The sequence below is a fragment of the Pedococcus sp. P1_H8 genome, from assembly GCF_056405175.1.
Window position 1 is genome coordinate 1 of record NZ_JBFUCP010000005.1, and the last position, 111,286, is coordinate 111,286.

110 protein-coding genes (1 of these 110 cut by a window edge) are annotated in these 111,286 nt (G+C 69.3%); 52 read left to right on the top strand and 58 right to left on the bottom strand.

Annotated features, from left to right (window positions below; translation table 11 throughout):
- Positions 1–235 precede the first annotated feature (235 nt).
- Positions 236–1,096, bottom strand: coding sequence for a hypothetical protein (locus AC1DYG_RS08810; protein WP_477639490.1), 861 nt, complete (start codon positions 1,094–1,096; stop codon positions 236–238).
- Between the two features lie 363 nt (positions 1,097–1,459).
- On the opposite strand from AC1DYG_RS08810, the gene AC1DYG_RS08815 reads away from it, so the two are divergent.
- The 3 genes from AC1DYG_RS08815 (at position 1,460) to AC1DYG_RS08825 (ending at position 6,746) form a co-directional block, all read left to right on the top strand.
- On the top strand, positions 1,460–3,214 hold the full coding sequence (locus AC1DYG_RS08815) for a diadenylate cyclase (protein ID WP_477639491.1): 1,755 nt from the start codon (positions 1,460–1,462) through the stop codon (positions 3,212–3,214).
- Positions 3,215–4,566: 1,352 nt separating this feature from the next.
- Positions 4,567–5,406 carry a hypothetical protein gene (locus AC1DYG_RS08820; protein WP_477639492.1) on the top strand — a complete coding sequence of 280 codons (840 nt, stop codon included), beginning with the start codon at positions 4,567–4,569 and terminating at the stop codon, positions 5,404–5,406.
- Positions 5,407–5,717: 311 nt separating this feature from the next.
- On the top strand, positions 5,718–6,746 hold the full coding sequence (locus tag AC1DYG_RS08825) for a DUF2510 domain-containing protein (protein ID WP_477639493.1): 1,029 nt from the start codon (positions 5,718–5,720) through the stop codon (positions 6,744–6,746).
- A 336-nt stretch (positions 6,747–7,082) separates the two neighbouring features.
- Here the strand turns inward: AC1DYG_RS08825 and AC1DYG_RS08830 are convergent, their stop codons facing one another.
- Positions 7,083–7,790: a hypothetical protein gene (locus AC1DYG_RS08830; protein WP_477639494.1), complete on the bottom strand. Its 708-nt coding sequence runs from the start codon at positions 7,788–7,790 to the stop codon at positions 7,083–7,085.
- A 104-nt stretch (positions 7,791–7,894) separates the two neighbouring features.
- Here AC1DYG_RS08830 and AC1DYG_RS08835 point away from each other — a divergent pair, with 104 nt between their 5' ends.
- Together AC1DYG_RS08835 and AC1DYG_RS08840 are read left to right on the top strand one after the other, a co-directional pair.
- Positions 7,895–8,569: a TetR/AcrR family transcriptional regulator gene (locus tag AC1DYG_RS08835; protein WP_477639495.1), complete on the top strand. Its 675-nt coding sequence runs from the start codon at positions 7,895–7,897 to the stop codon at positions 8,567–8,569.
- 46 nt (positions 8,570–8,615) lie between these two features.
- Positions 8,616–8,738, top strand: coding sequence for a hypothetical protein (locus AC1DYG_RS08840; protein ID WP_477639496.1), 123 nt, complete (start codon positions 8,616–8,618; stop codon positions 8,736–8,738).
- A 179-nt stretch (positions 8,739–8,917) separates the two neighbouring features.
- Here AC1DYG_RS08840 and AC1DYG_RS08845 read toward each other — a convergent pair whose 3' ends face one another.
- The 4 genes from AC1DYG_RS08845 to AC1DYG_RS08860 form a co-directional block, all read right to left on the bottom strand.
- Positions 8,918–9,511, bottom strand: a complete 594-nt coding sequence (locus AC1DYG_RS08845) for a DUF2231 domain-containing protein (protein ID WP_477639497.1) — start codon at positions 9,509–9,511, stop codon at positions 8,918–8,920.
- Positions 9,512–9,661: 150 nt separating this feature from the next.
- The gene (locus AC1DYG_RS08850; protein WP_477639498.1) at positions 9,662–11,677 is read right to left on the bottom strand and encodes an Ig-like domain-containing protein; all 2,016 of its coding nucleotides are present in this window, start codon (positions 11,675–11,677) and stop codon (positions 9,662–9,664) included.
- Positions 11,678–12,185: 508 nt separating this feature from the next.
- The gene (locus AC1DYG_RS08855; RefSeq protein WP_477639499.1) at positions 12,186–13,682 is read right to left on the bottom strand and encodes a cobyric acid synthase; all 1,497 of its coding nucleotides are present in this window, start codon (positions 13,680–13,682) and stop codon (positions 12,186–12,188) included.
- Between the two features lie 75 nt (positions 13,683–13,757).
- Entirely contained in the window at positions 13,758–16,259 is a 2,502-nt protein-coding gene (locus tag AC1DYG_RS08860; protein ID WP_477639500.1) for a P-loop NTPase fold protein, read from the bottom strand.
- Between the two features lie 459 nt (positions 16,260–16,718).
- On the opposite strand from AC1DYG_RS08860, the gene AC1DYG_RS08865 reads away from it, so the two are divergent.
- The 3 genes from AC1DYG_RS08865 (at position 16,719) to AC1DYG_RS08875 (ending at position 19,065) form a co-directional block, all read left to right on the top strand.
- On the top strand, positions 16,719–16,964 hold the full coding sequence (locus tag AC1DYG_RS08865) for a hypothetical protein (RefSeq protein ID WP_477639501.1): 246 nt from the start codon (positions 16,719–16,721) through the stop codon (positions 16,962–16,964).
- Between the two features lie 347 nt (positions 16,965–17,311).
- Entirely contained in the window at positions 17,312–18,280 is a 969-nt protein-coding gene (locus tag AC1DYG_RS08870; protein WP_477639502.1) for a hypothetical protein, read from the top strand.
- 128 nt (positions 18,281–18,408) lie between these two features.
- Positions 18,409–19,065, top strand: coding sequence for a hypothetical protein (locus AC1DYG_RS08875; protein WP_477639503.1), 657 nt, complete (start codon positions 18,409–18,411; stop codon positions 19,063–19,065).
- Positions 19,066–19,111: 46 nt separating this feature from the next.
- Here the strand turns inward: AC1DYG_RS08875 and AC1DYG_RS08880 are convergent, their stop codons facing one another.
- The 3 genes from AC1DYG_RS08880 to AC1DYG_RS08890 are packed head-to-tail and all read right to left on the bottom strand — an operon-like array spanning position 19,112 to position 21,169.
- Positions 19,112–19,363 (bottom strand): DUF1801 domain-containing protein, encoded by a 252-nt coding sequence (locus AC1DYG_RS08880; protein WP_477639504.1) that lies wholly within the window; start codon positions 19,361–19,363, stop codon positions 19,112–19,114.
- On the bottom strand, positions 19,332–20,600 hold the full coding sequence (locus tag AC1DYG_RS08885) for a multidrug effflux MFS transporter (RefSeq protein WP_477639505.1): 1,269 nt from the start codon (positions 20,598–20,600) through the stop codon (positions 19,332–19,334). Before AC1DYG_RS08885 ends, AC1DYG_RS08880 begins: the two co-directional genes overlap by 32 nt.
- Positions 20,601–20,602: 2 nt before the next feature.
- A complete protein-coding gene (locus AC1DYG_RS08890) occupies positions 20,603–21,169 on the bottom strand; it encodes a cyclophilin-like fold protein (RefSeq protein WP_477639506.1) in 567 nt (188 codons plus the stop codon).
- A 101-nt stretch (positions 21,170–21,270) separates the two neighbouring features.
- On the opposite strand from AC1DYG_RS08890, the gene AC1DYG_RS08895 reads away from it, so the two are divergent.
- Positions 21,271–22,149 (top strand): helix-turn-helix transcriptional regulator, encoded by an 879-nt coding sequence (locus AC1DYG_RS08895; RefSeq protein WP_477639507.1) that lies wholly within the window; start codon positions 21,271–21,273, stop codon positions 22,147–22,149.
- Positions 22,150–22,337: 188 nt separating this feature from the next.
- Positions 22,338–23,114 carry a carboxymuconolactone decarboxylase family protein gene (locus tag AC1DYG_RS08900; RefSeq protein ID WP_477639508.1) on the top strand — a complete coding sequence of 259 codons (777 nt, stop codon included), beginning with the start codon at positions 22,338–22,340 and terminating at the stop codon, positions 23,112–23,114.
- Between the two features lie 37 nt (positions 23,115–23,151).
- Here the strand turns inward: AC1DYG_RS08900 and AC1DYG_RS08905 are convergent, their stop codons facing one another.
- The gene (locus AC1DYG_RS08905) at positions 23,152–23,703 is read right to left on the bottom strand and encodes an HNH endonuclease (RefSeq protein WP_477639509.1); all 552 of its coding nucleotides are present in this window, start codon (positions 23,701–23,703) and stop codon (positions 23,152–23,154) included.
- Here AC1DYG_RS08905 and AC1DYG_RS08910 point away from each other — a divergent pair.
- The gene (locus AC1DYG_RS08910; protein ID WP_477639510.1) at positions 23,702–24,253 is read left to right on the top strand and encodes a hypothetical protein; all 552 of its coding nucleotides are present in this window, start codon (positions 23,702–23,704) and stop codon (positions 24,251–24,253) included. The two genes, AC1DYG_RS08905 and AC1DYG_RS08910, sit on opposite strands and share 2 nt — an antisense overlap.
- 95 nt (positions 24,254–24,348) lie before the next feature.
- On the opposite strand, the gene AC1DYG_RS08915 is transcribed toward AC1DYG_RS08910, so the two are convergent.
- The gene (locus AC1DYG_RS08915) at positions 24,349–24,672 is read right to left on the bottom strand and encodes a DUF309 domain-containing protein (RefSeq protein WP_477639511.1); all 324 of its coding nucleotides are present in this window, start codon (positions 24,670–24,672) and stop codon (positions 24,349–24,351) included.
- 138 nt (positions 24,673–24,810) lie between these two features.
- Positions 24,811–25,197, bottom strand: a complete 387-nt coding sequence (locus AC1DYG_RS08920; RefSeq protein ID WP_477639512.1) for a VOC family protein — start codon at positions 25,195–25,197, stop codon at positions 24,811–24,813.
- 224 nt (positions 25,198–25,421) lie between these two features.
- Here AC1DYG_RS08920 and AC1DYG_RS08925 point away from each other — a divergent pair, with 224 nt between their 5' ends.
- Positions 25,422–25,898 carry a hypothetical protein gene (locus AC1DYG_RS08925; RefSeq protein ID WP_477639513.1) on the top strand — a complete coding sequence of 159 codons (477 nt, stop codon included), beginning with the start codon at positions 25,422–25,424 and terminating at the stop codon, positions 25,896–25,898.
- 16 nt (positions 25,899–25,914) lie between these two features.
- On the opposite strand, the gene AC1DYG_RS08930 is transcribed toward AC1DYG_RS08925, so the two are convergent.
- Positions 25,915–26,796, bottom strand: coding sequence for a patatin-like phospholipase family protein (locus AC1DYG_RS08930; RefSeq protein WP_477639514.1), 882 nt, complete (start codon positions 26,794–26,796; stop codon positions 25,915–25,917).
- Between the two features lie 176 nt (positions 26,797–26,972).
- Here AC1DYG_RS08930 and AC1DYG_RS08935 point away from each other — a divergent pair, with 176 nt between their 5' ends.
- Positions 26,973–28,211, top strand: coding sequence for an MFS transporter (locus AC1DYG_RS08935; RefSeq protein ID WP_477639640.1), 1,239 nt, complete (start codon positions 26,973–26,975; stop codon positions 28,209–28,211).
- 41 nt (positions 28,212–28,252) lie between these two features.
- Here the strand turns inward: AC1DYG_RS08935 and AC1DYG_RS08940 are convergent, their stop codons facing one another.
- From AC1DYG_RS08940 to AC1DYG_RS08950, 3 genes are all read right to left on the bottom strand, one after another.
- A complete protein-coding gene (locus AC1DYG_RS08940) occupies positions 28,253–28,648 on the bottom strand; it encodes a nuclear transport factor 2 family protein (protein WP_477639515.1) in 396 nt (131 codons plus the stop codon).
- A gap of 93 nt (positions 28,649–28,741) precedes the next feature.
- Positions 28,742–29,056, bottom strand: coding sequence for a DUF4760 domain-containing protein (locus AC1DYG_RS08945; RefSeq protein WP_477639516.1), 315 nt, complete (start codon positions 29,054–29,056; stop codon positions 28,742–28,744).
- A 267-nt stretch (positions 29,057–29,323) separates the two neighbouring features.
- The gene (locus tag AC1DYG_RS08950; protein ID WP_477639517.1) at positions 29,324–29,686 is read right to left on the bottom strand and encodes a YciI family protein; all 363 of its coding nucleotides are present in this window, start codon (positions 29,684–29,686) and stop codon (positions 29,324–29,326) included.
- A 318-nt stretch (positions 29,687–30,004) separates the two neighbouring features.
- Between AC1DYG_RS08950 and AC1DYG_RS08955 the strand changes: the two genes are divergently transcribed.
- The 3 genes from AC1DYG_RS08955 (at position 30,005) to arr (ending at position 31,744) form a co-directional block, all read left to right on the top strand.
- A complete protein-coding gene (locus AC1DYG_RS08955) occupies positions 30,005–30,343 on the top strand; it encodes a phage baseplate assembly protein V (protein WP_477639518.1) in 339 nt (112 codons plus the stop codon).
- A gap of 38 nt (positions 30,344–30,381) precedes the next feature.
- Positions 30,382–30,705: a nuclear transport factor 2 family protein gene (locus tag AC1DYG_RS08960; protein ID WP_477639519.1), complete on the top strand. Its 324-nt coding sequence runs from the start codon at positions 30,382–30,384 to the stop codon at positions 30,703–30,705.
- Positions 30,706–30,790: 85 nt separating this feature from the next.
- The gene (gene arr, locus AC1DYG_RS08965; RefSeq protein ID WP_477639520.1) at positions 30,791–31,744 is read left to right on the top strand and encodes an NAD(+)--rifampin ADP-ribosyltransferase; all 954 of its coding nucleotides are present in this window, start codon (positions 30,791–30,793) and stop codon (positions 31,742–31,744) included.
- Positions 31,745–31,770: 26 nt separating this feature from the next.
- Here arr and AC1DYG_RS08970 read toward each other — a convergent pair whose 3' ends face one another.
- The 4 genes from AC1DYG_RS08970 to AC1DYG_RS08985 form a co-directional block, all read right to left on the bottom strand.
- Positions 31,771–32,337: a glycoside hydrolase family 19 protein gene (locus AC1DYG_RS08970; RefSeq protein WP_477639521.1), complete on the bottom strand. Its 567-nt coding sequence runs from the start codon at positions 32,335–32,337 to the stop codon at positions 31,771–31,773.
- Positions 32,338–32,464: 127 nt separating this feature from the next.
- Positions 32,465–33,151 (bottom strand): response regulator, encoded by a 687-nt coding sequence (locus AC1DYG_RS08975; protein ID WP_477639522.1) that lies wholly within the window; start codon positions 33,149–33,151, stop codon positions 32,465–32,467.
- Entirely contained in the window at positions 33,148–34,335 is a 1,188-nt protein-coding gene (gene macS / locus AC1DYG_RS08980) for a MacS family sensor histidine kinase (protein WP_477639523.1), read from the bottom strand. The genes AC1DYG_RS08975 and macS overlap by 4 nt, the downstream gene beginning before the upstream one ends.
- A 13-nt stretch (positions 34,336–34,348) precedes the next feature.
- Complete coding sequence (locus AC1DYG_RS08985) at positions 34,349–35,149, bottom strand: lysophospholipid acyltransferase family protein (protein WP_477639524.1); 801 nt, start codon at positions 35,147–35,149, stop codon at positions 34,349–34,351.
- Between the two features lie 117 nt (positions 35,150–35,266).
- Between AC1DYG_RS08985 and AC1DYG_RS08990 the strand changes: the two genes are divergently transcribed.
- The 3 genes from AC1DYG_RS08990 (at position 35,267) to AC1DYG_RS09000 (ending at position 37,414) form a co-directional block, all read left to right on the top strand.
- Complete coding sequence (locus AC1DYG_RS08990) at positions 35,267–36,010, top strand: alpha/beta hydrolase (protein ID WP_477639525.1); 744 nt, start codon at positions 35,267–35,269, stop codon at positions 36,008–36,010.
- Positions 36,011–36,057: 47 nt separating this feature from the next.
- Positions 36,058–36,621, top strand: coding sequence for a hypothetical protein (locus AC1DYG_RS08995; RefSeq protein WP_477639526.1), 564 nt, complete (start codon positions 36,058–36,060; stop codon positions 36,619–36,621).
- A gap of 64 nt (positions 36,622–36,685) precedes the next feature.
- Positions 36,686–37,414 (top strand): hypothetical protein, encoded by a 729-nt coding sequence (locus AC1DYG_RS09000; protein WP_477639527.1) that lies wholly within the window; start codon positions 36,686–36,688, stop codon positions 37,412–37,414.
- On the opposite strand, the gene AC1DYG_RS09005 is transcribed toward AC1DYG_RS09000, so the two are convergent.
- The 7 genes from AC1DYG_RS09005 to AC1DYG_RS09035 all read right to left on the bottom strand — a co-directional run bounded on the left by AC1DYG_RS09005 (position 37,411) and on the right by AC1DYG_RS09035 (position 42,787).
- Entirely contained in the window at positions 37,411–38,184 is a 774-nt protein-coding gene (locus AC1DYG_RS09005; protein WP_477639528.1) for an endonuclease/exonuclease/phosphatase family protein, read from the bottom strand. The genes AC1DYG_RS09000 and AC1DYG_RS09005 overlap by 4 nt on opposite strands.
- A complete protein-coding gene (locus tag AC1DYG_RS09010) occupies positions 38,181–39,173 on the bottom strand; it encodes an ROK family glucokinase (RefSeq protein ID WP_477639529.1) in 993 nt (330 codons plus the stop codon). The genes AC1DYG_RS09005 and AC1DYG_RS09010 overlap by 4 nt, the downstream gene beginning before the upstream one ends.
- On the bottom strand, positions 39,170–40,126 hold the full coding sequence (locus tag AC1DYG_RS09015; RefSeq protein WP_477639530.1) for an ROK family glucokinase: 957 nt from the start codon (positions 40,124–40,126) through the stop codon (positions 39,170–39,172). The genes AC1DYG_RS09010 and AC1DYG_RS09015 overlap by 4 nt, the downstream gene beginning before the upstream one ends.
- A complete protein-coding gene (locus AC1DYG_RS09020) occupies positions 40,123–40,695 on the bottom strand; it encodes a hypothetical protein (protein WP_477639531.1) in 573 nt (190 codons plus the stop codon). Before AC1DYG_RS09020 ends, AC1DYG_RS09015 begins: the two co-directional genes overlap by 4 nt.
- Positions 40,688–41,920 (bottom strand): ArsA family ATPase, encoded by a 1,233-nt coding sequence (locus tag AC1DYG_RS09025; protein ID WP_477639532.1) that lies wholly within the window; start codon positions 41,918–41,920, stop codon positions 40,688–40,690. The genes AC1DYG_RS09020 and AC1DYG_RS09025 overlap by 8 nt, the downstream gene beginning before the upstream one ends.
- 31 nt (positions 41,921–41,951) lie before the next feature.
- Positions 41,952–42,398: an SRPBCC family protein gene (locus AC1DYG_RS09030; protein ID WP_477617710.1), complete on the bottom strand. Its 447-nt coding sequence runs from the start codon at positions 42,396–42,398 to the stop codon at positions 41,952–41,954.
- Positions 42,399–42,460: 62 nt separating this feature from the next.
- Positions 42,461–42,787: a hypothetical protein gene (locus tag AC1DYG_RS09035; RefSeq protein ID WP_477639533.1), complete on the bottom strand. Its 327-nt coding sequence runs from the start codon at positions 42,785–42,787 to the stop codon at positions 42,461–42,463.
- A gap of 170 nt (positions 42,788–42,957) precedes the next feature.
- On the opposite strand from AC1DYG_RS09035, the gene AC1DYG_RS09040 reads away from it, so the two are divergent.
- Both AC1DYG_RS09040 and AC1DYG_RS09045 read left to right on the top strand, forming a co-directional pair.
- Positions 42,958–44,760, top strand: coding sequence for an AMP-dependent synthetase/ligase (locus AC1DYG_RS09040; protein WP_477639534.1), 1,803 nt, complete (start codon positions 42,958–42,960; stop codon positions 44,758–44,760).
- 24 nt (positions 44,761–44,784) lie between these two features.
- Positions 44,785–46,137 carry a hypothetical protein gene (locus AC1DYG_RS09045; protein ID WP_477639535.1) on the top strand — a complete coding sequence of 451 codons (1,353 nt, stop codon included), beginning with the start codon at positions 44,785–44,787 and terminating at the stop codon, positions 46,135–46,137.
- Here the strand turns inward: AC1DYG_RS09045 and AC1DYG_RS09050 are convergent.
- On the bottom strand, positions 46,110–47,450 hold the full coding sequence (locus tag AC1DYG_RS09050) for a hypothetical protein (RefSeq protein WP_477639536.1): 1,341 nt from the start codon (positions 47,448–47,450) through the stop codon (positions 46,110–46,112). The genes AC1DYG_RS09045 and AC1DYG_RS09050 overlap by 28 nt on opposite strands.
- Before the next feature lie 20 nt (positions 47,451–47,470).
- Positions 47,471–47,692, bottom strand: a complete 222-nt coding sequence (locus AC1DYG_RS09055; protein WP_477639537.1) for a hypothetical protein — start codon at positions 47,690–47,692, stop codon at positions 47,471–47,473.
- Between the two features lie 173 nt (positions 47,693–47,865).
- Here AC1DYG_RS09055 and AC1DYG_RS09060 point away from each other — a divergent pair, with 173 nt between their 5' ends.
- From AC1DYG_RS09060 to AC1DYG_RS09075, 4 genes are all read left to right on the top strand, one after another.
- Positions 47,866–49,599 (top strand): DEDD exonuclease domain-containing protein, encoded by a 1,734-nt coding sequence (locus AC1DYG_RS09060; protein ID WP_477639538.1) that lies wholly within the window; start codon positions 47,866–47,868, stop codon positions 49,597–49,599.
- Positions 49,600–49,652: 53 nt separating this feature from the next.
- Positions 49,653–49,937 (top strand): Lrp/AsnC family transcriptional regulator, encoded by a 285-nt coding sequence (locus AC1DYG_RS09065; protein WP_477613225.1) that lies wholly within the window; start codon positions 49,653–49,655, stop codon positions 49,935–49,937.
- Positions 49,938–50,096: 159 nt separating this feature from the next.
- Positions 50,097–52,991: an SCO7613 C-terminal domain-containing membrane protein gene (locus AC1DYG_RS09070; protein WP_477639539.1), complete on the top strand. Its 2,895-nt coding sequence runs from the start codon at positions 50,097–50,099 to the stop codon at positions 52,989–52,991.
- Between the two features lie 88 nt (positions 52,992–53,079).
- Positions 53,080–54,486, top strand: a complete 1,407-nt coding sequence (locus AC1DYG_RS09075; RefSeq protein WP_477639540.1) for a pyridoxal phosphate-dependent decarboxylase family protein — start codon at positions 53,080–53,082, stop codon at positions 54,484–54,486.
- A gap of 14 nt (positions 54,487–54,500) precedes the next feature.
- On the opposite strand, the gene trpD is transcribed toward AC1DYG_RS09075, so the two are convergent.
- Together trpD and AC1DYG_RS09085 are read right to left on the bottom strand one after the other, a co-directional pair.
- Positions 54,501–55,619: an anthranilate phosphoribosyltransferase gene (gene trpD / locus AC1DYG_RS09080; protein WP_477639541.1), complete on the bottom strand. Its 1,119-nt coding sequence runs from the start codon at positions 55,617–55,619 to the stop codon at positions 54,501–54,503.
- A 5-nt stretch (positions 55,620–55,624) separates the two neighbouring features.
- On the bottom strand, positions 55,625–56,077 hold the full coding sequence (locus AC1DYG_RS09085) for a hypothetical protein (RefSeq protein WP_477639542.1): 453 nt from the start codon (positions 56,075–56,077) through the stop codon (positions 55,625–55,627).
- Between the two features lie 78 nt (positions 56,078–56,155).
- Here AC1DYG_RS09085 and ctaE point away from each other — a divergent pair, with 78 nt between their 5' ends.
- The 5 genes from ctaE (at position 56,156) to AC1DYG_RS09110 (ending at position 61,237) form a co-directional block, all read left to right on the top strand.
- Entirely contained in the window at positions 56,156–56,839 is a 684-nt protein-coding gene (gene ctaE / locus AC1DYG_RS09090; protein ID WP_477617699.1) for an aa3-type cytochrome oxidase subunit III, read from the top strand.
- Between the two features lie 55 nt (positions 56,840–56,894).
- Positions 56,895–57,680 carry a cytochrome bc1 complex diheme cytochrome c subunit gene (gene qcrC / locus AC1DYG_RS09095; RefSeq protein WP_477639543.1) on the top strand — a complete coding sequence of 262 codons (786 nt, stop codon included), beginning with the start codon at positions 56,895–56,897 and terminating at the stop codon, positions 57,678–57,680.
- Positions 57,681–57,774: 94 nt separating this feature from the next.
- The gene (gene qcrA, locus AC1DYG_RS09100; protein ID WP_477639544.1) at positions 57,775–58,902 is read left to right on the top strand and encodes a cytochrome bc1 complex Rieske iron-sulfur subunit; all 1,128 of its coding nucleotides are present in this window, start codon (positions 57,775–57,777) and stop codon (positions 58,900–58,902) included.
- Positions 58,899–60,665, top strand: a complete 1,767-nt coding sequence (qcrB, locus tag AC1DYG_RS09105) for a cytochrome bc1 complex cytochrome b subunit (RefSeq protein ID WP_477639545.1) — start codon at positions 58,899–58,901, stop codon at positions 60,663–60,665. Before qcrA ends, qcrB begins: the two co-directional genes overlap by 4 nt.
- A gap of 230 nt (positions 60,666–60,895) precedes the next feature.
- Entirely contained in the window at positions 60,896–61,237 is a 342-nt protein-coding gene (locus AC1DYG_RS09110; RefSeq protein ID WP_477639641.1) for a metallopeptidase family protein, read from the top strand.
- A gap of 77 nt (positions 61,238–61,314) precedes the next feature.
- On the opposite strand, the gene AC1DYG_RS09115 is transcribed toward AC1DYG_RS09110, so the two are convergent.
- The 6 genes from AC1DYG_RS09115 to ctaC form a co-directional block, all read right to left on the bottom strand.
- A complete protein-coding gene (locus AC1DYG_RS09115; RefSeq protein ID WP_477639546.1) occupies positions 61,315–62,121 on the bottom strand; it encodes a DUF6299 family protein in 807 nt (268 codons plus the stop codon).
- A 219-nt stretch (positions 62,122–62,340) separates the two neighbouring features.
- On the bottom strand, positions 62,341–63,372 hold the full coding sequence (locus tag AC1DYG_RS09120; protein ID WP_477639547.1) for an alkaline phosphatase family protein: 1,032 nt from the start codon (positions 63,370–63,372) through the stop codon (positions 62,341–62,343).
- Positions 63,373–63,401: 29 nt separating this feature from the next.
- The gene (locus AC1DYG_RS09125) at positions 63,402–64,637 is read right to left on the bottom strand and encodes a L,D-transpeptidase (protein WP_477639548.1); all 1,236 of its coding nucleotides are present in this window, start codon (positions 64,635–64,637) and stop codon (positions 63,402–63,404) included.
- Positions 64,638–64,963: 326 nt separating this feature from the next.
- On the bottom strand, positions 64,964–65,365 hold the full coding sequence (locus tag AC1DYG_RS09130) for a cytochrome c oxidase subunit 4 (protein WP_477639549.1): 402 nt from the start codon (positions 65,363–65,365) through the stop codon (positions 64,964–64,966).
- A gap of 3 nt (positions 65,366–65,368) precedes the next feature.
- Positions 65,369–67,165, bottom strand: coding sequence for an aa3-type cytochrome oxidase subunit I (gene ctaD, locus AC1DYG_RS09135; protein WP_477639550.1), 1,797 nt, complete (start codon positions 67,163–67,165; stop codon positions 65,369–65,371).
- Positions 67,165–68,094, bottom strand: coding sequence for an aa3-type cytochrome oxidase subunit II (gene ctaC, locus AC1DYG_RS09140; protein WP_477639551.1), 930 nt, complete (start codon positions 68,092–68,094; stop codon positions 67,165–67,167). The genes ctaD and ctaC overlap by 1 nt, the downstream gene beginning before the upstream one ends.
- Before the next feature lie 62 nt (positions 68,095–68,156).
- Here ctaC and AC1DYG_RS09145 point away from each other — a divergent pair, with 62 nt between their 5' ends.
- Positions 68,157–69,350: an aminotransferase class V-fold PLP-dependent enzyme gene (locus tag AC1DYG_RS09145; RefSeq protein ID WP_477639552.1), complete on the top strand. Its 1,194-nt coding sequence runs from the start codon at positions 68,157–68,159 to the stop codon at positions 69,348–69,350.
- Positions 69,347–69,607, top strand: coding sequence for a sulfurtransferase TusA family protein (locus tag AC1DYG_RS09150; protein ID WP_477639553.1), 261 nt, complete (start codon positions 69,347–69,349; stop codon positions 69,605–69,607). The genes AC1DYG_RS09145 and AC1DYG_RS09150 overlap by 4 nt, the downstream gene beginning before the upstream one ends.
- Before the next feature lie 9 nt (positions 69,608–69,616).
- On the opposite strand, the gene aat is transcribed toward AC1DYG_RS09150, so the two are convergent.
- Both aat and AC1DYG_RS09160 read right to left on the bottom strand, forming a co-directional pair.
- Positions 69,617–70,306, bottom strand: coding sequence for a leucyl/phenylalanyl-tRNA--protein transferase (aat, locus tag AC1DYG_RS09155; RefSeq protein WP_477639554.1), 690 nt, complete (start codon positions 70,304–70,306; stop codon positions 69,617–69,619).
- A gap of 14 nt (positions 70,307–70,320) precedes the next feature.
- The gene (locus AC1DYG_RS09160) at positions 70,321–71,307 is read right to left on the bottom strand and encodes a carbohydrate kinase family protein (protein ID WP_477639555.1); all 987 of its coding nucleotides are present in this window, start codon (positions 71,305–71,307) and stop codon (positions 70,321–70,323) included.
- Positions 71,308–71,379: 72 nt separating this feature from the next.
- Between AC1DYG_RS09160 and AC1DYG_RS09165 the strand changes: the two genes are divergently transcribed.
- Positions 71,380–72,105 carry a flavodoxin family protein gene (locus AC1DYG_RS09165; RefSeq protein WP_477639556.1) on the top strand — a complete coding sequence of 242 codons (726 nt, stop codon included), beginning with the start codon at positions 71,380–71,382 and terminating at the stop codon, positions 72,103–72,105.
- A gap of 86 nt (positions 72,106–72,191) precedes the next feature.
- On the opposite strand, the gene AC1DYG_RS09170 is transcribed toward AC1DYG_RS09165, so the two are convergent.
- Entirely contained in the window at positions 72,192–72,584 is a 393-nt protein-coding gene (locus AC1DYG_RS09170; protein WP_477617684.1) for a HesB/IscA family protein, read from the bottom strand.
- 96 nt (positions 72,585–72,680) lie between these two features.
- Positions 72,681–73,847, bottom strand: a complete 1,167-nt coding sequence (locus tag AC1DYG_RS09175; protein ID WP_477639557.1) for a glycerate kinase family protein — start codon at positions 73,845–73,847, stop codon at positions 72,681–72,683.
- 139 nt (positions 73,848–73,986) lie between these two features.
- Here AC1DYG_RS09175 and AC1DYG_RS09180 point away from each other — a divergent pair, with 139 nt between their 5' ends.
- Positions 73,987–74,208, top strand: a complete 222-nt coding sequence (locus AC1DYG_RS09180) for a hypothetical protein (protein WP_477613245.1) — start codon at positions 73,987–73,989, stop codon at positions 74,206–74,208.
- 27 nt (positions 74,209–74,235) lie between these two features.
- Here AC1DYG_RS09180 and AC1DYG_RS09185 read toward each other — a convergent pair whose 3' ends face one another.
- Positions 74,236–75,015, bottom strand: coding sequence for a maleylpyruvate isomerase N-terminal domain-containing protein (locus tag AC1DYG_RS09185; RefSeq protein WP_477639558.1), 780 nt, complete (start codon positions 75,013–75,015; stop codon positions 74,236–74,238).
- A 65-nt stretch (positions 75,016–75,080) separates the two neighbouring features.
- Between AC1DYG_RS09185 and nadA the strand changes: the two genes are divergently transcribed.
- The gene (gene nadA, locus AC1DYG_RS09190; protein WP_477639559.1) at positions 75,081–76,286 is read left to right on the top strand and encodes a quinolinate synthase NadA; all 1,206 of its coding nucleotides are present in this window, start codon (positions 75,081–75,083) and stop codon (positions 76,284–76,286) included.
- 115 nt (positions 76,287–76,401) lie between these two features.
- Here the strand turns inward: nadA and AC1DYG_RS09195 are convergent, their stop codons facing one another.
- Both AC1DYG_RS09195 and AC1DYG_RS09200 read right to left on the bottom strand, forming a co-directional pair.
- The gene (locus AC1DYG_RS09195; protein ID WP_477639560.1) at positions 76,402–77,655 is read right to left on the bottom strand and encodes a saccharopine dehydrogenase family protein; all 1,254 of its coding nucleotides are present in this window, start codon (positions 77,653–77,655) and stop codon (positions 76,402–76,404) included.
- 51 nt (positions 77,656–77,706) lie between these two features.
- A complete protein-coding gene (locus tag AC1DYG_RS09200; RefSeq protein ID WP_477639561.1) occupies positions 77,707–79,071 on the bottom strand; it encodes a M20/M25/M40 family metallo-hydrolase in 1,365 nt (454 codons plus the stop codon).
- 209 nt (positions 79,072–79,280) lie between these two features.
- On the opposite strand from AC1DYG_RS09200, the gene AC1DYG_RS09205 reads away from it, so the two are divergent.
- Positions 79,281–79,862, top strand: a complete 582-nt coding sequence (locus tag AC1DYG_RS09205) for a DUF3043 domain-containing protein (RefSeq protein WP_477639562.1) — start codon at positions 79,281–79,283, stop codon at positions 79,860–79,862.
- A 27-nt stretch (positions 79,863–79,889) separates the two neighbouring features.
- Here the strand turns inward: AC1DYG_RS09205 and AC1DYG_RS09210 are convergent, their stop codons facing one another.
- The gene (locus tag AC1DYG_RS09210) at positions 79,890–80,105 is read right to left on the bottom strand and encodes a hypothetical protein (RefSeq protein ID WP_477639563.1); all 216 of its coding nucleotides are present in this window, start codon (positions 80,103–80,105) and stop codon (positions 79,890–79,892) included.
- 23 nt (positions 80,106–80,128) lie between these two features.
- Here AC1DYG_RS09210 and AC1DYG_RS09215 point away from each other — a divergent pair, with 23 nt between their 5' ends.
- The gene (locus tag AC1DYG_RS09215) at positions 80,129–81,724 is read left to right on the top strand and encodes an ABC transporter ATP-binding protein (RefSeq protein ID WP_477639564.1); all 1,596 of its coding nucleotides are present in this window, start codon (positions 80,129–80,131) and stop codon (positions 81,722–81,724) included.
- 8 nt (positions 81,725–81,732) lie between these two features.
- Here AC1DYG_RS09215 and AC1DYG_RS09220 read toward each other — a convergent pair whose 3' ends face one another.
- The 3 genes from AC1DYG_RS09220 to gcvT are packed head-to-tail and all read right to left on the bottom strand — an operon-like array spanning position 81,733 to position 84,314.
- Positions 81,733–82,638: an LLM class flavin-dependent oxidoreductase gene (locus tag AC1DYG_RS09220; protein WP_477639565.1), complete on the bottom strand. Its 906-nt coding sequence runs from the start codon at positions 82,636–82,638 to the stop codon at positions 81,733–81,735.
- Between the two features lie 60 nt (positions 82,639–82,698).
- On the bottom strand, positions 82,699–83,172 hold the full coding sequence (locus AC1DYG_RS09225) for an OsmC family protein (protein ID WP_477639566.1): 474 nt from the start codon (positions 83,170–83,172) through the stop codon (positions 82,699–82,701).
- A 35-nt stretch (positions 83,173–83,207) separates the two neighbouring features.
- Positions 83,208–84,314 (bottom strand): glycine cleavage system aminomethyltransferase GcvT, encoded by a 1,107-nt coding sequence (gene gcvT, locus AC1DYG_RS09230; protein ID WP_477639567.1) that lies wholly within the window; start codon positions 84,312–84,314, stop codon positions 83,208–83,210.
- Between the two features lie 95 nt (positions 84,315–84,409).
- On the opposite strand from gcvT, the gene AC1DYG_RS09235 reads away from it, so the two are divergent.
- Positions 84,410–85,912, top strand: coding sequence for a leucyl aminopeptidase (locus AC1DYG_RS09235; RefSeq protein ID WP_477639568.1), 1,503 nt, complete (start codon positions 84,410–84,412; stop codon positions 85,910–85,912).
- Positions 85,913–86,131: 219 nt separating this feature from the next.
- On the opposite strand, the gene AC1DYG_RS09240 is transcribed toward AC1DYG_RS09235, so the two are convergent.
- Both AC1DYG_RS09240 and AC1DYG_RS09245 read right to left on the bottom strand, forming a co-directional pair.
- Positions 86,132–86,353 carry a DUF5302 domain-containing protein gene (locus tag AC1DYG_RS09240; RefSeq protein WP_477639569.1) on the bottom strand — a complete coding sequence of 74 codons (222 nt, stop codon included), beginning with the start codon at positions 86,351–86,353 and terminating at the stop codon, positions 86,132–86,134.
- A gap of 83 nt (positions 86,354–86,436) precedes the next feature.
- Positions 86,437–86,772, bottom strand: coding sequence for a hypothetical protein (locus tag AC1DYG_RS09245; RefSeq protein ID WP_477617668.1), 336 nt, complete (start codon positions 86,770–86,772; stop codon positions 86,437–86,439).
- 215 nt (positions 86,773–86,987) lie between these two features.
- Here AC1DYG_RS09245 and lpdA point away from each other — a divergent pair, with 215 nt between their 5' ends.
- The 3 genes from lpdA to AC1DYG_RS09260 all read left to right on the top strand — a co-directional run bounded on the left by lpdA (position 86,988) and on the right by AC1DYG_RS09260 (position 91,385).
- Positions 86,988–88,379: a dihydrolipoyl dehydrogenase gene (gene lpdA, locus AC1DYG_RS09250; protein ID WP_477639570.1), complete on the top strand. Its 1,392-nt coding sequence runs from the start codon at positions 86,988–86,990 to the stop codon at positions 88,377–88,379.
- A 121-nt stretch (positions 88,380–88,500) separates the two neighbouring features.
- Positions 88,501–90,447 (top strand): 2-oxoglutarate dehydrogenase, E2 component, dihydrolipoamide succinyltransferase, encoded by a 1,947-nt coding sequence (sucB, locus tag AC1DYG_RS09255; RefSeq protein ID WP_477639571.1) that lies wholly within the window; start codon positions 88,501–88,503, stop codon positions 90,445–90,447.
- Positions 90,448–90,473: 26 nt separating this feature from the next.
- Positions 90,474–91,385: a TIGR01777 family oxidoreductase gene (locus AC1DYG_RS09260; protein ID WP_477639572.1), complete on the top strand. Its 912-nt coding sequence runs from the start codon at positions 90,474–90,476 to the stop codon at positions 91,383–91,385.
- Here the strand turns inward: AC1DYG_RS09260 and AC1DYG_RS09265 are convergent.
- Positions 91,382–92,911, bottom strand: a complete 1,530-nt coding sequence (locus tag AC1DYG_RS09265) for a serine/threonine protein kinase (protein WP_477639573.1) — start codon at positions 92,909–92,911, stop codon at positions 91,382–91,384. The genes AC1DYG_RS09260 and AC1DYG_RS09265 overlap by 4 nt on opposite strands.
- 70 nt (positions 92,912–92,981) lie before the next feature.
- Between AC1DYG_RS09265 and AC1DYG_RS09270 the strand changes: the two genes are divergently transcribed.
- From AC1DYG_RS09270 to AC1DYG_RS09290, 5 genes are all read left to right on the top strand, one after another.
- Positions 92,982–93,713: a Type 1 glutamine amidotransferase-like domain-containing protein gene (locus AC1DYG_RS09270; RefSeq protein ID WP_477639574.1), complete on the top strand. Its 732-nt coding sequence runs from the start codon at positions 92,982–92,984 to the stop codon at positions 93,711–93,713.
- Between the two features lie 9 nt (positions 93,714–93,722).
- The gene (lipB, locus tag AC1DYG_RS09275; protein ID WP_477639575.1) at positions 93,723–94,370 is read left to right on the top strand and encodes a lipoyl(octanoyl) transferase LipB; all 648 of its coding nucleotides are present in this window, start codon (positions 93,723–93,725) and stop codon (positions 94,368–94,370) included.
- Positions 94,367–95,020, top strand: coding sequence for a YczE/YyaS/YitT family protein (locus tag AC1DYG_RS09280; RefSeq protein ID WP_477639576.1), 654 nt, complete (start codon positions 94,367–94,369; stop codon positions 95,018–95,020). The genes lipB and AC1DYG_RS09280 overlap by 4 nt, the downstream gene beginning before the upstream one ends.
- A gap of 160 nt (positions 95,021–95,180) precedes the next feature.
- Positions 95,181–96,218 (top strand): lipoyl synthase, encoded by a 1,038-nt coding sequence (gene lipA / locus AC1DYG_RS09285; RefSeq protein WP_477639577.1) that lies wholly within the window; start codon positions 95,181–95,183, stop codon positions 96,216–96,218.
- A 19-nt stretch (positions 96,219–96,237) separates the two neighbouring features.
- Entirely contained in the window at positions 96,238–96,972 is a 735-nt protein-coding gene (locus tag AC1DYG_RS09290) for a DUF4191 domain-containing protein (protein WP_477639578.1), read from the top strand.
- Between the two features lie 96 nt (positions 96,973–97,068).
- Here the strand turns inward: AC1DYG_RS09290 and AC1DYG_RS09295 are convergent, their stop codons facing one another.
- The gene (locus AC1DYG_RS09295; RefSeq protein WP_477639579.1) at positions 97,069–97,923 is read right to left on the bottom strand and encodes an ATP-grasp domain-containing protein; all 855 of its coding nucleotides are present in this window, start codon (positions 97,921–97,923) and stop codon (positions 97,069–97,071) included.
- Between the two features lie 151 nt (positions 97,924–98,074).
- On the opposite strand from AC1DYG_RS09295, the gene AC1DYG_RS09300 reads away from it, so the two are divergent.
- Positions 98,075–98,914 carry a DUF4097 family beta strand repeat-containing protein gene (locus tag AC1DYG_RS09300; protein WP_477639580.1) on the top strand — a complete coding sequence of 280 codons (840 nt, stop codon included), beginning with the start codon at positions 98,075–98,077 and terminating at the stop codon, positions 98,912–98,914.
- Positions 98,911–99,516, top strand: coding sequence for a PadR family transcriptional regulator (locus tag AC1DYG_RS09305; protein ID WP_477639581.1), 606 nt, complete (start codon positions 98,911–98,913; stop codon positions 99,514–99,516). The genes AC1DYG_RS09300 and AC1DYG_RS09305 overlap by 4 nt, the downstream gene beginning before the upstream one ends.
- A 30-nt stretch (positions 99,517–99,546) precedes the next feature.
- Here the strand turns inward: AC1DYG_RS09305 and AC1DYG_RS09310 are convergent, their stop codons facing one another.
- The gene (locus tag AC1DYG_RS09310; protein ID WP_477639582.1) at positions 99,547–100,023 is read right to left on the bottom strand and encodes an RDD family protein; all 477 of its coding nucleotides are present in this window, start codon (positions 100,021–100,023) and stop codon (positions 99,547–99,549) included.
- Between the two features lie 142 nt (positions 100,024–100,165).
- On the opposite strand from AC1DYG_RS09310, the gene glnA reads away from it, so the two are divergent.
- Positions 100,166–101,590 carry a type I glutamate--ammonia ligase gene (gene glnA, locus AC1DYG_RS09315; protein WP_477639583.1) on the top strand — a complete coding sequence of 475 codons (1,425 nt, stop codon included), beginning with the start codon at positions 100,166–100,168 and terminating at the stop codon, positions 101,588–101,590.
- A 103-nt stretch (positions 101,591–101,693) separates the two neighbouring features.
- On the opposite strand, the gene AC1DYG_RS09320 is transcribed toward glnA, so the two are convergent.
- Both AC1DYG_RS09320 and AC1DYG_RS09325 read right to left on the bottom strand, forming a co-directional pair.
- Entirely contained in the window at positions 101,694–102,260 is a 567-nt protein-coding gene (locus AC1DYG_RS09320) for a GNAT family N-acetyltransferase (protein WP_477639584.1), read from the bottom strand.
- A 105-nt stretch (positions 102,261–102,365) separates the two neighbouring features.
- Positions 102,366–102,707 (bottom strand): YciI family protein, encoded by a 342-nt coding sequence (locus AC1DYG_RS09325; protein ID WP_477639585.1) that lies wholly within the window; start codon positions 102,705–102,707, stop codon positions 102,366–102,368.
- Positions 102,708–102,770: 63 nt separating this feature from the next.
- On the opposite strand from AC1DYG_RS09325, the gene AC1DYG_RS09330 reads away from it, so the two are divergent.
- The 3 genes from AC1DYG_RS09330 to AC1DYG_RS09340 all read left to right on the top strand — a co-directional run bounded on the left by AC1DYG_RS09330 (position 102,771) and on the right by AC1DYG_RS09340 (position 106,071).
- A complete protein-coding gene (locus AC1DYG_RS09330) occupies positions 102,771–104,027 on the top strand; it encodes a YibE/F family protein (protein WP_477639586.1) in 1,257 nt (418 codons plus the stop codon).
- A gap of 35 nt (positions 104,028–104,062) precedes the next feature.
- Positions 104,063–104,962, top strand: a complete 900-nt coding sequence (locus AC1DYG_RS09335; protein ID WP_477639587.1) for a L,D-transpeptidase family protein — start codon at positions 104,063–104,065, stop codon at positions 104,960–104,962.
- Between the two features lie 86 nt (positions 104,963–105,048).
- Positions 105,049–106,071, top strand: a complete 1,023-nt coding sequence (locus AC1DYG_RS09340) for a LacI family DNA-binding transcriptional regulator (RefSeq protein WP_477639588.1) — start codon at positions 105,049–105,051, stop codon at positions 106,069–106,071.
- 33 nt (positions 106,072–106,104) lie between these two features.
- On the opposite strand, the gene AC1DYG_RS09345 is transcribed toward AC1DYG_RS09340, so the two are convergent.
- The 3 genes from AC1DYG_RS09345 to AC1DYG_RS09355 form a co-directional block, all read right to left on the bottom strand.
- Complete coding sequence (locus AC1DYG_RS09345) at positions 106,105–108,426, bottom strand: exo-beta-d-1,3/1,6-glucosidase (protein ID WP_477639589.1); 2,322 nt, start codon at positions 108,424–108,426, stop codon at positions 106,105–106,107.
- An 11-nt stretch (positions 108,427–108,437) separates the two neighbouring features.
- Positions 108,438–110,702 carry an alpha-L-rhamnosidase gene (locus AC1DYG_RS09350; protein WP_477639590.1) on the bottom strand — a complete coding sequence of 755 codons (2,265 nt, stop codon included), beginning with the start codon at positions 110,700–110,702 and terminating at the stop codon, positions 108,438–108,440.
- A 112-nt stretch (positions 110,703–110,814) separates the two neighbouring features.
- Positions 110,815–111,286: the 3' portion of a carbohydrate ABC transporter permease gene (locus AC1DYG_RS09355; RefSeq protein ID WP_477639591.1), read on the bottom strand. The gene runs 356 nt beyond the window's last position; 472 of the gene's 828 nt are visible here — the last part of the coding sequence; the start codon falls outside the window, past its right edge — the gene reads right to left on this strand; its stop codon occupies positions 110,815–110,817.

Below are 111,286 nucleotides of genomic sequence, written 5' to 3' on the forward strand. Positions count from 1 at the left end.
ATCAGGCCAGCTCCTCCGACCGGGCCGGGGCCGGCGACCGCGAGCGGACACGTCGCACCAAGGCACGAAAGCCAGTCACACCGGGGGTCACACCCGCAGCCGCCAACCCACAGCCCATCACCATCAGGCTGCAAAGGCGATCCTCACAGACGCACCGCCCAGAATGACTCGGTTGTGCCGTCACGACTCGCGAGAGGATCGCCCAGCTCAGCCACGTACGTTTAGCTGACGAGCCTTATCCGCCAGTCCGCTTCAAGAGGCCCTGCGAGAGCCAGCCGACGATCGTCGTCGCCAGGAGTACGGCAGCCTGAGCCTCACCGACACCTACATCTTCGTAGTCTTCCCGGCCGTGTCGGTCCGTCTGGCTGTGCCAAAGGAGTCGAAGAGCCCCCAGCATTCGCTCAACAGACCTGTCGCCCGACAAGGCAAAGACCCAATCCTCAGGCTTGTTGCTGAGGACGTTGATGTCCTTGCCAAGCGTGGCAGTCCGGTCTCTTGGTGATATCAGCGGACATGAGAAGACCTCGACCGCTCGAACGGCATCGAAGTAGGCGTGGCTCGGACGCTTGTCGACGCCGAATGCATTGGTCCACGCGGAGTTCAGCAGTTGGCTCGCCTTACCGGATTGAGAGACGACAGCCTTGGAAGTGTTAATCACTGCCTCTGGAAGGGCCTCGATCAGTCCCCACCGACCATTGCGGTCGCCGACGGTCCAGCTTGAGTTCGATGAGTAGAGAATGGTCTTGATCGCCGCGACCGCGTCCCGAGGTTGAGCGTCGAATGCCGGCCGCGGGAAGGAACTCGACAGGCGGAAATCCACAAGGGCTGTCAGCGTGCCTTCGTCCAGCTCGGCGAGCCACTTGCGCAGGGCGCCGATGGTTGTGCTCTTCCCGGGAAGTAGGCCCAAGGGGCGACGCAGGGCTGTTTGGAACTTTAGATACTCGTCGAGATTGACTGATTGGTGGTCGTACAGGTCCCGAATTAACCAGCGGAGGACCTCGGCACGAGCGTTTTCCGGGATCCCTCGCCGAGTTGCCAAGAAGGCGAGAGCCTCGTCCTCCGAAAGACCTGGTGGTGTCCAAACGAACTCATCCATTTGTTGGGGCCCTAGTCACGAGCCGGTCTCTGGTTGGCCCTGATGTTGCTGGCTTCGTCGCGCGCGCCAGAAGCTGTGTCGTCCGTAGTCTGTCGCTCGTCGATGATCACGACCGCATCTTGCCAGCAGACCTTGGAGTGCGTGCGCGCTTACGTCAACCGAACCACGTCATCCGGGCGTCCGGGACCATGCAGGCAAACGGCCCGAACAGGCGGCAGAGCGGCTCGTGTCGGAACGCCGGTACCGAGCGCAGCGTCGCCGATCCCTTACGTTTGGCGATTTCGCATAGGGTTCGGGACCGTGCAGTACCGCGTGCCTGACGGTCTTGCAACGCGGGTCGGAAGGCGCAGAAGGGTCGCGAAAATGTCGAGGAGCATCGAACGGTTCATGTGGGGTTGGCAACCGTACTTCCGGATGTCATTGGAATCCGCAGCGGAATCCGCGTTCACCAAAATCGGTGCTGAGTCCCTTCAGCCGGTCGCTCTGCTGATCGGCTTTGCGCGCCCCGGCGGTTCTGCAGCGTTCGATCTCTGCGTTGAACCCGAGGATGGTCCCGTCCGGCCAGACGCTCTGGAAGGCGTGGTTCAGGCCGGCGAGGACGCGTACCTGGCCAGCGACGATGCCAACATATTCCACACCGGTGAGGGCATGAACGAAGCCCGCCATCGCCAGTACCGAGACCGTCACCGGAGTGAGGCCCTCTGCCGGGCCCTCGAGGGCATCTCAACGGATCCTGAGCTGATCTTCTTCAGCGGTCCCTCTCAGCCGGTCGGAGAGTACGAGGTGCATCCCGTCCTTGGAGTGGACAGGCATGCGTTCGAGAGCCTTCCGGCGATACACACGCGGGTGCATTCTCGGATGGCGATGACTCGCTCGCTGCAGCATGGAGTCGCAACCGCCCTGCTGGAGAAGGCCAGCGCTTCCCTGGCAATGCGTGAACCGCCATCCAGCCTATTGGCCCAGTCGGAGGACCCGGCCACTGACGCGGTTGCCGTGGCCGCCCGTCGGCTGGTCTATTCCGCGGCAACAATGAGCGGGAACTTCCTCGCTCACGGGCTGTATGACGCCCTCAGAACTCTGGTCACGACACCATACGAGGGCCGCGCTGGCGCGGGGTCGGTGCTGTTGGCGAGGGTGGATCACCCGGCCGTTTCGTCAACGATCCGATTCAGCCAGGCGACTCGCCTCGGCGCAGAGCGGCAGATCCGCAAGTTGTTGCAAATGGCGACCGCCGATGAGTCGCTGCTGTGTGACGGCGACGGCCTGTACGGCCTCGGCCGACTCAATGACGCCTACGACGAGTCGTCGGAGGAGGTGTTCAAGATAGTCGTACTCGGACGGGGGGCCTGGGAACTGAGCCACGCATCGTCCGCCCTCATGCGGGTCGAGAACGGGCGTCCGCTGCTGCCAAAGCCGAAGATGTCGGCCGAACGATTCACGGATACCGCGAAGCGTCTTTTCAGCGGCATCGATGACGACAGCGTCGCCCGACTGTGGTCTATCGCGGTCGCCGCCGGCGAAGCAGCCCACGGAACGATGCTGGTGATCACCGACGCGGCGGCAGCGGAGGTTGTGCGGCTGTTGCCGCAGGCCATTCAGATCGAGCCGACCTACCTGACCGAATCCACCGTCGCGCTTTTCACTGACATCGACGGTGCCGTCATGCTGTCGCCCGACGGCATCTGTCATGCCGGCGGAGCCATTCTGGACGGAACAGCTGGGGGCAAGGGTGACGCGGGCAGAGGGGCGCGCTACAACTCCGCCGTCCGCTACCTACAGAGCACGAGCGCCAATTGCATGATCGTCATCGTGTCCGAGGACGGCATGATCGATGTACATCCAGAACTGCAGCGCCGGGTGTCCCGCGCCCAGGTGGACGACGCCGTCGGGGTGTTCCTCGCTGCCGCCCGATCGAGCACGGTCAACTTCGAGCAGGTCTTCAAGTCCCGGGAAGAGGTCGCGTCGCTCAGGTTCTACCTAACCGAGCATCAAGCCCGAGCGGTCAACGAAGCGACGGAACGTGTCGAAGACATTCGCTGGAACTCTTCGCATATGCGTGTCGACCACCGGCCCCTCGCGGCCGATCCGCTGATGGACGACTCATACTTCATCGATTGATAAGGCGCGGCGTGCCCCATAGATGGTGGGCAGTCAGATATCCCGCGACGCGGACGGTCGCTGCGCGTCCCGCTATCCCGGCCCACGGCGCGGGGTGAGAGCGGGGCCGCCAACTCGAATCCGGGGTCGAAGGACGGTTTGGGGTGTCCGCGCAGGGCGCGGTCACGAAGGCGCCGAGATTGGACCGGCAACGCTCGTCGCGGCGAGACCGATCACACTGCAGCAACTCCAGCGTGACCCTTACAGGACGCTCGGGCCCTGGTCCGCTCCTGAGCCGCCTTCCGGCTCGGACTCTTCGCTGTTCACGGCAGCTGCGATTGCTCCTCGGCAGCGGGCGCCAGGTCGCTGTCGTTGGTCGGGCAATCCCGGTTCTCACAAACGAGAGGCCCAGTCAGCACCAGCTCGTGTGTCTCGTGACTGTAGGTTTCGCCAGTCACGTCGCCTGGCGTCAATAGCTCGCCGCACTCTGGGCACCGCTCGTCACCCTCTGTCGTCATGGCTGGATCGTGCCACCTCGACGGGGCCTTCGCCCACTCATCGGCACTCGGCGCGTAAGCGGACGCCGCGGCATGGACACCGACCAGACCCGTCATTCGCAGGCGGCATCGGCCCGGGCGGACGAGTGGCTCGAGCGGATCGTGTCGAAGATGCCTCGAGCCGCCGACGCGGGTCGACTCCATCCTCGCCATCCTGCAGATGGCCATGCCCTGGTCGCGCGGCCGCGGGGTCGTGGCGCAGTAGAAGGACCTGGGCGGCACGGAGCGGACGGGACAGTTCCAGCGCAACCTCGCCCTTAACGGGTACTTCGCCCGCGGTGGCATCACCATCGGCAAGGTGTATGCGGACGAGTCCACCGTTCTGGGCCCGGGTCTGGTGGCGCCCTACAGGTTGGAGACCGAAGTTGCCATCGAGCCCCGTGACAGGGGCCTCACCGCTCTCAACAGGCGCGCGCTCATCGACATGAGTGCGGATCCGAGTGCGTCTTTTCGCGCTTGCCAGCGGCGTGACTCGAGGGGCCGGCTGGGCTCCAGCTTTGCCCTACCGCAGCGCCTGCCTGTCGGCGAGCCGCGTCAGAGGCGGCTCGCGAGCCACACAATTGAACTCAGCGTGCCCAGCGTCTTTTGCCAGGGTCGCGGGAGAATTCCTAGCGACGCCAAAGCTGCCGCGAGCGCCAGGTATGCCTGGATGTCGCCCTCGGATGGTGGTCGTGGTTTCCCGATCATCGTTCTTCTCCTGCGTTTGGCCTTGGAGGTTGTCCCTTCTGCCGAATGACAGCTGGTGCTTTGAGACTGCCTGACGACGCGCTTCCTCGGTAGGCGTCTCCGCTCCGGATCACGTGTAATTTCCATTGGGTGGAGATCAATAAGCCCGGCACCATCACTGATCTCGTCCAAGACGCCTCCGACGCCGGCTACAACGCCTCGATCAGGCTCGTGCGCGACTGGACGGCTAAGGGTCTGCTCGATGCCCCTCTGCGCCGGCCCAGCGGCCGAGGGAAGGGATCCCGACCGGCTCTGTATAGCCCCTCCCAACGAATGTTGCTTCTGACCTTGCTTCACCATCGACACGAGGGCCTATCGATATCGGGTTTGGCACGCATTCCGGTCGCCCTCTGGCTGTACTTCCCGACCGCCCACGTGTCGAACCAGCAGGCGCACCGGGCGTTCGTCACCTGGCTAGCGGATCCGAGATCGAGCCTGGCCGAGGCCCGGCGCCATGCCCTCGAGATGACAGCACAACTCGCGTCGACTACCGCTTCCCAACAGTCCCGGAGCATTCTTGAGTCATTGCTCATGGATATTGCCTACCGCGGCGAGCTCGACGACGAGGCCTCCCTCCGCATTGCCATTAGCAACGTGTTCGAGCCCGACTTCGACGGCATTAGCAAGGCGCTTGGCCACCACTCGGCTCCGCTATCCACGGAGGCCGTCACCGACATCATCCGAGCCAAGCTCGAAGGCATGCGCCTAATCACTCAGCGTCGCCTTGGCCTTGCGGACTTCGTTGTCGCGGGGCGCCAGCAGCGTGAGTCGATGCAGGAGTACGTCACACTCCAACCATCGATGGCTGCCGCCGCGTCGGATTCGACCAAGGCCCTCTACGACGAGCCCAGCACGCAATGGCTGGTCGAGCAGAGCTGCGCAAGTGTCCTCACAATCGTGGGCTTGAGGTCGCTGGCGCGCACAGGCTGATCGAACCACCCTGCTCTGGCGGAGGTCTTGGGCAAGACCTAGGTCTGCCGTACATCCGGCATGCAGCCGGCGCGTCCTTTCGCCGCGTCATCCTGCCCCACGCAGATGCGCCCCTCGAGATGGTCACCGACGTGGTGCTTGACTGACCGCTGAGTTGTCCGGGTCTTCAGCCGAGGTGGGCGAGCCACCTCAACAAGACAAGCGAGGGCTCGGTCCAAGGGGGCCGTAATTGCCGTGATTCCACACAAGGAGGGCAGTGTCCAAGGTTAGTCTGAGCCGTTCGGTCAGAGCCGCTGCGGGGAGTACACGTCATGGGTTTGTTCAACAGATCGAAGGACTCGGCCGTCCCCTCGCCGGCCGCTTGGCATCCGGCGCCTGACCGCCCGGGCTTCCTGCGTTGGTGGGACGGGCAGGCATGGACCGATAACTACCACCCTCTCCAGCAAGCTGCGCAAGTCGCGACAGCGCAACCGGAAGCCGCTACATTCACCCGACAGCCAGATCCCGCTCAGGTCAAGCCTGCTCGCGGGGCCTATCAGACGGCCAGCCCGACGGGCAGGCCGGTTGAGCCTTGGGCCAAGGCAAACTCATGGCAGAACGTGGCCGGGGAGTCGCACTACGACAACGCGTTTCGTGCCCTGCTCAAGCGCAACCGGCCGCCACGCGGTGACTACGGAGCCGAGATGAATGGCCTCCCCGCGGCGATCGTCGCTGACCCCGGCAACCCACACGACCCAAGCGCCGTTGCCGTTTGGGTCCAGGGAGAGCACGTCGGCTTCCTGCCGCGGGACGCGGCGGCGGCCTACCACCCGGCCTTGGCCGATCTAGCTGAGCGGGGCGAGTACCTGCGGGTCGACGGGCGGGTTTGGGCGTACGACGAGGGTGGCGATGTCCGAGGCAGCGTTACGGTGATCCTGCCGCCACCTGATGGCGTCCAGTCGTTCAACGAGCCGCCTGACGAGGCTTATCAGACGTTGCCACATGGCGGTGCGATGCAGGTGACATGCGAAGAGCAGCACATGGACGTCCTCGGACCATTCGTCTCAGATCGGGACCGCCATGTCGCCGTGACCTTGCATGCCATTGACGTGCAGAAGACGCCACGCTCGACGGCATACCGCGCCGTGGAGGTGCGGCTCGGTGGACATCGTGTGGGCGAACTGACCAAGGGCATGTCGGAGAAAATCCTCGACGTGGTCGACTTCATCGCCAGCAAGGGTCGCCTGCCGCTGTGTCGGGCTGTACTCAAGGGGTCACCGCTGCGTGCCGAGCTCACGCTGCAGGTCGCCAAGGCCCACGAGGTGACCAGACGGTGGCTCGACGGCATCGAGGAGGCGTAACGGTGCAGTGAAGACTGCCCGGTTCCGATCCGGCTCCACCCTTCAAGAGTGACCTCTCCGCGGGCGTTCAGGCCCCGGAGGAGAAGCCGCGCTCTGCGTAGTTGCGAGTGAGTCACCACCAGTCCATGTGTCGCTCGTAGCTCTGGCGCTGCGGGGGGCCTGTACAAGGACGCCGGTGCCGGACGCTTCGGCCATAGCGACGGGGACCAGAGCGTCGCTATCTACCGCAGGACTTAGGGGGTCGCGTCATACCGCCGCGTTCAGGGCAGTTGCATCGGCGCGGAACCTGCGTAGACCGCGCCCGTGTGCGCGACCTCAGCGCAGCCCTCATGGTGGTCATGACCGGGCGAGGCGCACGCCCGTCGCGACGAGCCAGACCAACCAGGCCGCGAACCCGGCGAGCCCGACGAAGATCAGCGCTGAGCCGTCGGCGATCGCAAGGTTCCCGACCCCTGCGACGAGCAGCAAGCTCCCGCCCCCCAGGCCCAGCCGCCGCTGCCAAGGCGGAGTCAGCCCGCTCGCGTGCGCGGCGAGGGCCGCGCCGACAAGGGTGGCGCCGACCATGGGCAGTGCAAGGGCGAAGGCCGCCGCGTGCACCTGCCAGACGAGCTCGAACGCGGCCGTCGGCTCCGCGAGCCCACCGGCAGAAAGGGCGAGCCCGACCTGCAGCACATTGACCACCACGAAGATAGCCGACAACGCTGCGCCAGCGGCCACGGCGACGCGCGACCAGTCCGAGCCCGCTCCGCCACCCCGTTCCACCAGGCCGTGCAGGCCGGTCACGAACACGAGGAGCAGCGGCAGATACACCGCCACCAGGCCGGACGCGATCGCGACCGCGCCGCGGTTGGCCGCGTAGTAGGCCAGCACTTCTTCGATCGGAGCGCCGAAGGACGTTGCGCCCGTTGCCGCCAGCACGACGTTTTCGATCATCACCGAGACTGCGAGCGCGATTGCCGCGACGCCGACGAGCCGGCCTCGATCGAGCCGACTGTGGCCTTGCCCGGCGGCGGTGGCGGCGGCGGTTTCCTGTAGCGATCTCATCTCATGCTCCCTGTTCCAGACGGTTCGTACACTGTACTCGTACGTCGTACTATGAACGTACGCCGTACCATTGTCAACAACCGTTGGAGGGAGCGAAGTAGCCCGTGGCTGCAGGGAAGCAACGACAGGTCGCGTCAGAGGTAGGGCTCAGCAAGCAGCGGGTGGTGGTCGAGGCAGTCCGGCTCGCCGACCGCGAGGGCGTCGGCGAGTTGAGCATGCGCCGACTGGCGGGCGAGCTGGGCGCCGGCGCGATGTCGCTCTACCACTATGTGGCGGGCAAGGAGGAGTTGCTGGACGCCATGACCGACGTCGTGTTCGCGGAGATCGAGCTCCCGCCTGAGGGGGCCGATTGGCAGTCGGCGATGCGGAAGCGGTCGGTCTCCGCCCGAGACGTTCTCGCCCGCCACCCCTGGGCGATCGGCCTGATGGAGTCGCGGACCTCGCCGGGGCCGGCACACCTGCGCCACCGCGAAGCGGTCACCGCCTGCTTGCGCAAGGCCGGCTTCTCGGTGGTGATGGCGACGCACGCCCACTGGATGCTCGACGGCTACGTCTACGGCTTCGCACTCCAGGCAAGCAGCCTGCCGTTCGACAGCGCCGATGAGTTCGCGGACATGGCGGCGAACGTCTTCCTGCCCCAGCTTCCTCCTGACCAGTTCCCCTTCCTCAACGAATCCGCCGCGGCGCTCGTCGCTGCCGGCTACGACCCGGCAGAGGAGTTCGTCTTCGGCCTCGACCTCGTCCTGGCCGGCCTCGAGCGCCTCAGAACCTCCGATTAGGAACCCTCGCGCCGCTACAAGGCCACACGGACCGTAGAGAGGGCCCATGCGAATAGGAAACGTCGACGTCCGACCCCGCGGGGCGCTGCAGGCTGCCTCAGGGATGATCCTCGTGTCGGTGCTTCTCTCGGTGGTGCTGATAGTCGGGCTCAACTTGCTCCTGCGCTGAGCTGCGTGTGCCGGATTACCCCAACCCGTTGGACCTATGCGGGTCTTTCCGCCGCCAGTGCCCCGTTGCCCGGATCGACAACGCCGTTGCTGGCTGCCATACAAGCCGCCGGGCAAATGGAGACGGCATGTCGGTTCCGCCATCCCGAAACTCTGCGGCTCGTGAGTGCGTGTTTCCGTTTAGCGCTGGCCCCCGGCAGCGTGCCACGCAGGCTCTGAGGGAGCGTCCTCGTAGGCAGGATGGCGGCTGGCCACCTTGCGTGCCTCTGTCAGGTGCCCGCCCAAGTAGGCACCCACTCCGGAGACGGTCGCTCCGGCCAACGCAAGCCTGGCGCCGGTGCCGTGTCGGCCATTCCTGCGGGCGACCCACGACGCCGCGTAGGCACTGATCGCGACGGCGTTGGTGACCGCGTGCACGAGGCCAACTCGCTTCTCGCGCGGCCCCGCTGCCGACCACTCGGCCCAGCCGGCCCAGGCTGTGGGTCCGGCCGCCAGGAGGCCCGTGCCGACGAGCCTTTGCGCGGCTGCGGACGAGTTGGGGCCGCCGAAGATGTCAAGCACGGTGGCCGAAGTCCAGGTGCCGAGTACGACGTCGGTGAGTAGCGGATGGACCGCGTGACCCAACCAATCGCCGCGCAGCACCGAAGCGCGTCTCCCGGTGCCGAACATGGACTGGATTGACGGCTCGAGCGCTTGTACTGGCCGGTCGAGGCCGGTGGTCTCTTCGAGCCTCAGGGTCCAGCGCACGATCGCGGGGCGTTCGATTGAGCTCATTCGCTTCTCCTCGCGGACCTGTACATCGACGGCATCCTTTGGCGCCCTCGCATACAAAGTTGCTCCCCGACACTCACACCGTCAACACGAGATCCGTGCGGCGCGCTCGCGGTGGCGCATTCCGCCGCGAGTGCGCGAGACCGGAATCCGTCAAGCGTTGTTGTTGTAGTTGTCCAGCAGTTTGGCCAGGTTGTTCATGGTCGCGACGTCGGCCGCGCTGATCTTGCCGCTGTATCCCGCGCCGGTGAACGTGTACTTACCCAACATCAGGACCGCTTGGGTGATAGCGGTCGTGACGGCGGGCGTCTTCCCGGCACCCGCTGTGTAGTTCAGCTCGGCGGCTAGCAACTGCGCCGACAGGTTGAACGCCGGATCGCTGGCCTTCTTCGCGCCGGTGCTGGTGGTCGACTTGTCGAGGAGCCTGACGGCCTTGAGGCAATCAGGTGCCGCGCTCGGTGTCGAGGCCGAGCCGTGGAGGGCTAAGTGGAACGTCGATCCAAAGGCCGGGTATCCGCCCGCAGTCGCAGACATCACGATCCCGTACGGCTCCGCGCCGGCGAGCGTCTGGTCCATGACAGGCCTCTGCCCACCATTTGACTTGGTGCATGAAGCCCAGTTCTTCCAGAAGCCGATCGTCAGCGCGCGGCCGCCAGGAGGCGGTGTGTTGTCGATCCTGAACTGCAAGGCCGGCCCGGCCGAGGCAGTGAAATTAGCGCACAGGATGCTGTTGTCGACCGTCGGGTCAGGAGCGACGCCGTTCGGTGGCAGGAACGAGTCAGGCACAAATGTGCCGAGCGTCGTTGCCCATCCGGGCATCACGATCTCGCACATCTGGTACGTCTGCCCTGGGGTCAACGGTGTGTTGAAGTGCACCTCTCCGAGGTTGAGGGCATTGGCCGCGAGCGTCTCCAGTGTGGTGCCGCTGTCGATGAGGGAGGCGCCCTGCCGCAGCTGGAAGGTGAAGGTGGACGGCGAACCCGATGGGATGGCGCCGCCCCTAAGGGTCTTGACCACGTCGACCTTGCCCCGCGCATTGTTGGTGAAGGTGCAGGTGACGGTCTCGCCGGCCGACACGGCCACCGCCGTGACGGGGCTGCCGTCGCTGCAAGAGGCGCTCGAGAGTTGCCAGCCGGCGGGGAACGGAGTGTTCTCGTTGACCGAATACGTCCCTGGCTTGATGAGCCCGCTGTCGTGAGGGGGCACCGTGTCGATCAGGGTGAAGGTCTGGATGAGGGCGTCAGGGCCGCCGGTCAGGCCGAAATCGAACGACTGGGCCTGGCCGCTGGGGTCGGTCACGGCGTCGACCAGGATTCTGCCGCGCTGGGTATTGGTGAACCGGCACGTGACGGTGGCACCCACGGACAGCGTGAAGGTGGCTGACCGGGTGCCGAGGACGACCTCGGTGCCCGGCGCGTCGCAGGTCAGCCCAGTCAGGTCCCAGCCCGCCGTCGCCGCTTCGGTGACGGTGTATGCCTTGCCCGCCAACCTCGTCGCCTGCACGCTCTGGCCGTCGGCGAGCGATGCCGGGACCGCACCGGTGAACGTGAAAGCCTGATCTGCGCCGAATGCGACGGTCGTCTTCTGGATCACGATCGTGCCTGTTGCTCCGGCGACCGTTACTCGCACGGATGCGGTGTCCGTGGCCCCGTGTGAGTCGGCGAGCTGGTAACCGAACACGTCCGCACCGGCGAAGTCGGGGTCCGGTGTGTATCGGATTGTCGTCGTCGCACCGCCACGGTCGACGACGGCGCTCCCGTTGGCCGGGTCGTCGACCGACGCCACGTCCAGTGCGTCGCCGTCGGGATCGGTGTCGTTGTCCAGTACGGCGATGACCACGCCAACGCCGGCGTCGGTCGCGCCGACGTCGTCAACGCCGTGAGGTGCTTGGTTGACGTCCGCGATGTCCCAGGCCCACGTGCCGGGCCCTGAGACCCCCTGGCCTGTCTCGACGACCGTCTCGCCGACCAGGCGCAGCGGGTCCGGCCCGACCGCAGTCGGGGAGATATACGGGATGGACTGAAAGCCGACGTTCGTGCCGTTGGGTTGGGTGATCACGTCGGCGCAGGAGTCCGCCCCGGCCAGCGTGACGGTCTCGGTGTGCTCGGTCTCGGCCGCCGGCTGCGTCTGGATCACGTAGGCGTCTGTGGCGCTGAAGAGGACGGTCACGGAGGCCGGGACGGTGCCGCTCCCGACGATGTCGCTGGTCTGAGAGCAGCTGACTCCGGGGACGATGGCAGGGAGGAACTGCCGCCGGTGGTAAGAGAACGTCATCGTGGTCTGTGTCGGGTCCGCAAGATCGCTCTCGGACTCGAACCGCAACGACATGTCGATCGAGCTCCACGAACCGCCCGGGAACTCGGTCCTGACGTGCTGCTCCGCGGTGACGAACCCACGCCATGTGTGTTCGCTATGGGCTTGGGCGCTGGGAATCGGGACGGTGGCGAGAGAAAGGACAACCGCAGCGCTCGCGGCAGCCGGCACGAACTTGTGCATAAGGCACCTCCGTGCCGCAGTGACGAACCAGCGCTCCTGCGGGGAGTATTCCAGCGGACCCACGGACGGTCATCGCGCGATCGGACTAGTCCGGCCCAGGGTCCGGAGGCGCGATCCTTCATCGAAGGGCAAGACTCCCGCCAAACAAGGAACTACTCGGCGAAGTCCACAAAGGCGCAGGTCATCGAGATTCCCCGGGCGGCAGAATCGGTAGCCCGGACGGTGCTCCGTTGTTGATCAGTGCGTCGACGGCGTCCATGTCGACGCACGTCTCAAACAGGTCGGCCAGCAAGTCGAGCCGCGCCTGTCGGGCCGCCGCGAAGCTGACTCCACTGGCGGCATACGTGCGCCCCACCGACGCAGCCACCTCGTCCAGGATCCGGCGCCGGAACTCATCGGACTCCAAGCTGCCGTGCACCATCGTCCCGAGCACGTGCCGGCGGCGGGCTCCGCCGAAGAACTCCTCCTCCGCGCCGATGGTGGTCACCCCGTGGTGGATCTCGTAGCCGGATACCGTTGCCCCCAAAGCCGTTCCGTGCGAGAGGCGCAAGACCTTCTCGCGCGCAAACGTGGTCGTGGTGTCGAGCAGCCCCAGCCCCTCGGCCACCGTCCCGGCCGGGCCCTCGACACCATCCGGGTCACTGATCGTGCGTCCAAGCATCTGGAACCCGCCACAGATGCCGAGCACGGGGCGTCCGGCGGCGGCATGGGTGACCACGGCGCGGTCAAGGCCGCGACGCCGCAGCCAGGCTAGGTCCGCGATGGTCGATCGGGTCCCCGGGAGCACGACGAGGTCGGCGTCGGCGAGGTCCTGGGGCCGGGAGGCGAACCTCACGTCGACGTGGGGTTCCAGGCCGAGGGCGTCCAGGTCGGTGAAGTTGCTGATCCGCGGGAACCTCACCACCGCGACGACCAAGGGGTTCTCCGCCTCGGCTCCTCGTCCGGCGAGGTCGAGGCCATCCTCTGAGTCCAGCCAAACGGCCTTGCTCCAGGGGATCACCCCGAGCACCGCGCGACCGGTGATGCGTTCGATCTCGCGGTTGGCCGGTTCGAGCAGGGTCTCGTCCCCGCGGAACTTGTTCACCACGAACCCAGCCACAAGTCGCTGGTCCGCTGGCTGCAGCAGCGCCACGGTGCCATGCAACGCGGCATACAGCCCGCCTCGGTCGATGTCTCCAACGACGATCACGGGGATGTCGGCATGCTGCGCCAGTCCCATGTTGATGTAGTCGTGCTCGCGCAGGTTGATCTCGGTGGGGCTTCCAGCGCCTTCGCAGATCACGACGTCGAAACGGCTCACCAGGTCGTCGTATGCCGCGAAGGCCGCCTTCGCGAGCAAACTTCGCGACCCTGCGAACTCGGCCGAGGAGATCGAGCCGGCAGGGAGCCCGTTGAGGACGACGTGGCTGCGCCGGTCACTCCCCGGTTTGAGCAGGACGGGGTTCATCGCCACTTCGGGGGTGGCCCCGGCAGCAACGGCCTGGATCCACTGGGCGCGTCCGATCTCGGCGCCCAGGCCGTCGGGGCCGGCGACGACCATCGAGTTGTTCGACATGTTCTGGGCCTTGAAGGGAGCAACGCTAACCCCGCGGCGGGCCAGCAGCCGGCAAAGCCCAGTGGTCACAACGCTTTTGCCCGCATCAGAAGTCGTCCCGGCGACCAGCAGTGACCCCTTCACCCTGCATAGCCTACGAACCCACGGTGAGGAACCTGCTGACGGGTGGAGTCCGCTCAGGCAGCTCCGCCCCTGGGGTCACTGTGTGGGACGGTCGAAGCTGAGCCGCTGCACCATCTGGCATCGCTCACCAATGATGTGTGGCGTCACTTGCCTCCAGTGCTGATTGGCGGGCTGGTCCAGCCACGCCGACAGCCGGACACGCTCGGCATCATCGGCGCTCAGCGCCTTGACCGCGACGTCCAACGGCTCGTTCTCTTTGGACTCCTTGAAGAACTCACGCGCAATGCCGGGCGTGCCTTCATGGATGGCTGCGAACAGGGCGGCGGCCAGTCGAGGTGAGTGCGGGCCGTCGCCTGAGAGGGGCGGCCGCACCGAGAGCACGAATTGCACGGTGTTCACGAAGCGCTTGATGCGCCGAGGTGTTTCACCGAGGAGTGGACCGAGACTGGCGACGAACTCCAGCTCGGTGGGAGTCAAGGCCAACGAGCTCGTTTCGAGCCTGAGGCCGGTGCCGCTCTGGCCGATCATCGCGTCAAGGGCTTCAGACCGTGATTTGTCGACGGTCAGCTCGCCGGGCGCAATGTTGCCGCCTTCGGTGGAATCCCCCCGCACTGTTGGTGCGAGTAGGCCGGACACGATGTTTCGGCGATCATCCCCAGACAGAGGCTGCACCCAGAACGGGAGCTGGAAGATCTTCTCCAGGTAGTCGCGTGCCGTGGGGAGCCCATTCGAAGAGGTCTTCTTGTCCTGAGCCCGCAGAGCATGAAGTTGCTCCAGGAGCGCCGAGGAGAGCCAACGCGAGTCGACTGCGACGAAGACGACGAACAACGGGAAGGCCAGCAACAAATGCACCGCCTCCAGGACCTGGACGACCTTCGCGGGTGGGCATCGGTCAAGATCATCGATGTAGAGCACGATCCGGTTGGGGATCTGCACGTTGTGTGAAGGCTGCCCATCGGGGGCCGGCGCAACGGCGTTCTGGTTGTTCTTGGTGATCTCGGTTTCGATCGTCCTCAGATCAGCCCGGACAGTCCCGAGGAAGCCGAGCTGTGCCCGGTAGTCGGTGCTTCGCTTGTCTGCGAACTCAGTGAACACCCGCCCAGGGGTCAGGGCTGTGAGTTCTGCCTCGAGCTCGAGTGCTCGCTGCTTCTCCTGGGCCACGGTGGCGGTCTGATCCGACAGTGCCTTCACCATCTCGGCATGTCGGGCTTGCGCCAGGGCCAATTCGCGCTGTGCCTCGGCAACGGGTGCCTGATGCGTCGCTCGCACCTGCTCCTGGGCCTTCGCGATCGAGAGCCGCTGCTTCTGGCTCCAGCTCGTGAAGAGCCGCAGCCAGGCGATGAGCACGGGCACCCCCGCGGCCAGACCGGCGAGCCCTGAGGTCACCTCACCGATACCCGTGAGCCACTCGGCCAGCCAAGTCACCAATGGCACCACCGCGACCGCTGCGGACAATAGGGCGACGCGGCGCCAGTCCTTCCAGTAGGGACCCAGGAGTGCTTTGCCCTGACGCACCTCCTCCCATGCCTCGTCGAGAGCGGTGAGCAGCCCGTCCGCGTTGGTTCCGAGCTCCTTTACCCGCTCATCGGACCAAAGTTCGCTGAGCACTGTGGCAGCGGCGATCCTGGTGGCCTCTGGCACGGTCCCCTCCAGCTGGCCCGCCTCCTCCTTTCGCTGAGTGAGAGCTGCGCTGGCGTTGGTCACGTCAATCGCCGCGGCCTCAACCTGGATCCCGAGCTCCTCCTTGGCGTGTTTGGCGCTCTCGACCACGACGAGCTGCTCAGTCCATCGCGTCCGGACCGGCTCCTGCCGTTCTTCGACGAGCGTGCGCGTCTGGAGAGCCGTGCCGAGCTTCTGGAAGATCTTCTCGAGCAACCCTGCCCAGAGATCGCCTTGCACGTACTCCCAGGCGTTGAACTCGATGTGCTGGATGTTCTTCCAAATGGCTGCTTCGTGCTGTGGTTGTCCCTCGCTCAACGCCACCAAGCCCCCGACGCGATTGCGCACGTCTCGCATCAAGAAGCTCTTTCCGCTCCCCCAGTCGCCGAACAGGCCAACGGCGAGCGGTGGCGCCAGATCACGCGAGGCGACGAGATAGGCCAGGGCGTTCGCCTCCGGTGAGATTCCCACCAGGTCTTGTTGCGGCATGTCCGGGCTCGAGATGTCATCGGTCGAGAACCCCGCGACGTTGACCGGAGCACGCGGGTTGTTCCTCTGCAGCCATTCCCGCAGGGACGCGCCGGCGCTGCGGTCCCCGTCCTGAGGTCGAGTGGAGAGCCAGGACTCGTACGACGAGGCGACGGCCTGTCGGCTCTCCCCGATGTAGGTGAAGGCCGACTCGAAGCTCGTCATCAGCTCTGTCTGGGAGAACAGCATCCCACCGAGGAGATGGAGCAACTGAGCATCGCCGCCGCTGTGCCCCTGTGCCCAGTCGACGATGCCACCGATCGGACCGCTCGGAACCGGTCGACCCACGGCCACCGTTGCAGCGACGGCAGAGAGATTTGCAGGTGTCACGCGCGCGTACTGCTCGCCGACGATGTCACGCGCGGTGAGGCCGAAGTGGGTCAGCAGCACCCGGACCTCTCCGTCGGCGTCTGCGTGAGCCAACATCGCGCCGACGAACAGGTCGCTCGGGGTCGCGAGTGGATCAGGGTCGCCCGCAGGTGTCCGTTCGCGGACGCGAGCCACCGCGCTTGCCCAGTCCAGCGCTCTCTGGACGGATGGAGATAGGCCGGCTGTCGGAGCCTCGCTCATGTGTGCCCCCCGCTTCAATGCGCTCGCGCCTGCTCATCTTGCGCGGGGAGACTCGACCAACAAGTACACCCATAACGATGTTGGCACGCACAGACAGGGCATATCTCCTGCAACTGCTGTAGATCGCGCTCGAACGTAAGGGATTGATGGTTCGGAATCGGGGCGAGAGTCGAACCATGGTGGAACACCGAAAGCCGCCCGACGTATCAGCAACCCGGCTGCTTCCTCTTTGAGGACAAGGGTTTGGGCGACCTGCCCAGCCCAAAGTTGGAGGTCGTCATGCGTGACGAATTCACAGCCCGGGTCTCGAGCCTGGCGATGGTCGTGGCAGCCCTGGCGACGCTGGGAGCAGTGATCTACCTGTCGGTGCGTGGCCAGCAGGTGAACGAGTACCTGGCAGGTCTCGCGGGGCTCACCGTCGGCGCCCTCCTGCCCTCGCCGCTCACGTCGGCACGCACCGCTCCCCCGCGACCCGAGCAGGGACGTCACCGGGTGCCCCGCGGCAGCGCCGACCTCGCGCGCTGAGGCGGCGCAGCGCGGCATACCTGACGAAGTTTGGCCCACGACTTGCTCTCGACACGAAGAACAAACGAGGGCCGCTGGGTGCATACGTAACATGACGGTTCCGACGTGGCCGATCGTGGGCAAATACTGGTTCCGGCAACCAAGTGGCAACCCGGCGTCAGGTTCCCCCTGCCGGGCTGCGGTGCCGCGCAGACGGCGTCCACCGTGCGGCATACCTGGACGGGCCCGTGGGGGCCCTGGCCGCTCGCGAGTCTGACTCCTCCGAAGGGAAGTACGTCATGGCGTTGACCTCGGCAGCCCAGCGAGCTTGGGGCCCTGAAACCCTGCGGTACCCGAACGACTTCACTTTGCCGATCGCACCGAACGACAGCCCGTTCCCGGGCGGGACACAGACCGCCGACCTGCACCTGGTCCTGACGGTCGCCGGGTACATTCAGCCGGCCGATGTGACGAACCCCAGCAAGGGTGAGGAGTGCTACGTCGTGGCGGACCTGGCCGGGTCGACCTTCACCCCCGGCACCATGATCCGGGACGAACCGGCCAACCGCGGGTTCTACACCCACGCGCTCGACGTGAAGATGACCTTCGATGCCGTCGTCCCGGCGAGCGGGCCTCCGCCTGTGGGTCCGCTGACCCTCGCGCCGTCGCACACGTCGCCCTTTGTCATGGACACGTCGACGCCCGACGGTTCCGCGGTGTCGGGTTCGTCGTCATCGGGCTCCTCGACGTCGGGTTCACTCGGCTTCTTCGGGGACACCCTGACGGCGACTCTGGGCGTGGGCACGAGCCAGTCCAGCAGCCGGTCCTACCAGGACTTCGAGGTCCAGTCGAAGCCGTCGCACAGCCCCTCGGCCGAGGTGTCCGAGCAGTACCTCGCCCTCCGCGTATCCGACCTGGGCGGCTACCAGATCCCTGCCGACCTGGTCGACACCAAGTACAACCTCACCACTCTTCCGCCGAGGGCCACCAGTGCGATGCCAATCACCTCAGCGGCCTCGTTCCTGGCCGCCGGATCGGCGAAGGCCGCACCCAAGGCAGCCGTTCTCGCGGGCCGGGTGGAGGCCACTTTGGTCGGGATCTTCTGGCTGGACGGGCCAACGTTCGGCAAGCTCATGAAGATCGGCTCGTATGCCGTCTTCCTCGGCATGATGGTAGGCGCCACCGGCAAGGCGAAGATGACCTCTTTCGACCTGCACCGACCATTCCAGGGGCAGTACATGCTGCCCTCGGGCTGCTACCTGGCAGTCCCGCGCGTCGTCGGGGCGAACTTCGCCTGCGATGTTGAGTTCGCCACGGGAAAGGTGTCGTTGCGATGAGCAGCCAACCCACCGGCACAGGCAGTTCGAGCAGCTCGAGTAGTTCCAGTAGCTCTAGCAGTACCAGTGGCTCGAGCAGTTCCAGCAGCTCGTCCAGCTTTCCCTTCCAGAACCGGAACGCGAAGGCGGTGTTCAAGACGATCCCGAAGGGCTTGGTCATCTCGCCCGTGCTGCTGCGCGAGTTCCTCAATCCGCCCTATATCGAGACGATGCGCTTCTGGAACCTGGAGTGGGATGCGGCGTCCGTGGCCATGATGAACGACACCAACATCCCTCAGGCCCAGTGGGATGACATCGCCGCTCAGATGGCGCTGGTCCAGGACGGTCTGCGGGGCTGGGTGGATCTCCGGGACGGCGCCGTCCAGGCGCAGGGCTACGGCGAGATCACTGACGCGATGGCCAACAGTGGAGCGAAAGCGTTCTATGCCACCGTGCGGCTGCAACAGCTCGTGACCGAGCTCAACCTGTCCAACGCCAGTACGAACGCCCGGCTACAGAACCTGTGTGCCGCGTTGTGGCAGTACGGAGCGTGCATGGGGCTCGAGATGGAGGCGGTGACGAGGGACACCAGCCTTCACACCCTCCTGCCGGAGATCAACAAGTCGGTCTCCAACCCGTGGAGGCTGATCGAGACGCCCGCCAACTTCAACGTCAACAAGCTACTCGGCGCCGCGCGCATCCCCGAACTCGAAGACCCGCCTGTGGAGCCAACCGACCCGCCGGAGAAGGACCCGGACTGGACCGGGAGCGAGGAGGAGGAAGGCGGGGAAGGCGGGAAACCCTGACGCTTGGCCAGCCTGTCGGCGGCCAAGTCGTCCTGCCAGGCCGTCCTCACGCCGTCGACGTCGGGTCGTCTGGCCGAGACCAGGCAATCGCGATCAACTGGCGCAGAACGTCAAGATCGATGTCGCTGAGCGTCTTGACATAGACGCAGCCCGCGCCTTCCGTGTACGTCCCCAGCGACGGCAGCAACGCGGCGCCCTCGGGCAGATCCTTGAGGCCGAACAGGGACAACTGCGTCTTGCGCGGCGAGAACCCGGTCTTCGGCCAATCACCGTGCCTGCGCGGATCGGCGGGCGACACGTAGCGATAGCTGCGGTCTGCGAACGAACCAGACGTATGCCGTCGCAGCAAGGGTCGTGCTGGCTACCGTGACGATGCCGAGGGGGACCATCGTCATCGATCCGCCCAGGCCCACCAGGGGGGCGGTGAGAGCGCCCGCCGCGAATCGGGTCACGCCGAGGATGGAAGACGCGGTGCCGGCGAACTGTGGATAGTCGGCCAGGGCCAGCGATGTCGCCGGTGGCGAGACCGCAGCGGCACCGGCCGCAATGGCGAAGAACGACACGACCGCGAACGGCAACGGCAGATGGATCAGCGCCGTTGCCAGGAGGCCGCCCGCGCCCACGGCGATGACCCCGAGACCGAGGATGAGCGCCAGCCTCTCCGACCAGCGTTCCGCAGCGCGTCCGCCCAGAAATCCGAACAGCGCGAATCCTGCGGCATTGAGACCGAACACCAGGGAGTAGGCGGCCGGGGACAGGGCGTAGATGTCCTGCAGGACGAACGACGCCCCCGCGAGATAGGCGAAGTAGGCAGCGGAGGTGAAGGCGCTGGCGAGCATCGCACCGAGGAAGAGGCGATCCCCAGCGAGGGTCCGGACGTGTCCGCCGGTGCTCCGAGCGCCCCCACTCACCCGATGGCCGACGGGCAGTGTCTCCCGGAACCCGAAGACGACCGAGAGCAGGACGACCCCGCCGATCGCGGCAAGAACGACGAAGAAGCCTCGCCAGTCGAGCACCGTCGCCAGCGGCCCTCCGATCACCGGCGCGACGATCGCAGCCAGCCCGGACAGCACGACGATGCGACCGTAGTAGCGCGTCAGCTGCCGCCCCTCGTAGATGTCGCGTCCCGCAGCTTGGGCGATCACGAGGCCGACCGCGCCGGCCAAACCCTGGACGAGACGCAGGGCGATGAGAACGGCGACGGAGGTGCTGAACGCACACAACGCCGACGCGATGACGAAGATGACCAGGCCGAGAATCAACGGGCGACGGCGACCGTAGCGGTCAGAGACCGGTCCCGCGAGCACCTGGCCGAGCGCCAACCCGAGCAGGCAGGTGGTCATGGTCAGCTGCGCGGACGACGTGCTCGAGCCCAGATCCCGCGCCAGAGCGGGCAGAACCGGCAGGTAGAGATCCATGGACGCCGGGCCCAAGACCGTGAGCAGCGCCAGGATCACCGGAACACCACGGGTCACCGCGGCTGCCCCCGACGACATCGCGCGTCCCGGGCCGACAAGGGGTGGGGTGGTCTCCACGTTCAGGACCCCATCAGCGTGACGGTGCCGGCAGCCGGCTCGATCCGGACGGAGAAGTCGTTGCCCGACGTACTGATCGCGGAGAGCCCGCTGACCACGACTCCGAGCCGGACCAAGCCAGGCGCGGGGACGGACTGACCCAGGTCGTCATAGAAGACCGCGACCGTATGGCTCGGCGCCCAGTAGTACAGAACGCCCACGCTCGGGTCGAACACGCGCGCTGCGCCGGTGACGTCGATCGGCGACGGCAGCTGCCCGGACTTCGCCTGACCCATCGGGTCGTCCAAGGACACCCGCAGCGGCAACCTCGCGGCAAACGCCCGCGCCGCCGGACTGTCATCAAGGGTGACCGTCGCCAGTCCGTCGGGGACGCGAAGCAGGACGCTCCCCACAGCCGGGGCCACGCCGGCGCGTGCGACGGTGGCAGAGGCCTGGTCAGCGGGCAGCAGCGTCGAGCCGGGGCCAACAGGGCCAGCCAGCAACCAGCACGCCAGCACCGCAACGACGGACGCGGGGACCAATGCTGCGCCCGCCCAGAGGCGGGGCCGGAGTCGGGGTGCAAGGTTCATGCTGCAAGGACACCGTCACCGCGCCGCCTGGAAAAGTCACTGATGATGGGTGTACTGACAGGGCATCCCTGATCGCCGATCGCGGTCGTACCGTGGTCCACGTGGACAACCGAGCCGAAGTCCGCGAGTTCCTGACCTCGCGACGAGCCAAGGTCACTCCCGCGCAGGCTGGGGTCCCCCAAGCGGGGCAGCGCCGGGTCCCCGGACTGCGCCGCAGCGAGGTGGCAGCCTTGGCTGGGATGAGCGTGGAGTACTACGCCAAGCTCGAACGCGGCGCACTGGGCGGCGTATCGGCGGGTGTCCTCGACGCGATCGGCCGGGCCCTGCAGCTCGACGACGCCGAACGCCGCCACCTCTTCCTCCTGGCCCAAGCCGCCGACGGCACCGCGGCGGCCATGCGCCCCCGCCGACGCAACCCCGCGCAGTGGGCGCCGCCCCCGAGCCTGCAATGGGCGCTTGACTCGATCACCATCGGGCCGGCAATAGTCGGGAACAACAGGTCCGACCTACTTGCCGCCAACCACCTCGGGCGCGCGCTGTACGCCGACGTGTACGCCGACACGACCCGTCCGCCCAACCTGGCCAGGTTCGCCTTCCTCGACGCCGCCTCGCACCGGCTCTACCCCGACTGGGACTACACCGCCGACATCACCGTCGCCAACCTGCGCACCGCCGCCGGCCAAGACCCGCACGACAAAGCCCTCCAAGACCTCGTGGGCGAGCTGTCCACCCGCAGCGACGAGTTCCGCCGCCGATGGGGAGCCCACAACGTCCGCACCCACGCCGGCGGCACCAAGCACTACCACCACCACGTCGTCGGCCAACTCGACCTCGCCTACGAAACCATGGACCTCAGGTCCGAACCCGGCCTCAGCATGACCATCTTCACCGCCGAACCCGCATCCCCCACCGCCCAAGCCCTCGCACTGCTCGCCTCATGGGCAGCCACACAGCAAAGCGAAACCGTCCGGACGACGTGAACGAGCCTGAAGACCGAAACAACAGGGTGTGACATCCGCCTGTTTGGCGGCGCCGCCGACCGACTGCCGCTTGGGTCGGTCGCGTGCTTTCGAAAGCGACGACCCTACGAACGGGTCGCATCCCCTGGTGGCGATGCGCACTCCTGCCGGAACTTGACGGGCGTGAGAGTGGAAGCGACAGTGCCCACATGGCTGACGACGTCCAAGGCTCTGATGTCTCCGAACGTCAGGCGCATGCCGAGGCGACGTATGAGCGCCTGTTCGGGCCACGTGACGTGGCTGCGCCGGACGACGATCCGGAGCTGATGCGCATCCTGCGCGGGTTCATCTTCGGAGACGTCTTCGACACCGGTGTGCTGGACGACCAAACCCGTGAGCTCATCACCGTGACCGTGTTGGCCTGCCTGCAAAGCTTGCCGCAGCTGAAGTCCCACACGGGCGCCGCGCTCAACGTCGGTGTCGAGCCCGTGGCCATCCGCGAGGCCATCTACCAGCTGGCACCGTTCATCGGTTTCCCCCGCACCCTCAACGCGGTCGCGACGATCAACGAGGTCTTCCGCGCCAGAGGGATCCCGCTACCGCTGCCGGAGCAGAGCACCGTCATCGAGGCCGAGCGGTACAGCAAAGGCCTCGCCGTCCAGGCACCTCTGTACGGCAACGAGATCAAGGACAACCTGGCCGATCTGCCCGAACCGTTCAACACGGCACTTCCCCAGTTCCTCACCGAGTTCTGCTTCGGCGACTTCTATACCCGAGACGGACTCCCGCTGGCCCAGCGCGAGCTGCTGGTGCTCTGCGCGCTAGCCACCATCGGCGACACCGCCGCTCAGCTCGGCCCCCACGGCCGTGCCTGCCTCCAAACCGGCAACACCAAGACCGAAGTGGTCGCCGCCCTGGTCCACTGCTTCCCCTACGTCGGATTCCCGCGCACCGTCGCCGCGATCCGGGCGGTCAAGGACCTGTAGCCACCAGCCTGCGCGCTTTTCGTTCGACATGTATGCATCAGAGACCTGGCGCCGGCGCTCCCTCCGAGGGCGCCGCGAACCGAAGCTCGAGCTCGGTTCGGATTTCGACGTGGCGTGCCAGGAAAGCTCGCTCATCCATCCGCTTCCGTCGAAGCCAGCCGGTGACCTCGGTGTTGCACTTGCTCGTATTGCACGACCGGCACGCTGGCACCACATTGTCGAGCGTGTATCGCCCACCGCGAGATATCGGCAGCACGCAGTCACGCTGAAGTGACTCACCGGTGGCGCCGCAGTATGCGCACCCTCCCCACATGGCCTGCAGCGTCGTCCACTGGGCGTCGGTCAGATCGTGACTGACAAGGCTCATTCGCCGTTTCCGTCGGATGGTCGCCCGAGCCTTGCGGGTCCTGCTCACCGTCACCTCATCAGCGTAGGACTCAACCAGTCGGATCGTCGGCAACGCGCCCCGGGCAACGGCGCCTGTCATGGACATCCAGTGCGTCGCATCGCCACGAGAGGGCGGCTTCACAGGCCCCCGGGACCCGCAACAGGCCCTTGCTCGCTCGTCGGGCGGCACACTGCTCCTCATGGACAAACAGCTGCCGTTGGACAGCTCGCGCTGGGATGAACTGAGCACTCGGATGGGTCGCACCGGAAGCAGCGTGCGTGACACGCTCCGGGCTCTCGAATCCACTCCGTCACGGCTGGACGTCTTCAGGGAACTGTGGCCCGAACTCTGCTCAGAGGACAGGACCTACGACGCGGCTTTCGCAGCCGCGCCCTATCTGGTCACCTTCGCGGAGGGAGTCCCACGCCAGGCGGGCCTTGAGTACCTGATCGTGCTGGGACTGATCGCAACGCACACGGACCAAGTCCCTGAAGACCTCGAGCCGGCATACAACCGGGCGCAAGCCCAGGCCTTGGCCTTGGCGCTGGACCGGCTCACGGACAGCCCCATCGACCACAACCTGCGCTACCTCCTTGCCGCGGTGGCCGCGTTCCGCGGTCGCACCGACCTAGCCGGAGCGCTGGGAAATCTGGATGCCATTCAAGAGCCATGCCCGTCCTGCGGAACGGTCGTGTTTCCCAGCGAACTGCAGCACATCATCGAGCGGGACCACGCGGAGACCCCGACCTAGAGACGGGCGGTGCCGCTTCCGCCGGTCGCCAGAGAAAGCACATCCCCTTGAGTCCGATACGCATTGCGGTATGGCGCCGCGATCCGGGCTTGCGCTTACAGCTTTCCGACGTGACTTCGCGCCTGCTCGACGACTGCATCCAGATCAAGGCCGTAGGCCTCGCGTCCGGTCGCAGCGAATGCGGCCAACCGCGCCGCAGCTCGTTCGAACAGTCGATCGGCCCCAACCTGATTTCCGCGGGCCGCATGGGTCATGGCAACACAGACCTGCGCAAGCCCCTGCCACAGGTCTCGTTCCTCGATCGGTCCGGCCTTCCACCGCGCCTCCAGCACCTCGTGGGCGGAGAACGGACGGCCTGCTTCCACGAGTTCTCGAGCTGTCTCCAGTGTCTCTTGGGGAGGCAGGGGTTCCTCCGACACCGGCTCGACCCCCTCAGCGCCATACGGCAACGGTCGGCCCAAGGCGTCGCGAGGCCTTGCCTGGCGAGCGCGGCCTTCGGTGTCCCGGTCACGATCAGGTCCCGTCATACGACCAGTCTCTCAAGAGTCAGCAGGCCCCTAGTAGTTCGCGCCCGTGCGCCAGGCCATCTCCTGCAGCTCGAAGGTGTTGCCGTCAGGATCGGAGAAGTCGGCTCCTTTGACGCCGCCCCCGAAGTCGTGGATGTCGCCGACCGCCACACCTCGGCGGACGAGCTCGGCACGCGCCTCGGTGATGTCCTCGACAACCAAGTGCACGCCTCTGATACTGCCGGGCTCCCCCGCGTACACCTCCAACCCCGTTCCGAAACCGACCGAACAACCCGAGCCCTCTGGTGTGAACTGGACGATCCGCACGCCCTCGCTGGGCTGCACGTCAACGTCCTTGTTCCAGCCGAGCATGTCGGCATAGAAGGCAATGGCTCGGTCCACGTCCGCAACCGGGAGCGGGATCAATTCCAGCTTCATCTGCATCGAAGTCGAACCCCCTTTGTCCTGTCTGGTCCCTCCGATCATTTCATGCGGCCGCCGACACGACGCGGACGGACACAGGACGTCGTCCTGCGGTCCACAACCGTGGTCCAACCGAACGATGCCCTCGGACCCTGAGGGTGATGACACGCCTTGAGCGTGGCGGGATAGTCAGGGCGTAGAACCCGTTGCGGGACAGGAGAGACCGGGCAGGAGACAGCATGAAAGAGTTCCCGAGTCTGATCCATCGGGTGATGCCCCAGCCTTGGAACAAATACCTTCTTGCTGGGCTGGTCGCGTGGCTTCTTGCGCTGGCCGCCACCCAAGCGCCGATGTTTCTCACTGCCCCTGAGCCGCCAGACTCCGCCTATCGTCTGGCGGCAGGGCTCACGGCCACCGTCGCGGTGGCCACGGTCCTGTTCGGGTTTGCCATCGGTTGGACGAGGCGCGCCTCGAGTCTCGTTCGTTGTGCCCTCTACGGCGCGCTCGTGCTGACAGCCACCCAATTTCTGCTCACCAACTGGGTGCCTTCAGGCGGCGAGCCCATCTTCCCGATGCCGATCAACTTCCTCATTGCCATGGTGTTCAACGGAATTGTCACTGGAGTCCTGCTCGGCCTTGGTGCCCTCGCCGCTCTGGCAGTTCGCCGCTGGGTGCGGCCAGCGCGCCACACGCCGCAAGAGCCGACCTCGCGTTGAGGCTCGCAGTTTGGCGTCAGCGCCAGAACTCGATGAGCTGCTCGGCAAGGCCTCTGCCTTGCTCGTACCCTGCTCGAGCCGCGGGCGGACGCGTCGATAGGTCCATCAGATTCGTGCCAAATGCGTTGAGAGAGTGGCTATCCGGCAGGATCGTCTCGACTCTGCTGCCGCCGGCGCGGAGTTCGTCGACCTGCGCTGCAAGGTGCATCCCCCAGTCCAACGGGTGCCGTGTTCGGCCGCCCAGTGGAGACAGCACGAGCACCCGCCCGTATCCGGCTGCGAGGTCGGCGTTCTCGTTGCGACGGTAGCCGCCGTCGATGTAACGGCTGTTGCCGATCCTGTATGCCGCGCCGCTGGCAGTGCTTGCCGCCACGGCGTCCACCAGGTCGACAGCGCCGTGGCGGTCGAACACGACCGGTTCACCGGTAGGGGCATCGACCGCCGTGATGAGCACCGTTCGTTCTGGCCAGTGCTGGCTGGGCAGCCGGGATGCGACTGTGGCGCGCCACCGCGCCTGCCCGGAGCCGTCCGACGCCGCATCCATTTCGAGCGCCGCCGCACCCATTCGGCGGCGCATGTCGGCTGGGTCCGCTGCGGCGGCGATGATTCGGTTCGTTCTCTCCAGGTGGTCGACCATCGGCCCAGCGCGATCGCGTGCACGGCCGGATTCCACCGGAGCATTCCGAGGCTGGGGCGCAGCGCCAAGAATCTCGGCCAGCAGTTCGGTCGGGCTCGCGCTGGTTAGCTGGGCCGCGGCGGTCGATCCTGCCGACGTCCCGATGATCAGGTCGGCTTGGGTCACATCCAACCCGGCGTCCAGCAGGCCGGCACTGACGCCGATGAGCCACGCGTTGCCTGCCGATCCGCCTCCACCGAGGACCAACGCCCGCTCGCTCATGATCGCGCACTCTATGCACCTTCGCCGACGGCTGCCCGGACACCGCCGGCATCGACGTGGCCCGCACGGCGCGGGAACCGCCGCCTATCGACGTCCACCCCGTGACGCGGTTAAGTGGTTTCGTGTCGAATGCCTCTCCCGTCACGACGCCAAGCGGGGTCGTGCGGACCTACCTGATGCTGCTGCTCGGCAACACCCTTGCCCAGGCCCTGATCTGGGGCATCAACACGATCTTCCTGCTCGACGCCGGTCTGTCGAACCTCGAGGCCTTCGCGGCGAACGCCTTCTTCACCGCGGGCATGGTGATCTTCGAGGTGCCCACCGGGGTGGTCGCCGACACGATCGGTCGCCGCGCGTCATACCTGCTGGGCACGGTCACGCTCAGCGTGGCCACCCTGGCCTACGTGGGGCTCTGGCACTGGCACTCGGCCTTCTGGCTGTGGGCCCTGGTGTCCATCGGGCTCGGACTGGGCTTCACCTTCTTCTCGGGCGCTGTCGAGGCCTGGCTCATCGACGCCCTAGCAGCGGTCAACTTCACTGGCACCGTCGAGTCGGTGTTCGGTCGAGGTCAGGTGGTGGGAGGGGCCGCGATGCTCGTCGGCTCGCTCGGCGGGGGTGTCATCGCCCAGCACACGTCGATCGGTGTCCCCTTCGTGCTGCGCGCCGCGATCCTGGCGGCGATGTTCCTGTTCGCGTCCGTCGTGATGCATGACATCGGCTTCACCCCTGACCCGCGAGGTCGTCCGCTCGCCGAGATGCGACACATCGTCGCGACCTCGGTGGACCTCGGGTGGCGGGTGCCCGCAGTCAAGTGGTTGATGGTCGAGTCGCTGTTCACCGGTGGCGTGGCCATCTACGCCTTCTACGCGCTGCAGCCCTACCTGCTGGAGCTCTACGGCGACCCCCATGCGTACCAGATCGCCGGTCTCGCAGCGGCGATCGTCGCAGGCGCCCAGATCCTCGGAGGTCTGCTCGCTCCCCGGCTGCGTCACCTCGTGCACCGCCGGACGAGCGCCTTGGCCGCGATCTCGGCCCTGGCGACGCTGGCGCTCGCGCTGATCGGGCTGCTGCAGAGCTTCTGGGTCGTGATCACGCTCGTGAGCGTGTGGGGTCTGCTCTACGCGGCGTCGATGCCGATCCGCCAGACCTACCTGAACGGCCTCATCCCCTCCAAACAGCGTGCCACGATCCTGTCGTTCGACTCCCTCATGGGCTCCAGCGGCGGGGTCTGGGGCCAGCCGGTCCTCGGCAAGTCAGCGGACCTGTGGGGGTACGGATCGTCCTACGTGGTCGGGGCCGCGATCTCCGCGCTCGCATTGCCCGCGATCCTGCTCTCACGTCGCCAGAACGCTCCAGCCGACCAGGTCGCCTTGAGCCCCACCTCGCCCGGCGTGGGCCCCACCGCCCCGGCCTGAGCGCCACCGCGATCGGTCCCGAGCCCTCGGTGCCGCGCCAATCACGGACGGCGGTTGTAGTACTCGGTGAACTCGCGGCAGCGTCCTTCGTCGTCGAAGCGCATGACGAAACAGTTGTCGTAGACGCGGACGAACGGCCCACCCGGCACATCTCGGTACGACGACGTGCCCGTAGCCACCACGATGTCCCCGTCCAGCGCGACCGGCGAGTACTTGGCCTCGTAGGTGTCCGGCGCGTCGCGGGTCGAGGCGTAACCAGAGGCCCCCTCCCCCAGCCACGACGCGACGACTTCGTCTCGACCGACGGTCGGCTCGTCAGACGGGTGGTAGCGGTAGACGACGTCCTCGCTGAACAGCCCCGAGACGTTGTCCCGATCGTAGGACTGCCACGCATCGACGTACCGGTCGAGCCACTCCTGAGCGGTCTTGCGATCCATCGACCCACCCTAATCCGCCGATCGCGGTCGTGAGGAAGGTCGGACTCGCGTCGACGCCGATGCCTTTTGCCCTGCTTCGCCCGGACGCCGATGTCAGCCGCGTTGCTTCGCCGCCAACGCCTCGAAGTTCTCGTACAGCCCAGGAATGCCGTGCTTGGCGCGCAACTTCAAGGCGGCCGGGCCGACCCGGGTCCAGACGCCTTCTGCCCACCACCAGTCGAGCACGAGGTCGGTGTCGATCAGTCCGTTCTTGGTGAGTGTGCCGATGGTTTCTCCCCAGTTCAGAACACGCGACACGAGCACGTCCTGTGCCGAGGCTGTCTCGGGGTCGAAGCCGTCAGCCAACACGGCCTGCATGGCCTCTTCCAGACCCATCGTCGAACCCCACTGCGCCAGCTGCACGAGCATTGCGCCGTCCTGCCGATCTGCCATGTCACTCACCCCTTGAAGGATCCGCCCCTCGGACGACGACGACGCTACGCCGAGCCACCTGCCCACGCCATACGTTCTTCGACGCAGCCACCGGGGCGGCCGCGTGGTGAGCGCGCCCCGCGCCCGCCCCGCGCACCCGGTGCGACCTGACGCGGCGCGTCGCGTTCCGTGGCTCGGGCCTCCAGCAAGGTCGCGCGGGTCGCGTCGAGGCCGACGCCGCGCCCGCGCCGGGACGAGGTCGGGTCAGGCGATGCCGCCGAACGGACGCACCTCGACCTTGCCCCTGCACGCCTTGGATCCCTCTGCGGCAAGCCTGAGCGCCACGTCGAGGTCCGGAGCGTCGATCACCCAGAAGCCCCCGAGGACCTCCTTGGACTCAAGGTAGGGACCGTCGGTCAGGACCGGCGCGTCTCCCTGACCGTCGACGACGGTTGCCGTCGAGACGGGCTCGAGCCCCCCGGCGAAGACCCAGTAGCCCTCGGCCTGCAGCTTGTCGTTGAAGACACCGGTCGCAGCGAACGACTCCTCCATCTCCTCCTTGGAGCCGTAGTTGCCGAACTCGTCCATCTCGGCCGGGCCGTGCACGGCCAGCAGGTAGTGCGTCATGACTGTTCTCCTCAGTTGCGGGCGGCCCTGGTGGCCGCCTCCACCCACACCACGAACGACATTCCACGAATTCGACACCCTTCCGCCAACACCGTCCACGGTGGGCGAGCGAGCGCCGGAACGACACGGTATGCCGTGGTGCGCTCCGGCCCCATGGCTCGTCGCCGTCGACGCGCGGATAATCGCGTCCATGAGCAGACACCGAAGCCAATGAGCGGCGATCGTGGCCGTACTGAGCGGCCAGGACTCGAGGACCTCGTTCACCGTGCTCGCACCGGGCTGAGGGACTGGACGGACAAGGCCGACAGCGACCCTGGTGTGGCTCTGCTGGACCTGTTCGCGTTCGTCGCGGAGCTGCTCACCCTGCACTCGGAGCGGCTCGCGACTGAGGCGTATCTGGGCACAGGATCCCGTGCCGTCTGCGGGGTCTACCCGGCCACGGTGCTCGACAACACGGATCCGCTCATGCAGCATCGCCTGTTCGTTCGGGTCCCAGCCCTCGGCGCAGACGACGGGGTGTGGGCCGCGGCGTGCCTGCCGGTGGGTGGCACCAACGACGTCCCCGCCATCGGCGATGGGGTCTGGATCGCCCTCGAATCAGGCGACCCGTCACGACCGGTCTGGTTGGGTCACCGCATCACCAAGGTCACCTCGTGAAAGAGAGACCGACGACTGCCGACCAGAGCCGACACCTCATGAGTGCCTACTTCGACGCCCTCGAAACGGGCCGCTTCACGCAGTTCTTCACCGACGACGTGGTCTGGACCACGATCCAGGGCGGCACTCACGTCCAGGGGCCTGAGGCGGTTCAAGACGCGATCAACGTCCTGCACGCCCGACTGCCGGACCTGCAGACGCGCCAATTGGTCTTCGCCGAGAACGCTGCCTATATCGAGGGCAGTGGCGCGGGTGCTACGGGTCGAATCGCCTACTGCGTCGCCTATGACCTTGTCGGCGAACGAATCAGAGCCATGCGCGCCTACGGCGACATCGCGGAGTTCATGCCCCCTTCAAGCTAGCGCCCCTCGTTCGGGCAGGCACACTCTGCCAGCGACGCACGACGTCTCCGCCAGCCACCCGGGGCACTGTGCGAAACTGCCGGAGATGCAGACACGCGCGGGCGACTTCGAGCTGACGATGGACGAGCTGCGGGCGGTGGCCGGGTATGCCGCGGCGTGCGCCGAACCTGCGCTCGTCATCGTCCAGAAGTCCCGTCCAGATGACCCTCGCCCGGCGGCGGCCATCCACGCCGCGCGAGTCTTCGCAGAGGGGGCGCCGCGTTCACGCCTCCAGCGGACAGCCGCGTCCGAGGCCCGACGAGCCGCCGGGGACGCCCCGACCGAAGCCGCGCGGCACGCAGCCAGCGCTGCAGGAGATGCCGCGGCGGCGGCATACCTCCATCCGCTGGCGAAGGCGACCCAGGCGCGCCACATCCTGGGGCCGGCCGCCCATGCCGCCCGGGCGGCCGAGCTCGCACGGGGCGATGACCCGGTGGTCGCCGAGTACGTCATCACCGCCGCCGCGAAGCGAGCCACGCCCGTCGTCCTCGACGTGCTGTCCCGCTATCCGCGGGTGCCGAAGGGGCGCAGCCGGGTCGCGGTCCTCATGGCGCGGCTCGACAGCCTGCTCCGTGATCCACCTGCGACGCCGCGCCTGGTCGACGACCCCGGGCCCTTCTTTCACGGGACCAGGGCCGACCTGGGTCCGGGTGAGCTGCTCACGCCCGGCTGGCGCTCGAACTACGGTTCGGGGCGTCAGGCCAAACACATCTACCTGACGGCTACGCGCGACGGCGCGCCCCTGGCTGCAGAGCTCGCTCGCGGGACGGGGCCCGGCCGGGTCTACCGGGTCGAGCCAACCGGCACGATTGAGGACGACCCGAACGTCACCGACAAGCGCTTCCCGGGGAACCCGACCCGGTCCTACCGGACCACCGAACCATTGCGGGTCATCGAGGAGATCAGGGGCTGGAAGCGTCCCGCGCCCGAGATGATCCAGCACCTGCGCGAGCGCATGGCCGAACTGGCCGAGCTCGGCATCGAAGCGATGGACGACTGAAGCGATGGACGACTGACGGTGCCGAGTCAGAGGGTGGTGAAGGAGATCGCCGCGTAGTACTTGCGAGACAGGGTGGCAATCGACTGGGCCTTGTCCGTGCCGTTGACGATCCTGCGGGCGTTCACCCAGTCCCCCTTGTTCGGGTTGAAGTAGTCCGACAGCTGCTTGCCCGTGAAGGTCCCGTTGGTCATCCCGAAGAAGATGATCCGCAGGGCGATGTCGAAGTCCAGGGCGAGCTCGGGGTGGTGAACCAGGTCGACATGGAGGATGTCGCCCATCCGCTGGTAGTTGCCCTTGTGGGTGATCTGGACGAAACCGCGGCCGTAGTACTTCTGGTGGGTGACCGGGTCGGGTTTGCCGTAGGCATGGCCCTTTCCCTTGCCGTACTCCTCGATCGGCTGGATCTTGTGGTCCGTCTCGTGGTGCGTGGTGCCCAACATGTAGGCCAACCAGCGCAGGTCGTCGGTCTTGTGGAACTTCTCCCACCGATCGAGGAAGCCGTCGAGCCCGTCGACCTGGCTCTGCCTGAGGCTCCCGTCGAACAGCGCGACGCGAACGTGGTCGAAGAAGAACTTTCGGTTGATGGCTCCCACTTCAATGCCTCCTACGGTTCACTACCGAGGGTGCATCGACACAACCACACGCTGCATCGCGCAAATGACGTATTCGGGAGAGCCCAGCAGCCGGACAGTGCCGGACATCGTCGGACGCCGTCGGGCGCTAGGCCTCCGGGGTGTCCAGGCCCTTGGCGATGGCGAACCGGACCAGCGCGATCCGGTTGTGCAGCTGCAGCTTTCCGAGGGTGTTCTGCACGTGGTTCTGCACGGTGCGGTGCGAGATGAACAGGTCGGAGGCGATCTCCTTGTAGGACATGCCGGTCGCGACCAGCTTGAGCACCTCGGTCTCGCGCTCGGTGAGCTCGGGGATCGGCCGCGACGGGTCGACCTTCGGCTGGGTCGACATCCTGCGGAACTCGCCCAGCACCAGACCGGCCAGTCCTGGAGTGAACACCGCCTCCCCGCGGGCTGTCGCCTCGACGGCGGCCACGATCTCCTCCCGCGAGGCGGACTTCACGAGATAGCCGGTCGCGCCTGCCTTGACCGCCTCGAGGACGTCCTGCTGCTCACCGGACGCCGACAGCACCAGCACCCGGGTGGCGAGGGCCCCCAGCGCGGCGCACACCTCGTGGCCGCGCATGCCGGGCAGGTTGAGGTCGAGGACGAGCACGTCCGGGCGCGTGGCCTTGGTGCGGTTGACCGCGGCGGGTCCGTCGTCCGCCGTGGCCAGCACGGTCATCCCTGCCTCGGCGAGGTCGCGCGCGACCGCGTCCCGCCACATCGGGTGGTCGTCGGCGACGACGACGCTGACCGGCGCAGCGTCCACGGGCTCGGGTTGCTGGTCGTTCATCTCGCTCCTTGGTTGTCGCGTCCGCCGTTCTTCGGCGCCCGCATCCGCACGGTCACCCCGGCGCCCTCGCGCACCGTGTACTCGGCCGTCCCGCCAAGGTCGGCCAACCGGCCGCGGATGCTCGACGAGGCGCCCATCCGCCCGGCGGCGGCTGCCTCGTCGAGGCGACCGGCCGGCATACCCACGCCGTTGTCACGCACGGTCAGGGCCACCTCGCTGCCGTCGTCCTCGACGAGCACCCAGGCCTGGGCGTCGTCGCCAGCGTGCAGCCGGACGTTGTCGAGGGCGGCTCCGACCGCTGCCACCAGCTCACCGGCCACGCGCGGTGGCACGAGCACCGGGTCGGCCGGGGCGACGAGGTGGGTGCGTCCCCCGGCGAACCGCCCGAGCTGCTGGCGCAGGTCGAGGTCGCCGGTCACGGTGGCTTCGGTGTCGGCCGCCGACGTGCCGCTCACGAGGGCGCGCAGCAGGCGTTCCTGGTCGGCGGCCATGCCCCCGAGCTGCGCGGCCTCGCCGCCGAGCTGGGTGCCCCGACGGTTGATGAAGGCCAGCGTCTGCAGCACCCCGTCGTGCACGGTGCGGGCCAGCCGCTCGCGCTCGCGCACCTGGGCCTCGAGCGCCAGGGCCTCGCGCAGCTTGGCGTGGCCCTCACGCGCGAGGTCGCAGGCATAGCCGATGAGGGCCCCGATGAGGAACAGCAGGACGATGTTGTTGACGGTGTTGGGCGTGGGTTTCCCGACCTCGACCACGTCGACGATCCCGATGAAGATCGCTGCCGGTATGCCGCCCTTGCGGCCCAGCAGCACGGCTGCCGACACGACACCTGCCGCGGGCCAGATCGTCGGCAGGGTGCGCGAGCCCTGCTCGATCGCCGCGGAGGTGTCGACCACCAGGGTGGCCATGATCGCGGCCGCACCGAGCAGCAGCTCGACGACGACCAGCCACAGCCGGCGGCGCCGGTAGAAGACGAGGAAGACGGTCCAGAGGCCGAGCACCCCGAGGACCGCCCAGCCGAGCGCGGGGCGCGCGAGGTCGTGCGGGCGGTCGGCCAAGGAGTACGCGGCATACGCCAGGGCGATGGGCCGGAAGACGTCGATGCCCTTCCAGAAGGCGGACACGACCTCGGGCTGGGAGTGCGGTGACGCGATGGCGCGGCGCGCGGACAGGCTCAGGTGCCGCGCCACGCCGAAGGGGTCCTCAGCTCGCCGCGCGGGCGCCGGGCGGCACCTCGTCCGAGACCGACTCGTCGTCGCGCGCGGTGACGCGAGCGCTGCCGCGCAGGGCGGCCTCCTGGAGCTCGCGCGCCTTGGTCTTGGCCGCGGCGAGGATGCGGTCCTTCATCGAGGTGGCGTACATGTCGACGTACTCCTGGCCGGACAGCAGCATCAGCTCGTACATGATCTCGTCGGTGATCGAGCGCAGGACGAAGCGGTCGTCCTCCATGCCCTCGTAGCGCGAGAAGTCCAGCGGCTTGCCGATCTTGACGCCGATCCGGATCAGCTTGGGGATCTTGGTGCCGGTCGGCTGGGCCTTGTCGGTGCCGATCATCGCGACCGGGAGCACCTTGACCCCGCCCTCGAGCGCCATCCGCGCGACACCGGTGCGGCCACGGTAGAGCCGGCCGTCCGGGCTGCGGGTGCCCTCGGGGTAGATGCCGAGCAGCTCGTCGCGGCGCAGCACCTTCAGGCCCGAGCGCAGGGCCGCCTCACCGGCGCGACCGCCGGAACGATCCACCGGCAGCTGACCGACGCCACGGAAGAACGCGGCCGTCATGCGCCCCTTGAGGCCTCGTCCGGTGAAGTAGTCGGACTTGGCCAGGAACGTCATCCGGCGCGGGATCACCAGGGGCAGGAAGATGGAGTCCGAGAACGACAGGTGGTTGCTCGCGAAGATGGCTGGACCGTCGTCGGGAATGTTCTCCTCGCCCTCCACCCACGGGCGAAAGAGCAACTTGAGGATCGGGCCAAGAACGACCGTCTTGAGCACCCAATAGAACACCAGCACACCTCCCGAAGTGACGCCGTGAACTCTACGGTACTCAAGGCGTCGTCGCGGCCCGTGCGAGAATGCGCGCCACCCCCAGATCAGTTTTCTGCACCTGCCCCAGGAGTCACCGTGTCCCTGCTTCCCGGCGCAGAGCCCTACTCCCACGACGGCTCCGACACCGGCGTGCTGCTGATCCACGGCTTCACCGGCACCCCGCAGGGCATGCGTCCCTGGGGCGAGCACCTCGCCGAGCGCGGCTACACCGTCCGCGTTCCGCGGTTGCCCGGACACGGGACGACGTGGCAGGAGCTGAACCGCACCCGCTGGGACGACTGGTATGCCGTCGTCGACGCCGCGTTCCGCGAGCTCCACGAACGCAGTGGCCGGGTCTTCGTCGGTGGGTTGTCGATGGGTGGGGCGCTGGCCCTGGCCCTCGCCCAAGAGCACGGCCCGCGGGTCTCGGGACTGGTCCTGGTCAACCCCGCCGTGAAGTTCGAGGACTGGCGGGTCCGGCTCGTTCCCCTCCTCAAGCACGTCATGCCCAGCGCGGCGGCCATCGCCAGCGACATCAAGAAGCCCGGAGTGGTGGAGCTGGCCTACGACCGCTCGCCCGTGCACGCGGCGCACTCGCAGTTCACGGCGTGGAAGAACGTCATCCGCGACCTGCCGGAGGTGACCCAGCCGGTACTGCTGCTGCACTCGCCAGAGGACCACGTGGTGCCCGCGTCGAGCTCGGAGCTGATCCTGGCCCGAATTTCCAGCGAGGACTCCACCGAGATCCTCCTCCATGACAGCTACCACGTGGCTACCCTCGACAATGACGCGCCACGTATCTTTGAGGAGTCGGTGCAGTTCATCGAGCGGCTGAGCTAGACCGCGTTCGTCCAGCCATCCTGCTCGATCCAGACCAAGGGGTATTCATGAGCGACCGCGACGTCGACGCCGAGTTCGCGGACATCGTCGCGCGCTGGGACGAGGTCGCGTCACTGCCCGACACCCCCACCGCCCCCGGGTCCTCCGACTCAGTCTCAGGCGACGCCGTCCCACCCCGCGACACCTCGATCGAGGGCGGCGTCCCGGGCCAGCCGGCAACGGGAGTCAATCCCCCGCTCCTTCCGAGCGTGAACCCGCCACCCACCCGGCCGTTCGTCGTGTGGCGCGGAGCTGAGCAGCCGGCACCCGCCGAGGACACACCGGACCCGGTCGAGCTGCGCGACCTGCGCGACCTCGACGACGACGAGCACTTCGAGCCCGGCCCGACCGCCCCCCTGCCGCCGCAGGAGGACCTGCAGTTCTGGGGCATCATCGTCGGCCTCGTGGCCGGTCCTCTGCTCCTGCTGTGGCTCGTGCTGTTCCGGCCGAACGTCAGCAACTGGTGGACGCTCGGAGCCCTCGGACTGATCGTGATGGGTTTCGTCCTCCTCGTGATGCGGCAGCCGCAGGCCCGGGACGAGGACGACCCCGACAACGGCGCTCGCGTCTAGCCGTTCGTACCGAAAAGTCCCGTTGGGACCTGAACAGGTCGGCGCTGGCGCTACCTTCGCGCGCATGCCCCCGATCAAGCCGGTGAAGACCCAGGTCACCTGGATGCGGGTCCGCGACCTGACGCCCCCCGAGTCGATCACGCGCGGCGGTCAGGTGACCGGGGTCACCGGTCCGGTCATCGACGTCCTGTTCCTCATGGTGGTGTCGATCCTCGGCGCGGCGGGTGCGGTGTGGGCCCTGGTCCACCTGTCGCTCCCCGGTTTCGTCATCATGGGAATCTTCGCGGTGGTCCCCGGCTACATGGGGTGGGTCCGCTTCCAACAGGCCTCGGCGCCCGCCGTCGGCGTGGGTGCCGGCGGTGTCTGGCTGGCCGGCACCGACCGCCGTGCCGGTCAGGCGATCCCGTGGAGCGACGTCCAGGAGCTGGTCTTCTTCACCGTCGCGGAGCGTCGGGTGAATGTCACCGGGGTCGACCGCCACCGTGCCCTCGGGGTGCGGCTCCGGGCCCCCCATCGCATCCCTGCCGAGGAGCGCGACCGGCTCGAGCAGCTGGTTGCTCACCTGCCCGACATCGGGGGACGGATCATGGAGTCCGTGGCGGCCTGGGAGGCGATGCCCTACCGCCAGATCGGCGTCGCCGGCCGCCTCGAGCGCTCGGCCCTGACCAAGGCCGTGGCGGGCTTGGCCCCCTCGGTGCGCGTGATCAACGGACCGCGGACGACGTCGCTGACGCCCTGGGTGGTCGGCGAGTCAGACACCCCCGACCGAGTGGCGGACCCAGGCTCCCGCTAGCGCGCCGGACCCTCGTCAGCCGCGGAGGCCTCAGCCTCCTCGACCGTGGACTCGGGCACCGTGGGTCCGGTCTCGGTCTGCGCCGTCGGGACCACCTGGGGGTCGAGGTCGACGTCGACCCACGTCGGGCGGTGGTCACTGGCGGCCACCAGGTCGGCGAGCTCCAGGGCCACGTCCTGGTGCGGCAGGACGCACAGGTCGGGCGACGCGAAGATGACGTCCAGCACCTTGCGGGGCGCCCTGGCCGGGTAGGTCGGAACGGTCGGCGAGATCAACCGCAGCGGTGCGGCGAACAGTCGCCAGGCTCGGCCCGTCTCCCCCTCGTTCAGGTCGCCGGCCAACAGCACCGGCCCGCCGCCGGACACCCTCTTGAGGATCTGGCCGGCATGTCGCTCCCGCTCGTCGGCATCGAGGCTGAGGTGCACCGAAGCCACCACGAGCGGCTGGTGACCGGCGGGCCCGACGCGCAGCACGGCATACCCGCGGGTGCGTTGGAGGGCTGCGACCCGCAGCCGGTAGTGCCGCGACTCGGGCACCTGCACCCGCAACGACGTGAAGATGGTGGTGCCACCGCTGCCGCGGTGCCGCCCCGACCAGAACATCCCGCACTCGGCCGCGAAGTCCGAGACCCTCCACGTCGAGAACAGCCGCCGCGGGACCTCCTGGAGGCACAGCACATCGGGGTCGATCGCGCGGATGACCCGGGCAGCCGCGCCACGGTCGAGCGTGAAGTCCTTGAGGTTGTAGGACGCCACGCGCATCGTGCTCATGCGCCCTCGGCGCCGGCGCGTCCCAGGGCATCTCGTCGGGCCAGGTCGGCTGCCCCGATCAGTCCGGCCTCGTTGCCCAGGGCCGCCGCCACGATCCGCGCCTCCGGGCGGTAGCCCCGACCGGTGAGGTGGCGCCGGAACGTGCTGCGAGCCGGCTCCAGCAGCAGGTCGCCGGCCGCGCTCACGCCGCCCCCGACGACGAAGACGCCGGGGTCGAAGGCGGCAGCGAGGTTGGCGATGCCCAGGCCCAGCCACTGGCCGATCTCGCCGAGCAGCTCGGTGGCGGTCGAGTCGCCGTCGCGCGCTGCCTCGGTGATCATCGGGCCGGTCAGCGCCGCCGGGTCACCACCGGCGCGCGCGAGCAGGTCGGTGGCCATCGGGCTGTTGGCCGTCATCATCGAGCGGGCCTCACGGACGAGCGCGTTGCCCGAGGCGTACTGCTCCCAGCAGCCCCTGTTGCCGCACTCGCAACGCAGTCCGTTCGGCACGACCTGCATGTGCCCGAACTCCCCAGCAATCCCGAACCGGCCGCGCATGATCTGACCGTCAAGGATCAGCGCGCCACCGATGCCGGTGCCGAGATTCACCATCACGACGTGTGAGTCTCCTTGTGCCGCACCGAATCTCCACTCCGCCCACGCAGCGGCGTTGGCGTCGTTGTCGACCGAGATCGGCACCGGTACGCGGCGTTGGAGGTTGGCTTCGAGCGGTTCGTCGCGCCAGGAGAGGTGGGGGGCGAAGACGACCGTCGCGCGGTCTGCGGCCACGAAGCCGGCCGCCCCGATGCCCACGGCGACCACGTCGTCGCCGGCGACGTCGATGAGCTCGGCGACCACCTCGACGATGGTGTCCTCGACGACGGCCGGACTCGTCGACCGGTGTGGCGTGTCGCGTCTCGCCCTGGCCACGACGGTGCCGTCGGCGTCTACGACTCCCCCGGCGACCTTGGTGCCGCCGATGTCGATGCCAACGGCCAGGCCCGAGCTCACGACCCGACGCCCTCGGCGGCGAGCGCTGCCGCGCCGATCAACCCGGCGTCGTTGCCGAGCCGGGCAGCCACCATGTCGGCGACCGGCCGGTGGCCGCGCCCCGTCAGGTTGCGTGCGTATGCCGCGTGGGCAGCTCCGATCAACAGGTCGCCGGCCGCGACGACGCCGCCGCCGATGACGATGAGCTCCGGGTCCAGGATGGCCGAGACCGAGGCCGCCCCCTCGCCCACCCAGCGGCCCAGGTCGGCGAGGAGCTCGATGGACGCCGAGTCCCCGGCCTGTGCGGCACTGGTGACGTGGTGCCCCCTGAGCGCGCTCGGGTCGCCGTCACAGGCCTGCGACAACACCGCGGCACTCAGGGCCCCAGAGGCCACGAGCTCGCGAGCCTCGCGGACCAAGGCGTTGCCCGACGCGTAGACCTCCCAGCAGCCGCGGTTGCCGCAGCCGCAACGGATGCCGTCGGGGACGACGCGCATGTGCCCCAGCTCGCCACCGATGCCGAAAGCGCCGCGCAGCAGCCTCGAGTCGACGACGACGCCGCCACCGATCCCGGTGCCGACGGTGATGAGCACCATGTCATCGGCCTCGGTGGCCGCTCCGAACCGGAACTCCCCCCACGCGGCGGCGTTGGCGTCGTTCTCGATGGTGACCGGCTGGTCGACGAGCGCCTCGAGCCGCATCTTGAGTGGTTCGTCGCGCCACGCGAGGTTCGGGGCAAAGAGCACCGTCGAGCCGGTGCGGTCGATGAAGCCGGCGCAGGCCACGCCGACCCCCCGGACGTCCGTGCGCCCGGCCCCGAGCTCGGCCACGACGGCCGCGACGTCATGGGCGATCTGGTCGGGGTCGTGGGCGGGGGTGTCCCTGCGTGCGCGCGCCAGGATCTCGCCGGTCGCTGAGACGACGCCGGCGGCGATCTTCGTGCCGCCGATGTCCACGCCGATGGTGACACTCATGAGGTGGCACTCCCCCCTGTGCGGTGGTGCTCGTCGCCGTGGTGCTCGTCGGCGTGGTGCTCGTCCTCGTCGTCCACGACGATGTCCTGCACCCTGCCGCGTGGCCCGCTCGCCGACTTCTCCGATGCCTTGCCCGAGGTCCTGCCCGAGGTCCTGCCCGGCGCCGCTGCGCCGTCCTCGGTGCGGCGTTGCCCGGCGATGTCGCGCAGGGTGGCTGCGAGCGCCCCGGCGAGGTCGGCCAGCCGGTCCACGGTCTCGGGTCGCACCGAGCGCAACAACCCGATGCCCTGGCAGACCGGGCAGAGCTGACAGGTGACGGCCTGCCCAGCACCGTTCTCGGCACCGCAGGACTCACAGCGGGGAGACTTGCCGCCACTTGCGTCGGAGGCGGAGTCGCCGTCGGGGTCGCGGTCACGGTGGGGACCAGCGTCGTCCGGTGACGTGCGCCCGCCACCCGCCGCCGCGGCATACCCGGCGTGGGTGGTGCTGGCCCACCCACCGAGGGCGTCGAGCAGTCGGGCGGCCTCCTGGGCCACCGTGCCCACGGCAGGGCGTTCGTCGTCAGCCACGCGGCCAGACCTCCTCGTCGGGGACGAAGCGCACCCGCAGCAGACCGTCGCGCACCGAGGCACCTTCGACCACACATCGTTGCAGAGCGGCCGGGAGGGTCAGCACCCGCCGGTGCTCGCCCACCGTCACCACCAGCTCGTCGTCACGGCGCTGCAGGCCGAGGTCGGCAGCGTGCGCGAGCGGCAGCGGCAGGGTCATGACGAACCCCTCGGGCGTCCGCTCGACCGTCAGGCCGCGGTGGGCGACCGGCGAGAGGACGTCAGCAGCACCCTCCTGCGCCTGCGCGAGGTCGGCGAGCGCGTCGGCCCCGATCGGCTCGGACGACAGGTAGGGAGTCACGACGACGGGCAACCCGGCGAACGACTCACGCACCTCGACCAGGCCCTCCTGCTGCGCCGCGTTCCAGGAGGCGCGCCAGGCGTCGGGCGTGTGGCGCCCTGCCTCGGCGGCGGCGTCCGGGAAGACCCGGTTGACGACCACCGCGTCGACGACGAAGCCATAGAGCGACAGCGACGTCCAGGTGCGCCGGGACTCGGCGATGACCACGCGTTCGGGGGTGAGGACCAGCCGCACGGAGGTCTGGTCGCCGGTCAGGATGCGGTGCACGGCCCGCATCTGACGGTGCCACCCGGTCACCGCCTCGACCACCGCGATGTCAGGCAGGGGCACTCCGGCGGCAGCCGCCGCGGCCGGACGCAGCGTCCGGATCAACCCGCGCTGGGCGGGCAGGAGGCGCTCGAGGTGCCAGGCGAGCGCCTCGGGCAGTGCCAGCAGCCGCAACGTCTCCGCGGTCGGTGCGCAGTCGACGACCACGAGGTCCCACGGACCCGACTCGACCTGCGCGCGCAGCTCGAGCAGCGCGGCGACCTCTTCGGCACCGGGCAGGCGGGTCAGCTCCTCGGCGACCACGGAGTCGATGCCGACCGTGTCCAGGACCGAGAGCAGGTAGTCCTGGACGACCCGCCAGGACTCACCCAGCAGGTGAGGTGGAGAGATCTGCAGCGCCGAGAGGCCGGGTTCGACGTCCACCGGGGCCCCTCTCCCGTCGCGGCCCGACCTGGGGTCCACCCCGAGCTCGACACCCAGCGCGTCGCCGAGCGAGTGCGCCGCGTCGGTCGACATGACCAGCGTCTTGACGCCGGCCCGGGCGGCGTGGACCGCGGTGGCGGCGGCGGTGGTCGTCTTGCCGACGCCACCCTTGCCGGTGAAGAGGATGACCCGCATGGCTAGCGGCGCCCTGGGGCGACGACCTGCCTCAAGCCTCCACCCGCTTCTTCAGCGACTTCAGCGCCGTGTCGATGATGACCTTCTCGGCCTTGCGCTTGAGCATGCCGAGCATCGGGATCTTGACGTCGACCGCGAGCCGGTAGGTCACCGTCGTGGCGTCCTTGCCCTTGGCTGCCAACGTGTACGAGCCGTTCATGGCCTTCAGGACCGTTGCCTCGACCAGGCTCCAGGACACGACGCCGGTGCCGTTCTTGGCGACGTCCCACTCGTAGTCGAGGGTGTACGTGTCCTTGATCGCCCCGGCGTCCAGGGTGAACTGCACCTGGTCGGCCCACCCGTCGCCCTCCTCGGTGAGGATGGTGACGTTCTTGACCTCCGTCGCCCACTGCGGATAGCTCTCGAAGTCGGCGATGACGTCCAGGACCTCACCCGGCTTGGCGTCGATGTCGATGCTGGATTCGGTGCGGTCGGCCATGCGCGGAAGGCTACAGCGCCGGGCCTTTCCACGACGACCGCGGCTCCCGGCGACCACCACGGTCAAGGGCGAGCGCCCTCGAGGCGGTCCTTGAGGTCGTGCACGGCGCGCTTCCACCGCAAGGTATGCCGGGTGGCCACGTCGCGCGGTGCACGCGGCCCGCGAGTGCCGCGGACGTAGTGGTGCACCACCACGCCGTCTCGGAACGGTTCGAGCCAGACCTCCATCTCGCCGACGACCTGTCCGGTCACGCTCCAGCGCACCCCCTTCAGGCCACGGTCCCTGATGACGGCCCGGGTCAGGTGTGGCCAGATCTGGGCGGTCCAGGCCTCCTCGTCGAGGCTTGCCCGGACGACCTGGGGCGCAGCCCGGATGAAGGTCTCGTCCACGATGTCGATCCTGCGGTCCCTCACCCGCCCAGTGTTTCGCACCTCAGGCCGCGATGTGACGGAGCCTTCAACGCAACGCCCTCCCCCGGTGCACCTACCCACGGGTAGTCTGTGCAGCACTGAGGCACAGCTGTCACGGAGGCACTGCTGCCGTCGTCGAAGGAGACATAGTGCAGGAACACGTCGCACCGCCCCTCGTGCCGCCGACCACCGAGGGGAGTCTTGCCGATCTTCCGGCGCGCAACGCCGCCTCGAACCCGTCGCGGGTCGCGTTCTCGCGCAAGGAGGGCACCCGCTGGATCGACGTGACCGCGGCCGAGTTCGACCAGGACGTCCAGGCGGTGGCCAAGGGCCTGATCGCTTCGGGGATCGCGCCCGGCGACCGCGTGGCGATCATGTGCAAGACCCGCTACGAGTGGACCCTCACGGACTTCGCGATCTGGACCGCTGGCGCCGTCACGGTCCCGATCTACGAGACCTCCTCCGCCGAGCAGGTCAGCTGGATCCTCACCGACTCCGGCGCCAAGGGCATCATGCTAGAGACGCCCGCCCACGCAGCCACCCTCGACGAGGTCCGTGCGCAGGTGCCCGGTCTCGCGCACGCCTGGCAGGTCGACGCCGGGGCCATCGCCGAGCTCAAGGCCGCCGGCGCCGAGGTGTCCGACGCTGACCTCGAGGCCGCCCACGGCAGCCTGAACCGCGCCAGCATCGCGACGATCATCTACACGTCGGGCACGACCGGTCGGCCCAAGGGCGTGCAGCTCACCCACGACAACTTCCTGGCGCTGTCCGAGAACGCCATCACCAAGCTCACGTCGGTCGTCAAGGCCGAGGGCGCCTCGACGCTCCTCTTCCTGCCGCTGGCGCACGTCTTCGCGCGGTTCATCCAGGTCCTGTGCGTCACGGGCGAGGCCAAGATGGGGCACAGCGCCGACATCAAGAACCTCCTCGCCGACTTCGCGGAGTTCAAGCCGACCTTCATCCTGTCGGTCCCCCGCGTCTTCGAGAAGATCTACAACTCCGCCGAGGCCAAGGCGACCGCCGAGGGCAAGGGCAAGATCTTCGCGACCGCCGCCGACACCGCGATTGCCTGGTCCACCGCGCAGGACACCGGCGGCGCCGGCCTCGGGCTCAAGGTGCGCCACACCCTGTTCGACAAGCTCGTCTACGCCAAGCTCCGTGCCGCCATGGGCGGTCAGGTCATGTATGCCGTGTCCGGCGGCGCCCCGCTGGGCACCCGCCTCGGTCACTTCTTCCGCGGCATCGGTGTCACCGTCCTCGAGGGCTACGGCCTCACCGAGACCACCGCGCCCGCCACGGTCAACGTGCCCGACCGGGTCAAGATCGGCACCGTCGGCGCCCCGCTGCCCGGCGTGGGCATCCGGATCGCCGACGACGGCGAGATCCTCATCCAGGGCAACAACGTCTTCGCGGCCTACCACAACAACGCCGAGGCGACCTCGGGCGCGGTGCTCGACGGCTGGTTCCACACCGGCGACATCGGCGAGCTCGACGAGGACGGCTACCTCAAGATCACCGGCCGCAAGAAGGAGCTGCTCGTCACCGCCGGTGGCAAGAACGTCGCGCCGGCCGCCCTCGAGGACCGGTTGCGTGCCCACCCCCTCATCTCCCAGTGCATCGTCGTCGGCGACCAGAAGCCGTTCATCGGCGCCCTGCTGACCCTCGACGAGGAGATGTACCCCGGCTGGGCCAAGAACAACGGGCTCACGGGTGTGACCTTCGACCAGGCCCGCACCGACGAAACCGTGCTCGCCGAGCTCCAGAAGGCCGTCGACGACGCCAACAAGTCGGTCTCCAAGGCCGAGTCGATCCGCAAGTTCGCCGTCCTTCCCGGTGACTTCACCGAGGAGAACGGTTACCTCACGCCGAGCCTGAAGCTCAAGCGCAACATCGTCATGAAGGACTTCCACGACCAGGTGGAGTCCCTCTACGCCGGTGGCGGCAAGGAGTAGCCGGGCGACCCTTAGGGTCTAGCCATGCCCCGACACCGCCACGGATCGTCCACTCGGACCGTGGCGGTGTCCTCGTTGGCGTTCGCCCTGGGGTGGCTGCTGTTCTTCACCGCCCTGCAGTGGAGCGTGGTGCGCTACCGCATCCCCATCGTGGCCACCTTGACGGCGGCCACCGTGGCACTTGCCCTGTGGCAGTGGGCCGGCTGGCGGATCCGGCTGACCCGTCCGGCCGTAGCCGTCATGCTGGCCGGTTCGGCGCTGGCCACGCTGGCCGTCCCGCTCTTCAGCTATCTCGCACCGACCGGGCTCGCGCTGGCCACCACGCTGCTCGTCGTCGCACCGCTGGCGGCCGCGGTCCTGTTGTGCACCAACGGTCCTCGCGCCCCGTGGGCCGCCGGCGTCGTCGCCGTCACGGGGTATGCCGCGTGCGCGGCGACCGCCGTCATCTCCTCGCCGCGGCCACGGATCGACGTCTGGGTCGTCCTCCAGCAGGCGGCGGACGCCCTCGGCCGCGGGGAGAACTTCTACGCCATGACCTGGACCGGCTCCCCCGGCGTCAAGGACGCTTTTCCCTACCTCCCGTGGACCACCGTGCTGCTCGCGCCGGCACGCTGGCTCTTCGGTGACGTCCGGTGGGCGCTCGCGTTCTGGACGCTCGTGGCGGTGGCCGGTGTCTGGCTGCTCGCGCGCGGGGCGGCCCCGCGGCATCCCGGCTCCGACGCTGGGCGGGGGTGGGTCTGGACCGCCGCGACGGTGACGGCGCTGCTGGTGTTCGCGCCGGGCACCCTCACCCAGCTCGACCAGTCCTGGACCGAGCCGCTGCTGCTCGCCGGAATCGTCTGGTGGGCCGTCCTGGTCCAGCGCGACCGGGCCTGGTGGGCCGTCATCCCACTGGCGTTGGCGTGCGCCAGCAAGCAGCACCTCGCCCTGGTGCTGCCCGTCCTGCTGCTGTGGCGCCCGTTCGGCTGGCGCCGCTCCATCGCGACCGGTGCGCTGACCGGCGTCCTCATCGCCCCGTGGTTCCTCGCGAGTCCGCCCGACTTCGTCCACGACACGATCAGCCTGCTGGTGGGCTTCCACCCCATCAAGTTCGCCAACACGCTGTACCTGTTGGCACTCAACACCTTTGGCGTGACGCTGCCGTTCGCCGTGACCGGGGTGGCCGTGCTCGGCACCCTCGCTGCCGTCTGTTGGACGGTGTGGCGGCGCCAGCCCCTCCTGGCCGACGTGCTTCGCTGGCTGGCCCTGGTGCTGTTGGTGGCCAACCTCGTCAACAAGCAGGCCTTCTACAACCAGTTCTGGCTCGTCGGCGCCCTCGTCGTCGCGTCGCTGGCCCTCCCTCAGCCGGGTCAGGCGTTGGCCAGGGACCTCAGGTAGGCCAGCCACTCCTTGGTGAACGCCGCCTGAGAGGTGCGCAGCACGGTCGCAAAGGCTGTGGCGACGTTCGCGTCGGGGTCGCCACTGGTGCTGGACGCGGGGTCGGGCTTCGTGGCCGCGGCGAGGTAGAAGCGGACCAGCGCCGCCGTGCCGTGGCGGTCGACGATGCGGGTGACCGCCAGCCACGCCGCGTTGTAGCTCGGCGCGATGGTCGTCCGGGAGGGGTCGAAGTCGGCTGCCGACGGCAGTGCCTTGGGTCCCGTGCCGGCGCGGACCCGGGCGAGCAGCGCGGCCGCCACCTGGGTGCGTGTCGCACCGCTGTCGCGGTAGCCGACGAAGTCGGCCATGCCCTCGGACAACCAGAGCGGCACCGGACGGTTGGTCGAGGCGCGGATGGCGACGTGGGTCGCCTCGTGGGTCACGACGACCTGCTTGCCGCGAGGCACGAGGCGGGCGAAGGCACTCGGGTTGACCACCACCCGATCGGCGCCGGCCCGGCCCTGGGGGTCGAACGGGCCGTCCGTGACGGCTGCGACCTGCGCGACCTGGTCCTTGTCCTGACCGACCTGCTCGGCCATCTGCGCGGCAGTTCCGGGAACCACGAGGACCAGGCGCCTGGTCCACGGTGGCGTCCAGACGGCGTCGACCCGCTTGACGGCGAGGTTGCCCAGTGCGAGGTAGGGACGCAGCCGACTCGGCGGGCCCGAGCCGACGACCAAGGTGGTCGCGCTGCGCACCACCGTGAACTTCGGAAGGTCCCACACCTGCACCTGGGTGCCGCCGTCGGTGTCGTCAGCCAGCCGCCAGGCATCCCCTCGCCGCACGACGGTGAAGTACGACTCGAACTCCCGGGTCGCCGTGTCGAATCCGGCGAGGCCGTAGCGGCCTGCCACCCGGGAGACCCAGGCGTCGGGACCGATCTGGGCCACCCGCTCGGCGCTCAGCGCAGGTGCGGGCTCGGGCGTGCCATAGCTGAAAGTGCTCAGCGGAAGCTGCGCCAAGGCGGCGTACTGCGCGAGCTGGCGCAGCCCGAACCCCGAGGTCGGGTCGTCCAGGGTGGCAGCGAACGCCGATCGATCGTGGGCCCGGACGGCTGCAGCCCGCTGGGCGAGCAGGACGCCCAGGGCGTCCTCCCGGGCGACAGAGGGCTCGGGTGCGTTCTGCTGGGAAGCCTGCGAAGTCGTCGACGGGCGGACGGGCGGCGGCTCGCTGGGCGAGCAGCCGACCAGCAGGGAGACGACCAGCGCGATGAGTCCCGCGCCGGCMGTCGCGCGGCGCGGGCGACCGGCACGGGACGGGGTGGGCCGGCTCATCCAGCCATCGTAGGGAGCGATCAGCCGACGGCGCGGATGTGGGCGGCCCACGGCTCACGGCGGGCGCTGGCCGAGATGGCCTCGTGGGCGCTCACCAGCCCGGCGTCGGCGAATCGGGCGACGGCCGCGCGCTCGGCGGCGTCGAGGGGCAGCTGCGCGCCCTGCGGCACCAGCATGGCTGTCACCATGCAGTCGGCGCAGTGCAGGTCGCGCACCGGGCAGCTCTGGCATTCGATGATCATCGCGACCACCTCGCTCTCTGTCGTGGGACTCTGTCCGTCTGGGACTGCTGTCGTGTCACCTGTCGACGACGCTAGGTGAGGGCACTGACAACGCCGGCGACCCGGCATACCAGAGGTCGTGGCGAGGGCGCGCCTGCCACGGGCTGTCACACCACCGGCCTACCGTCGGGTCCATGCAGATGGCCGACGACCAGATGGTGCAAGGCACCTTCGACGACCTGGGCACGGCACTGGCCGATGTCACGTTCGTCGTCGTCGACCTCGAGACCACCGGTGGCAGCCCGGCCGACTCGGCGATCACCGAGATCGGCGCGGTGAAGGTGCGCGGTGGCGAGGTGCTGGGCGAGTTCCAGACGCTGGTCAACCCACACCTGCCGATCCCGCCGTTCATCCAGTCCCTCACCGGCATCACGACCTCGATGGTGGCCGACGCGCCACGCATCGAGTCCGCGCTGCCCGCCTTCCTCGAGTTCGCCCAGGGCGCGGTGCTCGTGGCCCACAACGCCGGGTTCGACGTCGGGTTCCTCAAGATGGCTGCCCGCGACCAGGGCATCGACTGGCCGCGGCACGCGGTGCTCGACACCGTCCACCTCGCCCGCCAGCTGGTCAGCCGTGACGAGGCGCGCAACCACAAGCTGTCCACGCTGGCCGCCCTGTTCGGCGCGACGACCACGCCCGACCACCGCGCCCTGCACGACGCGCAGGCCACCGTCGACGTCCTGCACGCCCTCATCGGCCGGGTGGGCAGTCTCGGTGTGCACACCTTCGAGGAGCTCGCGAGCTACACGTCGCGGGTCAGCCCCGCCCAGCGACGCAAGCGGTGGCTGGCCGACGGACTGCCGGGCGAGCCCGGTGTCTACCTGTTCAAGGACAGCGACGGTCGGGTCCTCTACGTCGGCACCTCGATCAACATCCGCACCCGCGTCCGCAGCTACTTCACAGCCTCCGAGCAGCGCACCCGCATGGCCGAGATGGTGCGGCTCGCCGAGTCGGTCACCCCGATCGTCTGCGCCACCACCCTCGAGGCCGAGGTCCGCGAGCTGCGCCTCATCGCCCAGCACAAGCCGCGCTACAACCGCCGCTCCAAGAGTCCCGAGCGGGCCACCTGGGTCAAGCTCACCGTCGAGGCCTTCCCCCGGTTGTCGATCGTGCGCGAGGTCCGCGGTGACGGCGCCCGTTACATCGGCCCGTTCGGCAGCCGGGGGTCGGCCGAGGCTGCCGTCGCGGCGGTCCACGAGGTCATCCCGCTGCGCCAGTGCGTGCAGCGGCTGTCCCCCACCCGCCGCGTCGGGTCGTGCGCCCTCGCCGACATGGGCCGCTGCGGCGCCCCCTGCACCGGGGCCCAGAGCGTCCAGGAATATGCCGCGGTGGTGCAGGAGGCCGTCCATGCCCTGGCCGGCGACTCTCGCGGGGTGGTGACCGCGCTGCGCACCCGGATGGGCTCGCTCGCCGACCAGGAGCGGTTCGAGGACGCGGGCACCCTGCGCGACCGCATGCTCGCCCTGGTGCGCGGCATGGCCCGGGCCCAGCGGATCGCGCCTTTGGCGGCCAGTCCCGAGATCATCGCTGCCCGGCCTGCCGCGGCGGGCGGCTGGGAGATCGTGGTCGTCCGGCACGGCCGCCTCGCCGCCAGCACCATCTCGCCACGAGGCGCTGACCCGATGCCCTACGTCGATGCGGTGCGCGACAGTGCCGAGGTCGTGCTGCCCGCCCACTGGCCGGCCCCGGCGGCCACGCCCGAGGAGACCGAGAAGATCCTGCGCTGGCTGGAGTCGTCCGGTGTGCGCATCGTCGACCTCGATGGCGAGTGGACCTGCCCGGTCGGCGGTGCGGGTGGCGCACGCGCCGAGCTCGAGCCACAGGTGGTCGCACGCCACGCGGTCTCCGGCTTCGTCGCGGCCTCCTGACGCGCCGGGCGAGTGCGCTGCTCTCGTCGAGCCCGGACCGATACATTGGGGAGGTGATCTCCGCCATCGTGCTCATCAACGCCGAAGTCGACCGCATCCCGGAGGTGGCGCAGGCCATCGCCGAGCTCGAAGGCGTGTCCGAGGTCTACTCGGTCGCCGGTGACGCCGACCTGATCGCGATGATCCGGGTCAAGGAGCACGAGCAGCTCAACGACGTCATCGCCGACCGGCTCAACAAGGTGCAGGGCGTCATCGGGACCAACACGCACATCGCGTTCCGCACCTACTCCAAGCACGACCTCGAGGCGGCCTTCAGCCTCGGCCTCGACGGCGACTGAGCACCGGCGTCCGCGCCTCCTCCTCCGGGCGTCATTTCGCCTCCAACGCTCCCTCGGCCACCGGGCCGATATGAGTAGCAACGCCCCTTCCGCGGCCGTGGCCGACCCTCCACACTCGGGTCAGAGGGTGCACCCGCGCCCGGATCTCCCGGAGGACCGATGTCGACGATCCCCTGCCCCGCGTGTGGCCGGTCCCTGCCCGAGGCGCCGACCTCGTGCCCGAGCTGCCACCTGTCGCTCACCGGCCCCGACGCCGTGCGGCTGTGGCAGGTCGACCAGAGCCTTGCCGCCCTCCGGCGCGAACGCGCCCTCCTGCTCGCATCCCTGCGCGCGACGACGAACGCCCTCACGCCAGCCCCCACGCCCGCGCCCGCGTCGACGGCGGTGGCCGCGAGCGCGACCGCGGAATCCGTGACGCAGTCGCCCTCGGAGCTGCCCTGGGAGTTGGCTTCGGACTTGTCGCCGGAGTCGCCGTCGGACGTCGTCCTGGCCGATTCGTCCGCGGCATCCCGCCCCCTGCCGACGCCTGCCTCGCCCCCGCGCCGGAGCTGGACCACCCAGCAGACCCTGCTGGCAGTAGGTGTCCTGCTCGTCCTGGTCGCGGCGTCGATCGCCCTGGCCATCGCCTGGTTCATCATTGGCCGCACGGGTCAGATGCTGGTGATGGGTGGCTTCACCGCCGCCGCGACCGTGGCCTCGCTCCAGCTCTCGCGCCGCCGGCTGCCCAGCAGCGCCGAAGCCCTCGCCCTCGTCGCCGGCGGCCTGCTCATCCTCGACATCAGTGCCGCGCGACGTTTCGGGCTGGCCAACCTCGATGCCGTCGACGGACGCACCTACACCGCCGTCACCGGCCTCCTCGCAGCTCTGGCCCTCGCCGCCCTGCACCGCTACGACCGGCGGATCGCCGGCTTCGCCGTGCTGTCGTTGACTGCAGCCTCGATCGGCTGGGCAGGGATCGTCGGCTACGCCTCGACCCCTGCCGCAGGTGCCGCCCTCTCCCTCCTCGGTGCCGTGCTCTTCGGCATCGTGCACCTCGTGGTGCCGACCTCCTTCGGCTTGACCCGCCGCGCCGCCACCGGCCCCGCCGCCGGGTGGGCGGCGCTCTCGTTCGCCGCGGCCGCAGTCGGCGCGGCCACGGCCTCAGCCGATGCCCTGGACACCCCCTCCGGTGGTGGGGTCGGCTCGATGACCTTCGACGGCGCGGCCTGCGTCGTCCTCCTGGCCACTCTGGCTGTCGCAGGCGCCCTGACGATCCGGCGGGTCGTCGCCGTGCAGGCGACCCGCCTCGGCAGCCGCGCCGCGGTCCGAGCCGACTGGGTCACGCGTCCTCTGTCCGGCGACTGGCGAGCCCTCGGCGTCGTCGCCCTCGTCGCCTCCGCGGCGGTCCCGACGGCTGTCCTGTGCCTGGCCCTGCAGGTTGGTGCCCTCTGGACCGCGGTGCTGGCCCTGCTCACCGCGGTGCTCGCCACCGTTCTCGCGGCTGCTCGCGTCCGCACGACGTCGCTGGGCACGGCCTGGTGCGAGGCCCAGACCGGCCTGGCCCTTGCGGTTCTGGTGGTGGTCGCGATCGTCCACGACTCGCGTCCCGCAACGATCGTCGCCCTCACCGGCGTTGCCCTGGCTGCCGCGACGGCTGCCGTGCACCGTCCCGGCTGGCGGGTGCCTGCGACGGCAGTCGGCGCAGTCTTCGCGGTCGCAGCCGTCGCCCTCACCGGGTCCATCGCCTCCCTCGACGTCGAGGTGCTGGCTGCCGCCGCGGCGGGAGCTGCCCTCGTCGCCGGATCCTTGGCCCGGCGATCAGAACCCGAAGAGGCACCGTTGGCCGCCGTCGGCCACCTCACCCTGTTCGGTGCGCTGCTGGGCGCCCTGGGGAGCGAGCTCGGTGACCGTGTGGTGATCACCCTCCTCGTGGCCATCGCGCTGACCGCGGCGGCGACCGCCGTGCTGCGGCCGGGCTGGCGGGTGCCGGCGTCGGCTGTGGGCGCCGTCGCCGCGGTCGCAGCCGCCACCCTCACCGGGTCCATCACCTCCGTCGACGTCGAGTTGCTGGCCGCCGCGGCGGCGGGAGCTGCCCTCGTCGCCGGATCCCTGGCCCGGCGATCACAGCCCGAAGAGGCACCGTTGGCCGCCGTCGGCCACCTCACCCTGTTCGGCGCGCTGCTGGGCGCCCTGACGAGCGAACTCGGTGACGGTGTGGTGATCACCCTCCTCGTGGCCATCGCCCTGACCGCGGCGGCAACCGCTGTGCTGCGGCCTCTCCTTCGCCCGGTCGCCGCAGGTGTCAGTGCCGTGGCAGCAGCCTGGGCACTGTGGCTGACCGGCGGGCTGGTCGGCAGCCGCACCCAGTGGACCGTGCTCGTGGCCGCCGCTCTGGTCCTCGTCGCCCTGGCCCTGTGGCGACGCCGCCGTCTCGAGGAAATCGTCTTCGGTGCCCTCGCCTGCCTCGTCGCCCTCACCACCATCGTGGTCGCCGTCGACCGCTCCTGGCCGCACGCGGCCGCAGCCGCCGCCGCGGCCTACGGGCTCGTCGCCATCGGGTATGCCGCCCTGCCGCACCGCCGCGCGGTGGTCACCCTGGCGGTGGTGGCGCTGACGTCGGCAGTCTGGCTCGAGCTCGACCACGCAACGGTGACGACGCTCGAGGCCTGGACGCTGCCGCTGGCCGCCCTACTGCTCGCCGCCGGGCTGTGGTCGCATCGCGAGCTAGGCGACCACTCGTGGTTGACCGCCGGACCAGGCCTGGCGGTGGCGCTGCTCCCCTCCGCACTGTTCACCACGGTCGACGACGGGGTCCTGCGCCCGCTGGTCACGGTCACTGCGGCGGTGCTGGTCCTCGTTGCCGGCGCGCTGCGCCGGTGGCAGGCATCGGTCGTCCTGGGTGCGGCGGCAGCCATCGTCATCGCGCTCACCCAGCTCGGCCCCTATGCGGTCCAGCTGCCGCGCTACCTCACCCTGGGCATCCTCGGTGTCGCGCTGTTGGCGATCGGTGCGCGGTACGAGCAGCGCCGGGCCGATGCCCGACACGCGGTGAGCTGGCTGGCCGGAATGTCCTAGGTCAGCAGGTCATCGGGGGGACGACGGCAGGAGCTCCTCACCCCGACGGCGGAGGCTGCCGTGGCAGGAGTCGGCGTACCTTCGCCGCATGGAAGATCTGACCCTCCTCTTCGAGCGGGCCGCCCAGGTGGCGGGACGCCACCGGTCGGGAATGCCCGTGGCCCCGGTGGCCTCAGCAGTCGATGCTGCGACCCTGCGACTCGAGGTGGACACGGTGCTGCGCGATGCACCCACTCCGGCGGGCGAGGTGCTCGACGAGCTGGTCACGGCCTTCACGCCGGGGCTGGTCGCCACGCCGGGACCGCGGTTCTTCGGCTTCGTCATCGGCGGCGCGCTGCCTTCGGCCACTGCGGCCGACATGGTGGCTCTCGGGTGGGACCAGTGCGCCTTCAACGCCGTCCTCTCCCCCGCCGCCGCCGTCGCCGAGGAGGTCGCGGGTGGCTGGCTGAAGGCCCTGATGGGCCTGCCCGCCGACGCCTCCGTCGGGTTCGTCACCGGAGCCCAGGGAGCCAACACCGTCTGCCTGGCCACCGCTCGTCAGCACGTCCTCGCCGCGGTGGGGTGGGACGTCGGGCGCGACGGGCTGGGTGGCGCCCCGGTCGTGCGAGTGGTCGCCGGCGCCGAGCGTCACGCGACGATCGACCGGGCGCTGCGGCTGCTCGGGTTCGGCACCGCGGTCGTCGAGGAGGTGGCCGCCGGGGACAACGGCGCCATCGATGTCGACGACCTCGCGACTGTCCTTGGTCGAGGCGGGCCCGGACCGACGATCGTCTGCGTGCAGGCCGGCAACGTCAACACCGGCGCCTGCGACGACCTCCGGGCCGCCTGTGAGGTGGCCCGGCGACACGGGGCCTGGGTGCATGTCGACGGGGCCTTCGGCCTCTGGGCCGGCGCCTCGCCCGGCAAGGCGCACCTCGTGGACGGGATCGACCTCGCCGACTCGTGGTCCTGCGACGGCCACAAGTGGCTCAACGTGCCCTACGACTGCGGATTCGCCATCTGTGCCCATCCCCGGGTGCACGCCGCGGCACTGTCCTACACCGCGGCATACCTCACCGGGCAGGGTGGTCCGACGCCCGCGTTGGGCGACCTTGTCCCCGAATCATCACGAAGGGCAAGGGGATTCGCCGTCTGGGCTGCCCTGCGCGAGCTGGGCCGTGACGGCGTCGCCGACCTCGTCGACAGGTGCTGCGCGCTGGCCCGGCGGTTCGCGGACGGGCTCGAGGCGGGCGGCGCCGTGGTGGTCAACGACGTCGTCCTCAACCAGGTCCTCGTCAGCTTCGGCAGCGACGCGCGCACCGACAGGATCATCGACGGGGTACAGCGTGACGGGACCTGCTGGCTCGGTGGCACGACCTGGCGGGGCCGTCGCCTGATGCGGGTCTCGGTGTCGAACTGGTCCACGACCGAAGCGGACGTGGACCAGTCGGTCGCAGCCATCCTGCGGGTGGCGGCGACCGAGGTGGAGCCGGACCAGTCGGAGCAGCTGGGCTAGCCGGACTCGTTGGCCTAGCCGGACCCGGTGCGTTGCGTCGCCGCGGCCCATCGGTCCAGCTGGGCGGCAGCAGCCCCGGAGTCCAGGGCAGCCGCGGCCCGGTCCATGCCGGCCCGCACAGCCGCAGCGAAGGACTCATCGGACGCCGCGTGCTCGATCCGTGCGCCCGCACCGCCCGACGTGCTGTCGGCACTCACGAGATCCGGTGCGGCCAGCGCCAGCGCCATCCCGGCGTTGAGCACGACCGCGTCACGCACCGCCCCGCGCTGCCCGGCGAACAGGTCTCGCGCCACCTGGGCGTTGTGCGCCGCGTCGGCACCCCGCAGCGCCTCGACCGGCTGTCGCTGGAGACCGACCTGCGCGGGGTCGAAGGTGCGCTGGGTGACCTCGCCCTCGTGCACCCACCACACCGTCGACGTGGTGCTCAGGGTCAGCTCGTCGAGGCCGTCGTCGCCTCGGAAGACAACGGCATCCTTGCCACGTCCGGCGAACACGCCAGCCATGAGCGGCGCCACTCGTTGGTCGGCGACCCCGACCACGGCATACGTGGGCTGTGCGGGGTTGGTGAGCGGCCCGAGGACGTTGAACGCCGTGCCCACACCCAGCCCGCTGCGCGCCACGGCGGCGTGTCGCATCGCGGGGTGGAACGCTTGGGCGAAGCAGAAGGTGATCCCGGCCTCCGACGCCACCTCGGCCACGCGCTGCGGGCTCAGGGTGAGGTTGACGCCGAGGGCCTCGAGGACGTCCGCCGAACCGGAGGCCGACGACGCGGCCCGGTTGCCGTGCTTGACCACCCGGATCCCACTGGCCGCGATGATGATCGAGGCCATCGTCGAGATGTTGACGGTGTTGGACCGGTCGGCGCCGGTGCCCACGATGTCCAGGCTCGGACCCGGGACCTCGATGCGGTTGGCATGCGCCAGCATGACGTCGGCCAGGCCACGCAGCTCCTCGACGCTCTCGCCCTTGGCGCGCAGCGCGACGAGGAAACCGGCCACCTGGACCGGCGAGGCCTCGCCGCTCATGATCTGGTCCATCGCCCAAGCGGCCTGGTCGGTGGAGAGGTGGTTCCGCGCGATCAGCAGGGTGAGCAGGTCCGGCCAGGTGGGACCAGCCGGCTCCGGGGCGCTCATGCCGATCAGGAGGCGCCGGGGCGAGCGCCGCGACCCAGCTCGGCCACGGCGGAGGCCAGGGCAATCGGGTCGAGCGGGTGCGGGACCGCCTGGTCGGCAAGGGACCACGTCGCGAGCCAGCCGTCCTGCGGTCGTCCGGTGAGGACCAGGACGGGCGGGCACTCGAAGATCTCGCTCTTGAGCTGGCGGCACAGGCCCAGGCCACCCATCGGCGCAGCCTCGCCGTCGAGGATGAGGACGTCGAAGCGGGCGTTCTCGACGGCTTCGACCACTGCTGCCGCGGTCGCGCACTCACGCCACGACACGACCTCGACGTCACGTGCCGGACGACGTCCCACCGTGACCCGCACGGCGTCGCGTGTGGTCTTGTCGTCGCTGTACAACAGCACCGAGATCTGGCGGGCCGAGGACCCCGACGAGGTCGGTGCGTCGGCGGCGGTCGCATGCGAAGCGGTCATGTCGCAGATGCTACCGGTGCGGCGTTTCGGCACGCCCACGCACCCATCGGGGGGTCGACGGTGTGCCGCGCTGCGAATATGGCTAATCTGGCGCACGTGGCGACCGCATCTCCAGTGACCTCTGAACCCGCCCGCTCGGCCGGCAGCATCCCCGGCCACGGGCCGGTGTCCCGACCCAACATGGTGTCGGTGGGCACCATCGTCTGGCTCTCCAGCGAGCTGATGTTCTTCGCGGGCCTGTTCGCGATGTACTTCACCATCCGCTCGGTCGAGCCGGAGCTGTGGAAGGAGTCGACCGGCGTCCTCAACGTGCCGTTCGCGACGATCAACACGATCGTCCTCGTCGTCTCCTCGGTGTGGTGCCAGCTCGGCGTCCACGCGGCCGAGCACGGCAAGCCGCACCGCGGCGACGCCAGCCTCCTCGCCGTCCCGAGCTGGGGCATGCGTGAGTGGTACGTCCTCACCTACATCTTCGGCGCGGTCTTCGTCTCCGGTCAGGTGCTGGAGTACTCCGAGCTGGTCCACGAGGGCATCTCCCTCTCCTCCACCGCGTACGGCTCGGTCTTCTACCTCACGACCGGTTTCCACGCGCTGCACGTCACCGGTGGCCTGCTGGCCTTCCTGCTGATCATCGGCCGCACCTTCACGACCCGGCACTACAGCCACGCGCAGGCTGCCGGCGCCGTCGTGACCTCCTACTACTGGCACTTCGTCGACGTGGTGTGGATCGCCCTGTTCGCGACGATCTACCTGCTGAAGTGACCGGCACGATGACCTCCCAGCCCGCCCTGCCCGCCTCCATCGACAGGACCGCACTGTGAACGCCTTGGCCGCCCGCCGTCGTCACCCGGCCGCGATCGCCCTGCTCTTGCTCCTGGGCCTGATCCTCACCGGAGTCGCCTACTCCGCCTTCGCCCCCAAGCAGGCCGACGCCGCCACCGCGGCCGCCGGCAGCGTCGAAGAGGGCAAGAAGCTCTTCCTCGCCAACTGTGCGACCTGCCACGGGCTGCAGGCCCAGGGCACCAAGGCCGGTCCCGCCCTTCCGGGCGTCGGCGCCGCTGCCGTGGACTTCCAGATGGGCACCGGCCGGATGCCGATGGCTGCCCCGAACATCCAGGCTCCCCGCGCGGAGCAGGTCCGGTTCTCCCAGGAGCAGATCTCCTCGGTCGCCGCCTACATCGCGTCGCTGGCCCCCGGACCCGCCGTCCCTGACGCTGAGTACACCAGCGGCGAAGGCGGCGATGTCGCCCTCGGCGCCGAGCTCTTCCGGGTCAACTGCGCGATGTGCCACAACTTCGCCGGATCCGGCGGCGCCCTGACCCGGGGCAAGTACGCCCCGAGCCTGCGCGACGTCGAGGGCAAGCACATCTACGAAGCCATGGTCACCGGGCCCCAGTCCATGCCGGTCTTCAGCGACGACAACATCTCCGCCGAGTCCAAGAACGACATCGTGGCCTACCTCCACGCGGTCGACGAGCAGGAGAACGTCGGCGGGATGGCCCTGGGCAACCTCGGCCCCGTGTCCGAGGGGCTGTTCGTCTGGATCTTCGGGCTGGGCATCATGGTCGGCTTCGCCGTCTGGCTCGGCAGGAAGGCCGCCTGATGGCCCTGATGGCTCGGTCACACCCACTGGTCCAGACCAGCACCCGGGGCGACACTGGAACTGACCACCGCGACTCGACAGGATCGACGACACGATGAGCGAACACGACACGCCGCACGGCGCGGTCGTCGGCACGAGCGACGGCCACAGGGCCGGCCAGAGCGACGGCCACAGCGACGGCTACGGCTCCACCGCGGTCCGGCTGGACCAGGGCCATGTCGAGGGCACCGGCGGACTTCCGGCGCGCTTCCAGAACCCCGGCCTGCCGCCGCACGCCCCGCGGATGGCCGACCTCGACGAGAAGTCCGCCAAGCGGGCCGAGAAGCAGGTCGCAGCCCTCTTCGGACTCTCGAGCCTGGGCACGGTGCTGTTCATCGTCGCCTACTTCGCGATCGACCCCGAGCAGTCGGGATTCATCCCCGGCATCGGCAACGCCAGCATCTACAACGTCGCCCTCGGCGTGACGATGGCGCTGGCCCTCCTCGGTTGCGGGGTCGGGGCGGTGCACTGGGCCAAGACCCTGATGCCCGACGCCGAGTCCGTCGAGGAGCGCCACCCCCTGCGGGCCAAGGACGAGGACCGCAAGCGCGTGGTCACCGGGCTCACGGACGGTGGCGACAAGGCGCAGCTCGGCCGACGTCCGCTCATCAAGTTCTCGCTTCTCGGCGCCCTCGCGCTGCCGCCGCTGGCGATCCTGCTGCCGCTGGTGGGTGGCCTCGGTCCCCTGCCGAAGGACCAGCTCTCCACCACGATGTGGAAGAAGGGCGACCGCCTGGTCCGCGACCCCGAGCGCACCCCGATCCGGGCCGACCAGGTCACGATCGGTTCGGTCTTCCACGTCCTGCCCGAGTCGATCAAGGACTCCGAGCACGTGCTCGAGGACAAGGCCAAGGCAGCCGTGCTGCTGCTGCGCCTCAACCCCGAGGACATCAAGCCCCAGAAGGAGCGCGACTGGGGCCACGAGGGCATCGTCGCCTACTCCAAGATCTGCACCCACGTCGGTTGCCCGGTCGGTCTCTACGAGCAGCAGACGCACCACCTGCTCTGTCCTTGCCACCAGTCGACGTTCGACGTGACGCAGGACTGCAAGGTGATCTTCGGGCCGGCCAAGCGCCCCTTGCCCCAGCTGAAGATCACCGTTGACGCGCAGGGTTACCTGATCGCCGACGCCCCGTTCCGCGAGGCCGTCGGTCCGAGCTTCTGGGAGCGTGGTTCCGCATGAGCACCGACCGCACCGCCACTCGCGACGACCCGATCGGCCGCCTGCGCCAGGACGACGCCGAGCCCGAGGCGCCCACCAACCCGGGCCTGAAGGCTGTCGGGGGCGTGGCGGGCTGGCTCGACGACCGCACGGGAGCGGCCAAGCCGGTCGGCTACCTCATGAAGAAGGTGTTCCCCGAGCACTGGTCCTTCATGCTCGGCGAAGTCGCCATGTACTCCATGATCATCTGCCTGCTCTCGGGCACCTTCCTCACGTTCTGGTTCGTCCCCAGCGCCGGCCAGGTCGTCTACGACGGTTCCTACATCCCGCTGCGTGGCATCACGATGTCCGAGGCGTTCCGCTCGACGGTCGACATCTCCTTCGACATCCGCGGTGGCCTGCTGATCCGCCAGATCCACCACTGGGCCGCGCTGATGTTCATCGTCGCGCTGTCGGTCCACATGCTGCGCGTGTTCTTCACGGGCGCGTTCCGCAAGCCGCGTGAGATCAACTGGGTGATCGGCTGCATCCTGTCGATGCTGGCCCTGGTCGAGGGCTTCGCCGGCTACTCCCTGCCGGACGACCTGCTCTCCGGCACCGGCCTTCGCGCCGCAGAGGGCTTCATGCGTTCGGTCCCGGTGCTCGGGTCCTACCTGTCGTTCGCGTTGTTCGACGGCCCGTTCCCCGGCGAGGCCATCATCCCCCGCCTGTTCTCTATCCACGTCCTGCTGCTGCCCGCGATCCTGGTCGGGCTGTTCACCGCCCACATCGGTCTGGTGTTCGTGCACAAGCACACCCAGTTCCCCGGGCCGGGGCGCACCAACGACAACGTCGTCGGCTTCCCGGTCATGCCGGTGTATGCCGCGAAGGCCGGTGGCTTCTTCTTCATCGTCTTCGGTGTCATCTCGCTGATCTCGGGTCTGGTCACCATCAACCCGATCTGGGCATACGGTCCCTACGATCCCTCGCCCGTGACGGCGGGGTCCCAACCCGACTGGTACATGGGCTTCGCCGACGGCGCACTCCGCCTGCTGCCCGGGTGGCTGGAGTTCACCGCCTTCGGCTTCACGTTCTCGTTCAACGTGATGATCGGCGCCATCCTCCTGATCCCCGTCATGTACGGCCTGATGGGGGCCTACCCGTTCCTCGAGCGGTGGGTCACCGGCGACAACCGCGAGCACCACCTGCTCGACCGGCCGCGCAACAACCCCACCCGCACGGGCCTGGGCATGGCCGCGCTGACGGCCTACGGCGTGCTCATGTTCGCCGCCGGCAACGACCTGATGGCGATCAAGCTGCACCTGTCGATCAACGACATCACCCACATCCTGAGGGCGGCCTTCTTCATCGCGCCACCGATCGTCTTCTGGGTCACCAAGCGCATCTGCCTGTCGCTGCAGCGCAAGGACCGCGACCTGGTCCTGCACGGCCGCGAGACCGGCCGCATCGTGCGCACCGCCGACGGGAAGTTCTTCGAGCAGCACGAGCCGCTCGACGAGTTCACCCGATGGAACCTGGTCCAGCACGAGGACCACGAGGTCCTGCTGCTCGAGTCCGGCACCGACGGCCACGGTGTCGCCTCCCCGACGGCCCGCAAGGACAAGGCCCGCTCGGCGCTGTCGCGGTTCTACTTCAGCGACACCATCAACCCGGTGACCCCGGCCGAGCTGGCCGCGGCACACCACGACGGCCACGGCCACGAGGCGATCGAGGCTGCCCCGAGCAGCGACGAGTCGCGACCGGCGCTCGAGAGCTCACGCAGGGAGCCCCCGAAGCGCCCCTGAGGCCGGTCACAAGACCCACCAAGGGCGCACAGAGCCTCGCAGAGCCACACCCAGCCGGTATGCCGCCCGCTCACCACCCACGCAACGCGKGGGGCCGGGAGCGGGCGGCATACCGTCGTCTGGGGCACGTCGTCTGGGGCACGTCGTCTGGGGCACGTCGTCTGGGGCACGGCGAATGGGGGCGCTTCGGCGCTGGGTGCGTCGCGTGACAGGCTGGCCCCGTGGTCGAGATGGACGCAGCCGAGTTCGAGGAGGCGGTGGGTGACGCCCTCGACGCCGTGCCGCCCGAGCTGATGCGGCTGCTGGACAACGTCGTCTTCTTCGTCGAGGACGAGCCCCCACCTGACGACCCCGACCTGCTGGGCGTCTATGACGGCACTCCCATCACCGAACGTGGTGACGGCTGGGCTGGGGCGCTGCCCGACCGGATCACGATCTTCCGCGGCCCGCTGACCCGGATGTGCGAGGACCGGGAGGACCTCCTCGAGGAGATCGCCGTGACCGTGGTGCACGAGATCGCGCACCACTTCGGGATCGAGGACTCCCGGCTGCACGACCTCGGATGGGGCTGAGCCCCACCACGCGCAACCCCACGACGCAGCGGTGCCGTGCCCCGGTCACGGGACACGGCACCGGCGGTGCGTTGCTGCTACTTCCTCGCTCCGCTGAGCTGGACCGTCTGCTCCACGTAGCCGACCGCGCACTCGAAGACGCCACAGGCGAAGGCGAAGGTCACGCTCGCGCCCTTGCCTCCCTTGAAGACGCCGTTGTCGCTGAAGACCGTGCCGGACCAGGCGTGGGTTGCCCCGTCACACTGGATGGGGTTGACGAAGAAGAAGCCGGTGATCTTCACGCGGCCGACCTGCTGCGTGAGGGTGCCGTCGATGTCGCTGAAGAAGTCATCGGCGTTGGTGCAGGAGTAGGTCCCGCTCAGGGTGGCCGAGCCGTCCTTGTTGGCGATGGCCCGCGGGTTGACCGTGACGGTCGCCTCCGGCGGCGGAGGGGCGTTGTCGAAGGTCACCACGAGGTGGCCGCCCTGGGCGGTCGTGTCGCTGAAGGCGACCACGTAGTAGGTCTGCCCGGCAGTGGTCCCGAAGCCGACCGTGGTCGGGCCGCACGCCACGAGGTTGCCGGCCGAGGGGTCGCCCTCGGTCACGATGAAGCCACCTGAGTAGCTCGAGGCGGACATGTCGGCGATGACTCCACCGTCACTCACAGCGGTGTAGCGGAACCACACGCTGGCGTTGGTGAACGGTGCCCCACACTGCGCGTTCAGTGCAGCGTCGGTGGCATCGGTCGTGGCGCCGGTGGTGTCCTGCTCGATGGTGCTGGGCAGGGCCGAGACGACGGTCGCCGTGGCGGCGGTGTCGTTCGGGGCGGGTGCCGCGTTGGCGGCGGAGGCGAGCGCAGGCACCATGAGCAGTGCGACGGCCGCGGACAGGACGGAGCGAGACATCAACAACATGTGGATCCCCCAGCTGTGTGATGGACCATGCCCCAGTGGATGGTCACACCAGGACTGACTCCCCCACAGGGTGACGGGGTTGCAGGCCTGACCAAGAATTTGCTCGAGGTCGACCAAGCCTTTGCCATCGTGGCCTCCCCGACAGCTCCCCGACGTTGCTGCCCCCGACGTCTGCTCCGAGACCGAACCAGCCCCGAGACCGAACCAGCATCAGGGCAGTGGCAGGTCGAAAGCCTTCGCCATGGACGCGGCCTTCGCGCCGCGCCCCAGCGGCGTCGTCTCGGTCACCTCGGCATAGAGGCGGGTGAGCGAGTAGTGGTCGAATCGGCTCGAAACCACGGTGCCGTGCTGGCTGGGGTGTAACACGACGGTGAGCACCCTGTTGCCGGCAGACTTGTCGTCCTCGTCGGCGGTGAGCACGACCAGCAGACGCCCCGATCGCCAGTCCGGAGCCGCCTGGATCTTGGTCATCCACCCTTTGAACCAGCCGTCGGCTGTCGCCAGGCTGCAGTCATGGGCGTCGTGACACAGATCAGGGATGACCATGCCGGCGTTGGGCAGGGTCCCGGCGACGATGTCCTTCCCGAGCGCGGCGACCGGCAGGTCGTGCTGGCGGCACAGGGCGCGCTCGTCGACGAAGTACGGCCACGGGTTGTGCTTGACGGCGTACCGGCCTGAGGGAGTCAGCGAGCAGGCCCGCGGCATCGCGTCGGCATACACCCCTGCCGTCCGGCCGGCCGCGATGGCGGCGCCGAAGACCGACGGACCGCGGACGGCGATGTTGTCCGGGGGCGCGGCGTTCGTCGTGACACCGTGGGTGCTGCCCGACGCGATCGCGAGGTAGTTGGGCAGCGAGGGGTGCCGGGTGGCGAAGTAGCTGGTGGCGTAGCCATAGGTCTTGGCTAAACCGTGGGTGTAGGGCATGCCGGCCTTCATCTGGGCCAGGGAGTGGTTCTCCATCACGAAGACCAGCAGCTTGGTGACCACCGCCCCGTCCGCGCCGGTCCCCGCGGTGGTCGTCCCCGCGGTCGTCCCCGCGGTCGTCCCCGCGGTCGTCCCCGCAGTCGTCGTCCCCGCAGTCGTCGTCACCGCGCCCGGACCCGCGCTGGTGGCGGACCCGGTCGCGTTTGCACCTGGGCCTGACGGCGTGGTCGTGCAGCCGCTCAGGGCAAGGGCGCTGCCGAGTGCGGCAAGGACCAGCAGGCGACGGCTGCGGTACCTCGTGGACCCCAACGAGCTCACTCCCTCAGACAGACCTTGGCCCGATCAGCTCAGGCGAGGGCGCTCTGCGCCTTCCACCCGGCGAACGAGTACTGCCAGACGCCGATGCCCTCGGAGGGGAGGAACTGCCGGGTCGAGCCGGTGAACTTCACAACGTCGCCGGCCTTGGAGTTGGCGTACATCCAGGCGGCGTTCGCAGGGGACATGTTGACGCAGCCGTGGCTGACGTTGGCGCTGCCCTGCGCCCCGACCGACCAGGGGGCGGAGTGGAGGTACTCCCCCGTCCACGTCACGCGCATGGCTGACTGGGTGGTGATCTTGTAGTAGCCGGGCTCGCCCTTCTTGATCCCGATGGTCGTGGAGTCCATGACCACGGTGCCCTCCTTGCGGATGATCACCTTGATGCCGGAACGCGTCTCGGTCTGGGGCCCCGGGCGCCCGGCGCTGATCGGGATCGTGTTGATCACGGCGCCGCCGCGGGTCACCGTCATGACGTGGCGCTTGATGTCCACCGTGGAGATCATCGAGGAGCCGATCGTGAAGCTGGCGGAGTCGTCGTTGCCGACCCACTTGCCGTCACCGGTCTGGACACCGGTGAGCGGAGCACTGACGGTGACCTTGGTGCCGGGCTTCCAGTAGCTCACGGGGCGCCACATGAGCTGGCGGTTGTCCAGCCAGCCCCAGGCCCCTGCCTGCTTGGGTGAGGTGGTGACCTTGACGAGCTTCTCGACCTCACCGCGGAGCTTCGCGGTGGCGACGGCCGAGTCGAACTGGATGCTCACCGGCATACCGACGCCCACGGTCTCACCCGCGTTGAGGATTCCGTAGGTGGCCGTGACCTTGGGCTTGAGGGTCGTGAACGTGGAGGTCGTCGTCGACGGCGCGCCATCGGGACCGGTCGCCTTCGCGGTGACCGTGTATGCCGCGCTGGGCGCCAGTCGCGCGCTGGAGGTCCAGGAGCCGTCGGCGCCGAGGGCGCCCTCGACCGTGCGTCCCTTGGCGTCAGTCACGGCGACCTCGCCCAGCGAACCGGTGGTGGCCTTGACCACGACGGGCTCGGTGGGCAGGACGTCGGTGGCGTCCTGGGCCGGGCTGATGCTGAGCTCGGCGGGCGTGGGGGCCGCGGACGACGAGGAGGACGAGCTGCTGCTCGAGCTGGCTGCGACGTTGTCGGTCGGCGGGCTGTCCACGCTGCCCGAGCACCCCGCCAGCGCGGTCACGCCTGCCAACCCGGCAACGGCCAAGGTCGTGGCCAGTCGTCGTGACCTTTGTGTCCTACCCACCACGTGTGTGCTCCTGTGCTCTGCGCCACCGTGGCGCCCTGTGCGTGACTTGTCTCGTGTGCGGCTGGACCGGTCGGACGATGCCGACGATGCCCTTCACCCGAGCAGACGCCGGGCAGCCCTCATTGGTTGGCTATGCAGCTGTGTCTGGCCGGGCGATCACGATTCCGCGCCAAGCCCCCTGGAAGCCGAGCCCCCCGGAAAAGGCCCGCCCCTGCGCGGACCTGGCACCAGTCTACCTGCTCGGTGTCGATGCCCTGACACGACGAACGGCCGGACGTTCCACCCCGAGGGGTGTGCACGCCCGGCCGACCTGTCGTGGAGCGCCGTCAGACGGCGTGCGGGCCCTTGAAGTACTCGAAGGTCCAGCCCACGAGGGCGACGACGCCGAAGCCCGCACCGATGATGAACAGCCACCAGCCGACCGCCAGGCCGAGGAAGCACAGGGCGGACGCGCCGGCGAGGGCGAGGGGCCACCAGGAGTGCGGGCTGAAGAAGCCGTACTCACCCTCTTGCTCCCAGATCTCGCCGCTCGGGTTGTCCTCGGGCCGCTCCGGCAGGCGCCGGGCCGTGGCCCACAGGTAGAAGGCGATCATGGCCCCCAGACCGGCGGACAGGAACAGCCCCGCCGGGCCGACCGGCTCCCGCCAGTGCGTGAAGATGCCGTAGATGACCCCCAAGGGGGCGAAGAAGGCAGCCAGGATGACGAAGAGCTTGTACTCGATCTTCACGGGTCAGTCACGCTCCTCGTGGAACCTGGGGTGCTTGTGCTCGTCGTACTCGCCCGTCGCGTGGTGCTCGGACGTGCGGGTCTCGGCCATGATCCGGGTCAGCGTGTCCGGGTCGGCGTACACCCCACCGAGCGGTGCCGCCTCGGGGTGGTGCAGGTCGAAGGCCGGGCGCTCGGACCGGATCCGCGGGAGCACGTCGAAGTTGTGACGCGGCGGCGGGCAGGACGTCGCCCACTCCAGGGAGGCGCCGTAGCCCCACGGGTCGTCGGTCTCGACCAGCGGCGCCGTGCGCCAGGTCTTCCAGACGTTGTAGAGGAACGGCAGCGTCGACGCGGCCAGCAGGAAGGCGCCGAAGGTGGACACCTGGTTCTCCCATTGGAAGCCGTCCTCGGGCAGGTAGTCGGCGTAGCGACGCGGCATACCGTCCACGCCCAACACGTGCTGGATCAGGAAGGTCGTGTGGAAGCCGATGAACAGCATCCAGAAGTGGATCTTGCCGAGCGTCTCGTCGAGCATCCGCCCGGTGAACTTGGGCCACCAGAAGTAGAAGCCCGCGAACATCGCGAACACCACGGTGCCGAAGACGACGTAGTGGAAGTGGGCCACCACGAAATAGCTGTCGGACAGGTGGAAGTCGAGGGCGGGGCTGGACAGGATGATGCCGGTCAGGCCACCGAACAGGAAGGTCACCAGGAAGCCGACCGCCCAGAGCATCGGCGTCTCGAAGGACAGCTTGCCGCCCCACATCGTGCCGATCCAGTTGAAGAACTTCACGCCGGTGGGCACCGCGATCAACATCGTCATCACCGCGAAGAACGGCAGCAGCACCTGGCCGGTGGCGTACATGTGGTGGGCCCACACGGTGACCGAGAGGGCCGCGATGCCGATGGTCGCGAAGACCAGCGTCTTGTAGCCGAAGATCGGCTTGCGCGAGAACACCGGCAGGATCTCGGAGATGATGCCGAAGAACGGCAGCGCGATGATGTAGACCTCGGGGTGGCCGAAGAACCAGAACAGGTGTTGCCACAGCATCGGCCCGCCGTTGTCGGCCTCGAAGATCTGGGCCCCGAACTTGCGGTCGGCACCGAGCGCCAGCAGGGCCGACGCGAGCACCGGGAAGGCCATCAGCACGAGCAGGCTGGTGACCAGGATCGTCCAGGTGAAGATCGGCATCCGGAACATCGTCATGCCCGGAGCGCGCATGCAGATGATCGTGGTGATGAAGTTGACGGCACCGAGAATGGTGCCGAAACCACCGAGGGCGAGACCGAAGACCCACAGGTCACCGCCGAGGCCGGGGGTGTTGGACGCGTCCGACAGCGGCGAGTACGCGAACCAGCCGAACGACGCCGCACCAGACGGGGTGAGGAAGCCGGCGGACGCGATCAGGCCACCGAACAGGTAGAGCCAGTAGGCGAACATGTTGAGCCGCGGGAAGGCGACGTCGGGCGCGCCGATCTGGATCGGCATGAGCGCGTTGGCGAAGCCGGCGAACAGCGGCGTCGCGAACAGCAGCAGCATGATCGTGCCGTGCATTGTGAACAGCTGGTTGAACTGGTCGGGGTTGTCCACGACCTGCAGCCCGGGCTGGAAGAGCTCCGCGCGGATCAGCAGGGCGAGCACCCCACCGAACATGAAGAAGAGGAACGAGGTGATGAAGTAGAGGTTGCCGATGACCTTGTGGTCGGTCGTCGACGCCCACTTCACGACCGTCTGGCCCTTGGTGAGCCGGCGGGTCGCCGTGGCCTCGGTGGAGCGGTAGTAGGTCCCGGCCGAGGTGGACTCGGTTGCCGCTGCCATCAGTTGCCCCCTGCACTCGGGATGAGGTGTTCGTCTTCGTCCATGACCTTCGCGGGGTTCAGGCTGTTGTCGAGCTGGCCGGTGTTGCCCTGGGACTTCAGCTCGGCGATGTGCTGGTCGTAGGTGGCCTGGTCGACGACCTTGACGTTGAACAGCATCTGGGAGTGGTAGGCACCGCACAGCTCCGCGCACTTGCCCTTGAAGTCACCGATCTCGGTCGGGACGACCTGGAACTTGTTGACGCGGCCGGGAATCATGTCGAGCTTCTGCAGGAACGCCGGGACCCAGAACGAGTGGATGACGTCACGCGACGTGAGGACGAACTCGGTGCGCTTGTTCACCGGCAGGTAGAGCGTCGGCAGGTTCTTCTCGGTGCCGGGCTCCCCCGTGAGCTCGGCCTGCGTGCCGCTCTCGTAGGTCTGCTCGTTGACGTAGTTGAAGTCCCAGCTCCACTTCTTGCCCACCACGTTCACGACGACGTCGGGGTGCTTGGACGTGTCGAGCAGGGCGGCCTCGTCACGCGCGGTGTAGTAGAAGAGCACCGCGATCATGAACACCGGGACGATCGTGTAGAGGATCTCCATCGGCACGTTGTAGCGAAGCTGTACCGGCAGCGTGGTGTCATCCTTCGCGCGGCGATAGGCGACGACGCACCAGCCGATCAGGCCCCAGACGAGGGCACCGACGAGGAGGGCGGCGATCCAGGCGCCGTTCCACAGCGAGGTCACCCGCTCCCCACCCTCGGTCACCGCACGCGGGAGGAAACCGTCCTGCACGCGCCCCGCACACCCCGAAAGGGTGAGGGCCACGAGCGACAGCCCTAGAGCCGTGGTCGATCTCCTGCTTGCAGTCCGCCGCCTGTGTGGGCGCGGCGCAGAGACGTCGTGCTGACGCAACGGTGCACCTTCTTCGAGACAGTGATGGGCCATCGCGCCAAACCCTACTCCAGCGGGTGCGTGTCGTCCGGTCAGGGTGGGACTAACGTCAGGGTGTGGCGAACCCCTCCCCGGACGACGGTTCCGACCGCGCGTTCCTCGATGCGGCACCCGGCCCGATGCACCCCCGCGCCAGGGAGACCCTCGTCGCCGCGATCGATGCCGGGTGGGCCGATCCGCGCCGCCTGCACCGTGAGGCGCGGACCGCGCGCCGACTGCTCGACCAGGCCCGCGAAGTGCTCGCGGCAGGCCTGCAGGTCCGACCGTCGGAGGTCGCGTTCGCTCCCGACGGCCCCAGCGCCGTCCGTTGGATGGTCGACGGCTTCCGGTATGCCGCGCGTCGTCGTGGGGCGCGCGTCGTCGCCTCCGCGGTCGAGCACTCGGCGGTCCTCGTCGCAGGCCGCCACGCGGCCGACTCCGCCGGTGACCCGGCGTCGTTCGCGACGGTCGGGGTGGACGGTGCTGGTCGGGTGGACCTCGAGGCGTGGGCCCGGGCGATCACAGCTCCCCACACCGTGGCTGCCGCCCTCCAGCACGCCAACGGCGAGGTAGGCACCGTGCAGCCGCTCGAACGGGCCTGGGAGCTCTGTCAGGCGGCCGGGCTGCCGCTCGCCGTCGACGCCCAGGCCTCGCTGGGACGGATGGCCCGCCCCACGTCGTATGACGCCCTCGCCGGCGACGCCCAGTCGTGGGGTGGTCCCGGTGGCCTGGGGCTGGTCGTGCTGCCCGAACGCTCCCGATGGCTGCTGCCGGGCGCCCCGGACCCCGACGCCGCATTGAGCGGCCCGACCCGGCACACCCCGTGGGTGCCGCTGGCCCTGGCTGCCGCGGAGGCCTGGCAGCAGACCGAGTCGGTCCGCGAGGCCGATGCCACCGAGGCCTTCCGTCTCGTGGAGCGGATCCGGGTCGCTGCGGCAGCGGTGCCCGATGTCGAGGTCGTGGGCGACGAGGTGGACCGACTCCCCCATATCCTGACCTTCTCGGCCCTCTACGCCGATGGTGAGGCCCTCGTCCGCGAGTTCGACCGGCGCGGCTTCGGCGTGGGATCGGGGTCGGCCTGCACGGCCAGCACCCTCGAACCCAGCCACGTCCTCGCGGCGATGGGCGCCCTGACGCATGGCAACGTCCGCCTCGCCCTGCCCCTCGCCGCGGTGGCTCCTGACCGGGCCGCCCAGGTCGACGCCTTCTGCGCGGTCATCGCCGACGTGGTCGCCTCCGTCCGGGCCGAGCTCGGAGCACACCGGTTGTGACCGCGACCCCAGACGACCCGACAGAGTCCCCACAGCTCGTCGTCGACGCACGCGGCCTGCGCTGCCCCCTGCCCGTCATCCGCCTGGCACAGACCGCCCGCGACGCGCCCCCAGGGGCGGTGGTCGAGGTGTGGGCCACGGACCCGGCTGCCAGGGCGGACATCCCTGCCTGGTGCCGAATGCGCGGTCAGGACTACCTCGGTGAGGTGCCTGCGGACGGCGCCCACGCGGCATACCGGGTCCGTCTGGCGTCCTGAGGCCTGACCTCAGGGGGCGGCACCGAAGGTCGGTGGAGCCAGGTCGACGGCGTCCTCGAGCCGGCGCAGGTAGTCGTGACGGGACACCGTCACCACACCCAGGCTGCGCAGGTGGTCGGTGGCCCACTGCACGTCGATGAGCCGTCGCGGGTCGCCGTCGGCGAAGACGTACCCCGCGGTGGCGACCACCGCCGCCTTGGAGGCGTCGGTCACCCGGTGGAACATCGACTCGCCCGCGAACAGTCCGCCGACGGTGATCCCGTAGAGGCCGCCCACGAGCTCACCGTCCTGCCACGTCTCGATGCTGTGAGCCCATCCCAGGGCGTGCAGCTCGATGTAGGCGTCGGCGATCTCCTCGGTGATCCACCGCCCGTCGCGGCGCGGGTCGGCGCACGCCTCGACGACCTGGCGGAAGGCGGTGTCCACCCGCATCTCGAAGCGTCGCAACGACTTCTGCAGGGATCGACTGGCGTGGACCCCGCCAGGCAGCAGCACGCCTCGAGGATCGGGTGACCACCACCCGAGCGGCCTCGCACCGTTTTCGCCCAACCCCATCGGGAAGACACCGCTGCGGTAGGCCTCGACGAGGGTCCCTGCCCGCAGGTCACCACCGACCGCGACCATGTCCTCGCCGTCATCGACCTCGCTGAGGTCGAACACCCACGTGGTCGGCAGGGGCTCGACGGGGTCGGTCGCCACGGGTGCGCTCGGTCCTAGGGGGCGATGCAGGCGATGTGGGGTTCGATGGCGTCGGCCGACTCCTGGCCGTACGCATCTGACAGGCGCTGCAGGAAGCTCTTCTTGCCGAGGGTGTACTCCTGGGTGCCCACGGTCTCGATGACGTAGGTCGCCATCATCGACCCGAGCTCGGCGGAGCGCCGCAGCCCCAGGTCTGCCGCGAGACCGGTGAGGAAGCCCGCGCGGAACGCATCACCCACGCCTGTGGGGTCGGCGCGCCGGACCTCGCGGGCCACCGACACGTCGATGGGGTCCTCACCCTTGCGCTCGATGGTGACTCCGTCCTTGCCCCGCGTGATGACGCGGGTGTGCACGCGATCGGCGATCTCCCCGGCGCTCCAGCCGGTCTTCTGCTCAGTGAGCGCGGCTTCGTACTCGTTGGTGAGCAGGAAGTCGGCGCCGTCGATGAGCTGGCGAATTGTGTCGCCGTCTGCGAAGGCGAGCTGCTGGCTCGGGTCGGCTGCGAACGGTATGCCGCGCGTGCGGCACTCGCGGGTATGGCGCAGCATCGCCTCGGGGTCGTTGGCGCCGATGAGCACCAGGTCGAGCCCGCCGACGCGCTCAGCGATGGGGCCGAGCTCGATGCCCCGGGCCTCGCTCATCGCGCCGGCGTAGAACGTCGCGATCTGGGCCATGTCCTCATCTGTCGTGCAGACGAAGCGCGCAGTGTGCTTGGACTCCGAGGTGTGCACCGATGCGCAGTCCACGCCGTGCCGCTCGAGCCAGCTGCGGTAGTCACCGAAGTCCTCACCGACGGCCCCCACGAGGATCGGGCGCTGGCCGAGGTTGGCCATCCCGAACGCGATGTTGGCCGCCACGCCCCCGCGGCGCACCTCGAGGTCGTCCGCGAGGAACGACAGCGAGACCTTGTCGAGCTGCTCGACGACGAGGCTGTCGCGGAACCTGCCCTTGAAGGTCATCAGGTGGTCGGTGGCAATGGAACCCGTGATGGCTATCTGCACGGTGGGAAACCTACCGTGCCGGCCGCCGAATGACGGTTGCCGGTGGCGCCCGAACCCGGCAAAGTCACCTCCATGAGTGAACCCGAGATCGGCGCCTTCGACTTCAGCGGCCTGCGCGCGACCTTCGTCAACTGCACGCTCAAACGGTCGCCGGAGCAGAGCCACACCCAGGGTCTGGTCGACATCAGCGCCGCCATCATGCGCAAGCACGGGGTCGACGTCGACGTGATCCGGGCGGTGGACCACGACATCGCCACGGGCGTCTACCTCGACATGACCGAGCACGGCTGGGAACGCGACGAGTGGCCGACGCTGTTCGCCCGGATCATCGAGTCCGACATCCTCGTGCTCGCGGGGCCCATCTGGCTGGGCGACAACTCCAGCATCACCAAGCAGGTCATCGAGCGCCTCTACGCGGGGTCGTCGATGACCAACGCATCCGGCCAGTACGTGTACTACGGAAAGGTCGGCGGGGCGATCATCACCGGCAACGAGGACGGCATCAAGCACTGCTCGTCCAACATCCTCTACAGCCTGCAGCACATCGGCTACGCCATCCCGCCGGCCGCGGACGCCGGGTGGATCGGTGAAGCCGGTCCGGGTCCTTCCTACCTCGACCCCGGCAGTGGCGGTCCGGAAAACGAGTTCACCCAGCGGAACACGACGTTCATGACGTGGAACCTGATGCACCTGGCGGCCATGTTGAAGTCAGCGGGAGGCTTTCCCGTGGGCGGCAACCAGCGCACCGAGTGGGATGCGGGCGCCCGGTTCGACTACCCCAACCCCGAGTACCGCTGAGCACAGCAGAGAGAGCCCGTCACCGATGGTGACGGGCCCTCCTCTGCGTGGTTCAGCTGCTGTGCTGGATCAGCTGCTGTGCTGGATCAGCTGAAGGAGTCCCCGCAGGCGCAGGAGCTGCCCGCGTTGGGGTTGTCGATGGTGAAGCCCTGCTTCTCGATCGTGTCGGCGAAGTCGATGCTCGCGTCGACGAGGTAGGGCGCGCTCATCCGGTCCACGACGACCTCGACACCGTCGAAGTCGCGCACGAGGTCACCGTCGAGGGTGCGCTCGTCGAAGTAGAGCTGGTAGATGAGGCCGGAGCAGCCACCGGGCTGCACGCCGACGCGCAGGCGCAGGTCGTCACGGCCCTCCTGCTCGAGCAGGGACTTGACCTTGGCGGCAGCAACATCGGAGAGGAGCACGCCGTGCGTGGCCTCGGCAGGCGCCTCGGTCGCGTCGGCGGTCGTCGCCGTGGCGGTCTGGTCCTGAACACTCATGGTGATGAGTCCTTCATGTCGGTGGAGGTTGGCCACCAGTGCCAACCTGCGGTTCTCGCGAAATGTTCCCCGCGCACGTCCTACTGTACGACGTGGTCAGCTCCGAGGGGACCAGGTGGCCGCCACCCGGGCAGCGCGCGCCGCGAGGGTCCCGACCGGATCGGACATGGCCGCCTCGACCTGTGCGGGGGTCTGCGCCACGGCGTAGCTGCCCGACAACCCGAGGGTCATTGCCTCGCGGCGCCCCACGAGGGTCTGGCCGGCAATGAGGACGCTCGGCGTCGCCGTCTCGAGCGCCATCGCGGCGACCCCGGCCACGACCTTGCCCTGCAGGCTCTGCCAGTCGAAGCACCCCTCCCCCGTGACGACGAGGTCGGCAGCGCGCAGCAGGTCCCGGAAACCCACTGCCTCGAGGACTTCGGCCACCCCGCTGACCCTGGTGCCCCCGAGCAGGGACAACCCGTAGCCGAGGCCGCCCGCAGCGCCCGCACCCGGCGCCTTGTCGAGGCGGCGGCTCGCACCGGTCAAGAGGTCGGTCTGCTCCGGCAGCGTGCGACGGACCACCTCGACGAACCGTCCCAGCGCCCCCTCGAGGGCCTGGGCGATCTCGGGAGAGGCGCCCTTTTGCGGGCTGAACACCGCACTGGCGCCCTGCAGCCCGAGCAGCGGCGACTCGACGTCGGTGGCAAGGACCAGCTCGACACCGCGGAAGCGTTCGCGGGTGGCCGCGAGCGCCGGCAGGGCCGCGTCGGAGATGTCGGCCAGGGCCAGTCCACCCCGGGCGAGGTCGTGCGGTGCGCCGGCGCCGAGGGCCGCGAGCATCCCCGCGCCAGCGTCGTTGGTGGCGCTGCCGCCGAGGCCCACGACGATCCGTGTCGCGCCTTCGCGCAGGGCCGCGTCGACGAGCTGGCCGACTCCCCACGTGCTGGTCAGAGCGGGGTTCCGCTCGTCGGCGGCGAGCAGGTGCAGCCCAGCCGCCTGCGCCGACTCGAGGTATGCCGTGCGGTCACCGTCCGTGGCCGCGACCAGGATTGCGGCCGGCACGTCACGACCCAGCGGGTCGGCGACGGTCACGGCCAGGGTCTGTGCCTCGGGGAGCGCCGATGCGAGCACGTCGAGGAACCCCGGACCGCCGTCGGAGAGCGGACGCAAGGTCAGCAGGTCGTGCGGCGCGGTGGCGGCCCATCCGTGGGCGATGGCCCGGGCGGCCTGCTGGGCGGTGAGGGTGCCGGTGAAGCAGTCCGGCGCGATGACGACGTGCACGCAGCCATCCTTCCAGCCCGGGCGCTGAGCGCCACGGCGGGTTTCCTCCCTCCCATTCTTCCGTGCTGCTGAGCACGCGCTGGGCTGATTCCTGTGCGACGTGGAGGCCAGAGGGGCAAAACAGGTCCACAATGGATGGATGCGCCCCCGTCAGCCCGCCAAGAAGCCGCATCTGCCGAACAGCCCGTTCCGGGCCGCTCCGGTGCCGGACATCCCGGACTTCGCAGTCAACGATCGGGTGACCCACGACCGCCACGGGCTCGGATCGGTCGTCAAGATCACCGGCGACCGCATCCACGTGAAGTTCGGCGAGAACACCGTCAGCGTGGCGATGTCCAGCAGCAAGATCCACCCGCTCTAGCTCCACCCGCTCTGGATCCGGCCACCCCTAGGGCACCAACGCAGCACTCAGGAGCCGGCGGGCGGCAGCCTCGTCCCCTTCGGTCTCGAGCACCGCTGAGTCAGCGCGGTGCCACAGCGCAAGGTAGAGGTGCGACGCCGGTCCACTGACCCGGGCGACCGCCTCCTGCGCCACAGCGTCGACGACGCGGACCGCTCCGTCGACGATGTGCACGGTCCACGAGGCGTTCGTGTCCGTGCAGGAGAAGGCGATGGGCTCGGCGGCCGGGATCACCTCCAGAGGCGAACGGTCGGCGTGCCGGACCAGGCTCCGCGGCGCCATCACCTCGAAGACCTCGGCAACCCCATCGGCTGCCTGCTCGGTCGTCAGGCCGGGGACGGTGTCGACGAGTCCGGTGGTCGGCAGCACACCGCACGCCTGCAGCGCGTCGACGTGGTGCACCGTCGTCTCGTGGAACTGCCGACGTCGCCAGAACCGGACGTCCTGGTGTCCCGGCACGGCCGAGAAGCTCCACGAGGGGTGGTCAGCCGGCAGCCCGGCCAGGGTGGTCACGATCGTCTCGGCGCACGCGGCATACCAGTCGGGCAACGGCTGCTCGCGGTCCCGACGCGGGTAGCGATCCGGCTGCGATCCGGTGCGCGCGCAGTGCGCAGCCCACAGGTGCACCCGGCCCAGGTGGTCGACGAGGTCGGTGACGGTCCAGCCCGGACAGGCGGGCACGGACGCCTGCGGGTCGGCGGCACTAACGGTGCCGACCATGGCCGTGGTGGCCACGTGCAGTGCTTCCACGAGGTGTGCGTCGTCCATGGCGGCGACCCTAGGGCACGGGCCGCCCGTCCGGATCCGGTCGTTCACGGCATACGATCGAGCACGTGAGCACCCCTGTGACGCAGTCGGACTCCCGACCCACCACTCCCCTGCCGCTGCTCGTCCTCGGGCGTGGCACGGAGCTGCACACCGAGCGCGGGGTCGAATGCCCTGGCGACCTGCCAGCCCCGTCCGACCCCGGCCTGGTCGAGCGCGCCCGCGCGGCGAAGGCCGCCCTCGGCGACCGGGTCTTCGTGCTGGGTCACCACTACCAGCGCGACGAGGTCATCGAGTTCGCCGACGTGACCGGAGACTCGTTCAAGCTGGCCAAGGACGCGGCGGCCCGGCCCGAGGCGCCCTACATCGTCTTCTGCGGCGTGCACTTCATGGCCGAGTCCGCCGACATCCTCACCGGCGACAGCCAGACCGTGATCCTCCCCGACCTCGCCGCCGGGTGCTCGATGGCCGACATGGCGGCCATCCGGCAGGTCGAGGACTGCTGGGACGACCTGGTCGAGGCCGGTGTCGCCGACGTCACCGTCCCGGTCACCTACATGAACTCATCGGCCGCGATCAAGGCCTTCACCGGTCGGCACGGCGGCACGATCTGCACGTCGTCGAACGCCAAGACCGCGCTGACCTGGGCGCTGGACCAGGCAGGCGATGGCGGCAAGGTGCTCTTCCTGCCCGACCAGCACCTGGGCCGCAACACCTTCGTCCGCGACCTCGGCGGCTCGCTCGACGGCTGCGTCGTGTTCGACCCCCACAAGCCGATGGGTGGCCTGACCCGCCAGGAGCTCCAGGGCGCCACGATGATCCTGTGGCGGGGGCACTGCTCAGTGCACGGCAGGTTCAGCCTGGCTGCCGTCGAACAGGCGCGACGGGAGATCCCTGACGTCAAGGTCATCGTCCATCCCGAGTGCCAGCACGAGGTGGTCGAGGCCGCCGACGAGGTGGGCTCGACCGAGAAGATCATCCAGACCATCGCCGCCGCCCCCGACGGCACGAAGTGGGTGGTCGGCACCGAGCTCAACCTGGTGCGGCGGCTGGGGACGCTGTTCCCGCGACAGCAGATCTCGTTCCTGGAGAAGAACGTCTGCTACTGCTCCACCATGAACCGCATCGACCTGCCCCACCTCGTCTGGACTCTTGAGTCCCTCGTGGCCGGCCGGGTGGTCAACGCGATCAAGGTCGATGACGAGGTCGCCCACTTCGCCCGGGTGGCCCTCGACCAGATGCTGGCGCTGCCTGGAGAGACTTCCAAGGACTAGTCCACGTGATGGAGGCCATCGCACGCATACCGGCGCAGACTGGATGGTTCGCAGGGATTCTGCGATCCGGCAGAGTGGCACCGGTTTCCGTGGACGGGCAGCCCGACTCGAGATTTCAGGGGCGGTCGGACAGCTCGTCCACGGTCAGCACGAACTCGCGGGCCCGCAGCCGCTCCACGAGGGCGTCGCCCATCGCAGTGGCTGGCGTGAGCACCCCTGCAGCCGGCGGAAGCCGTTCGCTGTCCAGCGCCAGGCACAGGGCGGACTCCCCGAGCATGACGGCCGTCGCGGCATACCCGGGGTCGCCCTGGGCCGACACCGTCGCGAGGTAGCGCCGGCCCGTCTCGGTGGTGGTGCGGATCTTCATGGAGAACCAGCCGGACCGGCGGTTCTGCTCACTGGGACCCTCGCCCGGCGACGGGGCCAGGCGGTCGAAGATCGGACGCGTGCGAGGGTTGGCCAGACCGGCGAAGGCCAGGCCCATCGCGGCGGTGAAGACGGTGGCCCGGCGGCGGCCACGCAGTCCCCTGCCATAGGCGCTGACCTCGCGGTAGCGAAAAAGCCGACCGTAGGCGTGGTCGCGCAAAGCGTTGCTGCGCCTGACGATTCGCGTGTTGAACCCAGCCATGACGAACGGTCCGACCCACTCGCCGGTCTCGGAGTCGGCGAACACTGACCTCGGATCACGCTCCTTGCCGAGGTCGGGCTCGGCGGCCCGGTCCGGGCTCAAGGCATAGGGGTCGAAGAGGACCTTGCGCAACGCCCGGTCCTCGCCCACTGCCTCGAGCTGGGCTCGCGAGGAGTCGATGGTGCCGCCGCTGAGGCCGCCCTTGGACTTGGCGTGCAGCGTCGTGTCGAGCAGTCCCCCGGCAGCGTCGGCGACCGCACGCTGGTGCAGCAACAGCACACCGAGGTCGGAGGGGATCGAGTCATAGCCGCAGGCCGTGACGATGCGCGCACCTGTCTCCCGCGCCCGCGCCTCGACGGCGTCGATTGCCTTGCGGACGAACAGGACCTCGCCGGTGAGGTCCGCGTAGTGGGTGCCCGAGTCCGCGCACGCCTGGACGACCGGGACGCCGTAGCGCAGGTAGGGACCGACCGTGGAGGCCAGGGCAGTCGTCGACTCGGCCATCTGTCGCAAGGACGTCGGGTCGGCCACGTCAGCGGTGACCAGGGGCCAGTCGTGGGCGCGAGCCGGCAACGCGGCCCGAACCTCCTCCAGCCGTTGACGCGACCTGCCGGCCAGGGCGATCCGGACACCCTCTGGCGCCTGCTCGGCGAGGTACTCCGCGACGAGCCGTCCGACGAAGCCGGTAGCCCCGAAGATGACGACGTCGTGGGGGCGGGCGGCGTTCGTGGCTTCGCTCATGAGGGGGTTCCGTTCGCTCGGGTCGGGATCGTTCAGCGCGGCATGCTGCTGTCAGCGAGGCATGGCGCCGAGCCGCGCGAGCAGCACGGCCTCGGCGACGCAGACCTTCTCGAACTCCCCCAGGTGCAGCGACTCGTTGGCGCCGTGGGCCCGGGTGTCGGGGTCCTCGACCCCGGTGACGAGGATCGCTGCGTCGGGGAACTTCTCCGCGAACGACGCGACGAAGGGGATCGAGCCGCCCACGCCGATGTCGACCGGCTCGACTCCCCAGGCATCGGTGAAGGCGGCGCGCGCCTGGTCGTAGACGGGTCCGTTGGCGTCGGCGTCGAAGCCGGCGCCCTGGTCGTCGAGGTGGACCTCGACCTTGGCACCCCACGGGGTGTTGGCCGCGATGTGACGCTGCACCGCGGCATACGCCTCCATCGGCACCTCGTCGGGGGCCAGCCGGATGGACACCTTGGCGCTGGCGGTGGGCACCAGGGTGTTGGAGGACTTGGCGACCGAGGGTGCATCGATGCCGATGACCGTGGCGGTCGGCTTGGTCCAGATGCGGTCGAGCAGGGTGCCCGTGCCGATGACCTCGACCCCGTCGAGCAGACCGGACTCCTCCCGCAACCGTGCCTCGTCGAACTCCAGGTCGCTTGCCTTGCCTGACTTGAGCCCGGCGATCGCGACGTCACCGGCGTCGTCGTGCAGCGTCGCCAGGATGCGGATGAGCGGCGTGATGGCGTCCGGGACTGCGCCACCGAACATGCCCGAGTGCACTCCGTGGTCCAGGGTCGTCACCGTGACGACCACGCGGATCAGGCCGCGCAGGGTGGTGGTGAGCGCCGGCTCGCCGATGGCCCAGTTGGTGGAGTCGGCCAGGACGATGGCGTCGGCGCGCAGCTTCTCGCCGTGCTTCTCCAGGAGGGTCGGGAGCGAGTCGGAGCCGATCTCCTCCTCCCCCTCGACGAAGACGGTGACCCCGACGGGCAGGTTTCCGGCGTGGGCGCGCAGGGCCGCGAGGTGAGCCATGATGCCGGCCTTGTCGTCGGCGGCGCCGCGCCCGTAGAGGCGGCCATCGCGCTCGGTCGGCTCGAACGGCGAGCTGTCCCAGTCCTTGTCGTCTCCGGGGGGCTGCACGTCGTGGTGGGCGTAGAGCATGACGGTGGGCGCGCCCTCAGGCCCGTCGATGTGCCCGATGACCGCCGGGCGACCTCCCTCACGCACGATCTCGACGTCGAGCCCCTCGGCCCGAAGCAGGGCGGCGGTGGCGTCCGCACTCGCCTCGACGTGGGCCTGGTCGAACGCGTCGAGGCTCACGCTCGGGATGCGGGTGAGGTCCTCGAGGTCCTTGCGCAGGCCGGGCATCAGGCCCGCGACAGTGGTCTTGAGGGCGGAAATCTGGTCGGTCGTCAGTACGTCGTCGGTCACGTCGGCGAGCCTAACGCGTGGCTGCGCAACCACCTCGAGGTAGGCCGCGCGGCCGGCTGGCCCCAGCGCAGACTGGCTGGCTCAGCGCAGGTTGGCTCGCTCAGCGCACGGTGCAACCTCTGCTGAGCGAGCCAAACCCTGCTAGCAGAAGTTGGGGTCGAGGGTCGCGCGATTCAGGGGAAGGCCACCACACGGCATACAGTGAACACGTGTTTGGACGTAACAAGACCCTGAACGAGCAGCAGGCCGCATCGGTCGCTCATGCCCCCCGCGAGGGTGCCAAGAACCGGCCCACGCCCAAGCGCAAAGACCAGGAGGCGGCCAACCGGCGCCCGCTGGTGGTGACCGACCGCAAGGCCGCCCGCGACACCGACAAGGTCAAGCGCCGCGAGGCCCAGCTCAAGCAGCGAGCCGCGATGGCTACCGGCGACGACGCCCACCTCCCCGCTCGCGACAAGGGACCGGTGCGCCGCTACATCCGCGACTACATCGACGCCCGCTGGAACGTCGGCGAGTTCATGCTTCCCGTGATGATCGTGGTGCTCGCGCTGTCGTTCATCCGCATCCCGGCCGTGTTCGCCGCGGTCTCGATCGGCGTCTACGCCCTGCTGCTGGTGGCGGTCATCGACGGTTTCCTCATGTGGCGGCGGCTCAAGAAGCTGCTGGTCGCCAAGTTCGGTGCGGACAAGGTCGGCCGCGGGCTGGCGATGTACGCCGTGATGCGCGGCTTCCAGCTCCGGCGCTCGCGCATGCCGAAGGCCCTCGTCAAGCGCGGCGAGTACCCCGCCTGAGGCGTGTCCGGGACTGCCTCTCGGCAGCTACTCGGCGGCGCGCAGGCTCATCGGTCCGTAGACGAGGACGCCCTCGTGGAACAGGTTGACCGCGTCGACACCGAGGTCGGTGAGCTCGTGCCACGACTCGCCGAACCAGTTCTCGGCGTCCGACTGCGACGGGAACGCGGTCGTCACGAGCTTGTCGCCGGTCAAGGGGTTGCCCTCGGCATCGAGGTAGGTCCAGGTCCACGCATCGCTCATGCTTCCACTCTAGGGTTCGGCCCGTGATCGTGTTCGAGGCAGTGACCATCGCGTATGCCGGAGAGCCGGCCCTGCGCGACGCCTCCTTCACGATCCCCGAGGGTGAGCTGGTGCTCGTGGTCGGACCGACCGGATCGGGCAAGACCTCACTGCTGCGGTGCCTATCCAACCCGGCGACGGGCGTCGGTTCCGACGCCTGCGCGGGCCCCGAGGTCACCCAGACCGGCCGCGTGCTGGTCGGCGGCAGAGACCTGCGGGAGGCGGTCGCCGACCCGCGCCGAGCCATGGTGCGACTGGTTCGACAGGATCCCGCAGCCAGCCTGAGCGCCGGAACGGTGGAGTCCGCCATCGCGGCAGGCGTGCGACCGCGCGCGGACGACCCGCATGGCGGCCAGCGACAGGTCGAGGAGACCCTCGACCTGCTCGGCCTCGCGGACCTCAGGAGTCGCCCGGTGGTCGCCCTGTCCGGCGGCCAGCAGCAGCGGGTGGCCATTGGCGTGGCTCTGGCTGCCGGACCTCGGGTCCTGGTCCTCGACGAACCCACGTCGGCGCTGGATCCCGTGGCGGCCGAGGAGGTCCTCGCGATCCTGCACCGCCTCGTCCACGACGTCGGCATCACCGTCGTCGTCGCCGAGCACCGGCTCGAGCGGGTGGTGCACCACGCCGACTCCGTCCTCCTCGTCGAGGCCGGTCGAGTCACGGGCCCGCTCGACCCGGCGGCGGCGATGGCCCGCTCAGCCATCCGCCCCCCCGTGGTCGAGCTCGGCCTCCGGCTCGGCTGGATCCCGGTCCCCCTCTCCGTCCGGGCCGCCCGGCGACAGGCTCGCGACCTGCGCGCTGCCCTCGAGGACGGCGCCGGAATGACGCTCGACCGTGCCATCGACGTCAACGACGCGCGAATCGACGTGCCAGCCGAGGGACGAGTCGAGGTGCGCCGGCTCAGCCTGGTCCGCGGGCAGGTCGTCGCGCTCCGCACGGTGACCCTCGAGGTGGGCGCGGGCGAGGTGGTCGTCCTGATGGGCCGCAACGGGGCCGGCAAGTCGAGCCTGCTGGCCGCCATCGACGGGAGCCTGGAGCCGACGTCGGGACGGGCCACCCTCTCGGGCCAGTCCGCCCTCGCGCCGCAGGACCCGGGTGCCCTCCTGACGGACTCCCCTGTCGACCACCAGCTCACCGCCAACGATGCCGCGTTCGCCCTCTCGCCGGGGTCGGGTGCAGCCGTCCTCGAGCGTCTGGTCCCGGGACTGGCCCGCGAGCGCCACCCCGCCCAGCTCTCCGAGGGCCAGAAGATGTGTGTGGCCCTGAGCCTGGTGCTGGCTCGCGGCAGCGAGGTGGTCCTGCTCGACGAACCCACCCGGGGACTGGACTACGCGGCCAAGGCCCGCCTCACCTCCCTGTTGACGCAGTTGGCCGTCGCTGGCAGCACCGTCATCCTGGCCACACACGATGTCGAGCTGGCGGCCGAGGTCGCGACGAGGGCGGTCATCCTCGCCGAAGGGGAGGTGGTGGCCGATGGTCCCGCCCGTCGCATCCTGAGCGACTCGCCGGCCTTCGCGCCGCAGGTCGCCAAGGTGATGCATCCGCTGCCCCTGCTCCGGGTCTCGGACGTCATCGGCTAGCTCGTCGGCTACTCGTCGTCGGCCAGCCCGTTCGTCTGCGACATCGTCGTCGGGCTGGGCGGACCGGCCTCCACGCGTCGGCGGATCTCGGCCAGCCCGGCCGCACCGGGTGCGACGCTCCACCAGCTCTCGATCCACCACGTCGCGCCGATCTCCGCCCACTGCTCCGGGGTGCCCGCCGACCTGACGAACTCCCCCGTGCTGTCGCCCTCGATCACCACGTCGTAGCCGTCCCACGGCAGCCCGGCCTCCTCGCGCAACCGGCGCACGGCGTCGAGCACCTCGGCCACCGACTCCAGCGTCAGGTGCGGGCTGCCTGGCTTGGCGTCGGGCACCGCGACCGTGGGGAGCAGCCCCTGCCACCGCGCGGCGCGCTCCAGCGACGGCTGCCTGCGTCGCCCCGGCAGGTAGGCCCCCACCACCCACACCGGTGGATGCGGACGTTGAGTGGGTGGTGGCGGCAGCGGTGGGGCGCCACGGCCTACGGGCCCGACCGGATAGTGCACCCCGTCGTGGGTGAACGGCTCGCCCGACAGCAGCCCGCGATAGACGGCCAGCGACTCGTCGAGCTTCTGCGCGCGCACCGCCCGGCCCTCGTCGCGCTCGAACCGGGTCCACCCGGGGTGCAGAGCGCCGAGCCCGACCGTCATGACCACGCGGCCACCGCTGAGCCGGTCGACGGAGCTGACCATCGACGCGAGATCCCACGGCCGGTGTCGGCTGGCCGGCGTGAGCAGGGTCCCCAGCCGGATGGTCGACGTCGCCATCGCCGCTGCGGCCAGGGTCACCCAGGCGTGCTCGCCGTAGAGGCTCTCCCACGTGAAGACGGCGTCCCAGCCATGGTGTTCACCGAGCGCCGCCACCTCGGCGAACTCACGGGCATCGGCGAAGGGGACGACGAAGCCGTATCGCATCCCACGAAACTACGCCCGACCCCCGACAGCCCCGTGGCAGTCCGAGCCCTGGGCCGCGGGTCAGCCCACGATGATCTCGGGCTCCACGACGACCTGCGTGGTCAGCGAGTTGGCGATGTAGCACTCGTCGTGGGCCTCGTGGGTCATTCGCAGGACCAGCGCCGGATCGGTCCCCGCCGCGACCGTCACGACCGGCCGCAGCACGATGCGCGTGATCCGCTGCGGCACGAGGTCGTCGGGCATCTCCCCCGACGCGTCGTCCGCGTAGCCGATGACGTCAACGCCGCCGCGGGCAGCGACGGCGAGGAACGACAGCAGCTGACACGACGAGGCCGACAGGACCAGCAGCTGCTCGGGGTTGGGCAGGTCCGGGTCACCACGAAAGTGCGGGTCGGCACTCAGGTCGAAGCCCTCGCTCGCAGGTGGCGTCCACGCCGTGTGGGCCCGCGGATAGGCGCGGTAGCCCCCGGCCGTGGACCCGCTCCACTCGACCCGCGCGGAGTACACGTGCCCGCGAAACTCCTTGTCCGGCATACCGAGTCCCCTGCGAATCTCTGGCGCGCGCCGTCTCAGTCCTCGCGGACGTCGACCTGCACGAACGGCGGCTTCACGACCGTGGCGGTCACCTCGCGGCCGCGGACGTCGATGACGACGTCGTCGCCCTCGGCGACGGTCGGCGCGAGCAGGGCCAGGGCGATGCCGTTCTTGAGCGTCGGGCTGAAGGTACCGGAGGTGACCTCACCCACGACCTCGTCGCCGACCTTGACGGCACAGTGCGCGCGAGGGATGCCGCGACCGGTGGCCAGCAGCCCCCAGGCGACCCGCGCGGGTCCGGCAGCCTTCTCGGCGACGAGCGCGTCCCTGCCCCAGAACGACTCCTTCTTCCAGCCGACCGCCCAGCCCACCCGCGCCTGGACGGGCGTGATGGTCGGGGACAGCTCGTTGCCGTGCAGGGCGTACCCCATCTCGGTGCGCAACGTGTCCCGGGCACCCAGGCCGCAGGGCAGTCCGTCGTAGGGCGCCGCCGCCTCGAGGAGGGCGTCCCACAGCTGGGCCGAGACCTCCCACGCCGGCACCAGCTCGTAGCCACGCTCGCCGGTGTAGCCGGTGCGGCAGACGATGACCGGGTGGCCGTTCCAGTCGGTCTCGACGAAGGACATGTACTCGTGGCCCGTGGGCAGTCCCAGCGCTTCGAGCACCTCGTCGCTCCTGGTGCCCTGGACGGCGATGACCCCATAGCCCTCGTGGAGGTTCTCCACCGTCAGACCCTCGGGGGCCGCCGCAGCGAGCAGCTCCACCACCGCGCCGGTGTTGGCAGCGTTGGGGATGAGGAAGACGTCGTCGTCACTGCGCAAGTAGGCGATCAGGTCGTCGACGACCCCGCCGGAGTCGTTGCAGCACAACGTGTACTGCGCCTTGCCCTCGTGGATGCGGCCCAGGTCGTTGGCCAGGCAGGAGTTCACGAAGTCCTTGGCCCCGGGCCCGGAGACGCGAGCCTTGCCCAGGTGGGAGACGTCGAAGATGCCGACCGAGGTACGCACCGCCGAGTGCTCGCGCACGACCCCTCCACCGGGGTACTCGATGGGCATCTCCCAGCCGCCGAAGTCGGCCATCTTGGCCCCAAGGGCCACGTGCCGGTCATGCAGGGGTGAGGTCTTCAGGGCTCCGTCGCTCATGCTCCGAACGCTACCGCCCTCCACCTGCACCGCACACGGCCCGGCTATCCTGCGCACCAGCAGGTGCCACCAGCCCCGATACGAAGGATGAGTACGTGACGACCGTCAACGTCTCCGACCGCCCCGCCCACGACCTCAAGGCCGACGCCCTCGTCCTTGCCACGGTCGACTCCGACGGCAAGGCGGCCCTGGCCGCAGGCCACGGACTGCCGCGGCCCGCCGCCACCCACGTCGCCGCCCAGCTCGCGGCCTTGCACGCCACGGGTGCCGCCGACGAGGTGCTCACCATCGCGGCCGTGCCCGGCGTCGCCGCCCCGCGAGTGGTCCTCACCGGTCTGGGCAAGGGCACCGCCCGGACGACGTCGTTCGACCACGAGGTGCTGCGGCGCGCTGCCGGCGCCGCCTCCAGGTCGCTCAAGAACGCGACCAAGGTCGTTGTCGCGCTGCCCACCGCCGGTGCCGAGTCCGTTGCCGCCGTGGCCGAGGGCGCTGCGCTCGGCGCCTACCGGTATGCCGGCGTGCGCGGCCCCGCGGCCAAGCCCACCAAGGGCATCACGACGGTCACCGTCGCCACCTCGGAGGCGCGCGTCAAGGCTGTCAAGGCCGCGGCAACCCGCGCGGGCATCCTGGCGGATGCGAAGGCCTATGCCCGCGACCTGGTCAACACTCCCCCGAACCAGCTCTTCCCCCAGTCGTTCGCAGACTCCGTGAAGGCGCGCAACGCCGCCGCGACCGCCAAGGTCACCATCAAGGTGCTCGACGAGAAGGCCCTCGAGAAGGGCGGCTTCGGCGGCATCGTCGGGGTCGGCCAGGGCTCGGTCAACCCGCCGCGGATGGTCACCCTGACGTGGAACCCGCCGAGGGCCACGGCCTCGGTGGCGCTCGTCGGCAAGGGCATCACCTTCGACTCGGGCGGCCTCAACCTCAAGCCCGCCACCGGGATGCTCACGATGAAGTCCGACATGGCCGGGGCCGCCGCAGTGGCCGCCACGGTCCTGGCAGCTGCCCAGCTCGGGCTGCCGGTCAAGGTCACCGGCTACCTCTGCCTCGCCGAGAACATGCCCAGCGGCACCGCGCAACGCCCCAGCGACGTCGTGACGATGCGCAACGGCACCACCGTCGAGATCCTCGACACCGATGCCGAGGGACGGATGGTCCTGGGTGACGGCATCTGCCTGGCCGGTGAGGCCAAGCCCGACGCCATCGTCGACATCGCCACCCTGACCGGGGCCCAGATGGTCGCCCTCGGCGGCCGCGTGGCGGGGATCATGGCCAACGACGACGCCTTCCGCGACCGGGTCGGCGGTGCAGCCGCCGCCGCAGGCGAGGCGGCCTGGGCGATGCCGCTGCCCAGCGACCTGCGCAGCCAGCTCGACTCCAGCGTGGCGGACCTCGCCCACAAGGGCGAGCGGTGGGGCGGGATGCTCACCGCCGGTCTCTTCCTGCAGGAGTTCGTCACCCAGGGCACGCCGTGGGCACACGTCGACATCGCCGGGCCGTCGTTCAACGAGGGGTCCGCGTGGGGCTACACCCCGAAGGGCGCCACAGGCTACGGCGTCGGCACCCTCCTCACCCTCGTCGAGGGCTACGCCGGCTGACACCTCACGCGATCGGGAGCCACTTCTGGCCGCTGGTACGGCACCGAGAGCCCGTGGTCTGGGTTTCGTCCGGCATGAGTGGCCAGAAGTGCTCCAATGCCAGAGGGGCTCGTCCACATCGGACGGGCCCCTCTGGCATTGCTTTTCCTGGAGGTTCAGCTGGCAGGCGCGGTCCAGCTGGCGCGGTCCAGCTGGCGCGGTCCAGCTGGCGTGCTCGGTTCAGCCGCCGCTCTTGCGACGGAACATCTGCTGCGTGGCCGTCGTCGCCGCCGCCTGCGCGTGGTCGACCTTGCCGTGCTCGGTGTCGTCGGACACGTCGCGACCTGTGTGCGACTGCTTCTTGTCGAGGGCCTCGCGGAACTTGCGCTTCATCTCCTCGCTCGGGCCCTGTCCCCCCGGCGTCTGTTTCCCAGGCTTCTTTGCGTCACCGGACTTGGCCATGGTGCCTCCTGCTTCTCGGTGCTGAACGGGCCGGTTCCCGGCCCGCAGGTCTGTGCCCACTCTGCCAGCCACGCGGCATACGGTCACTGCTTCTTGCGCTGGCGCGAGTTCCACTCGCGCATCCTGTTGGGGTAGCCCGTCTGGAGGACGTCGTAGACGGGCACCTCGAGGCTGCGCGCCAGCGCGAAAGCGGCATCGCGGGACCCCGCAGCCCGACGCGTCCACTCGCCGTCGAAGGCGATGAGGATCACCGTGGTCGCGGTGACGTTGGTCGGAGGCTCGACATAGGCCTCGACTCCCCGCCGGCTCGTGGCGAACTCGGTCAGGTGCTTGCGGACGGCCTGCTGGTCCACCGCCATGTTGGGCCCGTCGGAGGGTCCCCGGTCCGAGCGCTTGCCGCTCCGCTTCCACCACGCCATGGGGCCAACGATACGTGGAGAGGTGACTCGATCCGACGCCATTGCGGGCACCGGAGCGCCGCGGCCCCGTGACCTGCATGCCATCGGTCGACCTGCTTGCGCCTCGGTGCGCAATCAGTGACAAGATGCTCTGTGTCGATCCCGGACCGGCCACGACCTGACCGCGACCCGTGAGCGACGCGACAATCCGACGCACACGACGCAAGGGAGCGAGCATGCCGGCTGACGCCGAGGCCACTGAAGAGACCACGTACGACGTGGTGATCCTCGGAGGCGGAAGTGGCGGCTACGCCTGCGCGTTCCGGGCGGCCGAGCTCGGGCTGCGGGTCGCCCTTGTGGAGAAGGGCAAGCTCGGCGGCACCTGCCTGCACGTCGGCTGCATCCCGACCAAGGCGCTGCTGCATGCCGCCGAGGTCGCCGACACCGCCCGCGAGGGTGAGCACTTCGGGGTCAAGTCGACGTTCGAGTCCGTCGACATGTCTGGCGTCAACGCCTACAAGGACGCCGTCATCGCCCGCCTGTACAAGGGTCTGCAGGGTCTGGCGAAGGCGCACAAGATCGAGCTGGTCGAGGGCGCCGGACGCCTGGTCGACCGCTCCACCGTCGAGGTCGACGGCCGCCAGATCCGCGGGCGCAACGTCGTGCTCGCCACCGGCTCCTACGCCAAGTCGCTGCCGGGGCTCGAGATCGGCGGCCGGATCATGACCAGCGAGCAGGCGCTGACGCTCGACTTCGTGCCCCCGCGCGTCGTGGTGCTCGGCGGCGGCGTCATCGGCGTCGAGTTCGCGTCCGTGTTCAAGTCGTTCGGCTCCGAGGTGACCATCGTCGAGGCCCTGCCCCGACTCGTCGCCGCCGAGGACGAGGCCATCTCCAAGACGCTCGAGCGGTCGTTCCGCAAGCGAAAGATCGCGTTCAAGACGGGCGTGAAGTTCGCGGGAGCGACGCAGTCCGGCGACACCGTGAGCGTCTCCCTCGAGGACGGCAGCACCATCGAGGCCGACCTCCTGCTCGTCGCCGTCGGGCGCGGACCGGTCACCGACGGTCTCGGGTACGCCGAGGCCGGCGTGACCCTGGACCGGGGCTTCGTCATCACCGACGAGCGGCTCCGCACCGGAGTCGAGGGCGTGTATGCCGTGGGCGACATCGTGCCCGGCCTCCAGCTGGCGCACCGCGGGTTCGCCCAGGGCATCTTCGTCGCCGAGGAGATCGCCGGGCTCTCGCCGGCCGTGATCGACGAGGTCGGGATCCCACGGGTCACCTACTGCGACCCCGAGATCGCCTCGGTCGGGCTCACCGAGGCCCAGGCCGGCGAGAAGTACGCCGACATCGAGACGTACGAGTACAACCTCGGCGGCAACGGAAAGTCGCAGATCCTGCAGACCCAGGGCTTCGTCAAGCTGGTCCGCGAGAAGGACGGCCCGGTCGTCGGCGTGCACATGATCGGCGCCCGCATGGGTGAGCAGATCGGCGAAGCGCAGCTGATCTACAACTGGGAAGCCCTACCCTCCGACGTGGCGTCCCTGATCCACGCCCACCCCACCCAGAACGAGGCGCTCGGCGAGGCTCACCTGGCCTTGGCCGGCAAGCCGCTCCACGCGCACAACTGACAGACCCCAGCAGTGCACAGCACGACGCACCACGGCACGACGAACCACCGCACGACGCACCACCGCACGACGCACCACGGCACCGCCGCCAGCGAACACGAGCACAAGGAGAGACAGGCACATGTCTGAACGCGTGACCATGCCAGCCCTGGGTGAGTCCGTCACCGAAGGCACCGTGACGCGCTGGCTGAAGAACGTCGGCGACACGGTGGCGGTTGACGAGCCACTGCTCGAGGTGTCGACCGACAAGGTCGACACCGAGATCCCATCGCCCGTCGCTGGCGTCCTGCAGGAGATCCTCGCCCAGGAGGACGACACCGTCCCGGTGGGTGCCGACCTCGCCGTCATCGGCGACGGGTCGGAGGGTTCCGGTGGTGGCGAACAGCCCGCCCAGCAGGACGGCGGCCAGGGCGACCAGTCCCAAGGCGACCAGTCCCAGGGCGACCAGTCCCAGGGCGAGCAGGAGCAGACCGACCAGCAGGCGCCGCCGGCGGAGGCCCCCTCCACCGAGCAGGAGCCGCAGGCCGCGACCTCTGAGCCGGAGCAGGACCAGGCGTCCGGCCAGGACGACGGCTCTGCGGCGGCCCCCGCCGCAGCAGGCGCCGACTCCGGTTCGGGAGACCCAGGTTCGTCCGGCGGCGAGACCGTGAAGATGCCAGCGCTCGGTGAGTCCGTCACCGAAGGCACCGTCACGCGGTGGCTCAAGGCCGAGGGCGACAGCGTCGAGGTGGACGAGCCGCTGCTCGAGGTCTCGACCGACAAGGTCGACACGGAGATCCCCTCGCCGGTCGCAGGCACGCTGACCAAGATCTTGGTCCAGGAGGACGACACCGTCCCCGTGGGCGGCGACCTGGCCGTCATCGGCGGCTCCGGTGGCAGCCCTGCCCCTGCCCAGGAAGCGCCTGCCCAGCAGGCCCCTGCCCAGGAAGCGCCTGCACAGGAGGCCCCCGCCCAGGAGGCGCCCACCCAGGAGGCGCCCGCCGCTCAGGAAGCGCCGGCTCCCGCCCAGGCCCCCGCTCCCGCTCCCGCTCCCGCCCCGGCCGCTGCTCCCTCAGCCGCCGCTCCGGCGCCAGCGCCCGCATCAGCCGGCTCGGCAGCCGACGACACCGATGCCTCGGCGTACGTCACACCGTTGGTGCGCAAGCTCGCAGCCGAGAACAACGTCGACCTCGGCTCGCTCAAGGGCACCGGCGTCGGCGGACGGATCCGCAAGCAGGACGTCCTCGACGCGGCCAAGGCCGCCGAAGAGGCAGCTGCTGCGCCTGCCCCTACTGCCGCTCCGGCTGCCGCACCCGCAGCATCGGCACCCTCCGCGCCGTCTGCACCGAGTGCGGCGTCGTCGGTCTCGCCCAAGCGGGGCACGACGGAGAAGATGTCGCGGCTGCGGCAGACCATCGCCAAGCGGATGGTTGAGTCGCTGCAGGTGTCGGCCCAGCTGACCACCGTGGTCGAGGTCGACGTCACCAAGATCGCCCGGCTCCGGACCAAGGCCAAGACCGAGTTCGAGCAGCGCGAGGGCACCAAGCTCAGCTTCCTGCCGTTCTTCGCCCTCGCAGCCGTCGAGGCCCTCAAGGCCCACCCGTCGGTCAACTCCAGCGTCGACGGCACCGAGGTGACTTACCACGGCACCGAGAACCTCGGCGTCGCGGTCGACACCGAGCGCGGCCTGCTCGTGCCCGTCATCAAGGACGCCGGCGACCTCAACATCGCCGGGCTGGCCCGCAAGATCGCCGACCTCGCCGAGCGCACCCGGACCAACAAGATCGGCCCGGACGAGCTCGGCGGCGGCACCTTCACGCTGACGAACACCGGCAGCCGGGGAGCCCTGTTCGACACCCCGATCATCAACCAGCCCAACGTGGCCATCCTCGGCACCGGTGCAGTCGTCAAGCGCCCGGTCGTGGTGTCCGACGGCGACGGCGGCGAGACGATCTCGATCCGCTCCATGGTCTACCTCGCGCTGTCGTACGACCACCGTGTCGTCGACGGGGCAGACGCCGCGCGCTTCCTCACGACGATGAAGACGCGACTCGAGGAAGGCAACTTCGAGTCGGACCTCGGTCTCTAGCGGGGTCGGTCGACGAGGTTCAGCACATGCCGCAGCGCGTTGCCATCACCGGTGCCTCCGGACTGATCGGCGGCGCGCTGTCGGCATTCCTGCGCCAGCGCGGCGACGAGGTCGTCCACCTGGTCCGCAGGGCCCCCTCGACCCCGGACGAGGTCCAGTGGGACCCGCCCCAGGGTCGTCTGGACCCGTCTGCCCTGTCCGGCGTCACGGCCGTGGTCCACCTCGCCGGTGCGGGTGTCGGCGACCAGCGGTGGACCCCGGCCTACCAGCAGGAGATCCTCGCCTCCCGCGTGGACGGCACGACCACGATCGCCACGACCCTGGCAGCTCTCGCCGCGCGGGGTCAGCGGGTCCGACTGGTCAGCGGCGCGGCCGTGGGCTTCTACGGGGACCGCGGCGACGAGGTCCTCACGGAGGAGTCCGGCCCCGGCGAAGGCTTTCTCAGCGAGGTCGTCCGGGCATGGGAGGCCGCAGCGGAGCCGGCGCGTGTGGCCGGTCTGTCGGTGGCCACGACCCGCACCGGCCTGGTGTTCGCGCCCGACGGTGGAGCGCTGTCGCGCATGCTGCCGCTGGCCAGGCTCGGCATCAACGGCCCCCTCGGCAACGGACGCCAGTGGTGGCCGTGGATCTCGCTGCGCGACACGGTGGGCGCGCTGGCGCACCTCGTCGACCACCCCGAGATCGAGGGTCCGGTCAACCTCGTGGGGCCACACCCCGACCACCAGCTCGACATCGCGCGTGAGCTGGGTCGACAGATCCACCGCCCGGCGCTGCTGCCAGCCCCGGCCTTCGGGATCAAGCTGGTCCTCGGCGGCTTCTCCGACGAGGTGCTCACGAGCAAGCGCGCCGTGCCCACGAGGCTGATCGAGTCGGGCTTCGTGCACGAGGACCAGAGCATGGAGTCCGCGCTGCGATGGGTGTTGTCCCAGCAGCCCTAGTGCGTGACGCCCGTGACGCTGTCCACCCGCCACCGTCCGGACGTCCACCTCAGCTCGTAGCGCAGCTCCTGCCCAGCCTCCGCGGGCCGCGCCTGCGCTCGACCCGATGGGTCGACCACCCGGTATGCCGCCGTCCCCACCACCGCGTCGACCGCCGCCGTCGTCGCGGTCTGCCACACCGTGCGGGCCGACGCCACGCTCAGCGCCACACCCTCCCAGGTCTGATCCGAGGCGGCGAGGTCGCGCAGCAGCGCGGCGTCCTGGGCGAGTGCGGCCGAGCCGGGGACATCCAGGCGCGACAGCGCTCCGGCCGACCTCGACATCATCACCTCGGCCCGCAACGCGGCGAGGGCGGCCATCAGACCGCGGGGATCCGTCTGCGGGGCGCTCTGGTCCGCCGCGAGGTCACGGCGCGCGCGGGAGGTCCCCCCTGACGCCTGCGTCGGCGAACCCGTCGGGCTGGGAGCCGAGACCGGCACCAGCCCTTGGCTCGCAGGGCTCGGTCGTCCGGCAGCGTCTCGGGGCCGGTGGACCCAATCGGGCGTGGCCAGCCGTCCGCTGGCCATCAGTCCGCCGCACCCGAGTCCGACCACCAGCACGAGCAGCGTGCACAGTGCCAGCGCCCGCCGCGACTCACGGCTCCGCGGCCCCCGGTCCCCCGCGGCGGGAGTCATCGTTCCGGCCTGCCGCAGCCGCTGGGTCAGCAGCGACGTCTCGTCGCTCCCCACCACCAGCCGCAGCGGCTCGCACGGTGCTGAGTCGTAGTAGGCCAGTGCGAGCTCGGCGGCGGTCGGGCGTGCATACGGGTCGCCCTGCAGTGCTCGCAGCGTGATCTCGGACCACGCAAGGGGCAGGCCGGGCGCCAGCTCCTCGAGCGGGCGGCGCAGCGCCATCGGAGCCGGCGGCGAGCCGGTGACGCACCACCACGCGAGCGCACCCACGGCATACACGTCGGAGGCTGTGCTGACCACGCCGCGTTCGAGGACCTCCGGCGCGACGAAACCGTCCGTGCCCCAGAGCTGCCCCGGCGCCTCGCCCACCAAGGAGGTCACCCCGAGGTCGGCGAGCAGGGGTCGGCCCGTGCGTTCGACGAGGACGTTGGCGGGGGTGACGTCGCCGTGCACGACGCCCAGCCCGTGCAGCCCCGCCAGGGCTCGTGCGACCGGAGCGAGCATCGTCACCGACTCCCCCACGCTCAGGTGGCCGCGCGCCTTCACGACGCCCTCGAGGGAGCCGCCGCGCACCTGGTCGAACACCAAGGCGACCGCGGCAGGCTCGCCCGGCAACCCCACCGCCTCGTGGAAGCCGACCAGCCCCTCGACGTCGACCCGGGCCAGCACCGCGAACTCGCGCGCCAGTGCATCGGCCTGGTCGGCGCGGCCGACCGGCACCACCTTGACGGCCACCGCCGCGCTGTCACCCTCCCGAGTCGCCGCCCACACGGTGCCGGATCCCCCGCTTCCCAACAGCTCACCCAGCTCATAGCCGGGCACGTCGGGCCGGGTCTGCGCGCTCTCCGTGCTCATCGCGCCACTATGCCCAGTCGCGCCACACCACCCTGCGAGTTGTCCACAGGTGCTCTCCTAGAGTCGGGACATGCCTGCAGACCAGCCGACCATCCTCGCCACCTCGGGTGGCTACCGCATGGCCCAGCGCACTCGTTTCGAATTCGACGCGCTGGTGCACCACGCGGTCGCGCTATCCGGTGCCGAGGGCACCCCCAAGGTCACCGTCCTCGGTACGGCGAGCGGCGACCAGCGGGGCTTCGCCGCCGACGTCGACGAGGCAGGTCGAGCGGCGGGATTCTCCGTCACCAACCTGCACCTGTTCCCCATGCCGAACCTCGCCGACGTCGAGGGCCACCTCCTGGCCCAGGACGTGGTCTGGGTCAACGGTGGTTCGGTCGCCAACCTCCTCGCGGTCTGGCGGGTGCACGAGCTGGACGCCGTCTTCCGCCGGGTCTGGGAGGCGGGAGTGGTGCTCGCCGGTGTCTCCGCCGGCTCGATCTGCTGGTATGCCGGGGGCACGACGGACTCGTTCGGGCCCGAGCTCCGCGCGGTGACCAACGGCCTGGGCTTCCTGCCCTACGGCAACGGCGTGCACTACGACTCCGAGGAACGCCGGCGCCCGCTGGTCCACCGACTCGTGGCCGACGGCACGCTCCCGACGACGCACTGCACGGACGACGGGGTCGGGCTGGTCTACCACGGCACCGAGCTCGTCGAGGCGGTCACCGAGCGCGACGGCAAGGCTGCGTTCATCGTGACCCGCGATGCCGACACGGCGGTTGAGGAGCGCCTGGAAACCCGCCGACTCCCCCGGGCGTAGGCTGACCGCATGCGGTTCGAGCACGTGGGCTTTGCCCCCGACTTCGTCGACTACGAGGCTGCCTGGGCCCACCAGCGCGAGGTGCATGCCGCCGTCGTGGACGGTGCCGAGGACACCGTGCTGCTCCTCGAGCACACCGCGGTCTACACCGCAGGCAAGCGCACCGAGGCCCACCAGCGGCCGTTCGACGGCACGCCGGTCATCGACGTCGACCGCGGTGGGCTCATCACCTGGCACGGACCGGGACAGCTCGTCGGCTATCCGATCGTCCGGTTGCACGGCGTCCCGATCGACGTCGTGGCCCACGTGCGCCGCCTCGAAGAGGTCATGATCCGCACCTGCCGTGACTTCGGCGTGGACGTGACCCGGGTGGGCGGGCGCAGCGGCGTCTGGGCCCTGGCGGACGACGAGCCCGGCGGGCGCCCCGACCGCAAGCTCGGCGCGATCGGCGTGCGGGTGAGCCGGCAGGTCACCATGCACGGCTTCGCCCTCAACTGCGACGCCGACCTCTCGTGGGCCGACAACATCGTCGCCTGCGGCATCGACGACGCCGGGGTGAGCTCGATCAGCCGCGAAGCCGGGCGCGTGGTCACCGTCCAGGACGTCCTTCCGTATGCCGAGAAGCACCTCTTCGACATCCTCGCCTCGGGCGCGTGACGAGCGCCGACCGGCGCCCGACCACCGCGGACCCGTCGGTGGCCACGGAGGACTCCGCGCGCGCATCCCTGTCTCGACGCCTGGTGCAGCTGGTGCTCTCGTGCGTGGTCCTGGGTGCCGGTGTGGCCTGCCTGCTCGACGCGGCCCTCGGCTCGGACGGCTACTCGACCCTGATCTCGGGTCTGACGAAGGCGTCGGGGCTGCCGTTCGTCGTCGTCAACGTCGGCGTCGGGATCCTGCTCATCGCCGTGGCCTGGAGTCGGGGCACCCGGCCGGGCATCGGCACCGTCGTCCAGATGGTCGTCGTCGGGGCCACCGTCAACGTGCTGCTGCCCCTCCTGCCGACGCCGACGGCGCTGGGCCCACGGTTCGTCGAGCTCGCGGCGGCGTTCGTCCTGCTGTCGCTGGGGGTGGCCGGCTACCTCGCGTCGCACACTGGTGCCGGCCCTGCGGAAGCGGCTGCGATCTCGTTCGACCCGCCGCTGCCCTTCAAGTGGAGCTACACCGTGCTGCAGGCCGTGAGCGCGGTGGGCGGCTGGACCCTGGGGGCGGCCGTCGGGCCGGGCACCCTGCTGGTGTCCATCCTGGTCGGGCCGACTGTGGACCTGCTCACCCGGGCGCTCTTCCACAGTCGCAAGGTCTCGGCATAGGCCGCACGTCGGGGCTCCGGGAATACCCGTCGCGCCGCAGGCGTACCCTTGGAGGACGCCCGGTGACCTCCGGGCGCACCCGTGCCCCACGGCATACCGGACGACCCGACCGGGTCGCTGCACCGGGCACGCGCACCACCGAGAGGGCAAGGGAGTCTTCGTGACCATCGCACCCGAGGGCCGCCGACTGCTGCGCGTCGAGGCGCGCAACGCCGAGACGCCGATCGAGCGCAAGCCCGAGTGGATCCGCACCACCGCCAGGATGGGCCCGGAGTACACCAAGCTCCACTCGATGGTGAAGACCGAGGGACTGCACACGGTCTGCCAGGAGGCCGCCTGCCCCAACATCTTCGAGTGCTGGGAGGACCGCGAGGCGACCTTCCTCATCGGCGGTGACGTCTGCACCCGCCGGTGCGACTTCTGCGACATCGCCACCGGCCGCCCCGAGGCGCTGGACCGTGACGAGCCCCGTCGAGTCGCCGAGTCGGTCGCCCAGATGGGGCTGCGCTACTCGACCGTCACGGGGGTCGCGCGCGACGACCAGCCCGACGGCGCCGCCTGGCTCTATGCCGAGACGATCCGCCAGATCCACGCCAAGAACCCCAACACAGGCGTCGAGATCCTGCCGCCCGACTTCGGCGCCAAGCCCGAGCTCGTGGGCCAGGTCTTCGACGCGCGTCCTGAGGTCTTCGCCCACAACCTCGAGACCGTCCCACGCATCTTCAAGCAGATCCGGCCCGCCTTCACGTACGAGAAGTCGCTCAAGGTGCTGTCCATGGCCCGCGACGCCGAGCTCGTGACCAAGTCGAACCTCATCCTGGGCATGGGCGAAGAGGACCACGAGGTGGAGCAGGCGATCGCAGACCTGCACGACGCCGGTTGCGACATCCTCACCATCACCCAGTACCTGCGTCCCTCCAAGCTGCACCACCCGATCGACCGCTGGGTCAAGCCCGAGGAGTTCGTGCACTGGAGCGACGTCGCCCAGAACCTGGGCTTCAAGGGCGTCATGGCCGGGCCTCTCGTGCGCTCGTCCTACCGCGCCGGACGGCTCTGGGCGACGGCCATGAAGAAGTGGGGTCGCGACATCCCCGAGCACCTGCAGCACCTCGCCGAGGCCGCTGGAGACCCCGCTCGCCAGGAGGCTTCCTCGCTGCTGGCCGCACGGCAGCCGGGCGCGTTGGGCGCCCCCGCCTGACACCCGTATCCTGACCCTCATGGCCCGCAAGGAAAAGCAGCAGTCGGACACGCCCACGAAGCCGGGCCGGTTCGCCCAGATCCGTCAGGTCTTCACCGCATCACGCAAGGCCGACCCCACGATCCCGTGGTGGATGCTGCTCGCCTTCCTCGCGGTGCTCGCGGTCGGCGCGGGCGTCGGAGTGCTGGTCGGCCACTGGGTGTACGCCCTCGTGCTGTCCTTCCCGCTCGGCCTGCTCGCCGCCACTCTCGTGCTGTCCCGGATGGCCGAGCGGGCTGCCTACCGCTCACTGGAGGGCCAGCCCGGAGCCGCTGGCGCCGCCCTGGGTTCGCTGCGCCGCGGCTGGTTCTTCGACCAGCAGCCGGTCGCCGTCGACGGTGCACGCGGCACGCGGCCCGAGGACGTCGCGGGTGCGGCGTTCGTCTACCGGGCGCTGGGCCGCCCCGGCATCGTGCTCATCGGCGAGGGCCCCGAGGCCCGTCGCACCAAGCTGCTCACCCAGGAGCGCAAGAAGGTCGAGCGCGTCGCGCCGGGTGTCCCCGTGACCGCGATCGTCGTGGGTGACGGTGCCGACCAGGTGCCGGTCCGCAAGCTCACCGGCAAGCTCACCCGGATGAAGCCGGTCCTCACCAAGGAGGAGGTGTCGGCCGTCAACAAGCGCCTCAAGTCCCTCGGTGGCCTGCGCCCGCCGATCCCGGCCGGCATGGACCCGATGCGCGCCCGTGTCGACCGCAAGGCGATGCGCGGCCGCTGAGGATCAAGCAGGGGAGGGTAGGGCCCGACGAACGAGGGACCTGCCCGGAGGAGCGCTGACGAAGCGGCCAGATCAAGCGCGGCCGGTAGTCATTCCTCAGTCGAGCTGGGCGGCCACCGCGGTGGCGAACCTGGCCACCGAGCCGGGCGCCATCCGCAGGAACAGGTCTGGCTCGATCAGCTCGAGCTCCATCAGGGTCGGTTGCCCTTCGACGTCGATGAGGTCGACCCGCGCATAGACGAGCTCGTCCGGGGCCAGGGCCATTGCCCGCGCCGCGACGTCCAGCTCCGCCCGGGTCGGCTCGTGCACCTCCTCGGAACCGCCGTGCAACGCCTGCACGCGGTAGTCACCGGCCTTGGGCACCTTGCGCACGGCGTGGGAGAAGTCGCCGCCGAAGTAGAACAGCGAGGTCTCCCCCAGCTCCACGCTCGGGGCGAACGGCTGGACGATCGTGTCGCCGGCCTCGACCAGCCTCGTCAGGTGCTCCGCCGCCTCCGGCGAGGCCGCGGCCGTCCTGAGCGCCTGTCGGGCGCCGCCGTCCACGGCGGGCTTGATCACGACGTCGGTCCAGCCGACCGCGAGCATCCGGTCGACAGCGTGCGCGGCTCCCTTCGCGAGGGCGAGGCTGGGCAGCACGGGTATGCCGGCCTCGCCCAGCTCTGCGAGGTAGCCCTTGTGTGAGTTCCAGCGAATGATGTTGGGGCCGTTGATGATTCGCGAGACGGAGTCAACCCGGTCGGCCCACTCGAGGAACTCGTCCAGACGGTCGAAGTAGTCCCACGTCGAACGGATCACCACGAGGTCGAACGACGCCCAGTCCGCCTCGGAGTGCCACACCACCACCTCTGCGTCCAGGCCCATGGCGTGCAACGCCTCGGCGATCTGGGGTGGCTCCGGGTCGACGTACGACGGGTCGGACCAGGTGCACAGGGCGATGCGGTGGCTCGTCACGACACCGATTGTTTCAGGCCTCGTTGCAGGCCTTGGCCCAGTCCCGACTGGTCGCCCTGCGCTGGGACTTGCCCTCGCGGCATACGCGATATAACGTGAGTCTCAACAACGCGATATAGCGCGAGATGCACTCTCAACGAAAGGACACCCCATGAGCGAGGAATGGTCGATCGACACCGCCAGGGTGCTCGACATCGGCGGCGACGGCGAGCGGGTCCGCAAGCTCAGCGTCGCGATCGTCGGCGGGAGGGTCGACGTCGTGACCCACGCCGACTCGCCCACCGCCCGGGTCGAGATCGCCAAGGTCGAGGGCATGCCGGTCAAGGTCAGCTGGGACGGCACCAGGCTCAAGATCACCCACGGCGTCGACTCCACCCGGATCCTGGACAAGGTGCGTCAGGCCTTCGACGGCCTCGAGCGCAACCGGGTCGCGATCAGCATCTCGATCCCCGAGGACGCCGAGACCTCGGTGAGCACGGTCAGCGCCAGCGGGCTGCTCGCCGGCATGCGGGCCGGGGCCAGGGCCAACACCGTCTCCGGCTCGATCACCATCGACGACATCGTCGGTCCTGTCGATGTCAACACCGTGAGTGGCGAGGTCGAGTGCGGCAACGTGCGTGGCCCGCTCAAGGTGCACTCCGTGTCGGGCGCAGTCACTGCCCAGCACAGCGATGTGCCCGAGGTCAGCATCAGCACGGTCAGCGGCGACGTCGCCCTCGACCTGGTCAACGGCGCCGCCACGATCAAGTCGAACTCGGTCTCCGGGGACGTGACCGTCCGCGCACCGCATGGCGGCTACGACGTCACGGCCAACACCGCCTCGGGCCAGGTCGTCATCGACGGCCACACCATCGACAAGCACTCGCGCCAGCCCGGCAACCGGCTCACCGACGGCGACGGCAGCCTGCGCCTCAAGGCGAACGCCGTCTCCGGCAACGTCGTCGTCCTCAAGACGCGCCCGGCCGCTCCCGTGGACGAGGCGTCCGCATGAGCCCCGTCTTCGCGCACGGCCAGCTGCGCCTGTACCTGCTGGCCCTGCTCAACGAAGGTCCGCGGCACGGCTACGAGGTGATCCAGGACCTCGAGCACCGGTTCAACGGGCTCTACTCCCCCAGTGCCGGCACGGTCTATCCGCGGCTGGCCAAGCTCGAGGAGGAGGGCCTCGTCGAGCGGTCGGAGGAGGGTCGCAAGGCGATCTACCGGATCACCGAGGCCGGTCGTGAGGAGGTCCGGGCACGTCAGGACGACCTGTCCAGCCTCGAGTCCGACCTCGACCTGTCGGTGCGCGAGCTCGCCGAACAGGTGCGCTCACGCGTCCGTGGCGAGACCAAGGACCTGCGCGCCGAGCTCAAGGCCGCCGCGCAGGAGGCCCGCCGCACGGCGACGCCGGTCGGCGGCCCGGAGCCGTGGCAGGGGTGGAAGGGCAGCGATCCCAAGGCGATTCGCGACCTCGAGCAGGCCGTTGCCGAGCTGCGCTCGGAGGCTCGCGGTGCGTGGAAACGGCACGGGCTCACCAGCGACCAGAGCCGGGAGATCATCGACATCCTCGCCGAGGCGACGGGCCGGATCCGCGACGTCATCACGCGGCGCTGAGGATCGGCCCGACTGAGGTTGCCCGGTCGGTCAGCTCCGGACGAGGAGGGTGCCGGCCGCCTTGTCATGCAGGCCGCGGCCGTCCTTGTCCCAGAACATCGCGGGCAGGAACAGGCAGAGCAGCAGGGTGCGCACCAGCACCTGGGTGGGTCGCGGCGTCCGCCCGTCGAGGGACACCACGCGCAGGCCGACGATGCGGTGGCCGAGGGTGTAGCCGGTCGTGCTGAGCAGGAGCAGGTGCTCGAGGGCGAAGATCGCGAGCAGGATGAGGGTGTCGGCGCCAGAAGCCACTCCCCTGAACGGCAGCGGTACGTCGAACAGCGCCGCCGCGATCAATTGGCAAGCGGTCCAGTCGAGGACGACGCCCACCAGGCGGCGCCCGAACCGGCCCATCGAACCGGCGCCGTCGCGCGGCATACCCAGACGCTCACCCGGGTATGCCGTGGGCGCGCCTGAGCGCGAACCCGGCCCCTGGAGCCACGAACCGATGTCCTTGCGGTCGACCACGCGGAAAGCCTATGTCCGCGTAACACCGGCGAAACATTCGGGTCATGGGTGGGTAATCCCCAGCCGTTAGGGTCGTGGGCGACACCATGTCAGTCATGGGTGGACGCCCCGCGCCACCGCCCCACCAACAGGAGGATGCACTTTGTTCAGCTATGCTGACGAGGTCCTGAAGTTCATCAAGGACGAGGACGTCATTTTCGTCGACGTGCGGTTCTGTGACCTGCCCGGCGTGATGCAGCACTTCAACGTGCCCGCCAAGAGCCTCGACGCGGAGTTCTTCAAGGAAGGGCAGATGTTCGACGGATCCTCGATCCGCGGGTTCCAGGCCATCCACGAGTCCGACATGAAGCTGATCCCGGACCCCACGAGCGCCTACCTCGACCCCTTCCGCAAGGAAAAGACGCTCATCCTCAACTTCTCCATCGTCGACCCGTTCACCGGCGAGGAGTACTCCCGCGACCCGCGCAACATCGCGGCCAAGGCCGAGGCGTACCTCAAGTCGACCGGCATCGCCGACACCGCGTACTTCGGTGCCGAGGCCGAGTTCTATGTCTTCGACGACGTGCGCTTCGAGACCAAGCAGAACGCCAGCTACTACTACATCAACTCCATCGAGGCGGCCTGGAACACCGGGCGCGAGGAGGAGGGCGGCAACAAGGGCTACAAGACCCGCTACAAGGGTGGCTACTTCCCCGTCCCGCCGACCGACCACTTCGCCGACATGCGCGACGAGATGACCCTCGCCCTCGAGGCGGCGGGACTGTCCGTCGAGCGCGCCCACCACGAGGTCGGCACCGCCGGCCAGCAGGAGATCAACTACCGCTTCAACACCCTGAAGCAGGCCGCTGACGACGTGCTGAAGTTCAAGTACATCGTCAAGAACGTCGCGTGGGATGGCGGCAAGACCGTCACCTTCATGCCGAAGCCGATCTTCGGTGACAACGGCTCGGGCATGCACTCGCACCAGTCGCTCTGGAAGGACGGCGAGCCGCTGTTCTACGACGAGCGCGGCTACGGCGGCCTGTCCGACCTGGCCCGCTGGTACATCGGTGGCCTGCTCAAGCACGCCCCGGCGCTGCTCGCGTTCACGAACCCGACGGTGAACTCCTACCACCGCCTGGTCCCCGGCTACGAGGCCCCGGTCAACCTGGTCTACTCGGCCCGCAACCGCTCGGCCTGCATCCGCATCCCGATCACGGGCGACAACCCCAAGGCCAAGCGCGTCGAGTTCCGCGTGCCGGACCCGTCGGCCAACCCCTACCTCGCGTTCTCCGCGATGCTGATGGCGGGCCTCGACGGCATCAAGAACCGCATCGAGCCCCCGGAGCCGGTGGACAAGGACCTCTACGAGCTGCCTCCGGAGGAGCACGACGCCATCGCCCAGGTGCCCGGTTCGCTCCCCGAGGTGCTGAGCGCCCTCGAGGCCGACCACGAGTTCCTGCTCGAGGGTGACGTGTTCACCAAGGACCTCATCGAGACCTGGATCGAGTGGAAGCGCAAGAACGAGGTCGACCCGATCCGGTTCCGCCCGCACCCGCACGAGTTCGAGATGTACTTCGACATCTGACAAGCACGGGTCCCTGACCTGCTGACTGTCGCCTGAAACGGCGGCTGACCTGCGAAAACGCCTTCGAGCGTCGCGCAGGGTCAGCCGCCGTTTCGCATCGGCATCATCGTCGTTCCCACTGCTCCCTCGTAATCTCGAACCGGAAGCCACCACGCTCCGCGCCCTCGACGCCCTGCATGTCGTCAGGTGTCGGGAGCGACTCGACGACGGACATGCCGACCTTCTCCATCACCCTCTGCGAGGCAACGTTCACAGCCATCGTCTCGCCCCAGACCGTGCTGACGCCGAGTTCCGAGAAGCCCTTGTCCACAAGCGCCCGCGAGCCCTCGGTCGCGTACCCCTTGCCCCAAGCGTCCTGGCGGAGTCGGTACCCGAGCTCGACCTCGTCCTGCGGACCCGTGGGCTCTGGGCGCAGATGGAACCAGCCGATGAAGGCACCGGTCTCCTTTTCGTACGCCGCGAACAGTCCGAACCGGCCGTTCCAACGCTCGTACGAGTTGAGCACGTTTGGGATCACCCGATCGCGGACGACGGCGGCCGGCAGCGTCGGCTCGCCACCGGTGAGGTACCGCATCACTGCGGGGTCACTGTCCAGCTCGATCAGCAGGTCCGCGTCGTGCGCAGTGAACTGGCGGAGCACTAGGTGCTTGCTCTCGACGAAGTCGCTCATGGCAGAAGCATGGGCGGGGCGGTTCGCATCGCCAAATGATTTTCTGGTGGCGTGCAATCGACGAGACACTGCGGCGGCACGGAATCGGCTGACTTACCGCTCAAGCTAGCTGGCGGGATCGAACTGGAACGCGCGGAGCTCCTGCGCACACCGGCAGGCGACCGCGAGCTTCGCCGCCCACTCCACTGCCGCCTCGCGAGAGGGCAGCTCCAGCACCGCGTAGCCGCCTTCGAGCTGATTCGTCTGCGCGTACGTGCGCTCGGTCACCGTCCCATCACCTTCGACCATGACCGGCGGAATGCTCTCGTCGATGCCACCGCCGAACACCCAGACCCCGGCGTCCTTCGCCTCCTCCACCACCGCGTGCGCCGCATCCGCAACTGCCTCCAGTTCCTCGGCTGGGACGACCATGGCGCCACTCGGAAACGAGATCAGATACTTCGTCATCGCATCATGGTGGCATCTGCCTGACCGCATAGGGTGCGCAGTGCAATCACGAGAGAGGCACCCATGGCAGGCTCCCACCGGCATACCCACTCGACCGCGCACCCGCCGACTCCGGTGTGGATGCGGATCGCGCTGGCCAGCGCCGTCCTGGTCATCGCCGTCGTGACGGCGGCTGGCATGTGGGTCCTGCGTCCCACTGGCGAGGGCCGACCGGCCGTGCGGGACAGCGCGGTGCCGGGCGTCGAGTACCTCCACGGCACGGTCACCTCGATCGCACCCCTGGACTGTGACCAGTTCGGGGCACCTGACACCGCGACCACCAAGGACCCCGCGACCGCCAAGTGCGGACGGGCCAAGGTGGAGGTCACCAGCGGCCAGGAGAAGGGATCCATGGTCACCGTGGACCTGCCCCCCGATGCGAGACGTGCGGGTGCTGGCATCGGCTTGATAGTGCTCAAGGTCCCCGGCGAGGGCGAGGGCTCGCCCTATACCTTCTACGACATCGAGCGCGGCACTCCCCTGACGTGGCTGGCGGTCGCCTTCGCCCTCACCATCGTCGCCGTCGCCCGGTGGCGGGGCCTGCGGTCGTTGGTCGGCCTCGTCGTCGCCGGCGCGGTCGTCGTCAAGTACCTCATGCCTGCACTGCTCGAGGGGCACAGCCCCGTCGCCGTCGGCCTCGTCTCCTCCGCCGCCATCATGATCGTCGTCCTCTACCTGGCGCACGGTGTCTCGGCCCGCACGACGACCGCCCTCCTGGGGACGTTCGCCGGTCTGGCGATCACCGCGGGCGTCGGCACCCTGGCCGTGGCGCAGGCGCACCTGAACGGCGTGAGCAGCGAGGACAACGCTGCCCTGCAACAGGTGGCCCAGCAGATCGACCTGCGCAACCTGCTGACCTGCGGGATCATCCTCGCCGGACTGGGCATCCTCAACGACGTCACGATCACGCAGAGCTCTGCGGTCTGGGAGCTGTACGACGCCGCCCCTGACATGCCCCCTCTGCGCCTGTACCGCCAGGCGATGCGCATCGGGCGCGACCACATCGCCTCCACCGTGTACACCGTCGTGTTCGCCTATGCGGGCGCCGCTCTGCCGGTCCTGCTCCTCATCAGCCTGGTCAACCAGCCGGTCGCCCGGATCCTGACCAGCTCGGACATCAGCGAGGAGATCGTGCGCACGATGGCCGGTGGCATCGGACTGGTCCTGGCCGTACCAGTCACCACCGCGCTGGCAACCCTCGTCGTTCGATCCCTCCAGGCCAGTGCGAAGCCGGCCACCTCCCCGCAGTCCGAGGCGATGCGTGAGCAGGCCTCAGGCTGAGGAAGTTCACGACCACGCGGCCATAGACTCGCGGCATGTCGGGTGTCAGCCGCTCCAGCGCAGGCCGACGGGCCCGCTCTGCCGGCTCACACCGCACCCCACGCAGGCGCCCAGCGCGCATCGTGCGGTTGGCCACGAAGGTGACCGCGTTGGCGATCGGGACGACCATCGGCCTCGCTGCCCTCGCCAGTCTGGGGATCGGCCCGTTCCGCGCGCCGGCAGCCCAGTCCGAGCGACCGGCATCCGCCAGCGACCCCGAGGAAAGTCCGTCGCAGGGAGCCTCGGCGACGGGAACAAGTCCCGCAGTGCCTGAACCCTCCGCCTCCCCCTCCACCTCGGCATCCACCCCGCGAACCCTGCCCGTCGGCACCCGGACGCGAAAGACCATTGCAGACCGCACGACCCAGGTGGTGGTGGTTCGTGGAGCAACCACCACGTCGAGCGCGGCCACGGTCGAGTTCTACGAACGCGTTGCCGAGGACTGGATTCGAGTGGCCGCCTGGCAAGGGCATGTCGGAAAGAGGGGCTGGGCCACCAACCACGTCGAGGGGGACCTCAAGACGCCCGTGGGCACCTTTGCCCTCAGCGACGCAGGCGGCCGCAAGGCCAACCCAGGATCCCACCTGCCCTACCACCGGTCGACAGCCTTCGAGCCCCCTCCGAAGCAGCCTGGCTTCGGAGACTCGACGGCGGACGCGTTCGACTACGTCATCGCCGTCGACTACAACCGCGTCCCCGGCAGGTCGCCCCTCGACCAGTCACGACCCCTGGGGGCCCGACGCGGCGGCGGCATCTGGCTGCACGTCGACCACGACGGTCCCACGCACGGTTGTGTGTCCATTCCCGCTGAGGGCGTGCGCTACCTCCTGCTGCACCTCGCCCCCGAGTCACATCCCGTCGTGGTCATGGGCGACGCGGCGCAGCTGAGACTCTGAGGCTCTGAGACCCGAGCATCAGCCTGTTGTAGCGTTTCCCCGCGGGGCGAGGGTGCCGAGCCCGACCACCGGAGGAAACGATGAGCGTGACTGGCGGACCGGCGGGCACCAGCAGAAGGCGCCCCTCCATCTCGGACGTCGCCCAGGCGGCGGGCGTCTCACCGGCCGCGGTCTCCAAGGTGATCCGCAACGCGTACGGCGTGAGCCCTGGTATGCGGGAGCGCGTCGAGACCGCCATCCAGCAGCTCGACTATCGCCCCAGCGTGGCCGCACGTGCCATGCGAGGCGCGAGCTTCACGATCGGCTTCGAGCTCCCCCACCTGGGCAACGACTTCTTCACCCAGATCACCCAAGGTGCGGCGAACGCCTTGGCAGGATCCGGATACCAGCTCCTCATCTCACCAGGACAGCAGCACCTCGACGGAAGCGCCGTCCTCGAGGGGATGGTCGACCGGCAGGTGGACGGCATCATCGCCATCTCGTCCGAGGTGAGCGTGGCCTGGTTGGAGGGCCTCACCCGGTCGGTTCCCCTGGTCTTGCTCGGCCGACATGAGCGTTCGTCGCACTTTGACACCGTGTCCGGCAATGACCTCGCCGGGGCCAACCTGGCCATGGATCACCTGTTCGCCCTGGGGCATCGCCGCATCGCCCACCTCACGCTCGTGCCACCGACCGAGGGCGCTCCCCACGCCGCCCGCCTCGCCGCCTATCGCGTGCGCATGGAGCAGGCCGGCTACGAGCCGGACGTGGTCTACACCGACACCGAACAGGACACGTATGCCGCGGCGCGAGCGCTGCTCCAGCGTGACGTGCCGCCCACGGCGGTCTTCGCAGGCCACGATGCGCTGGCGATCAGGGTGTTGGGGGCTGTCTCCGACCTGGGGCTCTCTGCCGACGAGGTGTCCGTCGTCGGGTATGACGGCGTGCCCCTGGCGGACCATCCGCTCATCTCCCTGACCACCGTCGACCAGTTCGGCGTCGACATGGGGGCCACGGCCGCGGAGCTGCTGTTGGAGAGAATTCGCGACGGACGCAGCGAGTCGAGGCACTGTCAGCTCGATCCACGTCTTCTGGACCGAGGGTCCACCAAACCTCTCCTCGCGCCGTAGTAGCTGGTGGTTGACCTCACGCTGGACCAACCCTCAAACCTGCACCACCGTGAAGGACGCGCACAGCAGGTCAGCCTCACGCGAGCTCGGCCCGACGAGGAGCTCGAACTGTCCCGGCTCGACCAGCCGCAGACCCGTCGCGTCGACGAGTGAACAGCTCGCTGCGGGGATCTCCAACGCGACGCGGGCGGACCCTCCCGCCGCCAGCTCCACCTGACGCCAGGCCTTGAGCTCCTTGTCCGCCCAGGTGACGCTCGTGACGACGTCGCGCAGGTAGGCCTGAACCGTCTCCAGCACGGGCCGGCTGCCGGTGTTGCTGACCGTCACCTCCGCCTGAACCATTCCGTCCGCTGCGACGACGTCATGGGTGATCGTGAGGTCGGTGTACGCGACGGAGCTGTAGGACAACCCCTCGCCGAAGGCGAAGAGCGGGTCCTGCGTCAGGTCGGCATACCGGTTGCCGTGCTGACCGCGCACCTGGTTGTAGTAGATGGGCTGCTGCCCCACGTGCCGTGGCACGGACAGTGGCAGTCGTCCGGACGGCTCGATGAGCCCGAGCACCAGCTCGGCCACGGCCCGCCCGCCCTGCATGCCGGGGTTGAACGCCTCGACAAGGCCGGAGGCGGCCAGAGCAGCTGGCGGCAGCACCGCCGGCTTTCCGTGCACCAGCACGACGACGACAGGGGTGCCGGTGGCGACGAGGGCGTCGAGCAGGGCCACCTGTCCGCCCTGGAGCTCCAGCGTGGCGGTCGAGCAGGTCTCCCCCGTCAGGGCGACGGTGTCCCCGACGACGGCCACGACGTAGTCGGCCGCCTCGGCGAGGGCCACGGCCTCCTCGATCAGTTCGACGTCCACGGGCGCCGAGGCGAACAGCGGCGGACGGGGTTGACCGTCCGGGTAGGTCGCCCCTTCGGGATCCGGTACCAGCAGCTCGATGTCGGCACCGCGGGCATGGGTGACGGTCCAGCCGTCGGGGACCACCGAGCGGAACCCGTCGAGCACGGTGGTCACCGACTCGCGGGGATGCCCGTCCGGCATCCAGTTCACCTGGCCGGACGCGCCGGCCCAGTCACCGAGCATGGACTGGGGATCATCGGCATTGGGTCCGATGACCGCAACGGTGCGTTGCAGTCCCGGTGCGACGGAACGGCCCCCGCCGTCCGCACCGTACTCGTCGCTGCCGACGATCCCGCCGATCCCGCCCTCGAGTGGGAGGGTGCCGTCGTTGCGCAGCAGCACCAGTGACCGGCGGGCGAGCTCGAGGTTGAGGGCAGTGTGCTCGGCGCACCCGATCACGGCCGCCTGCCGCGCGGGATCGGGCGCACGGGGGTCCTCGAACAGTCCCAGCTCGAACTTCAGACGCAGGATCCGCCGGACGGCGTCATCGATCTGCTGCTCGTCCAGACTCCCCTGCGCGACCGCTGCCTGGGCGCCGTCGAAGAAGTCCGGGGTCGCCATCACCAGGTCGTTGCCGGCACCCACCGCGATCGTGGCCGCCTCTGTGGCATCCGCGCAGACCTTCTGCTCCCAGACCATCCTCCCGACGTTGTCCCAGTCGGTCACGAGCGTTCCGGTGAACCCCCACTCCCCCTTGAGCACGTCGTTGAGCAGCCAGCGGTTCGCGGTGATCGGGACACCGTCCATCGCCTGGTACCCGAGCATGAAGGTGCGACACCCCTCCGCGACGGCCCGCTCGAAGGGTGGGAGGAACCACGAGCGCAGCTTGCGCCGGCTGAGGTCGGCCTCGCTGGCGTCGCGGCCCCCCTGTGTCTCGGAGTACCCGGCAAAGTGCTTGGCACAGGCCAGTACCGCCGTCGGGTCGTCCAGGCCCGCCCCCTGGTAGCCGCGCACCATCGCCGCCCCCAGCTCGCCGATGAGGACAGGGTCCTCCCCGAACGTCTCGTTGACCCGCCCCCACCGCAGGTCACGGGTGATGCACAGGACCGGCGAGAAGGTCCAGTGGATCCCCGTTGCCGCGACCTCGACGGCCGTCGCCCGGGCCGCGCGCTGCACCAGCCCGGCATCCCACGAGCAGGCCATCCCCAGCTGGGTGGGAAAGATCGTGGCGCCGGGCCAGAACGAGTGGCCGTGGATGCAGTCGTCAGCCGTGAGCAGCGGGATGCCCAGCCGGGTCGAGGCCGCCAGCTCGATCGCGGCCAGCAGACGCTCAGGAGAGGCGTGCAGGATCGAACCGGACAGCTTGGTGGTCACCACGTCCTCGAGATCGCCCCGAGCATCGAGCTGCAGCATCTGGCCGACCTTCTCCCCCAACGTCATTCGGGAGAGAAGGTCCTCGAGCCGTTCGTCGATCGGGATCGACGCGTCCTGGTACGGCAGCACGGGCTGGCTGTTCACCGGCGCCTCCGTCATCCCTGCCGGGCAACACTCGAGAAGGCATGCTCTCCGGCGCCGACCGTCTGCTGCGTCCCGTCCGGCAGCTGCACCTGCGCCTCCACTCCCTCGGGGACGGTCACGCGAAGCGACAGCCCGTCGTCGTCGAGCGACCAGTCGGTCGAGATGGCTCCGTGCCTGGTCTCGAGGGCTGCTTTGGCCCAGGTCAGGCCGCCGCCCGGCCGTGGCGCGACCAGCACGCGGTCGTACCCCGGGCTGAGCGCGGCGATCCCGCCGATCGTCCGGTGCATCCAGTCGGCCACGGCGCCAAGGGCGTAGTGGTTGAAGCTCGTCATCTCGCCGGGGTTGATCGTCCCGTCGGGAAGCATGGAGTCCCACCGTTCCCAGACCGTGGTGGCACCCATCGTGACCGGGTAGAGCCACGACGGGCACTCCCGCTCCAGCAGCAGGCTGTAGGCGTCGTCCAGGTGGCCGGTCGACGTCAATGCGTCGGTCACGAACGGCGTCCCCGCGAACCCGGTGGAGATGCGGAACCCGTTCTGCCGCACCAGTTCCGCGAGCCGGTCACCGGCGCCCTGGCGATCAGCACCGTCGAGCAGGCCGAACTCGATGGCGAGGGCGTAGACGGTGGCGCAGTCGCTGAGGACGCGGCCGCCGTCCGTGACGTAGTGCTTCTGGAAGGCGCTGCGCACCCGCTCTGCCAGCGCCGAGAAGTAGCCCGCGTCGTCCGGATTGCCGAGGATGTCGGCCGCCGCCTGGACCTGGCGCAAGCTGCGGTAGTAGCACGCGGTCGCGAGGACGCCCTTGTCGGCACGCGCCTCGAAGGGCGCGTCCGGCGGCGCCTGGGGGTCCAGCCAGTCGCCGAACTGGAAACCCTTGTCCCACAGGTCGGTATCCGAGAGGAGCCCCTCGACGCGGCGGGTGTGCGCCGTCATGGCGGGGTACTGGCGGGCCAGGGCCTCGCGATCCCCGTAGGCCTCCCAGAGCGCCCACGGCACCCAGACCGCCGCGTCACTCCAGATCGCCGTGCTGTCGGGGTCGGGGAAGTCCGCCGGGATCTCCATGTACTTGAGCACGTCCGGCACCACGAACGGCACCATGCCCTCTGCGTGGCTCTGCTCGAGGTCGACATCGACGAGCCAGTTCGAGAGGAAGCCGGAGACGTCATACAGGTATGCCGCGGTGGGGGCGAACGCTGCGATGTCACCGGTCCAGCCGAGCCGCTCGTCGCGCTGCGGGCAGTCGGTCGGGACGTCGAGGAAGTTGCCCTTCAGACCCCAGACGACGTTGCGGTGCAGCTGGTTCAGGAGTTCGTCGGAGCACTCGAACGTCCCTGTCGGCTTCAGCTCGGAGTGGACGACCACAGCCTCGACTGAGTCGGTGGTGAGCTGGCCCGGCCAACCCGACACCTCGGCATACCGGAAGCCGTGAAAGGTCTTGGTGGGCTCGAAGGTGTCCACTCCCCCACTGAGGATGAATCGGTCGGTGGCCTCCGCGCTGCGTAGCGGCCGCGTACCGAGCTCGTCGTGCTCGAGCACCTCGGCGTGACGAACCGTGATCTCGCCGCCTGCTTCTCCCTGCACGGTGAAGCGCAGCCAGCCCACGAGGTTCTGTCCGAAGTCGACCAATGTGGCGCCGGCCGGGGAGGTCCACACCTTCACCGGTGTCACGACCTCCTGACGGCGGACAGGAGGCCCGAGGTAGGGCTCGAGGCGAGCAGCGTCGTGGGTGACGACGTGCACCCCGGACCAACCCTCGAGCGCTGCCCCCGGGAGGGTCCAGTCCGAGGAGTCCAGGCGAGCGTCGATGGTCTGGCCGTCGTAGAGGTCGTTGGCCAGCGTGGCGGACGGACCTGACTGCCAGGTGGCGTCCGTGCCGACGACCTGACGATGGCCATCCCCGAACTCCAGGTGCAGCTCGGCGAGGCCGGCGAGCTCGGAGCCGTAGAACGCACCCTTGCCACTCCACCCCAGGCGTCCGCGGAACCAGCCGTTGCCGAGCGCGAGCCCCAGCACCGAGGTGTCCGAGACGAGCGGGAGGACGTCGTAGCTGCGGTAGCGCAGGCGCCACTCGTAGCTGGTCCACCCCGGCGTGAGCACCTCGTCGGAGACGGGCGCGCCGTTGAGGGTCGGCTCGACGACTCCGTGCGCAGTCACGAAGAGCGTCGCGCCGACAACGGCACCGTGGCCCTGGTCGAGCGCAAACTCCTTGCGCAGCAACGGAGCTCCGGCGAAGTCCTCGTCGGGGGCGATCAGGTCCGCGGACCAGTCGTGGGTCATGTCTGCCTTTCAGAACGGAAGTCGAGTCGATGTGGACGTGGGCGGTCGGGCAACTCGGGCGGCGGCATTGCGCAGCCCGAGTCATCCGAGTCGCTGGAGTCGCCGGGGGGTGTCAGCCCTTCACGGCACCGGCAGTCATGCCGGCGACGATCTTGCGGTTGAAGAAGATGAAGAGGATGAGCGGCGGCAGCGTGACGAGCACGATGTCCATGAACAGCAGGTTGTACTGCGTGCTGAACTGGCTCAGGAAGGTGAAAAGGGTGAGCTGCACGGTGGCGTTCTCGTCACCGGGCAGGAAGTACAGCGGGTTGACGAAGTCGCTGTAGATGAAGACGGACGACACCAAGATGACCGTGATCGTGACCGGCCGCAGGAGCGGGAAGATCACCCGGAAGAAAAGGTTCAGCCCCGTGCATCCGTCGATCATGGCGGCCTCGTCGAGCTCGCGCGGGATCGCCGCGACGAACGCTCGGAACAGCAACACGGCGAAGGACATGTTGAAGGCCACCTCGACGAGGATCAGCCCGGGCAGTGTCTTGAACAGGTGCAGCTGCTGCAACACCCAGATGGTCGGCACGACGGCC

What these genes read in the sequence shown, in the direction of transcription:
- AC1DYG_RS08810 (WP_477639490.1), bottom strand. Translation starts at nt 1,096, where the DNA reads ATGGATGAGTTCGTTTGGACACCACCAGGTCTTTCGGAGGACGAGGCT.
- AC1DYG_RS08815 (WP_477639491.1), top strand. Translation starts at nt 1,460, where the DNA reads ATGTCGAGGAGCATCGAACGGTTCATGTGGGGTTGGCAACCGTACTTC.
- AC1DYG_RS08825 (WP_477639493.1), top strand. Translation starts at nt 5,718, where the DNA reads ATGGGTTTGTTCAACAGATCGAAGGACTCGGCCGTCCCCTCGCCGGCC.
- AC1DYG_RS08830 (WP_477639494.1), bottom strand. Translation starts at nt 7,790, where the DNA reads ATGAGATCGCTACAGGAAACCGCCGCCGCCACCGCCGCCGGGCAAGGC.
- AC1DYG_RS08840 (WP_477639496.1), top strand. Translation starts at nt 8,616, where the DNA reads ATGCGAATAGGAAACGTCGACGTCCGACCCCGCGGGGCGCTGCAGGCT.
- AC1DYG_RS08845 (WP_477639497.1), bottom strand. Translation starts at nt 9,511, where the DNA reads ATGAGCTCAATCGAACGCCCCGCGATCGTGCGCTGGACCCTGAGGCTC.
- AC1DYG_RS08865 (WP_477639501.1), top strand. Translation starts at nt 16,719, where the DNA reads ATGCGTGACGAATTCACAGCCCGGGTCTCGAGCCTGGCGATGGTCGTG.
- AC1DYG_RS08890 (WP_477639506.1), bottom strand. Translation starts at nt 21,169, where the DNA reads ATGAACCTTGCACCCCGACTCCGGCCCCGCCTCTGGGCGGGCGCAGCA.
- AC1DYG_RS08900 (WP_477639508.1), top strand. Translation starts at nt 22,338, where the DNA reads ATGGCTGACGACGTCCAAGGCTCTGATGTCTCCGAACGTCAGGCGCAT.
- AC1DYG_RS08910 (WP_477639510.1), top strand. Translation starts at nt 23,702, where the DNA reads ATGGACAAACAGCTGCCGTTGGACAGCTCGCGCTGGGATGAACTGAGC.
- AC1DYG_RS08905 (WP_477639509.1), bottom strand. Translation starts at nt 23,703, where the DNA reads ATGAGGAGCAGTGTGCCGCCCGACGAGCGAGCAAGGGCCTGTTGCGGG.
- AC1DYG_RS08920 (WP_477639512.1), bottom strand. Translation starts at nt 25,197, where the DNA reads ATGAAGCTGGAATTGATCCCGCTCCCGGTTGCGGACGTGGACCGAGCC.
- AC1DYG_RS08925 (WP_477639513.1), top strand. Translation starts at nt 25,422, where the DNA reads ATGAAAGAGTTCCCGAGTCTGATCCATCGGGTGATGCCCCAGCCTTGG.
- AC1DYG_RS08930 (WP_477639514.1), bottom strand. Translation starts at nt 26,796, where the DNA reads ATGAGCGAGCGGGCGTTGGTCCTCGGTGGAGGCGGATCGGCAGGCAAC.
- AC1DYG_RS08935 (WP_477639640.1), top strand. Translation starts at nt 26,973, where the DNA reads ATGCTGCTGCTCGGCAACACCCTTGCCCAGGCCCTGATCTGGGGCATC.
- AC1DYG_RS08940 (WP_477639515.1), bottom strand. Translation starts at nt 28,648, where the DNA reads ATGGATCGCAAGACCGCTCAGGAGTGGCTCGACCGGTACGTCGATGCG.
- AC1DYG_RS08945 (WP_477639516.1), bottom strand. Translation starts at nt 29,056, where the DNA reads ATGCTCGTGCAGCTGGCGCAGTGGGGTTCGACGATGGGTCTGGAAGAG.
- AC1DYG_RS08950 (WP_477639517.1), bottom strand. Translation starts at nt 29,686, where the DNA reads ATGACGCACTACCTGCTGGCCGTGCACGGCCCGGCCGAGATGGACGAG.
- AC1DYG_RS08960 (WP_477639519.1), top strand. Translation starts at nt 30,382, where the DNA reads ATGAGTGCCTACTTCGACGCCCTCGAAACGGGCCGCTTCACGCAGTTC.
- arr (WP_477639520.1), top strand. Translation starts at nt 30,791, where the DNA reads ATGCAGACACGCGCGGGCGACTTCGAGCTGACGATGGACGAGCTGCGG.
- AC1DYG_RS08975 (WP_477639522.1), bottom strand. Translation starts at nt 33,151, where the DNA reads ATGAACGACCAGCAACCCGAGCCCGTGGACGCTGCGCCGGTCAGCGTC.
- AC1DYG_RS08995 (WP_477639526.1), top strand. Translation starts at nt 36,058, where the DNA reads ATGAGCGACCGCGACGTCGACGCCGAGTTCGCGGACATCGTCGCGCGC.
- AC1DYG_RS09000 (WP_477639527.1), top strand. Translation starts at nt 36,686, where the DNA reads ATGCCCCCGATCAAGCCGGTGAAGACCCAGGTCACCTGGATGCGGGTC.
- AC1DYG_RS09005 (WP_477639528.1), bottom strand. Translation starts at nt 38,184, where the DNA reads ATGAGCACGATGCGCGTGGCGTCCTACAACCTCAAGGACTTCACGCTC.
- AC1DYG_RS09015 (WP_477639530.1), bottom strand. Translation starts at nt 40,126, where the DNA reads ATGAGTGTCACCATCGGCGTGGACATCGGCGGCACGAAGATCGCCGCC.
- AC1DYG_RS09025 (WP_477639532.1), bottom strand. Translation starts at nt 41,920, where the DNA reads ATGCGGGTCATCCTCTTCACCGGCAAGGGTGGCGTCGGCAAGACGACC.
- AC1DYG_RS09030 (WP_477617710.1), bottom strand. Translation starts at nt 42,398, where the DNA reads ATGGCCGACCGCACCGAATCCAGCATCGACATCGACGCCAAGCCGGGT.
- AC1DYG_RS09045 (WP_477639535.1), top strand. Translation starts at nt 44,785, where the DNA reads ATGCCCCGACACCGCCACGGATCGTCCACTCGGACCGTGGCGGTGTCC.
- AC1DYG_RS09055 (WP_477639537.1), bottom strand. Translation starts at nt 47,692, where the DNA reads ATGATCATCGAATGCCAGAGCTGCCCGGTGCGCGACCTGCACTGCGCC.
- AC1DYG_RS09060 (WP_477639538.1), top strand. Translation starts at nt 47,866, where the DNA reads ATGCAGATGGCCGACGACCAGATGGTGCAAGGCACCTTCGACGACCTG.
- AC1DYG_RS09070 (WP_477639539.1), top strand. Translation starts at nt 50,097, where the DNA reads ATGTCGACGATCCCCTGCCCCGCGTGTGGCCGGTCCCTGCCCGAGGCG.
- AC1DYG_RS09075 (WP_477639540.1), top strand. Translation starts at nt 53,080, where the DNA reads ATGGAAGATCTGACCCTCCTCTTCGAGCGGGCCGCCCAGGTGGCGGGA.
- trpD (WP_477639541.1), bottom strand. Translation starts at nt 55,619, where the DNA reads ATGAGCGCCCCGGAGCCGGCTGGTCCCACCTGGCCGGACCTGCTCACC.
- AC1DYG_RS09085 (WP_477639542.1), bottom strand. Translation starts at nt 56,077, where the DNA reads ATGACCGCTTCGCATGCGACCGCCGCCGACGCACCGACCTCGTCGGGG.
- ctaE (WP_477617699.1), top strand. Translation starts at nt 56,156, where the DNA reads ATGGCTAATCTGGCGCACGTGGCGACCGCATCTCCAGTGACCTCTGAA.
- qcrA (WP_477639544.1), top strand. Translation starts at nt 57,775, where the DNA reads ATGAGCGAACACGACACGCCGCACGGCGCGGTCGTCGGCACGAGCGAC.
- qcrB (WP_477639545.1), top strand. Translation starts at nt 58,899, where the DNA reads ATGAGCACCGACCGCACCGCCACTCGCGACGACCCGATCGGCCGCCTG.
- AC1DYG_RS09110 (WP_477639641.1), top strand. Translation starts at nt 60,896, where the DNA reads ATGGACGCAGCCGAGTTCGAGGAGGCGGTGGGTGACGCCCTCGACGCC.
- AC1DYG_RS09115 (WP_477639546.1), bottom strand. Translation starts at nt 62,121, where the DNA reads ATGTCTCGCTCCGTCCTGTCCGCGGCCGTCGCACTGCTCATGGTGCCT.
- ctaD (WP_477639550.1), bottom strand. Translation starts at nt 67,165, where the DNA reads ATGGCAGCGGCAACCGAGTCCACCTCGGCCGGGACCTACTACCGCTCC.
- ctaC (WP_477639551.1), bottom strand. Translation starts at nt 68,094, where the DNA reads ATGGCCCATCACTGTCTCGAAGAAGGTGCACCGTTGCGTCAGCACGAC.
- AC1DYG_RS09165 (WP_477639556.1), top strand. Translation starts at nt 71,380, where the DNA reads ATGAGTGAACCCGAGATCGGCGCCTTCGACTTCAGCGGCCTGCGCGCG.
- AC1DYG_RS09170 (WP_477617684.1), bottom strand. Translation starts at nt 72,584, where the DNA reads ATGAGTGTTCAGGACCAGACCGCCACGGCGACGACCGCCGACGCGACC.
- AC1DYG_RS09180 (WP_477613245.1), top strand. Translation starts at nt 73,987, where the DNA reads ATGCGCCCCCGTCAGCCCGCCAAGAAGCCGCATCTGCCGAACAGCCCG.
- AC1DYG_RS09185 (WP_477639558.1), bottom strand. Translation starts at nt 75,015, where the DNA reads ATGGACGACGCACACCTCGTGGAAGCACTGCACGTGGCCACCACGGCC.
- AC1DYG_RS09195 (WP_477639560.1), bottom strand. Translation starts at nt 77,655, where the DNA reads ATGAGCGAAGCCACGAACGCCGCCCGCCCCCACGACGTCGTCATCTTC.
- AC1DYG_RS09210 (WP_477639563.1), bottom strand. Translation starts at nt 80,105, where the DNA reads ATGAGCGATGCGTGGACCTGGACCTACCTCGATGCCGAGGGCAACCCC.
- AC1DYG_RS09220 (WP_477639565.1), bottom strand. Translation starts at nt 82,638, where the DNA reads ATGCGATACGGCTTCGTCGTCCCCTTCGCCGATGCCCGTGAGTTCGCC.
- AC1DYG_RS09225 (WP_477639566.1), bottom strand. Translation starts at nt 83,172, where the DNA reads ATGCCGGACAAGGAGTTTCGCGGGCACGTGTACTCCGCGCGGGTCGAG.
- gcvT (WP_477639567.1), bottom strand. Translation starts at nt 84,314, where the DNA reads ATGAGCGACGGAGCCCTGAAGACCTCACCCCTGCATGACCGGCACGTG.
- AC1DYG_RS09240 (WP_477639569.1), bottom strand. Translation starts at nt 86,353, where the DNA reads ATGGCCAAGTCCGGTGACGCAAAGAAGCCTGGGAAACAGACGCCGGGG.
- AC1DYG_RS09245 (WP_477617668.1), bottom strand. Translation starts at nt 86,772, where the DNA reads ATGGCGTGGTGGAAGCGGAGCGGCAAGCGCTCGGACCGGGGACCCTCC.
- lpdA (WP_477639570.1), top strand. Translation starts at nt 86,988, where the DNA reads ATGCCGGCTGACGCCGAGGCCACTGAAGAGACCACGTACGACGTGGTG.
- sucB (WP_477639571.1), top strand. Translation starts at nt 88,501, where the DNA reads ATGTCTGAACGCGTGACCATGCCAGCCCTGGGTGAGTCCGTCACCGAA.
- AC1DYG_RS09260 (WP_477639572.1), top strand. Translation starts at nt 90,474, where the DNA reads ATGCCGCAGCGCGTTGCCATCACCGGTGCCTCCGGACTGATCGGCGGC.
- AC1DYG_RS09265 (WP_477639573.1), bottom strand. Translation starts at nt 92,911, where the DNA reads ATGAGCACGGAGAGCGCGCAGACCCGGCCCGACGTGCCCGGCTATGAG.
- AC1DYG_RS09270 (WP_477639574.1), top strand. Translation starts at nt 92,982, where the DNA reads ATGCCTGCAGACCAGCCGACCATCCTCGCCACCTCGGGTGGCTACCGC.
- lipB (WP_477639575.1), top strand. Translation starts at nt 93,723, where the DNA reads ATGCGGTTCGAGCACGTGGGCTTTGCCCCCGACTTCGTCGACTACGAG.
- AC1DYG_RS09290 (WP_477639578.1), top strand. Translation starts at nt 96,238, where the DNA reads ATGGCCCGCAAGGAAAAGCAGCAGTCGGACACGCCCACGAAGCCGGGC.
- AC1DYG_RS09300 (WP_477639580.1), top strand. Translation starts at nt 98,075, where the DNA reads ATGAGCGAGGAATGGTCGATCGACACCGCCAGGGTGCTCGACATCGGC.
- AC1DYG_RS09305 (WP_477639581.1), top strand. Translation starts at nt 98,911, where the DNA reads ATGAGCCCCGTCTTCGCGCACGGCCAGCTGCGCCTGTACCTGCTGGCC.
- AC1DYG_RS09320 (WP_477639584.1), bottom strand. Translation starts at nt 102,260, where the DNA reads ATGAGCGACTTCGTCGAGAGCAAGCACCTAGTGCTCCGCCAGTTCACT.
- AC1DYG_RS09325 (WP_477639585.1), bottom strand. Translation starts at nt 102,707, where the DNA reads ATGACGAAGTATCTGATCTCGTTTCCGAGTGGCGCCATGGTCGTCCCA.
- AC1DYG_RS09330 (WP_477639586.1), top strand. Translation starts at nt 102,771, where the DNA reads ATGGCAGGCTCCCACCGGCATACCCACTCGACCGCGCACCCGCCGACT.
- AC1DYG_RS09335 (WP_477639587.1), top strand. Translation starts at nt 104,063, where the DNA reads ATGTCGGGTGTCAGCCGCTCCAGCGCAGGCCGACGGGCCCGCTCTGCC.
- AC1DYG_RS09350 (WP_477639590.1), bottom strand. Translation starts at nt 110,702, where the DNA reads ATGACCCACGACTGGTCCGCGGACCTGATCGCCCCCGACGAGGACTTC.